The sequence below is a fragment of the Singulisphaera sp. GP187 genome, assembly GCF_900129635.1.
Classification (GTDB): Bacteria; Planctomycetota; Planctomycetia; order Isosphaerales; family Isosphaeraceae; genus Singulisphaera.
Genome location: NZ_FSRB01000001.1, coordinates 57,672 through 173,014, shown reverse-complemented (window position 1 = coordinate 173,014; position 115,343 = coordinate 57,672). Strand labels below are relative to the sequence as shown.

The window sequence follows — 115,343 nt, the reverse complement described above, 5'->3', positions numbered from 1 at the left end:
GGCCATTCAAACGTATCCCAAGTATTATCAGTATCTGCGCAACCATTTTCAGCCCGAGCAATTGGGGGCGATCCGAAAACAAGTGGCTGCTAACATGAGGACGTTAACAATCGTTTATCCGGAAGCCATTTTTCCTCACGGCTACCTGGTGATTGGGACCCTCAACTCGGCCGGCTCGGCGACTGACCTGGGCGTCTTCATTGGGCTCGACCGGCACGGACGAGGCGAAGGAATGCCCACGGACGAAATGAGCGAGAGCCTTAAGAAGTCCATTGGAGACCCCCGCTTCATCTCAGGGACGATGACCCACGAGCTCATGCATTTCCAGCAGAATTACCGCGATCCGCGGGAAGGGGGCGTTCTGCGTGCCGTGATTGAAGAAGGTGTCTGCGACTTTCTCACCGACCTGGTGACAGGAAAGCCATCGGAGGGGATTCGCCAACGCTATTTGAAGGAGCACGAGGCCGAGATTCTTGAAGACTTTCGAAAGGAGATGAACGGCACCGACCTCTCGAAGTGGATGTACAACGGAAGCGTCGGAGGACGTCCCGCCGACCTCGGCTATACGCTGGGTTCAGAGATTTGCAGGTCGTATTATGAGCTCGCCGCTGACAAGAAAAAAGCCCTCTACGACCTGCTGAATACAGGGGATTTCGTCAGCCTCGTTCGGAACAGCAAGTACAAGACAACGATCGAATCCAAATAAACGGATTTAGTCAAAGTCTCAGTTTCCTCGACTCTGCGAAATCAGAGACCAACTCGAAGTAGGGTCCGACAACCATTGGAACAGAAAGTCGGCCCCCTACTAAACTGGAGTTCCGGGAAGGCAAAACGGGAATACCCTTGAAAATTAAGGACTTACGTCATTTTCGAGTCCCCGTTTCTGGCTACACTTCAATCAACCGTAGCGCTTCTGCCTGCAGCGCATCCGCCTCCGTTACCTGGCGAAAGCTCGCCTGGCTGGGGGCGCCCGTTACCACGCACGTGTTCCGGCACCGCGTCCCCAAATGGGCCAGCAACGTCCGAAAACTCTGGACCGGCAGGCCCTCCGAGGTGGCGTGCGTCCACTTCTTCCGTTTCGCCGACTCCGAGGCACGGGCCGGCGCCACCGGATCACGCCGCGGGCGGTCCACCGCCAACTCTTCGTCCTCGAACAACAGCGGCTCCCACGCCCGGCGCAGGTGCCACTCCACGTAGTAGGCCAGCAAGCACAGGAGGATGTGCGCCCGCACCCGGTCGGCCACGCGGTGGTGGATCGGGCGGACCAGGAGGTCGATCCCCTTGAGGCAGCGGAACGCCTGCTCCACCAACGTCAGTCGCTTGTATGACCGCACCCCGTCGGCGGCCGTCAACCGCTCCGCCGGCTCGCTGGTTCGGATCACATAGATCCCATCCAATTGTTCTTCGTTCTGGATCTCCGTTTCCATGCGACTCCATTCCAGATGACCATCAATTATTGTCATTTTAAAATGTTTTGCCATTTTGTAATGATTGATAATTTTCCCCACCCGCACGCCGATCGCGGCCGCCGTCTCGGGTCGGGCCGTCGGCCGCCTCACGCTCGCGGCCAGCTCCTCCAGTTCGGCCTGCGTGGCCGCCATCAAGGCTTCACGTTTCTGGCGGCGCTGCACGGCCAATTGGGGGTTGTAGCAGGCGACCAGTCGTTCCCCGGGGAATTCCGGCGAGCTGATCTCCGCCAGCCGTTCGGCCTCCAGGTCCGGCCGGATCAGGTGGCCCTCGGCCAACGGGCGGCGGATCGCACCGCTGCGCAGCGCCGAGATCCAGCCCAGGGCCGGGTATTTCTTGAGCACATCAATCTGAGTTTGCGTGAGCATACCACGATCGCCGACCAGCACGACCCGCGACAGGCCGAACCGCTTCGTGAGCGTCTCGATCTGGTCGGGTACGGTCGTGGGGTCGCCGGTGTTGCCGGGGTACACCTGGACGGCGACCGGCCGGCCGTCGACATCGGTCAGAACGCCGTAGACGATGATCGGGCAGCCGTTCTTGCCGTCGCGGTTGTGGCCGAACCGGGCCAGCGGGCAGGTCTTCCCTTCATAGTAACTGCTGGTGACATCGTAGAGCACCGTCGCCCCTTCACTGAGGTGGCGCCGGGCCAGCTTCTTCTCGATCGCCCCCTGTCGGGTCAGCAACCAGTCCATGGCGTCGTACAGCTGATCCTCGTTGGCGTCGCCGACGTCCCACTCCTCGGCCAAGGTGGTGTCGTGCCAGTGCCGGGTGTTGGCCAGCTTGGAGCTGGGGAAGAGGAGCCGTTCGGCGATCATGGCGATCACCAGGTCGCGTTGTCGCGAGGGTTCGGAAGCGATGAGCTCCTCCACTCCCAGCTTGCGGATCATGTTCAGGACCGCTTCGACGTGACCGTGCGGGAGCGAGCGTGTGATCCGGAAGGTTTCGGCGGCGGGGACGAAGGTCTCGCCCTTGAGGGAGCGTCTGATCAGGTCGATGAGGTGATCGGGGAGATGGGAGAGGTTGCCGAGGGTCTCATGAGTGACGGTGGTTCCCTTGCGAATGGACCGTCGGAGCAAATGGGTGACGTAGGTCTTTCCCTTGTAGACCCGCTTGGTCGTGGCCACGTGGACGGCACCATTCCGTGTGGGCATCCTGTCATTTTCAGGAATTCGCCGAATTTGTCAAGCAGTCCCGAAATTTTTAGTGGCTACATTTTTAGGCCAAAATCGAGGGCAACTCCTTGCGGCCCGTGAAGTTACGGTAAAACAAGGCCCGGAACTCCGGACTAAAAGTGCTCCACGCCGAGGGGCACGTGATATCTCTTGATCGGCCTGACACGATTGAACGAATCCCGCCATCGCCGAACGGCACTCGCCTTGATTGGGGTCAGATCGAGATCCGTTCCACGATGTTCCGCGTGACCTTCCGCCTCCGCCGGTCGTAGATCCGCGTGGTTGTTGCGGTGGCGTAGGTCCCACCTCAGTGTGGGAATTGGTTCCCCGTCCGGACATCCATGCCCAAACGGGGAACCAATTCGCGTCTTATTGAGCTAAATGGCTCCTCGCAACAGGGAAAGCAGCGGGGTGACGAAATTTCGTCACTTGCCGTAAGAGACTGAAACGTAGGACTTTCCCAATTGCGAGGAGCTATTTAGATGCGAGCGTAAACAGTCGTGTTGGCCATGTCAACACGTACGGTAAACCCGATAGGATCCTGTGGGATCCCAGGCCGCACAGCGATCAACTTACTGAGCGTTGCAGAAAGAACTAAACCATCAGATTGGTAGACCAGCCCCTTCGACGAACGAGGGTGCGAGTCGCGGCTTCTGACGCAGGCGACCGAGAGCCAAATGGAACTCCAGTTGCAACTGATCCAGGTCCAGGCACGTCAGGTTCCGCAATTCGACCTCCTTGAGGTGGCGCCACAGCCACTCGACGGGATTCAGGTCTGGTGCATACGCCGGCAATCGCTCCACGCGGACGGCCCCCTTCGTCTCGGCCACGAACTCGCTGACCTCGGCCCGCCGGTGGATCGGCGAACCATCCCAGATCACCAGCAGCCGAGCCCCGGCCAGGCGGCCCAGGTGAAGGAGGAACTCTATCGTGTGCAGGCCATTCAACGACTTCGGCCGTACCAGCGTGTAGACCTTGCCCATCGGGGTCAGGCCGCCCATGACCGAGAGATGATCTCGCGTCTGCCACTCGCTGAGCACGGGGGTTCGGGCCCGGGGCGAGTAGGTCTTGACCACCCCCGGGAGCAGGTAGAATCCCGATTCATCCACGAAAACAAGCTCCCGACGCTCGCGGCGGGCCTGTCGCTTCAGGTCGGGCCACGACTCGGCGCGCCACCGCGTGATCGCCTCCTCGTCCCTCTGGATCGCGCGGGTGATCGGGACCTGGGGCGTCCAATCGAGGGACTTCAGGAGCCGCGAGACCTGGCTCTTGCTGTACGAGACATCGAATTCCTCGCGGATCACTCCGGCGACCCGTCCACAGGTCCAGACTTCGCCTCGGAAGCCGTACGCCTCGGGCCCATGCCAGAGGAAATCCGGGATCAGACGGACCTGCTCGGGGGTCAACTTGGGAGTTACACCACATCGATCCATGTGGGAGACGAGAGCTTCGGGGCCGGCGTCTCTGGCGGTCGTCAACCACTGGCTGACGCCCCCTTTGGAGACACCGAGGGCGGCGGCGATGTCACGCTGAATCCATCCTTGTCGGTATAGTTCCAGCGCTCTCATTCGCCGCCATTCCCTCCAGTTTCCTGATGAAGAAGATGAACGGCCCATACCAGCATTCTACAGGCCGACCGGTTTAGTTCTTTCTGCAACGCTCAGTAATGGTAGGTGAATGAGTAAATTCAGGAATCGTGAAGTTATTAATCGCGGCGCCCATGGGCGGTGAAGAATGACAGATATTGATCGGCCACGAAATCGGGATCCCAGCGCCGGGATTCCAGCCTAGCCCGTTCCTGGTGGGCAGTCTCCCAGGACGGGTCGTCCCACAGTCGTTCGATTGTGGCCACCCACGGGGCCACTTCGTGGGCCGTTGGCGGTTCGACCGAGTTGGGGGTGCACCGATCGGGGGGTGTAAAGACAAAGCCGGCATCGCCCAAGGTTTCAGGGAGGGCACCGCGGTCGCTGGCGAGAACAGGAATCCCGTTCGCGAGTCCCTCGGCGGCGACCCGGCCGAAGGTCTCGCGGACCAACGAGGGCACGAGTAGCACTCGGGTCAGGCGGTAGATCGCGCGCGGATTCGGGAGATTCGGCAGTCGATTCAGATTTCTCAGCTCGGACAGGTCGAGGCGTACCGTCGTCAGAGCATCGGCCGCTCCGCGTCCCTCGACGATCAGCAGCGGGATTTCGGGACGACGATGATGAAGTTCAAAGGCGATCCGCGCGACAACGGCAGCTCCCTTGGAGAGCTGGGGATTGATGAACGTCACATACCGGGGATCGCGTACGGGGGCGACCATTCGCTCGGGGATGAGTGGCGATGGGATCACCGTACTTTCGAGGGAAAGCTTTTGCAAGTAATGGCGACGGCAGTATTCCGAGGGGACGAGGACGGCCGTGGCGTGCTCAAATGTACTTCGACTGGGGTAGGCCAGGTTGTGCAAGTGAAAGACCACGGACACATCGCGTTCTCGCGCCAGTTTCATCAACGCGAGGTTGGCGGGATGACCGCCGTAGGTGAGCAACACCTGAGGCCGGAACTCATCGATCAATCTTGCCGTCCGGCCCAGAAAATCCTTTATTTCCACGGGATCATCGAAACGCTCCGCCCGACTCGAAGCGGTCGGCACCAGGGTAACGCCGACCCCGCCCAGGTCGAACTCGAGGGCGTCGGCCGAATCGATCCCAGCCATCAGTGCCGCTTTGCGGATGGGAACACCGAGCGGCTTGAGGATTTCCTCGGCCGACGTCTCGCGTTCGTAGGACAAGAGCCCGGGGGTGATCGCGCGGCATTCCACCCCACGCGCGGCCATGAGTTCGAGGACGTCACGACTGGCCCAGGCGGCGCCGCTGGACGGGTCGACATAGCCGTGAATCGAGGCGAACAGAAGTCGTTTCAAGCTCACGAGGGCCATTCCCCGGCATGGACCAGCGGTTGTCCCAGCCGTCCCAATGCTTGGCGAGCCCGCGCGTCGTCAGGACGTTCGGCCAGCACCGCCGACCAGTGCAAGGCGGCGGCCGCACGATCACCTTGCTCTTCGCAAAGCATGGCGAGATTTTGCTGGGTCACATGACCGAAGATCCCTTGATCGACGCTGGCGAATCGCTCGGGCCGTTGCAACGTCAGGATCCGCCGCCAGCACAGGCCGGCCCGTTCCGGTTCGCCGCGGAGCCGATGGGCAACCCCCTTGCGAAAGAGGAGCTCGGCGTCATCGGGGAGGGTCGCCAGACCGACATCACAAGCAGCCAGGGCCGAGTCCAGGTCACCCGCTTGTTGGTAGGCACGGGCCATCAACGCATGCAGCTTGCAGGTAATCGAGTCACCGGGGGCCGACCCGACCAGACTTCGCTGGAGGTAACCCACGGCCGTGATCGGATCGCCCGACTCCAGGGAAATCTGGCCGAGGTTGAACAGGACGAAGGGGTCGTCGGGGTGCTCGGCCAACTCCAATCTGAGGATCGCATCATCCCTTTGTAACTTGCTCTGACGGAGCTCGGGATCATTATAGCCGACATGGCGGATGACCGCATCGGTCCAATCGACGTGGATCTTGGCCTGGCGCAACGCAGGCAAGATCTGTTCGTGGACACGGTACGTCCAGCGGACATCCTCACGCAACGGGAAGAGCCGGACATGATCCACGACGGTGGCGCCGCCTCCCGAAGGATCGGCGTCGCAGGCGCAACGGATGACAAAGGCGGCATCCTTCGAGCGGAGCCCGTCGAACAAGGTGCGGAGCCGCTCGCGATGGGGCGACTCGATCCGGTCGTCGGCATCGAGCCAGAACGCATAGTCGCCGGTCGCACGGGCGAGGGCGGCGTTCCGGGCCGCGGCGAAGTCGTCGACCCAGGGAAATTCGAAAACTCGAGCCCCGAACGAGCGTGCGATCTCGATGGTCCGGTCGGTCGATCCGGTGTCGACGATCACGATTTCGTCGAAGAGGCCGGCGGCGGAAGTGAGGCAGGCAGGCAGGTTTGCCTCCTCGTTTCGGACGATCATCGTCAGGCTGACACGACATGGTCGCACGAAGCCCGCGAGCCCGGTTGAGGGAGTTGAAGGCGAGGATCGCTGAAATCGGTGAACATACAGATCATTGGCAATAGCAAGCTGGAATCCGGCCTGACGGATCCGCGCCGAAAGGCGATCAGATCTCAGGTCGGCTGAACGCAGGGCAGAACCGGCGGAGATCGCTTCGAGGATGCCCCGCTTGAGGAGCAGGCAAGGGCCGCCCAGCGTCTCCGACGTCAGCCAGCGTCCGAGTCGCGCCGCACGCCAGCGGGCGGCGAACGCATCGACGTTCTCAGCCGCCGGTGCTCCATCGGCCGCTTGGAGCGGAGGTGCGACATTGCTCATCGGCGCGACCATGCCAATGGTGGGATCGGCGTTGGCGAGTGCCGTCAACTGATCGTGCCAGCCGTCGGTCACGATCGTCGTCGGTCCGAGCAAGGCAACAAACTCGCGGCGAGCTTCGCGTAACCCGCATCGCCAGGCGTCTCGAACGCGCTTGAGATCGCGAACGACGACGACCTGCACACGCGCCGGCTCGGCATCGCGAATCCCCGCCAGGTAGGCCGCGAGAGTTCCGGACCTCGTGTTGGTGACCAGCACGAGCTGGGTCGAGGCATCCGTATGCCGGAGCAAGGGCACGAGACATCGTCGCGCGGCTCGCCAGCCCCGAAGGCAAGGAACGATCACGGAGGTGGTGCCCTGCCCTCGTGGCACGGTCAACATCGGGTCGTCTCCAGCGAAAGAACCATGCCCTTTGTCTCCGATCATAGAACCTCCGCCACAACCCGTTCTGTCTCATTTGAAAGCTTTAAGGGATGCCCGAGAGTCAACCAGCGATCGATGGCGCTGGCATTGATGCGAGGGAAGGGGCGATCAGGCCTTGGCAAGTTCAAGAATTGATAGAGCGGATCCCAGAGGTCGGTGGTAGTATCGAGGTCGAGTATGAGCAAGTCGTCAGGTCGTTTTGTGAAGAATTCCTCAACCCGGAACCGGTGGTCGCGATAGCGGACCAGGAAGGTGTCCTCATCGAGTTCGTCGGTGCCGAAGACGTGCATATAGCAGCGACGATCGATGAGTCGATCCGGGTCAAGATTGAACTCCGTCCGAAGGCGATGGAGGTAAGGTCCCAAGTTGCGGACGAAGGACCTGTACCAGTCGTGCGGATCACGCCAGGTCAGAATGAACTTCGAGCCCGGGTAGCGGCGATCGAGATCGGGGTAGTCGACATAGACCGGGGTATCGAAGAAGGCGTCGCCGACATCGAAGAGGGTCTCATCGAAGCATGCATGACCGGTTCTCAATCCGAGTTCGAGCATTGCCGAAGCGATGGAGGTGGTCCCGGTGCGGGGCAGGCCGACCCCAAAGAGCTTGGCCCAGGTCCGGCGCAGCGAGTTCGTGGCCGGGCGAATCCCGGAAGGAGTCGGAGTGAGCCGCTCATTTCGCCAGGGGACGAGGGAAACCGCTTGAGCCGCGGAACTGTCGATCCCCCACTTTTGTTCGAACCTTAGCCGATTGGTCGCGAGCAGTGACTCGGCATCAATTCCGGCGCCGGCGAAGGTACGGCTGCCGTGGTGGTGCACGAACAGGTCGACCGCGACTGCCAGTTTGAAGCCCGCCCGCTGCGCTCGCAACGCGAGATCATCGTCGTCGAAGAGGCCCAGTCCGAAACGCTCGTCGAGACTGCCAATCGCCTCAAGCACGCGGCGCTGGATCAGCAGGCAGAACCCCGAGAGTTTCTCGGCGAACATCCACTGACCACGATGCTCTTGCCGCCACAGCACGGCAAACTGGTCCATTTGATCCAGATCGGCATAAGGCGTATCGAGGATGATCTGTGGTGGAGTGGTATAGTTCGACATTGGCCCGACCATCCCAATGGCCGGATCCACGCAGGTCAAGGCGACCAGTTGATCGAGCCAGCCGTCGGTCACCACCACGTCGTTGTTGAGCAGAACGACGCACTCGCCCCGCGCCGCGGCGATCCCCTGATTACAGCCGGCCGGAAATCCTCGGTTCTCGGCGTTGGTCAGAATCGTCACGGGGAACGGAGCGACATCGCGGATCCCAGCGAGGTAGCAGGCAGTGCCGTCGGTCGAACCGTTGTCGACGACAATCAATTCCCAGGGCGGTCGCGTGTGCCGTGCCAGCGAAGCAATACACTGACTCGTGAATGCGAGTTGGTCGAAGCAGGGAATGATCACCGAAATCGGGAAGGACCGGGATGGGGGGGAACCGATCATAACTCTCCCTGGTCGAATCGAGATGTCGGAACGGCACGTCGAGAAGTCTAACGAGCTCGATTGGGCGGGTCCAGAGGGCAGCAGGTCATTACCCTGATGTTATTCCATTGTCGGAGTTGTAGACTCATTCGCCAGCATGGTGATGTGACAGAATCAATGGCTTTTTGCGGGAAGTCCCCCCCAATGAATCTGCCCGATGGTCGGCGCCTTGTCGTTCACGACGTGATCCTGCCCGAACTGAAGGGAGGACGTCTCGTCCTCTGGTGGCGCGGGGACTGCCGCGATGGCTTCCAGGAGTGGGAACGGATCGGCACGGCGGTCAACGAATCGGTCGAGATCGAACAGGGCCTCTGCTCGATCGCGGCGACCTCCGTCAAGGCACGCCAGAGGTTGCGCGGCGCAATCGGGAGAGTCGTTTGTCGCCTGATCGGGGCTCGGTCGGAGACGGACTGGTCACTGCCCAACGGCGAATTCGCCACACCGGCCGGTGGGCGTCGAACTGACCTGAGGCTCGCTTGGGCCGCAGCCGAATCGACCCCGCTCGTCAAAAACCTCATCACGGCACGCTGGCCGGAGGCTCGAGGAATCCGCTCACTCGGGCCGGACCTTTATCTTGTCTCGGGGATGGAACCGGATCGGTCCCCTCGGGAAGCGACCTTCGCCGAGGAACCGTCCCAAGAGTCCGAACTGGCAATCACCGAGCGGGCCCTCAGTGCCGCGATCCGGTCGGGCGACCACCGCCGGATCATCATGGCATCGTCTGACCTGGGTCTGGTTCTCCTCCATATCGGTGACACTCAACGATCGATGAAGACTCTGTCCGAAGCTCTCCTTGAGGCTGATCGGATCGGTGATTTGGCCCTGCACGCGGATGTTGCGAGCAACCTGGCTCACACGGAATTGTATCTCGGGCGCCCCAAGGCGGCACTCGATCGCCTCGGTCCGATCGTGGAGTATGCTCGGTCGATCGGAGACGTTCCCGCCGAAAAGCTTGCCCTCGACCGGATGGCCCGAGCATTGCTGGAGTTAGGGGATCGCGAGGGAGGACTGAACTGTCTCAGGGACGCCTCGATCCTTGCGGCGCGGGTGGGCGACCGTCGCCATGCGGCGGACCTCCTCTGGTTGGCAGCGATCCACCTGGCCGATGCGGGTCGGCGCGATGAGGCGGTCGCCGCCGCCGGGACCGCCGTCGACAGGCTACGACAGCTCCACCATCCTGCCGCGGAATGGTATGCCCAGCACCTCGAGAATTATCGCTCGGGTTCAGCAAGGATCGCGGCGAACCCGTCCGGACAGGGATGGTCATCCCAGGGGGGCCGCGTTGATGTGAGTGCCGGGGGGCTACATCCCGAACTCTCCGCAAGTCCGGATCGCGTGGCTGCCGCCGGACCGCTCCGGATGGCGATCACCGCGGCCAAATCAATGGCGACTTTCATGGCCTTGGGATTCAAAACCACCTCACCACAGCACTACCGCGATCGACTCGCGATCTGCACGACATGCGTTCATCATACGGGGACCCGCTGCCGTGTCTGCGGCTGCATCACGGCTGCCAAGGCCCGGCTTCAGCACGAACGCTGCCCGTTGACCAAGTGGCAATGAGTCGACATGTAGCAATATGATGTTTTTTTAATTGATTTAGAGTGACGATTGGAATCAAGATGCATTGGATTTCAAAAAATCGCGTGCCAGGGTCTTGCGTTTCGAAAATCATCTGCGTTAAATAAGGCCCGCATCAAAACCGTAGATTCAAATCACGTAGTGATGCCAGCCTATATTAACATAGTGAGGCCCCCCCCATGGCGCACACACCTCGCAGGCCGATCAAACTCAAGGTCGAATCTCTGGAGCCCCGCCAGATGCTTCGCGGGGGGTAATACCTCACGAAGATCTTCTTAAGCTCGCGCTGGTTGCAGGGGGGCCTCGTGCCACTGTTGCTCAACCAAGCCCGACTGCACCCGAGTCCACGACAATCACGCCGACGCAGCGCCTGGCGATGCGCCAAGCCGCTTGGGGCAAACTCGCGCAGCCGCCGGCCACCGTCATCCGTCGCATCGGACCAGGCCGGGCTTTAGACCTGACGACTCCTGCCTTGCCCGGGTTCGCACTGCACATCGGGCGGGGTGATGCGAGAACGCCCTCGGGACGCCCCTATCGGGGCCGCGTGGCCCTGACCGTTCTGCCGACTGGCGAGCCGGGCACGTACCAGGTGAAAGTGGCCGCTTCCCGGGGCCGGCTTGTGTTCCGGAACCCGGCGAAAATCACTCTGCCCAATTCGATGGGGGCCGCTCCCGGGTCGGAGCTATCGCTCCGGACCATGAGTCCGACCTCGGGTCTCGTTGAGGCAGGCACACTTCGTGTCACGGCCGATGGTCGTACGCTCGTGACGGTCGTAGGGGGGATCTCGGGGCCGTGTCTGATCCTCACGCCACAACCCGCTGCGAGCAAGGCGTCCGTTCCCGTGGCGACAAAGCCTGTCGTCCCGTCTCTGGAAACGATCACGACGACGCGTTCGGTCGGCGTGGGATCGACCTTGAAAACCATGATTCTCCCCGGCGGACTGGTCGGTGAGGGTGCCACATATACGATCACGCCTCAGCCGTTGCCGGCAAACATGACGTTCAATCGGGGCACCGGCGAGTTCACCTTCACGCCGAGCCCGGAGCAGGTTGGCACTTACCGTTTCGCGATCACGGCCCGCATCGGTGACCAGTCCGCCACCGAGTGGCTGCAAGTTGATGCGACCTATCTCCACCTCGCGGCCACAACGGTCTCCGGGCGGGTGGTCGATGATCTGGGGCAGCCGTTGGCTGGCATCCCGGTGTCGATTGGGACGCTGGCGACCACGACGAACGAAGCGGGTGTGTTCATTCTGACGGATGTTCCCGAGGGGAAGACCGGCCTTCTGAGCATCGGTGGAGCGGTCGCCAAGAAGCAAGGGCGGCTCGGAGTCCTGTCGCCGGTAACGAAGTTCCTCGGGCATGACATCTACGACGATGCGGATAACGTCGTCCCGGAACCGCTCATCCTTCCCCGGCTCAATTGGTCTGAGCCTGCGACCGCACGGCGGGCCAACTCCGCCGATGCGGTGATCACCTCTCCGTCACTTCCAGGGTACAGCCTCCGGCTTGCCCACCCCGAAGCAGCGCGTTCGGCCTCCTCGATCTCCCTCTCGGTCGCCGAGCTCTCGCCCGAGAAGGCGGCGCTGCACATGCCGGTGAACGCCGGGGGCGGCATGGTGGTATTCAGGACCGCGGGGTTGAACCTGGACGACCTGGTTTCCCTGACGATGCCCAATACGGCAGGTTATGCGGCCGGGGCGGTCTTCAATTTGCTGATGTTCAACCCCCGAGTCGGCGGGCATGACATCGCCGCCCAGATGGCCGTCTCCGAGGATGGCCAGACCCTCACTTCCACGGAGCCATTCTCGCTTGCGGCGACCCGGAACGATCCGGGGGCCGTCATGGACCAGATGAGCCGAGTTTCCTTCGACGACAGCGGAGGGAATGACGACAGCGGAGGGGGTGACGACAGCGGAGGCGGAGGCGGAGGCGGAGGTGGGGCTGGGACTGATTGGAACGAATTCTGTCTTCTCATTGGAACCGGATCTTCTCCCTTCAGCCCAACAGGCCCCTGCTCGACCTGTGGCGAGCCAACCGGCAATAGCACGGGCTCCAACGGTGGCGGTGCTGGTACTGGTCCTATCCGTATGCAACGGGACGCGAAGCTGAATTCTGATGCCGGTCTGATCAACGGTGCGTTTTTCCAGGATCATCAGACCGTCACGTACGCATCGCAGGGTTTGACGCGCGGAATCGACCTTCAGTACAGCTCGCTTCAGGCCGATCCCCGGCCAGTGGCCCAGTTCCAGTTCACCACGCCTATCGGCGGCAATGCCTCGTCGATTTCGCAGGTCGCCGCCCAGGTCAGTATCGGCGGGGTCATTCAGGGCGCGGCAACGACCTACGCCACTCCGGGAGGACTGGTCGATGATCATTCCTATTACGTCCCGCTCCAGATCGACGCTAGCGCACTGAGCTCCGGCCTTTATCCCTACACGATGACGGTGACTCAGCAGTTCGGCACTGGCTGGTCGGCGGTTTCGTTCACCACCGTGGCTCAAGGACAAATCGAAGTCGTCAACGAAACTGCGAGTGCGATCGGAGCCGGCTGGAGTGTCGGCGGGGTCAATCAGATCCACCAGCCCGTGCCAGGCGGCCCTCTCCTGATCAAGGAAGGCCAGCGAGGAATTTCGAGGTTCAATCCGGTTTACAACAGTGGTCAGACCAAAGTTCAAGATCTTGCCCTGGCTTCCGACGTCTCGACGGCTCAAATTCTTGAGAATACGGACGGCGACGGCCGATTCGAATCCTTCTCGCCTGTCACGACGGGCAGCGATGTCATGGGATCCACCGCCGGTGACTTCAACGGCGACGGCCAGCCCGATCAGGCCATCGTCAATGGATCGACCCTCACGATTCTCCTCAACAATGGCGCCGGTGGCTTCACCAGCGGCGTCTCCTATTCCTTCCCGTCAGGATTTATGGCCAAGGGGGTGGCCGTCGGCAACTTCACGGGCCACGTGAACGGTGTGCTCGACCTCGCCGTGGTCCTTGCCCCATCCGGGGGAAGCGGTACCTATTCCGCGCGGATCTACACCGGCGTGGGCGACGGAACGTTCTCCACCGTGGTCGTTTCCTCGGCGGGCAGCGGTAGCTATTCCCACAACCGTCCCGGCTCGGTCTGCGCCGGGGACTTCAATGGCGACGGCAAGACCGACCTGGCCTTCACCACGGACGATGGCTTGGCCAATGTGATGCTCGCCACCACGGGGGGCGCGATGGGGGCAGCGTCGAGTCTGCCCCTCCCTCCGCCGTATCATGTCCTCGGCGTTACCGCCGTTGATTACGACGAAGACGGTGACGCCGACCTGGTCATCTCGACCACGAGTCCGAGCGCTTACCTCGGCTTGCTCTTCGGCAATCTGGTTCTTTTCGCCAACAACGGCGCGGGATCGTTCTCTTACGTCTCCACCTACCGCTCGTCGGGGCATCTTTCCGAGGCGACCATCGGCCTGGTCGCGGGAAAGTTCCGCGGTGCGGGCGAGAGTCTTGAAATTGCGATGCCCATCCATGGCCATAATTTCAGCGGACCGTGGATCCAGGAGTATCTCGACATTGTGCCTCTGTCCACTTCGGGCCAGTGGGGACGTGCCGGGGTCCGCTATGCCCTCAATAATCAGATCAGCCCGGCCGGCGTCGGCAATATCGTGGCGGCCGACTTCAACGGCTCCGGCCGGCCCGGGATCGCGCTGACCGACGGCACCGGCTACGTCCGGATGCTCCTGCCCGACCTCGAAAGCAATCAGTTTCTCCCGGTCCGCAATGTTCTCATCTCCTCGACGTATCCGCAGATCGGTATGCTTACCACGGCCGCGTTCGCCGGCCAGGCGGCAACGCCGGGCTATCGCGGCCATTCCAGTTCTCCGTCAACCGTGGTGCAAAACAATGACGGGAGCTGGACGCGAAGCTACCCCGACGGCACTGTCGTCCAGTTCGACACCGCGGGACGTCAAGTCTCCGTAGCCGACCGCAACCTCAACACCACAACTTACGCCTACGTGGCGGCCGGTCAGCCCGGAGCGGGATCGCTCAAATCGATCACCGACCCCGTCGGCCTGATCACCACTTTGGCTTACGACGCGATCTCAGGCCGGCTGGCCACGATCACCGATCCCGCCAGTCGGGTCACGACGATCACGATCGATTCCAATCACAACCTGACGCAGATCGTCGATCCTGACGGCGCCGTCACTCAGTACAGTTACGCGACTCCGGCCAATCACCGCATGACCGGTGAGGTCAACCCGCGGGGCCAGTCCGCCAGCGTGACCTATAATTCGTTTGGCCAGTTCACCAGCGAATCCCTCTTCGGCGGCGGCGCGACGACCACGGTTACCCCCGCGCTCTCCCGGGGGCTGCTGGCGCCCGGAGGCAGCGGTTCGCTCTCCAATAGTTATAGCGGCAGCGTCACCGACCCCAACGGTCGCACGACGACCCTCGCCTTCAGTTGGATGAGCCATCCGACCACTACGGCCGATGCCGCGGGCGGGGTCACGAAGGTCGCCTACAATAGTCGTGGCTTTGCTTCCACCGTCACCGATCCACTCGGCCGGACGACCACGTACACCTACGATAAGCGGGGCAATGTCACGTCGATCACTCGACCCGGCGACCCAGTCTTGGGCGGGCCAACGGGCTCGGGTGGTTCAGGCGGCTCAGGCGGCTGGGGTGGCTCGGGCGGCTCAGGTGGCTCAGGTGGCTCAGGTGGCTCAGGTGGCTCGGGTGGCTCAGGTGGCTCAGGTGGCTTGAGCTCCTCCCCCACCACGATGACGATCGCCTACGACGACACCTATGGCATCCCCCTCTCGATCGTTGATTTTCGCGGCTTGCGGACGACCTTTACCCTCGACTCTCGTGGTAACGTGTTACGCCGTACCGACCCCGACGGCCTCCATGAGGACTGGACCTACAATGCCGCCGGCCAGGTCCTCACAGCCACCGACCGGATCGGTGCCACGACCACTTACACCTATGATTTCTACGGTCGGCCCACCAAGGCGACCCTCCCCTCCGGAGGGGGAAGCTATCTGCAAGACGTGGCGACCCGGGGATCGGCCACGGGCGGCGCGATCGGCGGCGGCTTGAGTGGGGGAGCCGAGAACGCCTTCGATCGGAGTCCCGAGACCACCTGGTCGTACTCCGCCACCGCCATCTGGGTGCAATACGAATTCACCGGTGGTGCCGCGCATACCGTCAGCCAGTATCGAATCACCAGCGGCAATGCCATCGGACTCAATCCTGGGCAGGCCCCGAAGAACTGGTCGCTGAACGGCTCGAACGATGGTTCGACCTGGACGACCCTCGACACACGCACCAACCAGGCCGACACCACCAACTCGCATACCACGAGTTACACGGTCACGACGCCCGGCTTATACAAGTACTATCGTCTCGAAGTGTCGTCCAATAACGGCGACCTCGCGTCGACCCAATTCGCCGACTTGCAACTGCTCGAATCCGTCAGCCTGCCGGTCAGCGTGGCGGCTACGGAGATCAATCTCGGCTATGATTCGGCGGGCAATCTCACGAGCGTCACTGATCCGTTGAGCCACACCTCCTCCACGACTTACGACGCGATGAACCGGGTCCTGTCCACCCAGGATCCGGTCCAGGCCGCCGCCGGCTCGACATTCAAGACCTCGTACGTCTACGACGCGGCGGGCAACCTGACGTCGGTGACCGACGCCCTGGGCCATGTCACCAGCTTCGCCTATGACGCCCGCAGCCGGCTCGTTTCGGTCACCGCCCCGATCAATCAAGGCAGTTCACGGCGGACCACCTACACCTACGACGGTATGAACCAGACCGCGGTGACCGACCCGCTCGGCCACACCACCAGCTACGGCTACGACGCCCTCAACCGCATCGTCTCGGTGACCGATGCCCTGGGCCATACCTCGACTCTCGTCTACGATGCCGCCGGGCAAGTCAAGAACGAGATCGACGCCAACGGCCACACGACGACTTACGTTTATGATGCCGTCGGCCGGCTGGCAACCGTGCTCCGCCCTTCCACCAGCGGCGGCGGCACTCCTTCCGCGGTCGCCTCGTATCGCTACGACGCCAACGACAACCTGGTGAGCATCACCGATGCGCTCCATCACACCACGTCGTATACCTACGATATCCTGAACCGCCCAATCACGGCGACCGATGCCCTGAACCACACCACGGTCTCCGTTTACGACCCGGTGGGCCGGCTGGTCGCGGCATCCGATCCCCTGGGCCACACCACCACCGTCGCCTATGACCTGCTCGGCCGCCAGGTCAGCATGACCGCCCCTTCCGGCGGCGGGACCACCACCTACGCCTACGACCTCGCCTCGCGGCTGACGAGTCTGACCGATCCCGTGGGCAACGTCACCTCCTGGAACTATGATAACGCCAACCGGGTCACGAAAGAGACCGATCCACGCAGCAAGGTTACCAGTTACGCCTACGACCTGGTCGGCAACCTGACCGAGAAGATCGACCGACTCGGTCGGATCACCGACTATGGCTACGATGCCAACGACCGGCTGACCACTGAGAAGTGGCTCGCCGCCCTTGGTGGGGCGGTGACGAACACGACCACGTACTCGTACGATTACGCCGGACGCACCACCCAGATCCAGGATGCGGCCAGCAAGTACGCGTACACCTACGACAATGCGAATCGGCTCCTGACCGTGAACAATCAGGGGACCACGGGACTGCCCCAGGTCACCCTGACCTACGGCTACGACCCGGTCGGGAACCGGACCAGCCTGGTGGACAGCCTCGGGGGCGTGACGTCGTACGTCTACAACGCCCGTGACGAACTCACCCGGATCACCCAGTCGGGCACCGGCGTGGCGCAGAAGCGGGTCGACTTCGCCTACGACGCCGCCGGCCGTCGCACCACCCTGACCCGGTACAGCGACACCGCCGGCACCACCACGGTGTTGGTGACCAAGTATGCCTACGACGCCGCCAATCGCCTGACGACGCTCACCCACCAGACCTCCGGTGGCACGGTCCGCTCGTCCTACGGCTACAACCTTGACGCCGCCAACCGCTTGATCCAGGAGTCGCGTACCTGGACCACGTCCGGCGGCACGGCCAACGATACCGTCGGCTACAGCTATACCAACGACGACCAGTTGACCGGCGTGACGCACTCCAACGGCGCATTCGCCAATGAGAGCTTCGGCTACGACGCCAACGACAACCGGAACACGTCGGGCTATGCGACGGGTACCGGCAACCAGATGACCACGGATGGGACGTTCAATTACACCTACGACGACGAAGGCAATATAATAAGCAAGACGGAGATTTCCAGCGGCGATGAGACCGTCTACACCTGGGATCCTCGGAACCGCCTGGTGGAAGTCGACTCGGTGGTCGGCGGCGTGACGACCGTCCTGGCCAGCTACACCTACAACGCCCTCGACCGCCGCATCGGCCGGGCCGAAGGCGGCGTGACGACCTGGACACTCTACGACGGGAATTCGCCGATCCTGGATTTCGACGGCTCGGTGACGTTGAAATCGCGGTACCTGAACGGCCCCACCCCTACAGGCATCGACGCCGTGCTGGCCCGCGACACGGCATCGGGCACCGCCTGGTACCTGTCCGACCGCCTGGGGACCGTCCGCGATCTCGTCGACAATTCCAGCGTGGTGATCGACCACGTCGACTACAATGCATACGGGGCCGTCGTCGGCGAGACCGCGCCGGCCATCGGCGATCGGCTCACGGGCTTCGCAGGCCTGGATCGGGATGTGGCGACCGGGTTGAATCTGGCGCAACACCGTGCACAGGATCCGATGACGGGGAGGTGGTTGAGCGAGGATCCAATTGGATTCAACTCTCGTTTGGTCAATCTGTATTCGTATCTCGGAGGCGATCCAGTAAATGACATAGACCCCAGCGGGCTGGAAGCTATCGCGATTGGCGCCGGCTTGATTGGAGGAGGATTCGGAGGAACGGCTGCAGGAGGAGCGGCTGCAGGAGGTTCGTTGGCACCATTGCTTGCACCTGCAGCCGCTTGCGGCATTGTAGCCTATGGCGGATACAAGGCAGGAGAAGCAATCAACGACAGTGGGTACAACCCATTCACACCAATACTTGTTGGTGCTGCCGAGTGGTGGTACAAAAAACCATATCGTGATGGCAGCCTTCCGTCAAGAGGAAAACCAAATTCCTCGGAGTCTTACGATGATGGACGAGGAGGGGGCCAGATTCGCGACTACGGGCCAGACGGCAGAGCAGTACGGGACTGCGATTTTGGTCATAATCACGGCGCCGGTGATCCTCACATACATGATTGGGACTGGTCAACACCACGGCCCACCAGGGGACCTGGTCGTCCACTGTTGCCCGGCGAATGAAGCTCCTACTGTGAGTCAGGAAGGTCTCTGCTGAAAGTCAATTTTTTCAGCGGAATACAAGCAGCGGGGCGGACATTACTTTCCTGACTCTCAGTAAACCAGAGGCCGATGTGCCGATGAGGCCTAATAGAACAGCAAAGCTTGCCAGAGGCGTGTGGGAAAAAGAGGCCCCGGCATCCTCAGTCTATTATTAATCCAGAAGGCAGGGGTCAATCATCTTCAGAGCACAATATAGGCGGATCTTGCAGGAGAGCTAGAATGAAATGTTGGGCCGGCAAAACCACTGGAACGGCAAGAGAATTCATCAATAGTTACGCGTGCGGATTTTCAAACATGAAATATATCTATATTTCATGTCTTGATAGCCTGAACGATTTCAGAGGCAATAGTATTATCGACAGCATTCTCGCCGCATCCGGTGTTCCATATTACCTGTTTGGAAAAGGGGTTGTGGCTTGCCTGCCGATTCCGCGGGATACAGTTGACAAACTGTTTTTTGGCTTCGATGAGGCCTGGTTCTTTGGATCCAAGCCGCCGTCAATCAAGCCCTGCGATATCTATATTGTTGAGCCGTGTCCAATTGATCATCTTGAATCAAGTCTTGTATGCGACTGGATGCAGCAGTCCGGCTGCATTCTAGGACTTGGGGACGGCCTGGAACTGAATTACGTGACCACGGATGCAATGATTGCGCATTTCATGGAAGGGCAGTAGCCCAATGGCAGGGAGCTCCTGAGTGAAGGATAAAATAATGAGAAAGTAGAGCCCAGGAGTGACGCGGTGGCCGACGCTCCGTTTTCACTCCTCGCTCATCGAAACGTACAGGCGGATTTCTCGCATACGGCTCTCGGACAAGAACTCACGCTTTCGCCCACGGAATGCTCCGAGGTCGGTCGCTCAAGCGGACCAGGCCCAGCACGACGTGCAGGTACTATCGGACAGGGACGGTGGCCAGGCACTTCTACTGGGAGGTCTGGGGGATTGCGGGGGTATTGGCGCTGGGCAGGTGACCTCGGCAATCACCCAGTCTTCCTGCCCTGCTCAGTTCAGGCGCCTGGCCATCTAATCGACACCCGCTGCGCGACACCGTCATCGACCTCGTCGCCGTCCGCGCCCGCCTCGAGTCCCGGCTCAAAGCCCGGGCCGAAGGGGACGACTGGCCCGGTGTCGAGGCCACCCTCAAGGAGTTCGATGCCCTCACCCCGCGCAGCTCCCTGGCCGACAAGCTAACAGAAAGGACATGCATTGCGATCTAGATCCAGACGGGGGCAAAAAGGGGGACATAGCAATAGTGTTCGGCACGAAATTTGCGCCATCTCCACCCAGGCCAATCTTGCCCTCAAGGGCCGAAAACGGGGATTTCGCAAGGACTTTCGGCACAGAATTTGCGCCTTCTCCACTCAAGTGCATCTTGCCGTCATTTTGGCAGGGCCTTGGGAATGGCAAAACGCTCAGCAAAACCTCTGAAACCCCGAGATATCCAGGGGTTGAAGTACGTCGAGCGGTTACTGCCGCTGCTCGACCAACTCCACGATGTCGGCTGCCAACGCGACAGGTCCGGTAATCGCAGCCTGCATTACGATCAGTATTGCATGCTCGTCTTACTCTTCCTCTTCAACCCAGTCCTCCGTTCCTTGCGCTCCTTGCAACAGGCGAGCACACTCAACAACGTGCAGCGCAAGCTCGGCTGCGCCCGGGCCTCGTTGGGGTCGCTCTCCGAGGCCGTCGAGGTCTTCGAACCCGAGCGGCTGCGCGGCATCATCGAGTCCCTCGCCGCCGAAGTGAAGCCCGTCCGCGACGTGCGCGGCGGCCACCTCGCCCATGCCCTGACGGCCGTCGATGGCAGCGTGGCCAAGACGCTCAAGACCATCGCCGAGGCCGCCTTCATGAACGACAAGAACGGCGGCTCTCACAGCGGCTGGCGACTCCACACCCACTTCGCCATCGACCGCCACGTCCCCACCCGGATCGAGGTCAGCGCCGCTGCCAACAGTGGCCATAACGACGAGAAGAACCGACTCCGCGCCGCCTTGCAGTCCGACCACTGCTACGTCCTGGACCGTTGGTATGCCCAGTTCACCCTCTGGAACGACATCGTGGCCGCGGGGAGCAGCTATGTTTGCCGCATCCGCGACAACAGCAACCTCAATGCGGTCATCGAAGAGCGCCCGGTCTCGGCGACAGCCGCGGCTGCCGACGTCCTCCGCGACTTCATCGTGGACCTCGGCGCCGCCAAGAAGCCCGACGAGCGGCCGGCCCATCGGGTGCGGGTGATTCTGGTGAAAACGACGCCCCACACCAAGCGTGGGGGCCGCAAAGGGGGCACGGCCGGTCCTCCCAGCGACGGCGTGCTGCGGATCGCCACGAACCTCCTGGATGTTCCCGCCGAGGTGATCGCTGACATCTACCGACACAGGTGGACAATTGAACTCTTCTTTAGATTTTTCAAGCACGTGCTCGGCTGTCGCCACCTGCTGAGTACGCATCCCAAGGGGATCGAGATCCAGGCGTACTGCGCGATCATCGCGTGTCTGCTGATCAGCCTGTGGACGGGCCGCAAGCCGACGCTCCGGTCTTACGAGATGATCTGTCTGTACTTCGCAGGCTGGGCGAGCCTTGAGGAACTCTTGGACCATATTAGTAAATTAAAATCTGAAGAGACGTAGTGCCCGTGGCTCGACTCCCAAGTCCGCGGTGTTCGCTGCTGCGCGGTGGTTTGTAGTTCACCCGAGTCGTCGGCTCGCCCCAGGTCACCGAGAACGTCCCGCACGCCTCTGCGGGGCGGCCGTGTCGGCCAGGCTTCCTCGCTTCAGGAAGACAGGGAGCTCACGCTCCCCGCTCGCCTGGGAGGCGAGCATGCGCTGGCCTGGTGGCTGGTTTCGCTTGTGCGAAAGGCAAGTGGGGAGCGTGAGCTCCCTGTCCCTCCCCCAGCAAAGCCGAAAGCTCGTGCCCACTGGGGCCGCAGGTCCCCCGCCCGCCCCACAGGGTCGTGTGAAACGCTCTGAGGGGGAGTTCCCCGGGTTGCCGGCTTGCCGTTGCTCGGATCGCCCCCCACAGCAAACGGAGTGCCGAACACTATTGGGGACATAGCACTTTATTGACAGCAGACGGCACGGCGATTATCGTGTGTGGCATGCCGCGAACTGCTCGTGCCTCCGTCGCTGGCCTCTGGTATCACGTCCTGAATCGGGGCAACCGCCGCGAGGCCGTCTTCCACAAGCCCGGCGATTACGACGCCTTCGTCCAGGCGATGACTGACGCAGGGAGCCGCGTGCCGGTGGACTTGCTCGGGTATTGTCTGATGCCCAACCATTTTCACCTCCTCGTGAGGCCCCATGGCGTTGGCGACCTCGGCCGTTGGATGCAATGGCTGCTGACGGCGCACGCCCGCCGTTATCATCGCCATTACGGCACCACGGGCCACGTCTGGCAGGGGCGATTCAAAGCCTTCCCCGTCCAGGACGACGGCCATCTCGTCACGGTGCTCCGCTACGTCGAACGCAACGCATTGCGTGCCGAACTGGTCGCGCACGCCGAGGACTGGAAGTGGTCGAGTCTGCCCGGTTGGCAGCGTGGCGATCCGTGGTTGTGGAAGGGCCAGGTGTCGGTCCGGGACGAGGGGTGGCTGGAGCGGGTCAACGAACCCCTCTCCGTCGGCGACCTCGAACGGTTGCGGCACTCGGTATCCCGGGGCCGACCTTATGGTGGGGAATCATGGACCCGGGAGACGGCGATCCGGCTGGGACTGGAGTCGTGCTTGCGTCCGCGGGGGCGTCCCCGGAAGGAGCAGGCATAAATCGCTATGTCCCCCTTTTTCTGTCCGTCGGCGAACGGGAGGCCGTCGTCACGTGCGAAACGGGCGCGGAGTCGATCCAAGCTCGTCAGGGAGTCGGCTTTGGCGTCTCGGGGCGGGAAAATCGAGATGTCGTTAGTAGGGTGGAGCCGATGAAGGATCATGCCCTATATTACGATGACATATGGACTAAAATTCACGGCGTGATCTTAAGCTAGTGCCATTCATCTGAGATACCGACGATGGTTCACAACGATGCTCCCCCGGAATTCTGGTTTGAGTTACTTCGACGACCTAGCACTCGAGCACGCAATTCCGCGATCCGTAGCCTGTCGTCAATGTGGCCCCTCACTGATGAAATTCGTTCCCACATTACGTCTTATTATGTGGAAATTTTGAAATTTGATCCTGATCTGGATGTACGTCGGCATGTGGTTTGGGGACTATTAGAAATTGATGGCGGCTGTGCTTTTGGGATCCCGGCTCTCGTCGATGCTGTTCGCGATTCCGACGAAGTCATTCGGTGGTACGCAACTCTCGCACTTGGTCGGATGGGCAGGAACGCAGTCGGTTCTCTTTCCGTGCTTGTCGAAACCTTGAAGGACGTGAATCCCGCACTCCGAGTCCACGCGGCTGAGACGATTTCCTCGATCGGATTCGATGCAATCGAATCGGTGCTCGCGGCTGGCGACTGGCCCGAATGCACATGGACCTCGGCACAACAGCACGCGTCACCGTTTGTTTGTCAGTTGATTGCAATGGCTTGGGGTTTTAGAGGAGTCGAAGGGGCGGCCGGCCTGATTTCCTTGCTCGAAGATTTACGCTCTGATGTCCGTCGCTCTGCCGCCGCCGCGACACTCATGGGACCACGGGTCCCAAAAGGCTTGATTTTTGCATGCGTGAATCACAAGGACGCAAAGGTTCGGACGTTTGCGGCTGCGTCGCTGCGTCTCCAGGGGCCTCAAGTAAAGGACGTGCTTCAGTTGCTTCTGTGCGATCCCGACTCTGAAGTTCGATACATCGCTGGAAGGTCGTTGGCGAGCCTGGTGTTTCCTGAGCCACCACGTGGTTCCGACAATTGGTGACGAATTAGGCCTCTCCCCGCTGCTTTGACGGGGTGCGGCCGGGGATGTCGAACGCCCCGAGTTGTCATACAGGGATTGGGTGTAACTACTGGCTTCCCCGGTCCATCTGATTGCGCGGGGCGTTAGATTTCAATGCCTTAGATCAAAAAATATTCGTACACAAATATGGTTTCTGGTTGGGAAATCCGGGTCGTTGCCCGATTCCTTGCGTGAGGTCGTCCGGAGGGTTAGGTGTCGTTCGGGGCAGGAAACGGGGACGTAACTCGGATTGACGTTGTCCTTTTCCTTCGGGGATCGACCAGTGGGGCCTGCGGAACTCGAACGAGTTTCGCATGGAGCATCCTTACTTCGTCCGGAGGGCTGGCCGCCAAAAGGCCGTAAACCCGAGTTGGGGACAGAATACGAGCTGCTGCTCTGTTTCCTCGCCCTTGGGCCGGAAATCTCGATGGGCGACGTGGCGCCCCTTGATGCCCGTCGCCTCCGGTCCACTTGCCCCAGGGGCCGCATCCGTCCCGGGGTAAGTGGCCGTGGCTCAAGTTCAATGGCGCTGGGGTGACCAGATTTCGCTGTCCCGCCCGGCCCAATTCACCCAACAACTCGATGTGACGATGAACCTGCTCCTTGCTCAGGCTGCCGACCAGCGGTTTCATCGCCTCAATGGCGGTAAGATGGTATTTAACTCGGGGGCAGGGTCGAATTTTTCGGCGATTTCAGCTCGACGGTCACCTTGCCGATCTTGCCGGTGAACTTGTTGTCGCGCTCCTTGTAATCGTCGGTCACGGGCGTCTCGCCATCGAGGCCTACGTCCGCGCCCTCGTCGGCCGAGAAGATGTTGGCCTGGGTGCGCTCGATTCGTCCTTCGGCGACCTTCTCGCCGTTGACGAAGATCGTGCCCGTTCCGCCTTTGCCCAGGCCGCCGCCGTCGTATGCGAATTCGTAGCGGATCGTCACCTTGCCCTCGGGCAGCGGCCCGGGAGCGCCAACCTTGTACGAACTGAGGCCGAGGTAGTTGTAGGCGTACATCGGCTTGCCATCTTTGACGTAGAGGCTCCAGCCGCCGAAGCGCCCCGCCTGGGATAGGATCACGCCGTTCGCGCCCCCTTTCGGAACCTGCAACTCGGCGGTGATGGCGTGCGACTTGTTCTTGGTGTTGAGGAAGACGTTCTCCGTCATCCCGACCATGCCCTCGTAGACCGTGAGTGAGGTGCGGCCTGCCATCAGGTCGGGACGCCCGGCGAGGGCGGCATTCGCACGCTCGATCCCGCGATCGTCAAGCGGCAATGCGTGGTTCTTGATCGCTTCCTTGAGGAAAAGCTCCTGCAACGCCTTGAGCTTCTGGGGATGTTTCGCGGCCAGATCGTCCGCCGAGCTGAAGTCCTCGTCGACGTGGTAGAGTTCCCACTTGTCTTCGAGGATGGGCCGCCGTGGCGTCATCTCCCAGGCGGCGCGGTGGACGGTGTGGGCCAGCCAGCCGTCGTGGTAAATGCCGCGGTTGCCGAAGATCTCGAAGTACTGCGTCTTGTGTCTGTCCTTCGCCTTGGCGTCCGCGAACGTGTACCGGAGGCTCACGCCCTCGATGGGCGTCTGGGGCGTGGTGTTGACCAACTTGGGCTCGGGTAGCCTGGCGGCTTCGAGGATCGTCGGTGCGACGTCGATGAGGTGGTGCCACTGGGAGCGGATCTCGCCCTTGGCCGCGATCCCTTTGGGCCAGTGGATCACCATGCCGTTGCGGGTGCCACCGTAGCTGCCCGCGACCTGCTTCGTCCAGGTGAACGGCGCGTCGCCGGCCACGGCCCAACCGGCGGCGTAGTGGCCGTAAGAGTTCGGGCCGCCCAACTCGTCGACTCGCTTGAGGATCTCGGCGACCGTCTCGGGAACGCCGTTGAAATAGGTCATCTCATTGAACAGGCCGTTCATCGTGCCTTCGCCGCTCGCACCATTGTCGCCGACGATGTAGAAGACGAGCGTGTTGTCCAACTGGCCCAGGTCTTCGATGGCCTGGATGACGCGGCCGACTTCGGAGTCGGCATATTCACCGTACCCGGCGAAGACCTCCATCTGGCGGGCGAAGAGCTTCTTCTCATCGGCCCCGAGCCTGTCCCAATCCTTGATGGCCTCGGGCTTGGGCGCGAGCTTGGTGCCGGCGGGGACGACGCCGAGCTTGATCTGGCGGGCCAGCGTCTCCGCGCGGAGCGCGTCCCAACCCTGGTCGAACTTGCCCTTGTACTTGGCGATCCACTCCTTCGGCGCGTGGTGCGGCGCGTGCGTGGCCCCCGGCGCGAAGTACGTGAAGAACGGCTTGTCCGGCGTCAACGATTTCTGGGAGTTCATCCACTTGATCGCCTGATTGGCGAGATCCGTCATGAGGTGATAGTCCGGGTCCTTCGGCACCTCGATGCGGGTCATGTCCTCGTAGATCGCCGGGGACCACTGGTTCGCCTCGCCGCCGATGAAGCCGTAGAACTTGTCGAAGCCGGAGCGGGTCGGCCAGCGGTCGGTCGGGCCGGACGGGCTCACTTCCCAGGCGGCGGTTTCGTGCGACTTGCCGAAGGCGGCGGTACTGAAGCCGTTGAGCCGCAACATCTCGGCGAGCGGAGCCACGCTGTTCGGGCGTTGCCCGGTCTGGCCCGGAAACGCGGTGGCCGTCTCGGTGATCGACCCCATGTTGCAGACGTGATGGTTGCGGCCGGTCAGCAGGGCCGCGCGGCTCGGCGAGCAGAGCGCCGTGGTGTGGAACTGGTTGTAGCGGAGTCCGCCCGTTGCCATCCGCTCCAGGGTCGGCATCTGGATCGGCCCGCCGAAGGCGCTGGACTGGCCGAAGCCCATGTCGTCAATCAGCACGATCAGCACGTTCGGGGCCTGGGCCGGCGCCTTGACCTCGAACCGCGACGGAGCCTTGGCGCTGCGGGCATCGAGCGTTGTCATCGGCGGGAGCTTCGGCTCAGGAATCGGCAAGACCGTCCGGTCGAGCTTGTACGACTCCCGGTCGTCAACCGAGGCATTCGGCTCCGGGTCCGCGGCATATCCGCTCATGGCGCCCAGCCCGATCACGGCGATTGCCAGGGTGTGCTTGCTCCAGGTCATCGAAGCTCTCCTGTGACTCATCAGGCCACGCCGGGGAACTGGACTCAGGGACGCGCTTCACCCGGGGGTCCAGCCGCCATGTCCCGGGATTGATCGCGTCATTATGCCATCATGGGCAAGCGTAGCGTAAGCGGGCGTCACTGCAATCCAGCTCCCCCCAGAAGGTAAGCGAGCCGCTTCACCAAATGGCTGACTCTGTCCACTTCCCTCTGCCCCCCCCGTCACCGATCCGACGTACGCTGACTCACTCGGCCACGAGTGGAACGAGAGCGCGGAGCTTGCGGTCGCGGAGGTACAGCCCGAGCCACGCGACGACGCCGACGATGACCGGCACGAAGAACATCCCGTCTTTGGCGTGGATGTGGGTCGCCACCGCGCCCCCCAGGTAACCGAGCATCACGAGGCCGCCGAGGTAGCGGGTCTTCGGTACGAGGTAGAGGACGAACAGCGTCAGTTCAATGCCCCCGAGCGGCAGGGCGGAGGCGGCTGGGTAGGTCTTGGACCACTCCTCGATGAAGCCCTTGGGCTGGGCGATCTTGAAGTAGGCGCTGGGCAGGAACACGGGGGCGAGGATGCCCGAGAGCACCCATCCGGTCACGCGCTGCCATCTCGGGATCGAATTCGTCATCATCATGGCACCAGAACGGTTATTTGCCGGGTTAATACGCAGCTTCTAACGCCCAATCGGGCCAAGTGCAATACAGGTTCCCGGCCACTGGCGGCCAGTTCCGGCACTGATCGGCGGGGTGATGCGTGAGGAGTCCAAGCAAATAAAGGGTCAGAACGCCCCAAAGGGAGACGCCCGGGACGTTGGACGGCAGAATGCTTGCCGACGTTATCTCGGCACTCGATTCGGAGACATAAAACATGACCGCGAAACCACTTCTTTCAACTGACATCATAAGAGAATTTTGAGATTCAGTCTTGGGGCCGAGTGCTTTGGGCGGCCCCGACCCTACGAACAGATCGCGAGCAGCGACCAAGGCCCCAGCCCTCGAAACCGCCCGGTTAGTAGGTCACGGACCCGATGCCACACGCCTTCGATCTCCCGCGGCGGGCATAGCCCGTTGCTTGAACTCCGGCATCCAGGCCAGCGGGTACGTGATCTGGTTGTCGGAGTCGAGAAAGTGGTGGTAGGATTGCATGTCAATACCAACCGGTGGAGGTGCGATCCGATGACTGCTGAGACCGGACCAGTTCCCGAGTGACCATCCTCGCCCGGGGCTTCGATATTGCCGATCACACCGTCATCGAGAAGACCATCGGCCCGTTCCGCAATGTGCCGGTGGAACTCGTCACATTCAGGCCCACCTCGATGCCACTCCGCTGAAGTCTGTGACTCTCGAGGCAATCGTCGTAAATCCCGTCGACTCGGACCGGCCATGATTTGCTCAATCAGCCAACTGGGCCTCGTTCAGGGTATCGGCACTCCCCTGCCCTGACTGGCGGGCTGCGAATCACCCGAGGACGTCAAGCGACATACACATATCACATACCACACCCGAACGGAATCACAAAAAAAAGTCAGGAACCAAACCCAACATCGGCCCCCGACCTCTCTACATCCATTCATTTCGTATTCACTTCGTCGGCTCCGCGGCGGCAGCGCGGACGGCAGCCGCCACAATGGCGTCGGCGATCGTCTTCGCCAGGGGGATTGGGAGGTCGTGTCCCATGCCAGGGATGATCCGAAGCTCAGCGCCAGGGATGTTGGCCGCGGTGTCCTTACCCCCCTCGACCGAGATCAACGGGTCCCCGGCGCCGTGGACGACGACGGTCGGAGCCTTGATGGTCTTCAATTTCGCTCGCCGGTCCTCGTACAACCCGAGCGCCGACAGCGCGTTGTGCCGGGCCATGCCGGACCGATCATCGGAACGCTTCATCGTGCGTACGATCAGGTCCCGGACCCGCTGCTCGTCGGGCGGGTAGGCCGGCCCCGCCAGGATCTGGATGGCCTTGACGGCGTTGGCGAGCATCGCCTTTTGATCCCCCTCGGGGGCCGGCTTCGGCATCTTCGAGAGGGCCTCGAGGTTGGCCGGGAACGGGACTTGCGGGTTGCCTGAGGTCGACATGATCGAGGTGAGCGAACGCGTGTGCTTGGGGTGGTCCGCCGCCACAAGCTGCGCGATCATACCACCCATCGAGACGCCGACGATGTGGGCCTTCGCAATCCCGAGAGCATCCAGCAGCCCGACCGCATCCTTCGCCATGTCGTCAAGCGAGTACGGCAGCATCGAAGGCTTCCCGGCGAGCTTTGCCTCAATGACTGCCCGCGTATCGGGCGCCCCCGCCTCGTTGAACTTGGTGGAAAGGCCGACGTCGCGATTGTCGTAGATGACGATCCGGTAACCGCGCCGGACCAACTCCTCAATGAGCTCGATGGGCCAGGCGGTGAGTTGCGTGCCATTGCCCATGATCAGGAGCATGGCCTCAGCCTCGTGCCCCGCAGGACCGAAGTCCTCGTAGGCGATCGTGATGCCGTTGGCCTTGACCTTGCCCTCGCGTTTCGGGATGGCGGCAGCCTTGGGCGTTCGATCGTCGGCCTGGCCGACCGAGCCGGCAAAGAGGGCGGTCGCGGCGACCAGAGCGACGAGCAAAAGGCGTCGATGCGTCAGAGGATTCATGAGGCCTCCTGAAGTGTCGAATCACGGAGTGCTTTGGTCCAAACGCGAAGCGATCCAGTCGCGACGGAGGAGGCACGATCACGTCAGCTCGGCCGGATCCCCGATCGGGATCAGCCCGGCCAGCCGCACGCGACCGAGCAGTTGTCCCCGCTTTGCGGCGGATACCCAATGACCGGAACTTGACCGGAACGAGCCAAGGGATCAGGATTCGATCTTATCAAAAAAATGGCGGATCAGCAGGCATTCGGCCCCTGCCCCTTGTCCTCACTCCCGATCCGCTTCCAATAGATCATGGTTGCGGTCAGCCCGCCATGCGGCTTGAGCGCATAGTCTGGGATCGTTCCGGCGAGCGTGAACCCCAGCCCCTCATAGAGTCCCGACGCTCCGCCGTCGGCCGCGGTGTCGAGTACCAAGAGCGTGCGTTGCCACTTCACGGCTAAGTCTTCGGCCGTTCGCATCAAGGCCGCCCCCACGCCTCGGCGCCGATGACTCGGGCGGGTCATCAGCTTGGCGATCTCGGCCCGGTGCGGCTGGTTGGGCGGACAGTTGAGCAGCAAGGTTACGGTGCCGGCCAGGATCTCGCCATCCCAGGCCCCCAGAATAATCCGTTCGTCCCGGGCGGCGGCCGCCAGCGCGTCGTCCCAGAACGCTCGCGCCGTTGCCGGCTCCAGCGGGTGCATGAAGCTCACCGATCCCCCGTTTGCGACCACCTCCAGGAGAATCTCGCTCAGCACCGTGCTGATCTGCGGCGAGGCGCTCAACGCTTTGATTTCGATCTCGGACATCGTGGCTAACCCCGAGAAAGAACAACGAGATAGGTACAGGCGGTGGTGGTTTCGTTGGCAAAAGTCACTTCGGACGGTGGACCGAATCCGAGGCAGTCGCCAGCGCCCAGCACATGCCGCTCGCCGCCCTCCTGGATGACGAGTTCGCCCACCTGCACCCAGATAACCTGGCGAATGTGTGCATACGACGAGGCCGGCAACACCACCCGCCGACCGGCCGGTAGCTCGATCTGAGCGACCTCCAGCGGATGGTCGGGTCGACTGAACACCTGTTTGCGCAAATAGCCGGTTTCAGGGTCGCGCCAGACCGGTTGGTCGACAGCCCGCGACAACCGCTCTCCCCCGCCCTCAGCCCTCAGCAAGAGGCCCGCGAGGGTCAGGTCAAAGGCGCCCGCCAGTCGGACCAGAATCACGGCGGTGGGACTCGTTTCTTCACGCTCGATCTTGCTGATCGTGGCCTTGGAAACACCCGAGCGTTCCGCCAGGTCCGCCAGGGACCAGCCTCGTGCATCCCGCTCCAGCCGAATGCGCCGCGCGATCCGAGCACCCGTATCGTCCATCATAATAGCCATGCGTCTTTTATACGAGACTAACGCCTCCGCTGCAAGGCGTTCTCCAACCAAGGCTCCTTTTCGTTCGAGAGGGATCAATCCCACGGTTTGAGGATGGCGCGGCGAATCTCACTTCCGTTCTTTGGCCTCGTAATAGTCGATCGGAAGGCGATCCTCACAGGCCAGGCGGGCGAACTCTGCCAGGGAGGAGGCGACCACGACGTAATGATGGCGGATCCGCGCCTCATCGTCCTCCCAGACCTTGTCATGGACGACTCGGCTTTGAGATCCGAACACGTGTATAATCCACCACAGGGATCACTTCAAGAGAGAAGTTGATCCTATCAAAATCATGGCGGATCAGCCGGCAAGTCGGCGGGGCGTGCCCCTGCGTCCAACGGCTGGGGCCGTTGAATTCGCTCCTCGCCTCAGGGCAAAATCCTCATGCCGACGGCCGTGTTCAGGGCGAACATACTTCGGCGGTGCCTGACCTGGGTGTCGCGATACTGGCGAACGATGTCGTTATAGTCGCGTTGGGCGAGGAGATAGTCGACGAGCGCCGCCTCGCCCTGGTTGTAGCGGCGAAGGATTTCGTCACGGACTTTTCGGGCACCGGGCAAAAGACCTCGTTCGATCTGTTCGACGGCGGCCCGTGAGACGTGGTATTCGCGTTCCGCCTGGCGAACTTCGGTGAGGATTCTCAGCTCCGCCGCGGCGAGCTGGGTTTTTGTCTGCGACACATTCGTCTGAGCCCGCTGAATATTGCCCTGGTTGCGGTTATAGATCGGCATCGGAACGGTCACGCCAAGCGCCCACGAATGGGCACTTTTCGTACCGAACGGAGTGTTATTCTGAAAGGTATAGGGCTGATAGAGCACGTAGATATCTTGGAATCGCTCGGCGTGGGCAAGCTTCACGTCGGCTTCCGCTAGCCGGATACCGAGCCGGAGGGCGACGAAATCGGCCCGGGAGTTCATGGCGATCTGGAAGAGATCCCCGTTGGGAGGGGGAAGTGGCGCCAGGTCATTGATGGTCCCACGGAGCTCGAGATTCTCGGCCTCGATCGGGTTCATCCGCAGCAGAGGGGCAAGCCGACTCTTGGCGGCCCGGAGCGCCTCCTCCGCATCCGACTGTCCGATCCGAGCGGAATCATACTGGATCCGAATCCGCTCGACGTCGCCCCGAGTCTTCTCCCCACCTTTGAAGAGCTTTTGCGTCTTGTCCAGGAGTTGAACCAGCCCTGTTGTACTCGCCTCCGCATAGCGGAGCGTTTCCCGAGCACCGAGGGCCTCCACGTAGGCGGTGTAGAGATGATCGATCTGCTGCCTCACGGCGTCCTGATACTGGGCCTCGATGACCCGCTTCGCCTGAGATGCCACGGCGGTCCTCGCCTGGCGCTTGTGCGACACGTCTAAAGGATACGTAATATTAACATCATACTGCGTCGCGCCGCCGGGCCGGTCCTGAGTGTAGCTCCCATAGGGGATCAACTGGCTATCGGCGTAAAAGATCGGGTTCGCGCGAAGGCTTGCGGTGAGAATGTCGGCCCTTGCCTTCGGGATCTCGTGGTACTGGGCTCGAAGGTCGAGGTTTTCACCCACGAGCCGCTCGATCGCCATGTCGATGGTCAGACCATTCGCGGGACCGTCGTCGGCCGCCTCGGTGGGGACGGAGAGCGGGCCGTACAGGGGAGCTTCGGTGAAGGGGACAACCGCCGGAAGGGTGACGCCGGGGGTCGGGCCCATGCCCATGCCCGGCCCCGGCCGATTGACACTGGTCGGGACGCGGGGGACTGAGGGGCCGGGCCGACCGCCGAGGATGGTCGAGATATCCGCGGGAGCACCACCGCGGGTGCCGCCCGAGCCGGGGACCGGGCCCAGGCTGGTCGACTCGGGGACGCGATCGGAATCGGGCGTGTCGACGGTCGGTCCCTGGGCCGATGCCCAAGCGGGTAAGGCCAAGAGAGCGCAAACCCCAAGGGCCGCAACTCTACGGAGTGGATATGCCATGATGACGACCGCCCTCCTTGGCGTTCGGCTCCTGCCGGCCTCGTGCCGACTCGGGCGAGGCAGAGCAGCCCCACCTCCTTCTGACAAGAAATCGACCGAAAGTGAGTGAGAACTTGGGCAAGATTCCAAGGTCGCCGGAATCTGGGTCAATGGCCCAAGTTTGCGGAATCCGTCGGAGGTTCTCGGTGACCGTAGAAACTGTAAAGCAGTGGCAGGAGGTTCATCAGGATGAGCGTCATGACCATCCCACCGACCACCACGATGGCCAGGGGCTGCTGGGCCTGAGACCCCATCTTGGTCGAGAGCGCGGCGGGGAGGAGTCCGAGGATGGCCGTGAGTGCGGTAATCATCAAGGGTCGGACACGTCGCGAGAGCCCTTGAACGAGGGCCTCGTGGAGCGGAACCCCCTGGGACCGCATCCCGTTGAACGAGGAGACGAGGAGCAAGCCGTTCATCACCGCAACGCCCAGGACGGAGATGAAGCCGACCGCGGCCGAAATGTTGAAGTGCGTTCCCGTGAGCCATAGCGACCAGATTCCGCCGAGCGAGACGGCAGCCACGTTGGCAAAAATGACGACCGCATCGAGGAGCGAGCCGAAGGCGAGGTAGAGGAGCACGAGAATCAAGGCGAGGGCCAAGGCGATAATCAGCACCATCCGCCGCTCTGCCTGTTCCATCTGGCGGAATTCGCCGCTCCACTCGGTGCGATAAGGGGCCTTGATGAGCGGGGCCACCTTCGCCTGGGCCTCGGCCACGGAGCTGGCCAGGTCACGGCCGCGGACGCTGAATTTGACGGCGATGACCCGGCTTCCCTGCTCCCGGAAAATCGTCGTCGCCCCGGGCCTTACGAAGCCTTTCCCCGCCTGGTCCTTGCCCATCGGCGACACGAGCTCGCGGAGCCTGCGGCGGGGGGTCGTGCCCAGGTCGATGAGGGCTCCGCTCGTTCGGCTCCCCGTCGACGCCGGGAGCGGCACGTTCGACCCCATCGAAGAGATGCCGACGCTTGAGCCCGTGAAGGGTGTTCCCGGCAGGGTGGCGACCGGTCCCTCGGTGACGTTATGGCCCGTCACATCGATCGGGATGTCGAGGATGGCCTCTTCGCTAGAACGAAGCGGCTCGGGCCAGCGCAAGGTGATATCGTAGGCCTTTTCCCCCTCGATCATCCGCGTGAACGGCTTCCCGCCGATCGCCGTCTGGATGACCTCCTCGACGTCGGACACGCGAATATTCCAGGTGGAGCACTTCGCCCGGTCGATGGCGAACTCCAGGTTCGATTGGCCCATGATGCGATACATACCGACGTCGCGAATCCCGCGGACCCCGTCCAGGGCCGTCTCAACGCGCCGCGCGACGCGTTCCAATTCATCGAGGTCCGGGCCGACGATTTTGACGGAGTTCTCGCCCTGGACGCCGGAAAGCACTTCGAGCACGTTGTCCCGGATCTGCTGCGAGAAGTTCCAGTTGACGCCGACGAGCGTCCGGGAAAGCTCCTCGTTCATCGCTTCAATGACTTCGGACTTGGTCCGTTTCCGCCGACCGTCCTCGGTCTCGACCTCGGGCCACTGGTCCTGATGGCGGAGCGGAACAAAATACTCCGCGCTGTAGAAGCTCGTCGGATCGGTGCCGCCATCGGGCCGTCCCAACTGGGCGGCGACGAGCTGGACCTCCGGAAACTCCCGCATGATGCGTCGGGCAATCTCCGACTTGTGCGTCACCTCGTCGAGCGAGACGTGCACCGGGAAGATGCCGCGAACCCAGATGTGCCCTTCATCCAGCTCCGGCATGAACTCACGGCCGAGCTGCGGGACGACAACGCCGATGGTGAACGCGGTGAGCGCCGCGAAGACGGCAAGGGCGAGCCACCGGTGTCTCAGAATCCGCTCCAACTGCCAGACGTAAAAGTCGCGAATCGACCGGACGAGAACGTTTTCTCGTTTCTGCTTGAGGTTCCGGAACAGGAACAGACAGAGGACTGGCGAGACGGTGAGGGCGAGGAACAAGGCCCCGGCCAAGGCAAAGGCATAGGTGTCGGCCATCGGCCCGAAGATTTGCCCCTCGGGTCCGGTCATCGTGAAGAGCGGGAGCATGGCGCAGACCATGATGACGGTCGAGAAGAAGAGCCCACGCTCAACCTCCCATGAGGCTCTGATAATCCGCTCACCAAGCGAACGATCCCGGTTCTCGCCCGAGCTCAAGTGTCTGTAAGTGTTTTCAACAATAATGACCGTGGAATCGACGATGATGCCGAAGTCGACCGCCCCGATGGAGAGGAGGTTCGCCGATTTTCCGCGGAGAAAGAGGACGGAGAAGGCGAACAAGAGGGCGAGCGGAAGATTGATGGCGATAATCAAGGCGCTTCGGACGTGGCCGAGAAACATCAGGAGGACGACCGTCACCAGGGCCATGCCGAGGAACAGATTTTCCTTGACCGTCTCGGTGGTCACGTTGATCAGTTCATTCCGGTCATAGTAGGCGACGACCTTCACACCCGGCAGAAGCCTGCCGGGGTTCTCGTTCAGCTCCTTGATTTTCGCCGCGACGGCTTGGAGCGTGGGGAGCGTGTCCGCTCCCTTCCGGAGCATGACGAGGCCCTGAACGGCGTCGTCCTCGTCCACCCAGGCCCGGCTCCCGTCGGTGCTTTCCACTTCTTCGCCCTGGTCATTTCGGGTTGGGCGGCTGAGGATCACCCGGCCGAGCCTGGTTTCGCGTCCGACCACGACGCCATGCTCGCCGACTTCTTCCCAGGTTGGGACCGGGCCACCGTCGATGACGTCTTCAACCCGGACCGGGACGTTGTTGGTGGACGCGATCACGATCTGCCTGACTTCAAGAATCCGCCGCCGCTCTTCCGCCCGAAGGCGGTCGCGGGCCATCAGCGGGTCAGTCATCGCCAGGGCGGCCAGGGCGGGGTCCTGGCCTTGGCCGATCAGTCCAAGCCCGCGGACCACCTGCACGGTATCGCCCTGAACGAGGTAGTCACCGCCGACGTTGGCGTTGCTCGCGGCGATGGACTCTTGCAGTTGCTTGAGCGTGATGCCGTATCGCTTCATCCGTTCGGGGTCGGGATGGACCTCGTAACGTTTGACATCGCCGCCGAAGCTGACAACGTCAACCACCCCCGGGAGACGGCGAAACTCACGGACGAGCGTCCAGTTCTGAAGCGTCTTCAAGTCGTGGAGCGAGTAGATCGGAGCGCCGAAAGCATCTTTGGGATTGGAGAGCGTGTAGCGAAAGATCTCTCCGATGGGTGAGCGGGGCGAAATGGAAGGGAGGACTCCGGCGGGGAGATCCGCCATCTGCATCCGGTTGAGGACTTCTTGGCGGGCGGCGAGATAATCGGTGCCATAAGCAAACTGGCAATTGAGAAACGCGAGCCCGAAGAGCGACTTACTCCGCATCGACTGCAGGCCCGTCATGCCGGAGAGCGAGACTTCGAGCGGGATGGTGACGAGCCGCTCGACCTCTTCGGCCGACGCGCCGGGGTACTGGGCGACCACCTCCAGGATTGCGGGAGCGGGGTCGGGATAGGCTTCGACATTGATGTGAGCAAAAGCATAAGACCCGAAAGCCGCGAGGGCCACCGCGATGAGAAGCGCCACGAGCGGGTTATTGACGGCCCATGCGATGAGCTTTCGGACCATGTTTCGACTATCCTTCGAGAGGGGCTGAACGTCTGGGCCGGCGTGGGCTTCACTTACTTGTCGGTCGTCGCGTCGTCCTGCAGGCCCGCGAGCGCGGCCCTCAACTCAACGGCCCCCGAGGTGACGACCTGGTCCCCCGGTTGCAGCAAGGCCGCTGCGTCTCGCGCTTCCGCCGAGTCCTTTTCTGAGCCAAGCGCAAGCGTGCGACGAATGGTGGCGGTGGCTCCCGACCGGCGCGCAACCGTGACCCGTCGCATGGCATAGACCGTCTGGCCCGGATCAGGCTGGATGAAGACGATGCTCTCCTGTCCGTCCTCGACGAGGGCCGCGATCGGGATTTCAATCTCGCCGTCCTCCGGGGGCAGCTCGACCTGAGCCGTGATGAACTGACCGGCCCTCATGCGGCCGTCCGGGTTTTCGACGGGACCGACGACGAGCGCGGTATGCTGATTGGGGTCGATGAGATCGCCAATCTTCTCGGCCGTGCCGACGATGGGTGGGCTCGACGGCTCAGCCTTCAGACGAATGGTCCACTGAAACGGCTTGGGCAGCCCCAGGAGCGTTGGCAAATCCTCCTCGTAGACATAGGCCCAAACTCGTAACGTGCTCAGGTCGGCAACTTTAAAGAGGTCCGCATCCGTTGCGACGATATCACCCACAGCAAGGTTGATTTCGAGGAGATTGCCCGTGAGCGGCGCTCGAAGCTCGACCCGCGCCCACGATTTCTCGCGGTCAAGGTCCCCCTTGGCGTCCTTCTTGTGCATCCCCTCGGACTCGGTGCGGATGGCCGCGATTTCCGCGTCGGAGAGACGCCAGGATCGGAGCGTTCGCTCGACTCGGGCCACCGCGATCTGGGACGACTCGACCGCCCGGCGCGCCTCGCGAAGGTTCCGCTCGGGCGTCGCCTCGTCCTTGAAGAGGGTCTCTTGCCGCGTCAGGGTCTCTTTCTCCATCCGGACACGAGACAAGGCCTCGATATATTCGCTCTTCTTTTCGCCCAGGTCGCTACTCCAGAGCACGGCGAGAATTTGCCCCTTCTCGACATGGTCGCCGAACCGAATCGGTCGAACGACCGCCTGGCCGCCGTCAGTCCCGGAAGTCGGGTCCGTAATGGTCCCGAGCTCGACGACTTCCCCCGAAAAGCGGGTATGGACATGCGCCAGCCGACTGGTATCGAGGGCGAGCGAGCCGGAGAGGACGAGACTCCGCGACCGCTGCGACCCTTGGGCCGTCTTGGTCGTGATGCCAAGAGTCGTGGCCACATCGACCGGGAGCCGAAGCGCGTCTTTCTGATCGGGAACCAGTTCGGCCCGACTGCGTTCGACCGGCTTGTGATACGAAGCGGGGCGAGCCTTTCTCTGGGCGGCCGCGACGGTGGATTGAACAATCGCGGCGACTTGCGACGGGCGAACAAAGCGGACGGCCGCAACGGCCGCCACCCCCAGGAGAGCGGCCACGGTCAGGAAGACGGCACGACGGCTCATAAACATCCCTTAGGGCCGGAGAGAGTTCGTGAAGTGGATTCGCGGGGATCCCTCGAACGATGTCGAGGGCGAGCCATCGCGTGAAGTAAGGTTCAACAACCCAGAATATCGAGGCCTGAATCACGCGGGTAATCCATGATTGTACCTCGCGGCAGGCGTGATGAGAAGCGGCCGCAATTCGAACGAATTCAGAGTCGGGCCAGCGACAGCCGCTCAAACTGCTTTTCGTCCATACCGACACGTTACCGCGTGCTCAAGCCCTGAGATCCGCCGCGTTCGGGCTCGTGCCGGCCTCTCTTGGTCGCCTTAGCCTTGGGAGGGAGCGTGCCCGCGATCCCTGGAGAAGCACCAGGTCTCGGCGCTGCCGAGCGGGACAGGGAGCGAAGACGAAGAGCGGGCGGGACGCTCCCAAGGAATTCAATTCCCCTGGGACCGCGGGCGACCCGCCCGCAATTCCATTTTAATCTCAATCAAGAGCGGGTGGGTCGCCCGCGGTCCCAGGGGATTGCTAGCCTCTCAAGGACGTTCACGTCCAATAGCTCAGGAAAAATGCTTCCTCAGCAACGCCAGACTCTTCGGGACGCCGGTCTCGGCGTCCTCGCTCCCCTCGAATTCCAGCGAGATCCAGCCTCGATATCCCTCTTCCTGAAGGATCGCGGCGATCTTGGCATAGTCGAGGTCGAGCGAGTACCACCGGCCACCCCCGAAGTATGTCTTCGCCTGCACCAGCGCGATCGGTACCTTGCTGGCCGCCATCTGCCCCATCTGCTCGTAGGACCGCTCCAGGAAGTTGCCGGTGTCGAGTGTCATCGCCAGCCAGGGAGACTTGATCGCCTCGACGATCCGCAGCACGCCCTCGGCGGTACGGCCCAAGCCCCAGTGGTTCTCCAGCCCGAGCACCACGCCACACTCCTCGGCGCGGGGCAGCAGCTTCTCGATCGCCCCGATCACCCAGCCGAACGCCTCGTCCTCGCTATGCCCTTCGAGAGACGGCTCGACGCCCTTCCGGGTCATGAGGTCATCGAACGACTTGACGGTACCCCAGCGGCCGGTGTTGATCCGCATCGTGGGGATGCCCAGCCGATAGGCCAGGTCGATCTGGTAGAGCGTCTTCTGGACGTTGGTGCGCCGCAGCTCCGCGTCGGGGCTGACGAAACCCTGGTGCGTGGAGAGGCCCACCAGGGCGAGACCGAGCGAATGAGCCTGGCGTTTGATCGCCTGAAGGGCGGCGTTGGACTCGTCCTGCATCTGCACGTGGAGGATCTCGACACCGTCGAACCCCATCGCGGCTGCCTTGTCGACACAGGCGGGGATGCCAAGCCGCTCGCCCCGAAACTGCCAGAATGAATACGTCGACACGCCGATCGGGTGGCGGCGGGGAGGGACAACCAGGGGCGTCGTTGCCTCGCCGACCGGCGGACCGGCCTGGACTTCCCCGGCCTGCCCGAGCGCCACGGCCGCCCCGGCCAGCCCGGTGTGCTTCAGGAACTCTCTCCGACTCGGAACCATGATCGACCTCCCCTTTTGCAGCACCGAAAGCAATTTTTTTCGAGAATCAGGCCCCCAAGAATCGCAGGCCACCGCGGAACGCCCTGGGGCGACACGACCACTTACGACCCAGAGAATCAGCGGAGGCTCAAGGAAGCGTTCTGAACATAACGTAGACGTCAAAGCGGCCTAACGCCAGAAATCAGCAACCCGAGACCACGAAGCGTGGACAAAACTGGTATGGCCTCTTCCAGACGGTCTGTCCGAAAGGGAGACAACCAGGTGGGCCAGATGCAACCTTGGGGCCTCATGGCGCACTCCTGAATCGAGGCGTGCAAACGGCGGTGTATCCTGATCTCGCCCCACACAACGGCCGGCATCGAGCCACTCACCGACCGACGCCTCCGGGGTTTGTTCGTAAGGTCCGCTCCTGCGGACCATCTTCGTCGCGGCATCGTTCGAGGTGCCGTTCGCTAATGATGCCCCATGGCGGATGGTCCGCAAGCGCGGCCCCTACTCACACGGACTTGCTCCGCGCAAAATTCACGTGGGACTAACGAGAGACTCGACGATAACAACGGAACGCGGACGCACCTCAGCGCCAGCAGCAATGCACTGCTCCAACGATCGCCAGTTCGTCGACGGCACATCATTTGCATATCTAAACTCATAGGGATCAAGAATCGAACGGAGCGAGGTTTGTGACCGCAAGCCGTTCCAGAGTGCGACGAGACGTTTGGCCGTAACGGCGCCCACTCGGTGCGACAGCACCGCGAGCAGGGCCAGCGACTCCCAGGCGGATCGGGGAGGAGGCACACCCAATGTTAGAGCGACTGACCGGCCTCGGTCTCGGCGTCGGTTTGATGTATTTCTTCGACCCGCGTGCCGGTCGCCGTCGGCGTGCCTTGCTGCGCGACCAGTGCATTCACGGCATGCACGAGGCCGAGACCACCATCCAGATCGTTTGGCACGACCTGCGCACCCGGGCTTTGCGGCTCACGGCCGAATCGAAGGCGATGTTCTCCGACGACTACGCCCCTGACGACGTGATCGAGGCGCGGGTGCGATCGGCTCTCGGGCATGTCGTCTCACACCCAAGATCCGTCCGGGTCGTCGTGCGGGACGGACAAGTCGTCCTCTCCGGCCCCATCCTCGCCCGAGAGGTTGAGAGCCTCATGGAAACGGTCGACGCGGTGCGTGGCGTGCTCGCTGTTGAGAATCAAATGGAGATCCACCAGCAGGCCGAGGGCCTCCCCGCCTTGCAAGGAGGGACACCGCGGCCCGAGATTCATCATGGGATGACTGAAGAGAGCGGGTCGCCCACGACCAAGGCCCTGATCGCCCTGGCCGGTGGGTTGCTGATCGCGAGGGCGATCAAGCGCAACCGCCTGACCAGCCTCGCCCTCGGAACGTTGTGTGTCGGCCTGGCGGTCCGCGGTCTGGCCAAAGCCTCCGCGGAAGCCCAATGCCTCCACGACGACAAGCGAAACAGTTTGCCCCGGGGATCGTCCGGAGTCGCCAGCCCCCCCGGAATCATGATCACCACCCGAGTCGGTCCTTGACCTTGAACCAAGTCCGTCGGCGCAGGCCAGATCACACCAGGAGACCAACACGGCCAGCGACAAAACATGACGAATCAACCTCCTTGAGGATGCTCTCTTCCTGGGATCCTCAAAACTAAGGAGTCTTCACCATGCACAAGGTTAAAGAAAGAGGAAACGGATCGGCGAGAAAGGGGAGCGAGACCGAGTTGCGCACAACCGATCGCTCCGAAGGACCGCCATCGCCCCTTGCGCCCCATACAATGGCGACGGCATCCCCGTGGTTGGGCGACCCGTTCGCCGTCATGCACCGGTTTGCCGAGGAGATGGGCCGGGTCTTCGAGGGCTTCGGCATCGGCCATGGGCCCAGTTCGATGATGCCTTGGTCGCCCGATCGTCGGCTCGCGACTCGCGCCGAGGGATTTGACCTGTCCGGCTGGTCTCCCCAGGTCGAGGTCTTCGATCGAGGTGACCGAATGGTGGTCCGGGCCGACCTCCCCGGCTTGACCAAGGACGACGTCCAGGTCGAAGTCACGAACGAGGCGGTGTCGATCCGGGGCGAGCGGCGACAAGAGCATGAGGATCGCCGCGAGGGCTACTATCACACCGAGCGCTCCTACGGCAGTTTCTACCGCAATATCCCGCTCCCCGAAGGCGTCGAGGTCGACCAGGCCGACGCGAGCTTCCGAGACGGCGTGCTCGAAGTCACACTCCCAGCGCCCCGGCGCGGGACGAACCGCGGGCGACGTCTCGAAGTCAAAGGATGATCCTCGACCGCGGAGCCGCCGAGGATCGCGGAGCAGGGTCGCCTCGCTCCGACCTCGCCCACCGAGGCAAGGCCTGAGCGTGCGACCTATCGTTGATAAGTCCCGACGAGTTCCGCCCGAGCAAGGATGTGGCCCTGCATCGCTCGAAGCAGGCTCCCCTTATCCAACCCTGCTGACGTTTGCAGAGGCGCGTCGAGCGCGTAGAGTTGGAAGTGGTAGTGGTGGGTGCCATGACCGCGGGGTGGAGCAGGACCGCGATAGCCGTCCCCGCCCCACGAATTCTTGCCTTGGCGTGCGCCTGAGGGCGTGTTCAGCTTGGGCGACCCCGGCAAACCCTCCGCAAGGGCCTGGACGTCCGCGGGGACCTTGCAGAGGACCCAGTGGACCCATGGTTCAGGCGTGGGCGCATCCGGGTCGTCCACGATCAGCGCCAGTTCACGCGTCCCCTCCGGCAGGTCCGACCAGGCCAGGGGCGGCGAGACATCCTCTCCATCGTCGCTATACCGACGGGGGATCGCCCGGCCGTCATCGAACGCCTCGCTCCGGATTGTCATGCTCATCACTGGATCTCCTGGTTGGGCTCCACGGTCCAGAAACGAGTCGCCCGGCTTGCGCCTGAGTCCGGCCTTTTGCGCCGAATTCCGCAGGTCAAGGTGCGGCGGCGAATCGGTGGAGGCTCATCCCAAGCCGGATCAAGATGGTCCACGGTTCAGCCGACGTACGAGGGCATCCGCGTTGAACTCGGCTCCATCCGCTCCTCCCGATCGACGGATCGGCTCGCGTTCAACACCTCCATCGCCAGGGGGACGGTCGTCAGGGCACCGACGGCCAAAAGCGTCCAGCCGACGGCCTTGCGCTGGCCGTCGGACAGGCGGTCCGCCAGCAGTAGGCCGAACCCGGCGCCAAGCATTCCGCGCGTGCCGGCGATCAGGGCGAGCTCCGGCAGGGTGATTCGGGTCTCTCTCATGGCCAGTGACTCCTTCAAGGGGACCGGGCCCGCAAGCCCCGGCATTCGCTCGAACGGACAGGAGGACAAAAGGCCGCAATTCTTGGACCCAATCGCCTCGTTCTGTCCCAGCCGATCGAAGTTCAACCCGCGGCGGACCCCGTCGGCGCCGGAACTCGGCCGGCGGCCTGGGCTTGCCACCAAGCGGCGGCGTGGTCCTGGCCCCACTCGCCCGCGCAGCGGCACTCGCCCAGGGCGCGCTCCAGGCTCTCGGCATCGGGGAACCGGTCGGCGGGTCTTTTGGCGAGGCACCGCAACACAACGCGTTCGAGGTCGTCGGGGATACCGGCACGGACCTGCGACGGCGGCACCACCGGGTCGCGTGCGTGCGCGATCATCGCCCCGATCCCCCCTCCTTCGTCGAACGGCGGCCGACCGGCCAGAAGGTAGTAGGCGACGACCCCCAGCGAATAGATGTCGCTCCGCTCGTCCAGCTCCCGGCTCCCCGACGCTTGCTCCGGCGACATGAACAACGGCGTACCGAGGATTTGACCCACTTCGCTCAGGTGGGGCGCGTTCCCGGTCGCCGCGGACCGGACCAGGCCGAAGTCGAGCAGCTTGGCCACGTCATGGATTCCCCCGCGGCCGCGCCGGGCGGCGAAGATGTTCGACGGCTTGATGTCGCGGTGTATCAGGCCCAGCGTGTGGGCCTCGCGCAAGGCCTGCGCGACCTGGCGCAACAGCGAAACGGCCCGCCCCGGCGGCAACGGGCCATGGTGCTCGACCAGCTCCGCCAGACTCAGGCCCGGCAGGTATTCCATGACATAGTAGTAGGTCCCGTCCTCGGTCCGGCCATAGTCGTAGATTTCCACGATGTTGGGGTGCGAGAGCGTGGCGGTGAGCCGGACCTCGCGTTCGAATCGCTCCAGGGCCTTCGGGCTCGATTCGGAGCCCGGCCGGATCAGCTTCAAGGCGCAAGGACGCTTCAGGAACTGGTGCTCGGCCAGATAGACTTCCCCCATCCCACCGGCACCAAGGCGCCGCCCGAGGCGATATTGGCCGAGTTGCCGGGCCTCCTTGACCTGCCGTTGCAACCGGGAAATCATGTTGGCCCCGGAGGCGGATCCGGCAGCCAGGATCAGTAGGAACATCGCATCAAAGCCAATGAGCGCAAGCGGGGTGGTGCCATGCTCCAGCCCCATTTGCTCGAGCCAGCCCATCGACTCGGGATGACGGAGATAGAGCGTGAATAACGTCGCGAACGGCAACAAGGCGAGCGGTCCGACGATCAAGGCCGCGCGGGACCAGCTCACCGGGACATAGATTCCATAAGAAAGAATCAGGACGGCAGTGATGAGCACCCGATTCTTCATCACGAGCTGCGTCCGCATTACGAGCCCGCGCTGCGAGAAGTCGAGCATGGTCTGGTATTGAGCGAAGGCGAATCCGACCGCGACCAGCGCAATGATCCCCAGCTCCAACGCCTTGAGCAGCGATGGAGAAAGCGGCTTGGATCCCGAAAGACGGATCGCGATCCCCCCGAGGACTGTGATGACGACGACGTAGGGGATCGCCTGGGTCGGGTCCGGGTCCTTCACGACAACGTATTTCCAAAAAATCATCATCCCGGCAATCATGAGATAGATGATCGTCATTTCACGGAGCCGCTGCCGCGCCAGCGTCTGGGCCCCGGTCGACGGCTGCGGTCCCGTCCTGGCCCAGATCACGGTCTTCGGCGTGAATCCGCCGGCCTCGCCGACCGACGGCATCGCCCTGTCGTGCTCGACCGGCCCCGGCCCGGCCGGGGGACGGCGTTCGCCGCGGGGAGGCCCGTGCTTCGTTCGAGGAGGAGGCGGGACCGGCGTCTCGGGCGGCGCCAGGAACCCATCCTGCTCCGCCCGCGCGTCCTCGTCCAGGAGGCGTCCGACCTCGACCCGCAGGTCATCATCGTCGCCGCAGGCCTCGCGGAGCCAGGTCGCTCGCTCGGCGGGGCCGAGCCGGACCGCGATATCGAACAGATCGTCGATCTGACGCCAGCGTTCCGGTGTCACTGATCCCCCTCTCGGAGCTGGCCGCCGAGCCAGGCTCGTGCCAGTCGCCAGTCTCGCTCCACCGTGACCACCGAGACATCGAGCGCCGCGGCAACCTCGGGCACCGTCAGGCCGCCGAAGTACCGTAACGTCATGACCTGCCCCTGGCGCTCGTTCCACTCGGCCAGCCGGTCGAGAGCCTCGTGAACCGCGACGACATCCAACCCCTGCTCCTCGAAATAGTCCAAGATCAAGTCGAGCGGGATCCGCTGCCGGCCCCCGCCGCGGCGGTCGGCCGCTCTCCGCCGCGCGTGGTCGATGAGGACCTCGCGCATCGCCCGGGCCGCCGCGGCAAACAGAAAGCCCCGATCCGCGGCCTTATCGAAAACCGCGTCGCCCAGCAGCCGAATGACCGCCTCGTGGACCACCGCGGTGGGCGAAAGCGTATGGTCGGACCGCTCCCGACGCATCAGACGCGAGGCAACCTGACGCAACTCATCGTAAATCAAGGCGATGAGCTCACCTCGGGCCTGCTCGTCCCCAGCCCGGGCCAGTCCCAAGATCAGGGTCAAATCTTGCCGCGGCTGCTCCTCCATCTCTCCTCCGTCAGCGGCCCCCCCATACACGGAGTCGGGCGTCCCTTCTTCACAACCTGATGAGCCACACGCAAATCCTGATTTTTTCCCAGTCGTGAATCATACGACAAAACGGCCAGGTGGTGATGCGTCAGGTCGGAAGACCCGGCGACGCACGCGCTCCCCGGAGGAGTTCGGCCATCCGATTCTCGGCCTCGTGGCGGTGCTTCTCACCTCAGGTCGGAGAAATTCCTTGGACATTCAATGAAGGGTTGACCCGACTTTCTCCGCGAGACTGTTGGAGCACCGCTGGACTTCTCCGGGCATGCAATTCCTGGGAAAATCGCTGCCTCGGAGAGTCGGCACACGAATACGATACGATCGGGAGGCCCGCGATGTTCAAGACGAAGAATGACCTGTCCGAGGCTGTCCGCACCAAGGCGATCAAGCTGCTCAACGAACGCCTGGCCGACTGTATCGACCTGCAGACGCAAACCAAGCACGCCCACTGGAATGTCAAGGGACCAAACTTCATCGCGCTCCACGAACTGTTCGACCAGGTCAACGCGGCCGTCGAAGACTATGTGGATGATATCGCCGAACGGGCAGTGCAGCTCGGAGGCGTGGCCGAGGGGACCGCACGGAGCGTGGCGAAGCGAACGACTTTGCCGGAATACCCGGCGGCCGCGGCGGACGGCCGCAGCCACGTCGAGGCCCTCTCTTCGGCCCTGGCCGCCTTCGGCGCCAAGGCACGGAAGGCCATCGACGAGTCCGGTGATCTCGGCGATCTCGACACGGCCGACCTGTTCACCGAGGTCTCACGCGGCATCGACAAGTGGCTCTGGTTCGTCGAGGCCCACTTGCAAGCCGACCGCTGAGTCACCAAATCGGAATGGCGCGGCGTCGCATCGCCTCAGACTCAAGGTACGCGACGCCGTCACCACCAGAGTCGACGAACCTGAACGGCCGATCCACGTCCCTTCTCCCCGATGGTTCTCAAGAGGTCACTCATGAAACCGCTCCCATGGGGTGATTACCCACGCATCTGGATAATTGGACTGGTCGCAGTCGGTCTCCTCGCGCGATCCGCTCCCGCGCAGGACGAGCAGAGTGACGCCGACCTTCTCAAGGAGGCCCGGAGCCACTTCGAGCCACTCCCCAAGGACATGGCGACCGCGGAGTTCCCCGTCAGCCCGGAGCGCGTCCGACTCGGGCGCAAACTGTTCTTCGACCCACGGATTTCCAGCGATGGCGCCGTGAGCTGCTCGCGATGCCATCTCGCCGCGCTCTATGCCACCGACGGACTGCCGAAATCGCTGGGCGTGCACGACCAGACACTTCCCCGCAACGCGCCAACGGTGCTCAACGCCGGCCTTTCCTTCAAGCAGCACTGGGACGGCCGGTTCGCGAACGTCGAGGAGCAGGCGAAGCTGTCCTTGCTCGGGCCAGGCTTCGGCAATCCGGATTACGCGACCGCGATGGCTCGTATACGGGCGATTCCCGGCTACGTCGCCTTGTTTCAGGAATCCTTCCCCGGTGAGCCTGATCCGATCTCGGAGGACCACTGGAGCAAAGCCATCGGCGCCTACGAACGGACGCTCGTCTCGCCGTCCCGGTTCGACGACTATCTCCGAGGCAAGCCCAACGCCCTCTCGACGGCCGAACGGAACGGGTTACGGACGTTCATCGAGACCGGCTGCATCGACTGCCACAAGGGGCCAGGACTCGGCGGACTCGGGTTCCGGAAGTTCGGCGTCGCTTCCGAGTACTGGAAGGCGACCGGCAGTCCCGACATTGACAAAGGCCGCTTTGGCGTGACCAACGATCCTGCCGACTTGTACAAGTTCAAGGTTCCCGTCCTGCGCAATGTCGCGATGACACCCCCCTACTTCCACGACGGCGTGATCAACGACTTGCCGAAGGCCGTTCGCATCATGGCGAAGGTCCAGCTCGACATCGAGCTCTCCGATCCCGAAGTCGAAAGCCTCGTGACCTTTCTCGGAAGCCTGACCGGCACGATCCCCGAATCATTCGAACGTGCCCCGGTACTCCCGGCCGGCGGTTTCCGCCCGAATTCCTCAGCGTCCTCACACGCACGGACAAAATGATTATCTTTGATTCATTGGCTGATCCGACCCGAGCCGGGTAATCGATCAGCCGACTAGGTCGTGTGGACAACAGGTGGGCATTTTCGGTTAACTGGGGTCCTGCTTCGACACCATGGAGGACCCGACATGCGACAGCGCCACGCCATCTCGGACGACGATTGGGCCCGGATCCAGGACTTCCTGCCTGGACAGCCAGGCCAGCATGGCAAGGTCGCCAAGGATAACCGCCTCTTCGTCGACGCCGTCCTCTGGATCGCCAGGACCGGGGCCCCATGGCGGGACCTGCCCGAGCGATTCGGCCACTGAAACTCGACCTGGCGACGCTTTGACCGCTGGTCTCGCAAGGGGATCTGGCAACAGATATTTGAGGCGCTGCAGGACCCCGACCTGGAATGGCTCATCCTGGACTCAACCATCATCCGGGCGCACCCCTGCGCCGCCGGCGCCCCCAAAAAGAGGACGGCACCGGCGGCCAGGCCGAGCAAGCTCTCGGCCGCAGTCGGGGCGGGTTTGGGACAAAGATCCATGGCGCCGTCAGCGGCCTCGGACTGCCCGCCAAGCTGATCCTGACGCCGGGCCAGGCGGCCGACATGTCGCATGCGAAGGCGTTGATCGAGGGATTGCCGATCGAGGTGGCACACGTAAACTCAAACGGCATATTTAACACGGGTCGCACCAAGGTGGCACTCAGCTCCGCGACGCGGTGCGGATCGACCGGCCGTGACCGGACCGATGCCAGTGTCTGACACCGGGCCGCGAGCGGCCTCCGGGCCGAATGGCACAAGGCCAAGAGCGGGCGTACAACGGCTTTCGTCGCAAAAACAGTGTACAGGAGCCTGAAAAGCTCCCGTACGGAATCCTTATCCTCGTATCATTCGTTCCGGCCTCATTTCTCAGCCCCAAGCAATGCCTATCTTGCCCAGACAGCGGGCATATTGACGAATGGCCCCAATAGTGTTCGGCACTCCGTTTGCTGTGGGGGGGGGCGATCCGAGCAACGGCAAGCCGGCAACCCGGGGAACTCCCCCTCAGAGCGTTTCACACGACCCTGTGGGGCGGGCGGGGGACCTGCGGCCCCAGTGGGCACGAGCTTTCGGCTTTGCTGGGGGAGGGACAGGGAGCTCACGCTCCCCACTTGCCTTTCGCACAAGCGAAACCAGCCACCAGGCCAGCGCATGCTCGCCTCCCAGGCGAGCGGGGAGCGTGAGCTCCCTGTCTTCCTGAAGCGAGGAAGCCTGGCCGACACGGCCGCCCCGCAGAGGCGTGCGGGACGTTCTCGGTGACCTGGGGCGAGCCGACGACTCGGGTGAACTACAAACCACCGCGCAGCAGCGAACACCGCGGACTTGGGAGTCGAGCCGCGGGCACTACGTCTCTTCAGATTTTAATTTACTAATATGGTCCAAGAGTTCCTCAAGGCTCGCCCAGCCTGCGAAGTACAGACAGATCATCTCGTAAGACCGGAGCGTCGGCTTGCGGCCCGTCCACAGGCTGATCAGCAGACACGCGATGATCGCGCAGTACGCCTGGATCTCGATCCCCTTGGGATGCGTACTCAGCAGGTGGCGACAGCCGAGCACGTGCTTGAAAAATCTAAAGAAGAGTTCAATTGTCCACCTGTGTCGGTAGATGTCAGCGATCACCTCGGCGGGAACATCCAGGAGGTTCGTGGCGATCCGCAGCACGCCGTCGCTGGGAGGACCGGCCGTGCCCCCTTTGCGGCCCCCACGCTTGGTGTGGGGCGTCGTTTTCACCAGAATCACCCGCACCCGATGGGCCGGCCGCTCGTCGGGCTTCTTGGCGGCGCCGAGGTCCACGATGAAGTCGCGGAGGACGTCGGCAGCCGCGGCTGTCGCCGAGACCGGGCGCTCTTCGATGACCGCATTGAGGTTGCTGTTGTCGCGGATGCGGCAAACATAGCTGCTCCCCGCGGCCACGATGTCGTTCCAGAGGGTGAACTGGGCATACCAACGGTCCAGGACGTAGCAGTGGTCGGACTGCAAGGCGGCGCGGAGTCGGTTCTTCTCGTCGTTATGGCCACTGTTGGCAGCGGCGCTGACCTCGATCCGGGTGGGGACGTGGCGGTCGATGGCGAAGTGGGTGTGGAGTCGCCAGCCGCTGTGAGAGCCGCCGTTCTTGTCGTTCATGAAGGCGGCCTCGGCGATGGTCTTGAGCGTCTTGACCACGCTGCCATCGACGGCCGTCAGGGCATGGGCGAGGTGGCCGCCGCGCACGTCGCGGACGGGCTTCACTTCGGCGGCGAGGGACTCGATGATGCCGCGCAGCCGCTCGGGTTCGAAGACCTCGACGGCCTCGGAGAGCGACCCCAACGAGGCCCGGGCGCAGCCGAGCTTGCGCTGCACGTTGTTGAGTGTGCTCGCCTGTTGCAAGGAGCGCAAGGAACGGAGGACTGGGTTGAAGAGGAAGAGTAAGACGAGCATGCAATACTGATCGTAATGCAGGCTGCGATTACCGGACCTGTCGCGTTGGCAGCCGACATCGTGGAGTTGGTCGAGCAGCGGCAGTAACCGCTCGACGTACTTCAACCCCTGGATATCTCGGGGTTTCAGAGGTTTTGCTGAGCGTTTTGCCATTCCCAAGGCCCTGCCAAAATGACGGCAAGATGCACTTGAGTGGAGAAGGCGCAAATTCTGTGCCGAAAGTCCTTGCGAAATCCCCGTTTTCGGCCCTTGAGGGCAAGATTGGCCTGGGTGGAGATGGCGCAAATTTCGTGCCGAACACTATTGGAATGGCCCCTTTGTTTCCCCCCGAGCGTTGGACGGAAGTGCTGTTGGACGCGAGCTTGACGGCGGCTGCGTTGGATCGCCTGACGCACCGCTGCCACATCGTGGAGACGGGCAGTGAGAGTTATCGGCTCAAGGAGGCAAAGCGTGGTCGCGTCGCTCCGGATGGCTTGAATCGTGACAGGAAGGTGTCGAGCACGAGTCCCGTGAACGAAAGTCGAGTAGCTGAGCTGTCGGCCCTGTGGACGACCCGAGCTCAGACAGGTAACATCTGTTTACTGGGCGATACGCTTTTCAACCGACGTTCACAGGCCATGCCTCGGTGAGCGTAAGGGCCGGGGCGGACGCCACCCCGGCCTTCTATTGCTGCCGAGATGAGTCACCGACGGACATTCGGCGAATACTCTGCGGAGGATGGCCGAAAACCCGCAGGAAAGCTCGCCGCATACGCTCCGGATCGGCGAAGCCGACATCGCGGGCGATGGCCTCGATCGGCTCCGCACCTCGCTCCACTCTCGGGCGGGCCGCCTCTGCCCGGAGGCGTTCCACCGCCTTAGCCGGGGTCTCCCCGGTCTGGGCTAGGAAGACCCGCCCGAACTGGCGGGGACTCAGGCAAGCGACCTCCGCCAGATCCTCGATCGAGAGCGCCTCGGTCAGATGTTCGCGGATATAGGTCAGGGCATCCCGGATGCGGTCCGACTCGGGCTCCATGTCGAGCATGGCCGAGAACTGGGACTGCCCGCCGGGCCGGCGGTGATAGACCACCAGGATCTGTGCTGTCGCGCGAGACACTTCCGCACCGAGGTCTTCCTCGATCATCGCCAGGGCCAGGTCGATCCCGGCGCTGATGCCCGCGGCGGTCCAGATGCCCCCGTCCTTCGTGAAGATGCGGTCCCCCTCCACCCTAACGCGAGGGTAGAGCCGCTGGAGCAGGGTTGCGTACTTCCAGTGCGTCGTGGCGTGCCTGCCGTCGAGCAGCCCCGCCCCGGCCAGGATGAACGCCCCCGTGCAGACGCTCGCCACGCGCCGGGTTCCACCGACGCTCTCGCGGACCGTCCGGTGCAGCAGGGAATTCATGTCCGAGGGGCTCGTGAGCGGCGCGCCACCGACCACGACGAACGTGTCATAGGCCCCCGGCCGGATCGTCCGAGTCGCGATCTCCAGGCCGCATGAGCTGATGATGGGGCCGCCGCTCTGGGAGACGACATGAGGCCGGTAGGGCTCGTCGGCGGCGATCCCTCCGGCCACCTCAAACGCAGCCAGAGGCCCGCCCAGGTCCAGGATCTGGAAGCCGGGGAAGACCATGAACGCGATGTCACGGGTGGACTCCTTGCGGCCTGCGCTTTCATCCGCGCGACCGGATTTCGACGCGGAACTTCGCTTGGTACGGGGCTGGGCCATCAGCGTTTTTCCTCGCAGGCATTTCGAATGCGTCGCGTCCCAATCTAAGGGAAGTATGCCTTTCTCGCCATCCCCGAACCAGATCAACACCATGACCTGAAACGAGGGAAAGTTGTCCTTTACGCCATCGGCGCCTTCTGGGATGTTGGGAACGCGAACGGGGCCTTGAGCGGCCCGCGTCCGACACAAACCTTTGCATCTCCCGGGAGACTTGCCGATGACCAGCATCCTGATCCCCCTCTTCGAGGGCGCGGAGCTCATGGACTTTGCCGCCCCGCACGAATTCTTCACGAATGCCCCCGACCTCCGGCTGATCGTGGCCTCCAGGGGAGGAAAGCCGATCGAGGTCCACGGCCTGACCTTCAGCAACCTCGCCGACCTGGACGTGATCGAGCGCTGCGACGTCATCTGCATCCCAGGCGGCCCCGGGGTCATCGGGGCGATCGAGGACGACGGCTTCATGGCGGCGATCCGCCGCCTGGCGGGGTCGGCAAGCTACCTGACCTCGGTCTGCACCGGGTCGCTGATCCTCGGGGCGGCGGGCCTGCTGGAGGGGCGTCGCGCCGCCTGCCACTGGTCGTGCCGGGACGTACTGGCCGAATTCGGTGCGATCCCCGACGCCGGGCGCGTCGTGCGCGATGGCAACGTGATCACCGGCGGCGGGATCACGGCGGGGGCCGACTTCGCGCTGACCCTGATTGCCGAGTTGCTGGGCGAGGACGTCGCGAAGATGGTCCAGCTCACCGTGGAGTACGCACCGGCCCCGCCGTTCACCTCAGGCACGCCGGAGGAGGCGCCTCCGCACATCCTCGCCGCGGTGAAAGCCCGCCTGGCGGACCTACTCGCGGATCAGCACGAGCGCATCCGCAGGTTCGCATCGCGGACCCGGCAGGAGGCGTCGCTCGGGGCTCGATGACGGGCAGGCCGAATCGATTTCCTTCCTAATCCAAGGAGTTTGACATGAGATTGCAAGGCAAGACGGCGCTGATCACCGGCGGCACGAGCGGCATCGGCCTGGCGACTGCGAAGCTCTTCGCCCGCGAGGGAGCGCGGGTCGCCGTCACCGGGCGCGACAAGGCACGCCTCGAGCAGGTGCGGCAGGAGTTAGGCGACGACGCACTGGTCATCGCCGCGGACGCCCGCTCGATCTCGGACATGAAGGCGGCCGCCACACAAATCGGTGAGGCGTTCGGCGGGCTCGACATTTTCTTTGCCAACGCCGGCGTCGCCAAAGCCTCGCCGCTCGCTGAGACCGACGAGGAGCTCTACGACGCGATGATGGACATCAACGTCAAAGGCGTCTTCTTTTCGATGCAGGCGGTCTCGCCGATCCTGCGTGAGGGGGGCTCGGTCATCCTCAACACGTCCTTCCTCAACACGGTCGGACTCCCCGGGCTCTCTGTTCTGGCCGCGTCGAAGGCGGCGGTGCGATCCCTGGCCCGCTCATGGTCGCGGGAACTTCTGGACCGCAAGATCCGCGTCAACGCGGTGAGCCCGGGGGCTATCGATACGCCCATCCAGGACAAGTTCGGCGGCACGCCGGAGGAGGTACGCGAGAGGAAGGCCAAGTTCGCTACGCAGGTGCCCGTCGGCCGCCTCGGGACGGCGGAGGAGATTGCCGAGGCGACGCTGTTCCTGGCGAGCGACGAATCCCGTTACATCGTCGGCGTCGAGCTCGTCGTCGACGGGGGCATCTCCCAGCTTTAAGCCCTACGAGGTCGTGGCTTGCGAGGCAATGGATAAGCGTGAGTGAACGCAAGAAACACCGAAAGCCGGGTAGGGGTTGCCGACCCGGATTCGGTTGTTGGTGCCTCGCCTGCCGCTCGCGGCGGGTGGTTCTGAAGTGCCTGGCGACTCTTGCCCGTTCCTCCCGATGCCGATGAATCGAATCGAGAGAAGCAGCGTGCCCGCTTGACGGTCGCTGAATCGGGTTAAAATGCACGCCAAGCCCGAATTTCGCGGAATCCGCTCCGAATGGTATTGGGGCAGGCCTCGTCGACAGCAACCTCCTCTCGGCATGAGGGGTCCCTCTACCTCTCGAAACGAATGAATGGGATCTTGCAATGAAATTCCTGATTGGCGTGATTCTCTTCTCCATCGTCTCAGACGCGTCGTTCGCCCGGGCCCAAGACGTGCCTCGGCCCCCCGAGTCGGTCAAGGCCGAGGCGACGACGGGTGCCACATCCGAGGGTATCGACGCCTACGTCCAGCGTGTGATGCAGAAGCGCCATATCCCGGGCGTTTCCGTGGCCGTCGTGCAAGATGGACATGTGGTCCTGGCGAAAGGGTATGGCTTAGCGAATGTGGAACTCGGCGTCCCGGCCACAGAGAACACGGTCTACCAACTCGCCTCGGTCACCAAGACGTTCACCGCGACCGCGATCATGATGCTGGTGAGTGAGGGCAAACTCGCGCTCGACGACGAGATCACGGAGCGACTGACGGATCTGCCGGCGGCCTGGGAAAAGGTGACCGTCCGCCATCTGCTGAGCCACACGTCCGGAATCAAGAGCTATACCTCCGTCCAAGATTTCCACAAGACGGCGCGGAAAGACTACGCTCAGCGCGAGATCCTCGACCTGGTGGCGAAGGAGCCGCTGGAATTCGCGCCGGGCGAGAAGTGGAACTACAGCAATACGGGCTACTTCTTGCTGGGGATGCTCATCGAGAAGGTCACCGGCAAGTCCTACGGCGAGTTCCTGGCGGAGCGCATCTTCAAGCCGCTCGAGATGACGCAGACTCGCGTGAACGAACTCCAAGCGATCATCCCGAACCGTGCGCAGGGCTACCACTGGGATGCCAAGGAACTGAGGAATGGGGATTACGTCAGCCCGACCCAGCCGTTTGCGGCAGGCATGCTCGTTTCAAGCATCAGCGATTTGCTGAAGTGGGACACCGCCCTCAGCAATCATGTCCTGCTCGAGGCGACGAGCCTGGAACCGATGTGGACGCCGACACGACTGAGCAAGGGCGGGGAGCCGGGATACGGTTTTGGCTGGGAGATCGCGAAGGTCAACGGGCATCGACGAATCTCACATGGCGGCGGCATTCCGGGCTTCTCCACGCAACTCTCACGCTTCGTGGACGACAAGTTGACCGTCATCGTCCTGACCAACGCGGACGGGGGCCATTCGGGGGCCCTCGCGCAGGGAATCGCCGGTCGGTTGGTGCCGGCGCTGGCGGCGAAAGCGGAGGAGCCGATCGCGGATCAAGACGAGCCGACCACCAATCGCCTCAAGGGCGTGCTTGAAGGGGCATTGAAGGGGGAACTCGATCCCGAACTCTTCACGGACCAGTCGAAAAAGACGCTTGTTCCACGGATCAAGGAAGATCGAGCGAGGCTTGCTTCGTTCGGCGACCTGAAGAAGTTTCAGCTTCTGGAACGGAAAGAGAGCGATGAAGGCGTACGGTTGCGGTACCGAGCGGTCTTCGAGAACGAGACGCTCAAGATCTCCTTCGCCCTGGAGAAGGCCGGCAAAATCCAGGGCATTGGGCTTCAACCTGAGGATTGACCATTACCCCGGGGCGGTCGGTGGCCAGGCACCTAAAGAGGGTAAGGCGGGGAACCTGGAAAATCCATCGAGGTCGGCGACCAGGCGCCCATCTCCACTGAATTTCCCAGGCCTCGCCACTGAAGTGCCTGGCGACTCTTGCCCTCTCTTGCCCTCTGGTTTCTCCGGGAACGCAACCTTACAACGGACAATTCTGTTTGGACTTACTGTCATCCTGCTCTGCTGACTCCGAGATTGCTGCAACCCAACTCCCGTGGAACCCGAAAGGCACACGTCGTGGCAGTTGCACGACGGCCACCGGATCGCCACCGAACTCGGTCGCATCGAGGACGACTAGGTCGCTCCGATCAAGTTCGCGGTCGTAGCGAAGCGAAAGCACCCACCCGTCGTTCTCAGCGGCATCTGAAGACTTCGGCACGAAAACGGGCTCGCCGGGTATGTAGCGAACCCCGAAGTCCTTCGCGATCGATGTTCCTGTCTCGACATCGTAGCATCGCAGAAGGGAGCTTTGCGGTGGGCTCGCAGGTCCGAAATCGCGAAACTCCACGGCATAGGTGTAGCGATATGGGAGACCGCTGTACCGCTCATCGACGCGTGGGAACTCGACAGGATGGCGGTCGAGCGTCCTCTCCGTAACGACGCCTCGCGTGAGGTCGATCTCCCAGCGATGAAACATTGGTGGATCGGCCGCCATGTCTGCCAGGAAGCGGTCGGTGCGAATCCCGTCCACCACGATGCACCCGTCTCGCTCAAAGGCGTTGGCCGTATGTCCCAATTGGCACGCCGGCACGTCAAACCAGCGCTCCTCGCCGCCTTGACGCGGCACGACGACGATGCGTGTGCCGCGCCCTTCCTGCCAGCGAAACGGCACCTCGCCGCCGCCCCACTCCTTGAACATGAGAGCTGGCGTGTCGAAAAAGACGATGTAATGTTCTGTCATCGCGAAGTCGTGCAGATAGCAAGGGGCGATCATGTCGATGACGCGGCATTCGACGACCTGGCCGGCGAGATCGATGCGGTAGAAGGTCAGATGCGGGCTCGCAAACTGGTAGCCGAAGGCAATGAGCTCGCCCGTGCCGGGATCGATCTTTCCGTGCGCGGTGAAGGCCGTCCTGACACCTCCGAAATCGACCGGGCCGACGGTCTCGAGGTGCCGGTCAAGCTCGATCGGGAGGGCGGATTCGACGAAAGAAAGGATTCGCCCAGCGTGGGCGAAAACGTGGGTATTGGACGAGCCGCCGCCGCGGATCCCGCCGTCTCGTTTGCTTTTGACATACCGGTTGCGATACCAGCGTGCTTCGCCGGCATCGAGCCTGACGCCGTGTACCATGCCGTCTCCGGCGAAAAAGTGAGGCGCTGACCCGATCCTGGGATTGGGCCCGTTCCGCAGGTAGAGGCCCGAGAGTTGGGGGGGAAGTGTGCCGACGACCGGGAGATCGTCCGCCGCGATCTCATCGGGGACCGGAGAAAAATAGTCATCGCTGACGAGCGTCTTGCGATGTGATACCATCACGACATCCTTTCTAAAAATGTGCATTGTTTTATTCAGTTGTTGGCGAGTGGATTCTGCACATCATTGCTGAACGCAAGCCAGGTAGCATGGTCACGCACGGCACTCGGCCATGTAGCGATGAGTTCGTTGAGCTTCGTCCGGTCATTCACAAATAGCGTGGGTCGCTTCTTCAAATCCGGACCGGTCGCCCGCCATTGCTGACATGAAGTGACATGTACACTCTTACGTCTCGCAGGTTCTGTCTTTGTCGGCGTGAGTACGACGGGCTTCCTCGACCAGTTTGCGCAGGGCCACGGACGCGCCGCCTAGTTGTGTTGCCAGCCATTCTCAGTGCTGAGGTAGCAATTTCACTTCGCAGGGAACGCCCCCCAGCTTTGGGCGGCCTCAGCCTCGGGGATCGTCAACAGGAGCTTCTGTGCTGACAGGTTTGGAGGTAGCCAGCCGTGCCACCACTTCTTCGTTCGATCCTCTCGTCTTGATGTCAATTGAGCGACCGGTGGCGTCATCGAAGATCAGAACGGGTAGACTACTCCGCCTTCGATGGCTAGCTTGACCACCAAGGCAACCGCTTGTAGCGGGCCGGACGCGATGCGCCGATGGCCATCGAAGCTTGTGTAGGAGTTGGATTGCACGTCATTCACGTCAGTAGTGGGTTATGATTGTTGTACCGAGCGAATATTACCCGGACACAAATCGCAAGCCAATAAATCCGGGTAAAAACCAGCAGAACGACGTCGGTCGGCATCCAGGCACCTAACGAAGGTAAAATGGGGAACCTGGCTGATGCCCGGTCGATAGCCAGGCACTTAAAGAGGATAAGGCGGGGAATCTGGATAATCCATCAAGGTCGGCGACCAGCGCCCATGCTCACTGAACCGCCCAGACCTCGCCACTGAGGGCCGGGTCGCCCCGGAGGATTGCCCTCCGTACGGGATGACACGGGATGACACGGGATGACACGGGATGACACGGGATGACACGGGATGACACGGGATGACACGGGATGACACGGGATGACACGGGATGACACGGGATGACACGGGATGACAAGGGATGACAAGGGATGACACGGGATGACACGGGATGACACGGGATGACACGGGATGACACGGGATGACACGGGATGACAAGGGATGACAAGGGATGACACGGGATGACACGGGATGACACGGGATGACACGGGATGACACGGGATGACACGGGATGACACGGGATGACACGGGATGACACGGGATGACACGGGATGACAAGGGGATGAGGGGATGAGGGGATGAGGGGATGAGGGGATGAGGGGATGAGGGGATGAGGGGATGAGGGGATGAGGGGATGAGGGGATGGATGACAAGGACATGCGTTGCACTCTGGATCATTGGATCAGAAGATAGTAGATTCATCAGATTCACCCAGGACACCCAACAATGACGATCGCTCGCGCTCATCTCGTCGACCCCGACGTCACACGATGGTATCACTGCGTCACGCGATGCGTCCGACGCGCCTTCCTGCTCAGCGAGGGCGGCTCTGACCGCAAGCAGTGGATCGAAAACCGGCTTCAGGAGTTGACGGACCTCTTCTCCATCGCCGTCGGTGGGTTCGCCGTGCTCGACAACCACCTCCACGTCCTGGTCCGACTCGACCCGCAACGCGCCGGAGCCTGGTCCGACGAGGAGGTCGTCCGTCGCTGGGGGGCGGCTCTTTCCCCCACGCGATCAATTGCGACAGCCACTTGAGGTCTCCCAGGCCTGGGTCGAGGGGCGGCTCAAGGACGAAGGCTGGGTGGCCACTGCACGCCAGCGATTGCAGAGCTTGAGTTGGTTCATGAAGTGCCTCAAGGAACCGCTGGCGCGGCTGGTCAATCGCGAAGAAGGGGCGCGCGGGGCGTTCTTCGAGGGGCGGTATAAAAGCGTGGCGATCCTCGACGAAGAGGCGCTGTTGGCGACTTGCGCGTACATCGACCTGAACCCGGTTGCGGCGGGCCTCGTGGCGGCACCGGAGGCGGGTGAGCACACCTCGATCAAGCAGCGGGTCGAACACGTTGAGGAACAGGGGCGTGTCGAGACGCTCAAGGCCGCCGAATCGGGGAGCGTGACCGCGCAGGCGGTTTCCTCCGGTCAGGAGTCGCTCTGGCTCTGTCCGATCGAGGATCGCCGCGGCTTGGACTCGACGCGCGAGGGGATGGTCGAGGGCTTCACGCTGGGGAACTATCTGTTACTCATCGACTACACGGGTCGGCTGTTCCGGGCAGGCAAGGCGTCGATCTCGGGCGAGCTTGCCGGGGTGTTCGCTCGGCTGGGGAGCGATGGCGAGTCGTGGTCGGCGCGGCTGTTGAAGTTGAGTCGTGGCCGGTTGCTGGGGCGGTACTTCGCCTCGAGCCGGCAGCGGTTGCGTGAGGTGGCCGACCGCCTGGGACTGCACCACCTGGCGAACCTGGGGGGTTGTCCGGCCCGCACGTAAGACCGTGGCAGTTTGCCGGACGAGCCCACATCCATCATGCCTGGTCTCCGGCTCCGATTGGGGTTAATCGGTTCAATCATGGTCCCTCCGTGGTATCGACTGCTGCGCGAGCGCAAGCTGGCCCCGCTTGTCCACAGTGGTTCCCTACGACCTGCGGCCGGCCGCCGGAGTGCGATCCGGCAAAAGGCGGGATCGAGTCGCCGGGACAGTCCAGTCCGCGCGTGAAAATGGGCCGAAAACTCGAGACGAAACGCTCGTTCCGACGATCTAACATCACTCAGGCCGGTAGCACAATGCATGTCCTTGCTATCGGTAGTCGACTACCCATTTTCACTGACGCTCTCAGACGTCCCAACTGGAGTGCATGGCTACCTGGCTCCTTCACCTGGCTCCTTCACCTGGCTCCTTCCGGACCTGCGGTTAGCAGGTGGATCGCCTAGGTGACGGCGTAGGAAACAGGCGAGGAGCGATAGGTTGACGCGGAAGTGGCCTCTTGGCCGGGACGCCCAGCTCTTTGCTCTCATCGGACTGATGCCGTATCATCCGGCAAAAAGGAGTCGCCGATGTTCCGGATATCGCTGCTGCTCTGGATGATCGCCTTCGCCGCCCTGAACCTGACCCTGCTCAGGTCTCTCGAGACTATCATCGGCTTCAGCCCGAGCTTCATCGGGTTGTTCGGGCTAATGCCGCTCTTCGATTTCTTCGCCCTGAGCCTCTATCTCGCACTGACAAGGAAATTCCGCTTCGCTCTGGTTCGGCGGCACGTGCGAAAGCGCTTTGTGGATTCGGCTGCGGTAGTGAGCGGAGCGATCCTGGCTTTGGGAGCGTTGTTGTGCCTATTTTTCCCCGATGCCGTCCTAAAGTTGCTCGAACTGCTGTTTTCACCGCTTCTTCAATCGAGCGAGCTATCGAAATCGCCGCCCGAGATTCGTGGCATTCGCATCGGAGGGCTGCTCGGAGCGATCATGTCCGGGCCGATGATCTGCGTTACGCTCATTTTCAGTTTGATCCACAGCCGGTTCAGGCTCGAAATCACGCGGCGAGGGGAAGAATAAGCAGCCCGACAGCGGCGAAGCGCGTAATGGTCGGGGATATCCCGTGCGAACCCGGAGGGGAACCGACCCGTAGGGGATCGCCATTCCCTGCGTCCAGCCTCACCCCTCCGGCAACAACTCATCCAGTCCAGCCGCCCCGAGCAGCCCGATGATCGCCCGACCCTCCTCCGTGGCCACCACGCCGTTCCCACGGCAGAACAGGAAACCTCCGCCCTGGGCGCGCCGGGACGCACTGGCAATCGGCCATGGCCGCCGCAACGGACGCAACTGGAATGCTCAAAGGCGGGCAAGGCAGGAAACCTGGATTGTCTATCAAGCTCGACAGTCGACCACCCATCTTCACTGAAGTTCCCAGACGTCTCAACTGGAGTGCCTGGCTACCTGGCTCCATGCGGCGGACGGCCGCAGCCACGTCGAGGCCCTCTCTTCGGCGCTGGCCGCCTTCGGCGCCAAGGCACGAAAAGCCATCGACCAGTCCGGTGATCTCGGCGATCTCGACACGGCCGACCTGTTCACCGAGGTCTCACGCGGCATCGACAAGTGGCTCTGGTTCGTCGAGGCCCACATGCAAACCGACCGCTAAACATGTAGCCGCGACATTCTTTTCTATTGTGCGTGAGCCCTGGGTGCCACGTACGTCATTACACCAAATCTCAATCCAAGAGCCCGCCTAACGGCTGGTCCGTCGCGTCCTCCCACTCGGCATCAAAAACCTCTTTCAGCCGAATGAAAACATCAGACTGGCCCGCCACACGAATCTAGATACTCGCATTATAAATACATTTTCAGCTGCGCCGCGACGGCCACGTTTGTCGCTTCACGACGTTACAGCTTCGGGGCCACCCCGGCCCCGTAGTGGATCGCCAACCAGACCGTCGGCTGCGTTGGGTCGGTCCAATCCACGCGATGCCGCTGGCGCGCGGGGATGTTAACGAACGCACCTGGCACCAAGTCGATCGGCGGCTCGCCTTCGAATGTCAAGCGTGCCGCCCCGCTCAGGAGCAGCACCGATTCGTGCGTCTCCTGATCGTACCAAAAGCCCTCGGGAGAGACGTGGCCCCGGGAGACGATCCGCTCGATCCGCAGGCCGGGCGCGTTGAGGAGCGTTTGGAAGAGCTCTTCCGAGAGGTCGGCGGGGATCTCAGAAAACAGGTTAATCCAATCAGCCATCGGTAAACCCTCGGAACCTGATCTCGTGGCGTGCTTGATTCTCGCGATGGAAGTATCCAAGTGTCGAGAGGGCAGCAGGTTCGATTCCCGCCTCACCCGACCCCGAGGAAGAGGCTCAGGCCAAGCAATCCGAGAACGATCAACGCCACGGTCGAGAACCGTTTCTCGCCCGCCAGCCCCCATCCCAGTGCCAGGACGGCAACCCGAAGCCCTGGGGTGAGCATCAGGATCAGCAACCCCAACTCCAACAACGCGGTTCCCTCACCCGTGGACCCCCTTTGGAGCATGACGGCCAGGGCGGGTGGGCGCCCCTCGGGGCGGGCTTGGCCTCGCATGAGGACCAGGACCAGGCCGGCGACGAGCAGCAGTCCGCTCAGGGCCAGGCCCGCCAGGAGGCTTCGGTGGACCCAGTGCTCCAGCCGGCCCGTCCCCTCGTCCCGGGCCATCATCGCCTCCCCGCCATGGCTCGGGAGAGCATCTGAGCGGCGACGGCCGCCAGCAGCACCGCGAACAGCCGGCGCACCAAGGCGCCCCGGACCCGGCGGTTCAGGGCCGAGCCCGCCGCCGACCCGCCCAGTACGCCAAGCACCACGGCGGCCGTCAAGGCCGGTCGGACCTCGCCCCGCCCGTAGTAGAGAAACGCACTGGCGGCGGCGGTCACCCCGATCATGAAGTTGGAGGTCGCCGCCGCCGCCCGGATCGGTACGCCACAGAGCAAATGGAGCGCAGGCACCTTGAACACGCCGCCGCCGATCCCAAGCAGGCCCGAGAGGTTCCCGGCCAGGAAGGAAATCCCCAAGGCCGCCCCGAGGCGTCGGACCCGATACGCCACGAATCGCCCCTCCGTCTCATCGTAATACCAAGCGTCCAGGACTCCGAGCACGCGTTCAGGTGGCCCGATCAACGAGGGGTTCGCTCGTTCGCCCTCCGAGGCGACAGCCTCGTCGAGTTCCCCGCGTCCCCGCCACATCAACACGGCCGTTGGCAGCAGGACCAGGGCGAAGAGGCCCTCGAGGACTCGGGGCGCGAGCCAGGCGGCAGTCAGGCCCCCGGCAATCGCCCCCAGGGCGGTGCCCACCTCCAGCGTCATGCCCAGCCTCATGTTGGCCGTGCCTCGCTCGACGTTCGTGCTGGCCACCGCGCTGGAGGTGGCGATGACCGACACGATGCTGGTGGCCACGGCGTAGTGCATCGGTACGCCCAGGCCCAGCACCAGCACCGGAATCAGCAGAACGCCGCCACCGGTGCCGAGGACCGCCCCGAGCACCCCAGTGAACCCACCGGCCAGAACGATCCCGAGCACGCTCAGCAGAGTCAGGTCCATCGCTCAATTTCACCAGAACCGGCCACCGCGATACAATCCAATTGCACTCACTTCCCCGCCGACTAAGATGGAATCAAACAGAATAAAGGGAGAGAACCCGACACCACGACTTCGCAAGGGGGCAGCCGTGCCGCTTGGCGTGTTCGAGGAACCAGAATCACGACGCGTCAAGCCGTTCAAGAGCCAACTCCTCAAATGGGTCGGCAACAAGCAAAGATTTGCACACAATATCGTCTCTTACTTTCCGTCGCAATTCGGCACCTACTATGAACCGTTCATCGGCAGCGGGAGCGTGCTCGCCACGCTCGCCCCGGCCCAGGCCGTCGGCTCCGACGTGTTCCCGCCCCTGACCGAGATCTGGCAGACCCTTCACCGGGCCCCAGAGACGTTGATCCGATGGTACGCGGAGCGACGCGCGAGCATGATGGGCGGCGAGAAGGTCGCCCAGTACGAACGGATCAAGGCGTCGTTCAATGCAGCCCCCAACGCGGCCGACTTACTTTTCCTCTGCCGGTCCTGCTATGGTGGTGTCGTCCGGTTCCGCAAAAGAGACGGGTACATGTCGACGCGATGTGGTGTGCATACCCCGATTCCCGCCACCAAGTTCGCACTGCGCGTCCGCGAGTGGTCGCGCCGGACCGCCGGAACGACGTTCCTGCTTGCGGACTTCGAGGAAGCGATGAGCCAGGCCAAGGCGGGCGACTTCGTCTACTGCGACCCGCCCTACACCGACACCCAGGCCATCCTCTACGGCGCCCAGTCCTTTCGCCTTTCACGGCTGTTCCGGGTCATCGGCGAATGCAAGGCACGCGGCGTGAAGGTGGCGCTGAGCATCGACGGAACCAAGCGGACGGGCGAGAAGATTTGCGCGATTCCCATCCCCAACGACCTGTTCGAGCACGAGGCGCTGGTCAACTGCGGCCGGTCGATGCTCCGGCGGTTCCAGATGGGCGGGCAGTCGCTCGAGGGCGAGGTCGTGGCCGACCGCCTTTTGCTTACTTATTAAAAATCAAATTATCGCCATACAACCTACGGGAGTCGTAAAACACTTCATCAGGCTGAGCACGGCAGGAGGGACGCATGGCCAAGAAGACGGGTCCGAAGAAAGAGACCAAATCCGATTTCCTTCGCAACGCCCTCGGGAAGAATCCGAACCTCGACCACCACCAAATCAATTTGAGGTGGGTCAAGTCAGGCCACGCCGGGACGATCAGTAGCGCCTTGTACTATCACGTGCGCGCCGAGCTGGGGATCAAGACGGAGTGGACCTGGGTCCAGAGTTCGGAACCCGAGTCCACCGGTCTTGAGCCACCCGGCACAGTGGAAGTCGGCCGGGCCAAGTCCGCAACGTCTCGCTCCGCGAAAGCGCCTACCGAGGTCTACCAGGTGCGGGTCTCGCTGGTCGATTCGCAACCGACGATCTGGCGGCGAATCCAGGTCGCGGACTGCACGCTCGACACCCTCCACGAGCTCATCCAGACGGCGATGGGCTGGACCAACTCCCACCTGCACCACTTCGAGATCAACGACAAACTCTATGGCGACCCGATGCTCCTACGCGAAACTTTCGAGGACCTCAACTATGCCAACTCCACCACCACGATGCTGAGCGAAATCGTGCCTCAGAATGGCCGGCCGTTCCGGTTCACCTACGAGTACGACTTCGGGGACAGTTGGGAACACGCGGTCCTGTTCGAGGGACGCCTGCCCGCGGAACCAGGCCAGCGGTATCCCGTCTGCCTCGAAGGGGCACGCGCCTGCCCGCCCGAGGACGTGGGAGGCCTCTGGGGCTACGCCGAGTTCCTCGAAGCGATCGCCGACCCGGATCACGCAGAGCACAAGGAGATGTTGATCTGGGTTGGGGGCCACTTTGACCCCGAAGCGTTCGACCCGGCCCTCGCGACCAAGCGAATGAAGAAGGGCCTGCCGAACTGGCGTGAGCTCCGGTAGCGGGCGGCCGGCACGCCGTTCAGAACGCGGGGTCTTCGTCCTCTCGATCCGGTTCAGACCGCGTCGCCTTTCGCGCCTTCCGCACCCGTCCGTCACCATCCACCGGGACCGTTGAGTCCGCCACGGTCCCATCCTGCTGAAAGTATTGCCCCAAGGTGGCCTGCACCTTGTCCAGCCGGTCCTTGCAGATCGTGTACGCCTTCATCGCCTTCTCGACCTTCGGGACGAGCTGATCGATGTCCGGCTCATTCTGCCCGGAGAGCCAGTCGGCGGTCTCCTTCAAAACCTTGTAGTTCTTGTTGAAACTGGTGCTGTCCAGGTCGCTGCTCATCTAACGCGTCCCCCATCAAAATCTCGGTTGGCGACCGACACGTGCCCGTCGTGGAACTGCACGGTGAATTCCGCAATCCCAATCGCCCCCTGCCGGCTCGTGATCGGCCGGTTCGCCTCGTCCCGGACGATCGAGAAACCGCGGCGGAGCGTGGCCTGGGGACCGAGCCCGACGACGATCCGGGCATAGGTCTCCACACCGTGCTTCGCAGCCTCGGCCGTCGTGACGGCACGCACCGCCATGGCGCCGAGCGACTCTTCAAGATCACCCTGCGCCGTCTTGAACCAGCGGCCCGCGGCCCTGGCGAGTTGATTTTGGCGGTGCTCGAGCTCGGAGCCCGCCGCCTCGATCTTCGCCGTGGCCTGAAGCGCGATCGCGCTGGCCACCTTCTCGATCGTCGCGGTCTGGGTTCCGAGTTGAAGCTGAGAGCGGTGCGCGACCGACTCCATCGACTGCTTGAGGGTGAATTCCGCTTCGCTGACCGTTTGCTCCGCCTGATCCACCAGGCGGATCAACCCAGCCTCAAGGGACTGGCTCGCCTCGCGCAACTGGAAGTGGGTCGCGGTGCGAACCACGGCGAGGAACTTCCGTTGATCGTCCTCAGCCTGCTGGGTCATCGACCGAACGCCGGCTTCGAGCCGATCGGCCTGGGTGGCGAGCGCCGTACGCTCGCGGGTGAGGATCCGGGCAACTTGCAGTTTGACCTGGGCGAGCGCATTGATCGCCGCCAAGGCGTTGTCCCGGATCGTGGTGGTGAGGAAGAGGGCGACCTTCGACGGCGTATCGAACCGGCGATGAGCGACCTCATCGAGGATCGTCGAATCGCGCTCGTGCCCGATCCCGGTCAGAACAGGGATGGGCGAACGACAGACCAGCCGGGCCAGTTCGAGGTCGTTGAGCCAGGCCAGGTCCGTGACCGACCCGCCTCCCCGGATGATGACCAAGACGTCGAACGGGCGCTGGCGGTGGGCGGCGAGCGCCTCATTCAAAGCCGAACGGATCGAGGACGGCGCGTTCACTCCCTGAAAGGTCGCCCCGAAGAAGAGGAATTCGCAGAGCCCGGCGTGGTGGAGCCGGTCGGTCTCGCGCCGGAAGTCGCCCAGGCCGGCGGAGCTCTCGGGACTGATGACGGCGACCCGGACGAACTCGACCGGCGCAGGAAGACCCTGGTTCTGGTCGTACAGCGCTTCCCTGACCAGCCATTCCCGAATCCGGGCGAGCTTGGCGGCGAGATCGCCGACCGTGTAGGCTGGATCCACGTCCTCAATGATCAGGTCGAGACCGAAAAGCGGGTCGAACCGGATCCTGACCAGGCAAAGAATCTTGATATCAGGCTTCAATCCCTCGCCGGTCGCCTCGATGAACTTCTGCGTGATCGCCGCGGCCCGACTCTTCCAGATGACCGACTTCGACTGGGCGAGAATGTCGCCCTGCTCGTTGCGCTGGGTCAACTTCGGATAGAGATTGCCGTTCTTGCCCGACAGCTCACTAATCTCGGCCCGGACCCAGACCGCGGTCGGTAGGCCCTCCTCGATCACCCCTCTCACCTGGGACAATAAATCCGAGAGGGAGATGCCCTTCTCGGATTCCTCGTCGGGGTTGGCGATCGCGACGGAGAAAGTCGGGGCTCTGGCGTCTTTGGGGACCCAACGTTTGAGGTGATCGAGGTCGGCTCCCGGCGGGGCGTACCAGAGCTTTTTCTGGGAATCCCAGCGTGCCCCAAGGGCCTTGGCGTCCTCCTTCTCGACGAAGGGGACCCGCAAATCGACACGGGGGTTGAACGTCATTCGGATCGCTTCAGGAGACCAAGCTTCGCCACCCTGCGAAACAACGCCGCCATCGAAGCACAGTCCCGCGATCGGGTCAACGCGAACCGTTGCAAAACAGGGCCGGAGCGAAGATTTCGATCCCCCGCGTATTGCCTAAGTCCCCTGAACGCCAAACTCCGTTCCGTCCCGAAGGCGATTGTCAACATGTTGACGACCTTGCCCGTTTTCAGAAAGACGGGGCCACTCACCTTGGACGCAGGGTCCCGTCCCTCTCATGTCTTGACAAGGTCGAACATGAGTTTCATTCCCGGTTCTTGACGATCGCCCCGTCCAGGCTGGAAAACAGAACTGTCGACACGATTGTGCCCGCAACGGTCGCGCGGCGCGACCGGGATCTCGCTCGATCGAGACCGTGCTTTTCTCGCCAGGAGCGACACTTTCTCATGAATCAAAACACAAATATTCCGCCCATTGATCCGGGCGTACGAATCGGCCACATCCACCTGAAGGTCGCCGATCTGGATCGGGCGTTGGGATTTTACCGCGGCGTTCTTGGGTTTGAACTGACCCAGCGATTCGGGGGCCAGGCGGCGTTCCTCTCGGCGGGGGGTTATCATCACCATATTGGCTTGAACACATGGGAGAGCGATGGTGGGTCCCCCCCCTCGCCCGGCACCACCGGCCTGTATCACCTCGCGATCCTCTACCCGACAAGGGCCGCGCTGGCGAAAGCGTTAAGGCGTGTGCTGGCGGCGGGCATCCCGCTCGACGGGGCCAGCGACCATGGGGTGAGCGAAGCACTCTACCTCCGGGACCCGGACCAGAACGGCGTCGAACTGTACTGGGATCGGCCCCAGGAACAGTGGCCCCGGACTCCAGACGGAAACCTGAACATGTTCACCCGACGACTCGACTTGGAGGCTCTGTGGCAAGAAGGGATCGCTCCCTGACTACGGGTGCTCAGAACCAAAAGCAATCGAGGCGAAATCGACCGAGGATCGGACGTCGCTTGGCACCCGCGGTTTTCGACTGGCTGAGACCGAGACTTCAAGACGAAGCCAGAATGCGCGCGGAACGACCGCAAACTCAAGAGAGGGAACGCCATGGATCCGGACGCCGCGCGAACGCATCACCATGACATGGCAACAGGATTCGCTTCAGATCCGGATTTCGTGAACCAAACGGTCCTAAGCCTTGCTAAAAATCCGAGTCCGACCGTCGTCCTGAACGGGTCGGAACAGCGATTCCGGCGCGTCCCTAAACCTGTTTTCTCAAAATGGTTAGGCGCGGTCGCCCCTCGGCCGGAAACGGTTCAGAGAGGGGGGCTGGTGGTTCGGTTCGCGTGGTGCGTTGAGATTTCTTAAGGAATTCACTTGCAATTGACTCCGACCTTCGACGAAAGTAAGACGAACTTCCGAGAGTCGATCTAAAACATCTGATCGTGGCCAAGGCGAAACTCAGAGAATTGGCCTGCGGTGGTTCGTCGAGCCGTCGACTCCGACGTCGCGACGTTTCATGTGCCGATTGAGCCAATAAATCCTAGAACAATGGAGTGACATGAAAGTCGTACGTTTTACGATCATGACACTCTTGTGGTTTCCGGCACTCGTGCTCGGGCAGGCCAAAGAGGACGATCCCGAGAAGGTCACGAACGACCGGCCGGATCGTCCCCTGCAAATGCCGCCCGCTTCCAGCGAGGTGAAGGAAGCGTTCGATGATTACGACCGGTTCCGCAGGCGGGGAGCCTGGGAACGCGCGTTGAAGTCGCTCTACTCGATTCCCGACGCCCAGGCGCTCCGGTTCGTCGACGGCCAGAAGGGGTTTATCATTCCGGTCGCCCGCAAGCGCCGCGATGTGCTCGGCGAACTCTCGCCCGAGGGCCAGGTCGCCTATCGCCTCTTCTACGACGATGAGGCGAAAAAGTTGTTCGACGAGGCCGAGGGGCCGACCGAACTGAAGACGCTGGAACGGATCTACTCAGCCTATTTCCCCACGACCATCGGCGACAACGCGGCCGATCGCCTGGGTGACCTCTACTTCGAGATGGGACGGTTTGACCGGGCGGCCGACTGCTGGCTGGCCGTGCTCCGGGAACGCCCCGACACCGACCTCTCCCCGGCCCTGATCGCGGTCAAGGCAGCTCTCGCTCTCGCTCGCGCGGGGCGGCAGGCGGAGATCGTCGCGCTCCGTCGCGACCTGGCCGATCGCTATGCCGGGGAGAAAGTGACGCTCGGCGGGCAAACCGCTCCGGCCGCCGAGCATCTGACCCGCTACCTGGGTGAGGGGACTTCGAAGCACCAGGCGGCCAAGGATCTCGCCCCGGCGGGGTCGGCCGGACGGTCGGAGGCAGGGCCCAACCTCTCGAAAACCATCCCCGCCGTCTGGCAAATGCGGTTCAGCGAGTCGGTGGTCGCCGGGATGACCCCCGCGGAACAGACCCAATGGCACGCGAATCCGCTGAGCGGCGCGATTCCGGCCGTGGCGGTCGACGGGTCACGGCTCTACGCGAATTTCCTGGGATACATCTTCGCGCTCGACCTCAACACCGGCAAGCTGATCTGGCGCTCGGCATCGTTCCACAACCTCGATATCCCGGCAACGCAAAATCAAGCCCGGATGATCAACCCCGCCCGGTTTACGATGGTGGCCTCGAAAAGCCATCTCTGGACCTTGACCCGGGACCTCAATGATCCGAACCAGATGGCCCCGTTCCGCCTGGTCTGCCGACGGACCGATGATGGGGACGTCGTCTGGCAGACGACGTCTCTGCCCGACTACGCCCAGGTCGACCTCGTCGGAGCGCCGATCCTGGTCGGCGGCACGCTGTTCGTCGCGGCCAAGACCCCGATGAATCAGCAGCAGGGCCAGCCCCAACAGTATGTCCTGGCGATCCGGGCCCACGACGGCAAACTGCTCTGGAAGACAGAAATCGGGGTCTCGCGACAAGGGCAGCAGTATTTTTATTATGGGATGAGCGATACGTCGCCCCAGCCACGGCTGTTCCACCAGGCCGGAGCGGTCTACGTCGACACGCACGTCGGCGTCCTCGCGCGGCTGGACGCCGAATCGGGGGACCTCGATTGGGGCTACGGCTACAAGACGGACCCGCCCGACTCCATGAACCGGTTCTTTTACCGGATGACGGACACCGAGCCGACGACCGCCAGCAGCACGCCGGTTCGGTCCGGCGAGGCCTTGTTCGCCAAAGGGACGAAGTCGGAGCATATCTACGCGATTGACTCGGATCAGATGAAGCTGCTGTGGGACCGGCCGATCGCCAAGTCGGCGCGGATCGTCGGCGTCGACGACCAGGCCCTATACCTCGGCGGCCCCGAGCTCAGCGCCTTGGATCTCCGCACTCGGAAGCTGGTCTGGGCGACCCGCGTGCCAGGCGGCAGTGCGGAAAACCAGGTCCTCGTCCGACCGGGCGGCCTCTGGCAGCTCACCCCGCGCGGAATCTTTGAGATCAACCCCAAGACGGGCGAAGTCCGACGGATCTTCCGGGGCGACGACACCGGCTCGGACGGGGGCGATCTGTACCTGAACGGACCTTTACTTCTGGCGGTCACCAACCGCACCATTTCGGCCTACCCGATCGTGACGCCCGCGGCCGTGGCCGTCGGTGGTGTCGACGCGGGCCCGGCGACCCCCAAGACGAGGATATCGGATGACTAGGTCGAGCATCGCGGTCATCGTCGTGGCGCTGGCGCTCACCGGGGCGTCGCGTCCGGCCTGGGCCCAGTATTTCGGACAAGGCTCGGAGGGGAACTTTCAGGGGTTCGCCGTCACCGGCAAAGGATCGGTCTCGGCCAAGCCGAACCGGCTGGAGATCGACATCGAGGTCACCGCCTCTTCGGAACTGACCGCCGACGCGATCGTCAAATACCGAGACGCCAAACGACGGCTTCAGGAGGCGTTCGTCGCCCTCAAGCTCGACAACGTCACGGTGGAGGAGCGGGGCCTGCACGTCGACCAGAAGGGGGCCCAGTTTAACCCCTACTTCTTCGACTCCCAGCCCAGTCGCAAGGCTAAGACGGAAGTCCAGCTCACCCGGAAGCTGATTATCAAATGTTCAAACATCCGCAAACTGGATGAAGAAGCGCTGTTGCAGCTCGTCGCCAAGCTGCTCGATGTCGCCCAGGACGCGGGGGGGAAGGTCGGGTCCACTCAGGACCCCTACGCCGCCTATTACTACGGCCGCTTCAATCAATCGAACGGGCTCGTCCGGTTCATCCTCGACGACTTCGACAAATTGGAGGAAGAGGCGTACGGCAAGGCGATCGCCGACGCCGAGACGCAGGCGCAACGGTTGGCGAAGCTGAGCCGCGCCAAGCTGGGACCGGTGGCCGGGGTTCGCGTCAGCACGTCGCCGGGCGATAAACCGTCCTCGCCCTACAACTACGGGCCGCCCCAAGACGACGAGACGCCGGCACAAAAGCGTCTGGAATCCGCGCGGTTCGAGGCGATCCCGGTGCGGGTCGTGCTGATGGTCCGCTTCGACTCGACGCCGATTCCGGTGGAAACCGGGAGGGCCTCGACCCAATGAGTCCGCGAACCACAGACGGAGATCGGCGGTTGTTGCTCCGCCGCGCCTTCTTGCAGGGCTGCGGCACGGCCCCCCTGGCCGGGGCGGGGCTGCTCGGACTCGGCCCCCTCGCTACCCGCTACCTCGGGGCGCAAGAGAAAGAGGTGCTCCCCAAGCACGTGACGTCCGAGGCGTTGCGGGCCGTGACCAAGGGCCTGGACTACCTCGCCGCGCAGCAGGCCGACGACGGGTCTTGGATCACCGGCGGCGGCCAGGCGTACCCGGTCGCCATGACCGGCCTGGCCGGAACCGCCTTCCTGGCCCACGGCAACTCGCCGACCCGGGGCAAATACTCGCGGAACGTCCAAGGGGCCGTCGAATTCCTCGTCCGCTGCGCCACGCCGACCGGCCTGATTACCGGGCCGTCGCAGGACAGCGGACAGCCGATGCATGGGCACGGCTTCGCCTTGATGTTTCTGGCGTCGGTCTACGGCATGATCACCAAGGAGTCGCTCCGCCGCCAGGTCGGCGAGACGGTCCGCAAGGCGGTGACACTCACCAGCCAGGGCCAGAGCAGCGCAGGGGGCTGGACTTACATTCCCGGCGGCGGGGACGAAGGTTCGGTCACGGTGACCCAGGTGCAAGCGCTGCGGGCCGCGCAGAACTCGGGGTTCCTCGTCCCCAAGGCCGTGATCGACGAGGCCGCGAACTACCTCGAAAAGTGCCGAACGCCCGAAGGGGGGATCCAGTACTCGCTTTCCGCCGGGGGCGGACCGCGGCTCGCGATCTCGGCGGCCGCCGTGGCCACCCTCTACAACGCCGGCCAGTTCGAGAGCCCGATCGCGACCGACTGCTTGAAATACGTCTGGGGCCAGTTCCGGGCCAGCGAAGGCTGGAACAAAGGGGGGGGCCACGCGTTCTACTCCCACCTCTACGCCGCCCAAGGATTCTACATGGCGGGCGATGAGTACTGGGACAAGTACTTCCCCGCCACCCGCGACCAGTTGATCGCCATGCAGGGGGGCGACGGCTCGTGGAACGGCGACGGGATCGGACAGGTCTACGGGACCGCGATCGCCGTCGTCATCCTGCAACTTCCGTACAAATACTTACCTGTCTTTCAGCGCTGAGAAGGAAGGGGACGCGATCTTGAGTACCGCGACCGAGGATCTCGACCTCGCCGAACTGGACGAACTGCGCACCGCCCACCAACAGATCCGCCAGCAAATCGCTCGGCAGATCGTGGGCCAGGACGACGTCGTCGATCAACTGCTGATCGCCGTCTTCGCCCGCGGACATTGCATCCTCGAAGGGGTCCCCGGCCTCGCCAAGACCTTGATGGTCAACTCCCTGGCGCGGTCGCTCTCGCTCGAGTTCAACCGGATCCAGTTCACGCCCGACCTGATGCCCAGCGACATCACCGGCACCGAGGTCCTCTACGAAGACCGGACCACGGGCGCCCGGGAATTGCGGTTCGTCCACGGACCGATCTTCGCCAACCTGATCCTGGCCGACGAGATCAACCGGACACCCCCGAAAACCCAGGCCGCGCTGCTCGAGGCGATGCAGGAACGGCAAGTGACCGTCGGCGGCCACCGCCACCCGCTCCCCGACCCCTTCTTCGTCCTGGCGACCCAGAACCCGATCGAACAAGAAGGGACGTACCCGCTCCCCGAGGCCCAGCTCGACCGGTTCCTGTTCAAGATCTTCATCAACTACCCCACGCCCGACGAAGAGCGGCGGATCTACCGGATCACCACCGGCGTGGAACAGCCGGAGATCACCCCACTCATCTCCGGCGAACGGATCGCGACCCTGCAACGCCTGGTCCGGCGGGTGCCGGTCTCGGATCAGTGCATCGACTATTCGATGGACCTGGTCCGGGCGACCCGCGGCCCCGAGCACGGCGGCCCCAAATATGTCGGTGATTGGGTCTCCTGGGGCGCGGGGCCTCGCGCCGGGCAGTCCCTGATCCTCGCCTCGAAGGCACGCGCCGCCCTGGCGGGTCGGCCGAGCGTCTCGATCGACGACATTCAGACCGTGGCCCGGCCGGTGCTCCGGCACCGGATCGTGATCAACTACAACGCGCAGGCCGCCGGCGAGTCGAGTGACTCGATCATCAAGAGGCTCCTGGAAGACATCCCGGTCCGGAAGGGAGCCGCCGATGCCGCCGTCGCGGACGTATTCCGATCCTGACGCCATCGCCCAGATCGCCGACCTGACCCTGCGATCGCGTCGGCTCGCCGAGGGGGGGATCAGCGGCCAACACCGCAGTCCCTTCCACGGGTTTAACATTGAGTTCGCGTCGTACCGGGAATATACGCCCGGTGACGACCTGCGCCGGCTCGACTGGCGGGTGTTCGCCCGGTCCGATCGTCACTACATCAAACAATATGAAGAAGAGAGCAACGCCCGGGTTACGTTCGTCGTCGACGCCAGCGCGTCGATGAACTATCGAGGGTCGAAAGCCGCCCTCTCGAAGTACGACTATGGCGCGACCCTGGTCGTCACGCTCGCCATGCTCCTGGCGCGGCAGCAAGACCCGGTCGGCCTCGTCCTGTTCGATGAGGAGGCGGGGACCGTGCTCACGCCGAGCGCGACCCAGTCGCAAGTCACCGTGATGTCGGGGCTCTTGGAAAAGTGCGTGCCGGGCCGGAAGACCGAGCTCGGCGGCATGCTCCGCTCGCTCGCGGGCCGGATCCGCCGCCGCGGCCTGCTCGTCATCGTCTCCGACCTGTTCACGGACCTGGACGCCGTGTACGACAGCCTCAATCGCCTGCGGTTCCAAGGGCACGAGGTGCTTGTGTTGCAAGTGCTCGACCGCGACGAAACCGACTTGCCGTTCGACGGGCCCACCCTCTTCCGCGATATCGAAGGGGACGAAGAGCTGTACGCCGAGCCCGGGGCGTTTCGCCTGGCCTACCGCCGCGCGATGGATGAGTTTCTCAACGGTGTCAGCCAAGAATGTGGCGCTCGCGGGTACGACCATGTCCGGTTCTTCACCGACACACCCCTGAGCGAGTCACTCAGCTCCTTCCTGCACGCGCGGCAGGAAGCGGGCGGGACAGGTGGGCGGTCCTAAACCATGTTCACTTTTTTGAGTCCACTGCTGATCTGGGGCACGCTGCTCGGCGCTATCCCCATCATCATCCACCTGCTGAACCGCCGCCGGTTCCGCCGGGTGGAATGGGCGCCGATGCGCTACCTGAAACTCACCATCCAGCGCAACCGGCGGCGGATCCAGATCGAGCAACTACTCCTGCTCCTGCTCCGGATCGCCCTGCCCGTGCTCTTGTTCTTCTTCCTCGCTCGCCCGCTGGTCAACCCGACTGGCCTCGAGCGCTGGCTCGGCGGCGGCGGGCGGACCAGCCACGTGATCCTGGTCGATGACTCGCTGAGCATGGGCTACGCCTCCGACGGCCCCCCTGCGTTCCACCGCGCCCGTGAAGTGGCCGGCGCGCTGCTCGCCGCCACCCGGCCGGGGGACCGCTGTACGCTCGTCGCGACCTCCGCCCCCCGCGTCCCCGTCTTCCTCGAAGTCGAAGGGACGCGCCGCGCGGAGCTCTCGGGCGACGCCCTCGCGCTCCCCCAGACCGAGACCCACGCCGCCTGGCCGGCCGTGCTGGCCGGGGTCGATGGGGTCCTGCAATCGTGTACCTATCCCACCCGGCAACTCACGATCGTCACCGACCTTCGTAAAGCAGGCTGGGACGCGGGTGTTTCCGCGATCGCCCGCCGCTGGAACGAACAGGGGCTTCACGTCCGCGTGGTGGACGTCGGGGCCGACGAAGTGGCCAACGTCGCGTTGGAGTCTCTGGTGCCGCTCGACCGGACCATTTTGGCCGGCGCGGAGAGCCGCTGGGAGGCCCTGATTCGCAACGCCTCCCCACGGGTGATCACCGGGGCCAAGGCGATCCTCCGGGTCGACGATCGGCCGATCGAGCTGACCTTGCCGGAGATCGCGCCCCGACAGGCCGCGAAGGTGCCGCTGACGGTTCGCTTTCCGGGGAGCGGGCCGCACGACCTCTCGCTCCAGCTCCCCGAGGACGAACTGCCGGGGGACAACCAGCAGTGGGCCGCGATCCCGGTCAAGGACTCGCTCCTGATCCGCCTGGTGGACGGTGACCCGTCGTCGGAACCGTTCGGGTCCGAGGTGGATTACCTCGCCGCCCCCTTGTCGATCGGGGTCGGCGACGCCGAGGCCTGGCGCGTCGAGACGGTCCAGGAGGAGGATTTTCTCTCGCCCCGGCTCGAACCGGCCGACGTGCTCGTCCTCGCGAACGTCACGGCCCCCACGACCGAACAGGCCAACCAGTTGGCCCGGCTCGTCCGTGCTGGAATGGGGCTTATGGTTTTCACCGGCGCCAAGCTCGATCACGGGCTCTACAACGACCTGCTCTATCGCAATCCGAACGGCGAGAAGCTGCTCCCGTTCCCCTTGAAGGGGCAACTTGACGGCGAGATCCGTGGCCTGTTCATCGAGGCGGTTCGACCGTCGCCGATCGAGAAGCTGCTGGAGCTCCGTCCCTCCGCGCTCGAACGCGTGACGGCCCGGCAGATCATGACGGTGGGGGAAGAGAGCGACGAGGGGAAGGTCCGGGTGCTCGCCCGCTGGAACGACGTGGTCCGTTCGCCCGCGGTGATCGAGCGGATCGTCGGCGACGGCCGGGTCCTGCTCTGGACGAGCACGGCCGACCGGGTCGGGAACGACTGGCCGATCGAGCCGAGCTTCGTCCTGGCGATCCGCGAAGCCGTCCGCGGGACCGCGCGGCCGACCTCGCTGGCGAACACCGTTATGGCCGGCGACCGGCCCCGCCGGGTCGTTCGCTCGAGCCAGCAAGTCGCGAACGTCAAAGTCACCCCGCCCGGCGCGGGCGAACCGCAATCGCTGGCGGCCGTCCCGCTCGCCAGTAAAGGGGCGGACGACCTCGGCCCGGCCGTGGCGATCGACCTGCCCGACACCAGGCGCGCCGGGCTCTACCGGGTGACCTGGGATGAGGGTTCGCTCGGGACCCAGCAAGACCTGTTCGCGGCCAACCCGGACCGCCGTGAGAGTGCGCTCGCTCGGATCAAGACCCAAGATCTCAAGGCGATGTTGCAGCCCTTGAAGTTGGAGGTCGCCTCGGCCCGGGGCGACGGTATCGACGCGTTTTCGGCGACTGGTCAAGAGATCTGGCATCAGCTCGCCTGGGGACTCCTCGGGCTCCTGATCCTCGAGCCGATCCTGGCGACCTGGGTCGGTCGCTCGCGTTGACGCGAACGCGGACACCGACGGCCGCGACATCGACATCCCGATCTTCTTTCAGTCAGGCGGAGGGTTATGAGCAGCATCTGGAAGTGGCTCCTGGGAATCGACCGATCGCCCGGCGAGGTTGCGCCCGGAGGCAGCACCCGGCTGGAGCTCTCGGCCCTGCCCGACGGGAGCGCAGCCCTCGCGACCCTGCTGACGGCGGTGGCGCTCTCGGTCCTCCTCTGGCAGCTCTACCGCCGCGAACGGCGCGACCTCTCGCAGTCGAGGCGAACCCTGCTGGTCGGTCTCCGCCTGCTCGTCCTGGTGGCGGTCGCGGTCATGCTCATCGAGCCGGTCCTGGTCACGATCCGCCGCGAGACCGTGCCCTCGCACTTGCCGGTGATCATCGACGACTCGGAGAGCATGCGGTTCGCCGACCCGTACACTGACGAAACGAAGGCGGCCGAGGTCGCCGCCGCGCTCCGACTCCGGTCCGAAGGGGGGAAGTCGCCCGTCGACCGGCTCCGGGAGACACCGAGGCTCGACCTGGTCAAGACGTCACTTCGCCCCAACCTCGAGAAGCTCGGGCGGGGTCGGGAGCTCTTCGTTTATGACCTCGAGTCGGGAGCCCGGACCGGGGCCGCCAGCCCGTCGCGGGGCCGAAAGCTCGATGACCTCAAGCCGAACCGGGGCGTCTCGCCGCTGGGCGATGCGCTTCGGGACGTCCTGGCGTCACACCGCGGCCGGCCGGTGGCCGGGATCGTGCTGGTGACCGACGGTCGATCGAACGCCGGGGAAGATCCGCTCAAGGCCGTGGAAGCGGCGATCCGCCAGGGGATCCCGGTCTTCCCGATCGCCGCCGGCGCCGAGGAGGGGCCGCGGAACATCCGGCTCGCCGAGGTTGAGGCCAGCCCGGTCGTCTTCGCCCGCGACCCGATGACGGTGGGCGTCGTGATCGAGGCCCGCGGGCTCAAGGACGCCGAGGGGACGGTGACGCTCGAGCAACGGATCAACGGCAATGACTGGGAACCGGTCGGTGACCAGCGGGTGGCCCTGGGTGAAGACGGCGTGCTCAAGCGAACGACGTTCCGGATCATCCCCAAGGTGGTCGGCCAGTACGAGTTTCGCGCCCGGGTCGGGGAGGCCGGCCCGGAGCTCACCCTGGAGGACAACGTCGCGACCGCCCCGGTGCGGGTCGTTCGCCAGCAGATCCGGCTCTTGATGATCGCTGGGTCGCCGTCGCCGGAGTTTCAGTTTCTCCGCAACGCGCTTCAGCGCGACCAGCATGTTGAGTCCGGCATCTGGCTCCAACACGCCGACCCGGGCTACAAGCAAGGCGGCGACCGGCCCATTCAGCGCCTGCCCAGCGACGCGGAGGAACTGGGCCGCTACGACGCCCTCCTCCTGGTCGACCCGGACATGCGGACCCTCGGCACCCAGTGGCCCGAGATGATCATCAACTTCGTCGGCAAGGACGGCGGCGGCCTGATCTTCGTCCCGGGGGAACTCTATTCCCAGCAGCTCTTTGAGACCGACGACGCCGAGTCGGAAGGGGGGAAATGGACCCGCCTCTTGCCCGTCGTCCGCGAGCCCGGCCTGTTCCGGACCGAGGCGCAGGTCCGCTTGAGTACGCAAACCACCTACCTGCTCGAACTGACACCCGAGGGGCGGGGCGACCCGATCTTCGAGTTCAACCCCGACCCGATCCGGAATCGAGCGATCCTGACGAGTCTGCCGGGCATGTACTGGAGCTTCCCCGTCACCCGGGCCCGCCCCGGGGCAACGGTCCTCGCCCGCCACGGCGACCCGCGGATGCAGAACCAGTACGGCCGGCACGTCCTGCTCGCCTCGCAGCTTTATGGCCCGGGGCGCACGGTCTTCATCGGGTTCGATAGCACGTACCGCTGGCGCTATCTCTCGGAGGACTACTTCGATGGCTTCTGGGCGCGGCTGGTCGACCGGGTCGGCCGGAACAAGGCGCTCGGGGGTCGGTTCCCGTTCCAGGTGCACCTGGGCAAGTCGGCCTATCGGGTCGGCGATCAAGTGTCGGTCGGGGTCCGGTTTACCGAGGCCGCCGCGGTGGCCGAGGCGTCCGGCCTGGCCGCCGAGCTCGAGATTGGCGACCAACCCGCCGAGCCGATCCACTTCGAACGTGCGGTCGACGACGCCGAGCTGCTCACCGCAACCTTCCCGGCCGAGAAGGCGGGGTCTTACTCGTTGAAGATCACCCCGGCGACCGGCGCCGAGGAGGGATCGACGGTCCGGGTCTCGACCACAACCTTCCGGGTCGAGCCACCGAGGCGTGAGATCGACGAGCCGTCGCTGAACCGGCCGCTCCTGGCCGACCTCGCCCGGCTCACCAAAGGGAAAGTCTTCGACCTGCCGAGCGTCAGCAAGCTCGACGACGCGATCGCGATGCGTGAGGTCACGCGCACCTTGGAGGATCGCGAAGAGTTGTGGGACGCCCCCCTGCTCTATGCGACGATCGTGCTCGGCCTGACCTCCGAGTGGGTGCTCCGCAAAGTGTTCCGGATGGTCTGAGTCCAGGATCGGACCCAACGGGGACGGAATCCGACGGCCCCCGTCCCCCTCATACTTATTTCTATCGAGACATTGAACCGTGACGACCGCGACCGACAACACGAGCCTGGGTTCGCTCCGCGAGGAGCAAGCGCTTCTGCGGTCGCGGCTGGCACGGCTGCGCCGGCGGTTGCAACTCCAGATGGCCCTGGAGTTCGCACTCGACGCGGCGGCCGCCCTGGTGGCGACGGCGGCGCTGCTCGTCTTCCTCGATTGGTGGTTCCGGCTCGGCCTGCCCGCCCGCCTCCTGCTGCTGGCGGCCGTCCTGATCGGAGTGATCCCGTTCGCGTGCGTCCGCGCCCTCCGGGGCTGGCGGGCCTCCCGGCTCGACGACCTCTCTTTGGCGGTGACGCTCGACCGGTTCCGACCAGGGACGGGGGGGCGGGTGGCCGACGTGCTTCAACTCCCCGACCAGTTGGGGGAGTCGGAGGAATCGGTCTCCCCGGCGATGATCCGGCTGGCGGTCCGCCAGGCCAGCGAAGCGCTGGCCGCTTCGGACTGGGCCTCGCTCTGGAACCGAGGGCGGACCACCAAGCGAAGCCTGGCGCTGCTCGTGCTCCTGCTCGTCCCGACCTTGTTCGCCGTGCTCGCGCCCCAGGCGGCCCGGCTCAGCATGGCACGCTGGCTGCGAGGGTCCACCGAGCGCTGGCCCCAGCGGACCTATCTGACCGTGTCGGGCCTGGATCAACGCAACCGGCTGCTCGCCCCCCGCGACGAACCGTTCGCGTTGGAGGTCCGGGCCGACCTGAATGCGATCGAGTCCAAAAAGGGAGCCTGGATCGTCCCGGGGCGCGGTGAGCCACTGGTCTTGCGGAGTCGACCGCAAACGCCGGAAGTCCCCAAGGCGGTGCGAGTCCGGGAACGGACGCCCAAGGGGGCGGTGCGCGACGCCATCATGGTCGCGACCGGCCCCGCGGTTTTCCGTTACGAGCTCCCGCCGTCGTCGACGTCGACCACGTTTGAACTGACCGGGGGCGACGACTGGCTCGGGCCGGTGAAGGTGGACCGCGTCGACCGGCCCTCGCTGACGGCGACCAAGCTTCGAGTCAAGGAGCCAGGGTCCCCCGGCAACGAGTTCCGGGCGATTGAAGAGAGCGCCCAGCACCCGGTTTTCCTCCCCGACACCGAGGTCGAGCTGACCCTCGTCGGTAGCGAGCCGATCGCCGACGCCCGCCTGACCGTCCACCCGGGCCAGCCGCCGAAGCTCACCCGAGTCGACGAACGCACGTTCGCGGCCCATTGGACGCTTCGCGAGGCGATCACACTCGAGGTTCAGCTCACCTCCCGCGCGACCGGCCTGACCTCGAAGCCCGCCTTCTTCTCGATCGGCCTGCTGAAGGACCGGGAGCCGCGCGTGGCGCTTCGGGCCGTCGGCGTCGGCGCTCACGTCACGCCCGTCGCGACCATCCCGCTCTCCCTCTCCGCGACCGACGACCTCGGGCTTTCGCTCGTTCGCTTGCAGCTCGAGCGGACGACCAGCGCCGGGGACAAAGCCGAGCCGAAAACGACGAAGAAGACCGTCCCACTGCCGTTGGCCACCGAGGGCGGCCGCGCGGTGCTCGACCACCAGGCCCGGCACGACGTCGAGCTCCAGGCCGACCCGCCCCCCCTCGGCACGATCCTCCGGTTCGTGGCCGAGGCCGAGGACAAGTGCGCCCGGGGGGCCCAGGTCGGCCGATCCGCCGCGATCCAGATGCAGGTCGTACCTGCCGATGAGCTCTTCTACGAGATCTTGATCCGCCAGCGCGCGGAGCGGGCCAAGTTCGTCACGCTCTACGAGGCGGCGGAAAAACGGGCCGCGGCGCTGAGCCGATCACCGACGGCCGACGACTACGCGACCGCGATGCGCGGCCTGAACGCAGGGTCGCGGCAACTCGACCTGATCGCCGGGCGGATCGCCGACACGCTCCAAGAGATGAAGCTGAACCAGGTCGGGTCCCCAAAGTCGCACCGCCTGCTCCAGGAAGGGGTGATCGACCCGATCCGCGCCCTCAACGCCGGCCCGGTGAACGAGCTGCGGGGAGTGCTTCAGTCGCTCACCGGCACCGCCCCCAAGGCAGGGGCCAACGCCGAGTCGGCCCACCGCCTGCACGGCGAGGTCGTGGCCGGGATGAAGATCATTCTCGACCAGATGTCTCAATGGGAAAGTTTCGTCGACGTCGTGAATCAGGTGGCCGAAGTCATTAAAATGCAGCAAAATGTTCTCCAGGCCGCCGAGAAAGCCCGGGAGTCGCGCACGCAGGAGGTTTTCGATGAAAAGCCCTAGCACGCATCACCGCCTAACCACGGCCGGCCGCCTGGCTCTCTTACTTTTCCTCGCCACGGCGATAACCGTCAGGCCCCACCCGGCCCTCGCCCAGGCCAAGACCGACGCGGCCAAGGCAGCCAGCGTCTTCGACGACGAGAAGGCCGACGACAAGAAGGCCGACGACAAGAAGGCCGACGACAAGAAGGCCGACGACAAGAAGGCCGACGACAAGAAGGCCGACGACAAGAAGGCCGACGACAAGAAGGCCGACGACAAGAAGGCCGACGACAAGAAGGCCGACGACAAGAAGGCCGACGACAAGAAGGCCGACGACAAGAAGGCCGACGACAAGAAAAAGGCCGACGACGAAAAGAAGGCCGACGACAAGAAGAAGGCGGACGACGAAAAGAAGGCCAAGGAGAAGGAGCAGGCCAAGAAGACGACCGCCTCCGAACGCGACGCGATCGGCTTCACCCAGGAGAACGTCGCCGCCCAGATGACCGAGTTGGAAGAGCGGATGTTCCGGCTCTCCGAGGCCCTCCGGGGACTCGAGCCCGAGAACGCCTCCCGGCTCCGCCTGGCCCTGAAGTTCTCGCGTGAGGAGCAGATCCTCGACCAGATGCGCGAGACCCACAAGTTCATGAAGGACGCTCAGCTCAGCAAGGCCGAGACCGAGGTTCGCGAACTCGTCGCCAAGCTCGAGCACCTCCGCAACTTGCTGTTGGCCGAAGACCTCGACTTCCAGCTCAAGGTGGCGCGGCTCCGCCAGATGCGCGAGACGCTCAGCCAGCTCGATCGGATCGTCAAGGAAGAGCGGCGCGAGCTCGGCTGGTCCCGCTTCGCCATCGAGCAACGCAAAGGGCTGGACCGGCTGGCTGCACGCCGGCCCGACCTGGAGACGCTGGCCCGCGACCAGAAGGCCGTGATCGCCGACACCAAGAACGCGCCTCCGAATGGCGACGCCGTGAAAGAGGCGCGTGCGGCGCTCAAAGATCGCGAAGTCAAAATCCGGAACACGGCGAATGCCCTCGCCACCGACCCCTTGTTCGCGGACCTTCAGCCCCCTCACCTGCGGCGGGCCGACACCCACCTGGGCGACGCGGTGAGCTCCCTGGAAGGGACGGATACTGATGCGACCATCGAGGCCGAGGAGAAGGCGCTCGCCATGATCGGTCAGGAGCTCACCCGGTTCGACGAGCAGGTCACGCAATCGAAGCGGACGATCGCCGAGGGCGAGTTCAAGCGCCGCCAGGGAGATCAATCCAAGAACCGGACCGCGACCGACACGCTGGCGGAGGTCTCGGCCAGGCTGGGAGACGCCGGGGTCGCCCTCCGCAAGGACCTGATCCACGCGAGCGGGTCGATGCGGACCGCCGAGGAGGGTCTGGGCAAGACCGCGGCCGAGCCGGCGGCCGACAACCAGTCGGCCGCACTCGAGGCGCTGACGAAATCGCGTGAGGAACTCGCGCAGGCCGTCGAGAAACTCCTCGTCGAGCTCCGCAAGGAACTCCAGGCGCGGCTCGTCGCCGAACTGACCGAGATGCACGAGATGCAGGCCGCGATCCGCGAGTCGACCCAGGCGCAGGCTCCGCGGGTCTTGCAGAAATCGCGCACCGCGCTGATCGCGGTTTCCGGCCTCTCGAAGAAAGAGGCCGAACTGGGCGAGCGCATGGAACACCTGCTCGCCCTGGTCGAGGAGACCGAGTTCGGTATCGCCCTGCCCACCGCGCTCCGCGTCCTCTCTCGCGAGATGCGGAGCATCGAAGGCTGGCTGAAGGCGGGTGACGTCGCCGCTCGCACGATCGCCCTGGAGATCCGGGTCGAGGAAGACTTGCTCGGGCTGCTCCAGGCGATCCGCCGCCTCCCGCCCGGCACTCCGCCGCCGCCCGGCTCGCCGCTTCCGTCGGACTTGCGGGAACGCGAGCGCGAGCTCAACCGGCTCGTCGCCGAGCTCAAGATGATCCGGCTGCTTCAGTCCCGGCTCAACGACGACACGGTGGGGGTCGATAAGTCCCGGCCCGACGCCTCGAGCTTACCGCCCGAGCTCCGCCGCGAGGTCGAGGCCCTCGAAGCCTCCCAGGACGAGATCCGCGAATCTCTCGCGAAAATCGCCGAGCGATTGGAATCGCCCGAAAACAACCCCTGACGACCCGGCGAATCGGCTGGATTTGCCGGGCCCTCTCGGCGGGGAACGTCGAGAGGGGGACAACGTGTGGAAGTGGTTCGACCTGACTTCTCTTACTGGCCCAAGACCCACGAGGTGATGATGAGACAGAACATTCGCATCCTGGGCGCCACGGCGCTGATGTCGTGTCTGCTCCCGCCCGCCTTCGCGGCAGACCCGCCCGCCGCGGCGATCGCCACCAAGATGGCCAACGTCACCGACGAGCTGAATCGGACGGAGACCGGCAAGCCGGTCCAGACCGAGCAGAAGGCGATCGTTCAAGACCTCGACGAACTCATCGCCTCCCTGGAAAAGCAATGCGAGGCCTGCAAGAACGGCATGAAGCGGAATAACCCCAACAAAGGCATGGCCGACTCGATGATCGGCAGCGGCACGGGCGGGATCGGCACCCTCCTGAACCCAGCCGACACCGGTAAGGATTGGGGCAAGCTCTCGGGCCGCGAACGCGACCGGATCCTCCAATCGATGTCCGAAGGGTTCCCGCCCGAGTACCGCACCGTGCTCGAACGCTACTATCGTCGGCTCGCCGACGAGAAGGGCAGCACGGCTTCCCAGGCGAAAGCGTCGAGCAACACCACGAAAGCGGACGAGAAACCCTGACGAACCGGCCGGGGCTGATCTTCTGACAGGTTGAAATCTGTCAGAAGATTCATGACATGATTTCTTCAGCCCCGGAAGGGCGACCGTCGATCGACCGAAGCCCGACTCTGACGGTCGCGCCCCCGAGCCTGCAAGCCACAAACCGATCGCTCGTTTCCCGAGACTGTCGCAAGGATACCGGGATCTCGTTCCCACGCGGAGCGTGGGAACGAGTTTCTCCCGCGAATTTATGCCTCCGGGGCAGACAGACGGCCCGGTTTCCTTGCGACAAACTCCGTCTCCCAGGGGGTTTCACCTCTGGCCATGACAGGAACAGTCGCCCCTTTCGGGGCCACAGAGATTCATCCTAGACATATGGCCGCCCGTCGAAGGCGGCCCGACCCAAGCCCGCCCGTCGCTCGGCCCCGTTCCATGAGGTGGCCCGGCTCGCGGCGTTCATCGATCGAGGGCATGCGATGCACCGCGTGGTTCTGCTTTGGGTCAGTCTCCTCACCGGCGACGTCCACGATTATTCTCGGCCGCTCGACGCCAAAAAACTCGACCAGACGACGCTCGACGCCGAGTCGTACGGCGAGAAGAAGCAGATCAAGCGCGAGGACGACGGCCTGCACGTCACCCTCGCCCCCGGCGAAGCCGAGACCGGCTGGAAGACGCCGCAAGCCCTGAAGTTTGGCGGTGACTTCACGATCACGGCCAACTTCGTCATTCGCAAGCTCCCCAAGCCCGCTCAAGAAGACGGCGTGGCGGTCGGCCTGGCAATCGCCACCCAGAACGTCGACCAGCCCGACGCCACGCTCGTCCGCCTGATCGAGACCACGGGCACATCCGTTTACCGCTCGATCCAAAAGGCCAACAGCGCCCAAGGCCAACAGGCCATGCAGATGCAAATGCAGATGATGGCCATGCAGGGGATGGGGATGCCCCAACCTGGAGGCAAGCCCGTCAAGCCGCCTCGCCCGACCTTCCCGGCCAAGGGGGAGACGTTCCAGTTGGAGCTCAGGCGCGAGGGCTCGACCGTCCGCTACCACGTGCTCGACAGCGAGTCCGGATCGCCCCGCTACCTCGGGCAGCTCGAACTTGGTGCGACCGACATTGCGGGCGTGAAGCTATTCGCCGTCAACCGCAATGGCGCGGAGGGGTTGGACGTCATCCTCCGCGACGTCACGATCCGCGCCGAGCGAGTCAACGGTCTCGGGACCACGGTCCGCACCGTCTTCGGCGAGATCATCCACGGTGAACCGACCGCGCTCGAGGACGGCAAGCTCGTCGTCGGCGGCCCGCCCCCCAAGGCTCCTCCCACGACTCCAACAACACCCGACTCCAAGGCGGCCAAACCCGGCGCGGCCTCCCCCGCCAAGGAAAACAGCGCGACACCGAAACCGGCTGACGCTGCTTCCCCGGCGCCCACCGAAACGGCAAAGCCGGAACCGGCCAAAACCGAGAAAGAAACAGGGGCGAAGGAGACAGCAGTAACCAAGACCAAGGAGGACGCCGACTCCAAAGACAAGGGCTCCGAGAAGGCGAAGGACGCCAACACCAAGGAGGACAGTAAGGACAAACCCAAAGACGCGGATCTCAAGGAAGATCCCAACGCGAAGCCCAAAGACGCTGACACCAAGAAAGACAGCACAGAGAAATCCAAGGACGCTGACACCAAGAAAGACGGTAAGGACAAACCCAAAGACGCTGACACCAAGAAAGACGGCGCAGAGAAATCCAAAGACGCTGAATCCAAGGAGGACGGTAAGGAGAAACCGAAGGACGCCAGGGAGAAGCCCAAAGACGCCAGCGCCAAGGCCGACGGCAAAGAGAAACCGAAGGACGCCAAGCCCACACCGCCGCCGAAAGTCGAACCGAAGGCACGGGTGCCCCTCGACGAGGTCGAAGGGATCGCGTTCGAGAAGGCCCTGACCCTGTCCGGCCGCGTGCTCGGTCAGCCGAACCTCGACTTCACCATGCCCGGTGTGGAAAAGGCTAAGGACGGAGCGGCCAAGCCGGTCGCCAAGACGGACGACGTGCTCGCCCCGCCACCGGGGACAGTGGCCGCCGCGAAAATCCCCAAGCTCGAACCCAAGCCGAATGGGATTTGCGACTTGCACCTGACGCTCGCCAACCTGCGAACTGCGGCGATCAAGCAAGTCACGATCAATGCCCAGACCGATAAAGGCCCCACCGCTTGGCGGCTGGACACCTCCGACTCAAACGACTGGCCGCTCGTCGTTCGTCGCGCCGGGACTGAAACGTGGGCCGACCTGTTCCTGGAACCACCGGCCGGCGACCTCAACGGGAAAGACCTAACGGTCAACATCACCTACAGCGACGGCCAGAGCGCCAACGCCACCATCAAGTCGGACAAACGATCCGACCCCAAGCTCGCCGTGGACCCAAAGGCACCGGCCCCATCGCTCGATGCCCGCGTCTATCTGACGGGCGACGAACAGCTCTTTGGCAAGTTCGAGGGGCTCGGTGAAGATTCCTTACGTCTGCTGACTCCCTGGGGAGACCGCCTGACCGTGCCGCTGGCTCGCGTCACCGGGATCTACATGGGGCTTCCTGAACATAAGGAGTCGTCCGAATCGTTCGCCAAACGACTGCGGACGCGAGGGACCGAGGATCTCCTGCTGGCACGGTCCAAGGACGATGAGGTCGTGGCGATCCCAGGGATCGCCGAGGGGACCGCCGAGGACAAGCTGCTCTTCCACTTCCAGGACAAGACGCGCTCGCTCTCGCTCAAGCAGGTGGAGGGTCTGATCCTCGCCGCGAGGCCGGAGCCCGACCGATCCGACGGGTTGCATTCGACCTTCTCGATGGCCGGCGGCATCGTCATCTCGGGCCTCTGGAAGACCTTGGAGGCCAAGACCTGGAAGATCGAGACCGCCTGGGGCGAGAGCCTCGACCTCCCCGCCGCCGAGGTTCGCAGCGTCCGGTTCCGAGGAGGCCAGATGACCTACCTCTCGGACCTCGAACCGAGTCGGGTCGAAGAGACGCCATTCTTCGGCAGGCGCTCGCCCTGGCGCAAGGATGTCAACCTCGCCGGCACGCCGCTCAAGATGGACGGAATCACCTATGAGCACGGCCTGGCGGTTCACTCCCGGTCCGCCCTGACCTACGACCTGACCGGCGGGTACACCACCTTCGAGGCCATCGTCGGGTTCGACGAGTCCGCCAAGAAGCTGGGACGGGTCGACTGCCGCGTCTTCGCCGACGACAAGGAGATCTACGCCAACCCCGACCTCCGTGCCGACGCTCCGCCGGTCAAGCTCTCGCTGTCGGTCGCGAATGCCAAGCAACTCAAGCTCGTCGTCGATTTCGGCCCCGACCAGGACACGGGCGACCGGGTGATCTGGGCGAACGCCCGCCTCTTCAGGAAGCCTCCGCCGAGTTCCGGAACGCCCGCCAAGGCGGCATCACCGCAACCCACGAAACCGGGTTCCCCCGAACCAAAAACCACGAACACGACCGCGAAACCCGGGAGCACCCAATGAGTCGCCCCATCCGTCCGTCTCTCGGCCGATCGTTCTGGCTCGCCCCCCTGTTGCTCGGCTTTGGCGGCCCCTGCTTGCTGGCCGCCCGGGCTGAGGACGACAAGCCCCAGCCGGCCGTTGAGGTCTACGACTGGTCGATCTGGGTCACCAGCCCGTCCCAGCTCTCGCTCAACGCCTCACGCATCTACAAGAATGCAATGCCCGGCGTCGTCGGGACGCTCCGGCCCAAGCTCGAAGGCAAGGAACTGACCGGAAAGTTCCCGATCGCCCCCATCTCCGTCGTGCAGTTTTTCGGCGAACCGACCCGCGACCTCGACATTGACCTCCGCCTTAAAAAAGGGACGATCCTCGCCCACTGGCCGCCCGCGAGCGAACGCGCCGGGCGGATCCAATGGTTCAAGTCCGACCTGACCAAGGCCCCCGCGGCCGGCGTTCCGATCGGGTTTCTCCCGGAGGCCCACTGGCTCCCGCAGCTCCGCAAACTCGAGTCCGCCTTGTATCATCAACGCGAGTCACGGGCCGAGCGGTTCCTCGCCTACGACACCGAGCTGGCGGTGCCGGTCCCGCTCAAGCTGCGCGGCGGTCCCGACGAGTACACCGTGCAGAACCTGACTCAGTACCGGCTGCTGGATGTCGCCGTGATCGCCCCCACGGACAACGGCTACCGCGTCGGCTGGCTCGACGAACTTCCCTCGGCAACCCCGGAAGGGAAGGATGAGACGTCGGTCAAGAAGACCAAGGAGAAGGAGGCGCTGGAGCAGAAAAAGAAGACGGGCACCGAGAAAGCGGAAGCCGTCTTCGAAAAGGCCGAGACCGACGCGAAGAAGGACAAAGACCCAGACAAAAAAGACGAGCCCAAGCCGCTCCCAGCCGAAGCGGACGCGGATGTCCGGGCTCGTGTCGACCAGATCCTCAACCGGCCGATCACCGTGAACGTCGAGCAAGCTCCGCGCAAGGAGGTCCTCGACCTGGTCACGGGTCAGGCCCGTGTCCGGTATGAGCTCGACGAGAAGACCTTGATCAAGGAGTCGGTCGACCTCGGCAAGACGATGAGCCTGAAGGGGGCCAACATCGCGGCGCGCGACGCCCTGGCGGAGGTGCTGGGAACGGTGGGCCTGAGCTACCGCGTCACCGAGGACGGCTCGCTCTTCATCACCACGGCCGCCCGGCTCGCGGAAGACTCCGGCAAGAAGGGAGCCGTGATCGAAGGCCCTCCGGTCAAGCTCACGCTCTCGCAGCCACTGAAGGCCACAGACCCGTCCTACCGCGAGCTCACCCGCGACTCGTACACCCGGCGGCTCGCAGCGCAGGGCTTGCGTGAAGAGGTGATCGAATCAATCCTCAGCCAGTATGGCGAGGCCCTGTTCGCGCCTGACGGCCTGATCGTCCTGGCCCACTTCTCGCGTGACGCGATCGACGAGGCCGTGCTCCTGGACGTCTTCCCCGCCCCCAAGAAGTTCGTCCGCACCGCCGCCTTGGTCGTGCACGGCATCGACCCCCGCCTCCAGGACAAGGCTCGAGAATTGGTGCAAAAGCTGGGAGACAACCTGCCCAAGACCCGCGAAACGGCGGAGACGCAACTCTTCGAGCTCGGCCCGGTCGCCGTGCCCGTGCTGGAAGACGCCCTCAGAGATAAAGACATCGAAATCGTCTTCCGTGCTGAGCGCCTGCTGCTCAAGCTCAACCGGCAAGTGCCGTAGCGAATCGACGGCCAAAGCCGGGTGTGACCGCTGATTGATGTTAACGACCGCCTCGTTTTCTGGCCCTAGGAGTCACCCCATCGGCCCAAACAGCCTCATCCTAGTACTACAGCGCCAAGTTGTACCGTCTTGATCCGCCAGCCATTGCGAAAGTATGCTCGCCTTCATGGTTTATGGAGGGACGAGTATGGATATCCCACAGATCCGCAAGCTCAAACCCGCGCTGAACAAGTTCCTCAAGCGGTTCGATGACTGCTTCCCGCGCAAGGACACGCGGTCCCATTTGCCGGTGTACGTCTCCGGGCAACTCTCGGACATCCCCGAAAAGAGTGTCGAGCCGATCGCCATCAATGCCGGCGTCCCCGTCAGGACCCTGCAGGAGTTCCTCAGCCAGCACTGCTGGGACCAGGACCGGGCGCGCGACCGGCTCCAGCACATCGTCCGCGACGAGCACGCCGGCCCCAACGCGATCGGCGTCTTCGACGAGACCAGCGACGTCAAGAAGGGGAACAAGACCCCCGGCGTGCAGCGGCAGTGGTGCGGCTCCGTCGGCAAGAAGGAGAACTGCATCGTCACGGTCCACCTCGCCTACGCCCGCGACGGTTTTCACTGCCTGCTCGACGGCGAACTGTATCTGCCGGAGTCCTGGTCCTCTGACCGCGACCGCTGCCGGGAGACTGGCATCCCCGACGCTATGGTTTACCGGCCCAAGTGGACGATCGCCCTGGAACTCTACGACCGCGCCATCACCAACGGTCTGCACTTCGACTGGGTGACCTTCGACGAGGGCTACGGCAGTAAGCCCGAGTTCCTGCGGGGGTTGAGGGGCCGCAGCCAGAAGTACGTCGGCGAGGTGCCGCGGAGCTTCATGGGCTGGATCAAGGCACCGCGTGTCGTCACCAGGAAGTATCGCAAGCACGGGCGGGGCCGCGGCCGCAAGACGCCTCGCCTGGCGAGCGGCAGCGCGCCGGCCCGGCGGGTCGAGGCGATGCTCGATCAGGACGGGTTTCGCAACCAGCCCTGGGTCCGGTGGCGGGTCAAGGACGGGCACAAGGGGCCGATGGTCTGGGAAGTCAAGCACTTGCGGTTTTCCCCCGTGGGCGCGGACGGGTTGCCGGGCGAGCCGCTGCACCTGGTCGCCGCCCGCGACGTCTTGAACCCGGCGGAGTTGAAGTTCTTCGTCGGCGACGCCCCCGAGGAGACGTCGGTGCAGGTGCTGTTGCTCGTCGCATTTTCGCGGTGGCGAGTCGAGCGCTGCTTCGAAGACCAGAAGTCCGAGATCGGGCTGGATCAGTACGAGGGCCGACGCTACCAGGGGCTCAAACGCCACCTGATCCTGAGTTGCCTGAGCTACCTGTTCCTGTCGCGGATGCGACAGGAGTTCGGGGGGGAAAAACCTGGGCCTGACGGAGTGCCAGGTACACACCGCAGTAGCGGCGTTGATCCCATTCTGGTGGTTGGGGCTGAGTGCTCCGCGGAAGCTACTGGAGCGAACCTCCGAAGAGATCGAGCGGGCGCAACGTCGAAACGCCGTGGCACAGCGGTGCCACACCAAGCGGACAAGGCGAAGGCTGCATGAGTTGGGCATCAAACTCACAGAGTTGCCCCGATGCAAATGGGATACGACTTAGCGCTGTAGTACTAGGTGCCTCGGAGTGTAAAGCCTGAATAGCCTGCTCGGAATAGCCGTTTCTGATAGGATGGTGATCGATTTGCGACGCGATGAAGCTGTCAGGGGTGGGCTAGAGGCCAGACTTAACATTTGAGGAAGTGTGGGCCATGACTGGGAAAGGCGTTACCCTCGGCAAGTTGATGAAAATCACAGCACTCGTTGCCCTGGATCTGGCCATACTGCGAGCTGTCTCTTCGGGAGCCGGATTGCTCCTTTCCCCTGTAGTCTGGTTTCCTCTAGCCGCGCTCAACTACGTGGTCGTCTGGAAGATCATCCTCGGCCGCCCCTTCCAAGCTTTCCACTACACGTTCTTCGTCGTCTACATCACCTCGTATATTGCGTTGGGAATCTCTTCTGATGGACTCTCTCTCCACATCGTAGGGACGTTGGTCCGGTGGTATCGGGGGATGACGGGGGATCAGAGGGGTAGCATCCTCTTCAACGAACTTGTCTTCATCGCCGAGATGTGGGCCACTTGCTTCCTCAGCATCTTGCCCGCGTGGGCGACCGGCCTGCTCGCCGCGCAGTTCGAAAGGCGCCGGTCCTGGGGCATCGCGGCCTTCATCAGGGGAGCTTTGATCGGCTACGGAGTCGCGATGTTGGCTGGCGTCTTCTACATCCCGCCCACACACACCGCCGCTTGGTATGTCCGATTCGTCGGCCTGTACGTGGCCTGTCCAATCCTCGGCAGCCTATTGGGACTGTCCTGGGGCCGATCGATAACTCCGGAGAGGAGAAATACCGATCCCACCGTCGATTTAGATGCTGCCGGAGCTATTGATCGTCTTGCTGACTCGTCCGTAGCTGATACGTCTGGTCTATGAAAGACGATTGACAGGTGCGTAAAGATTCGAGAGTAGCCGATCGAATTCTTCCGACACGGCTCCGGCGATTCTTAACATCAATCATCAGTCACACCCCCAAAGCCGAATCAAGATATCCAATCAACAAGCGAACAAACCAGAGCCTCTCTAGACAAGAGGATCATTTGCCGGGCGCCACTGGTTCCGTACTCGGCTCCCATCGGGAGACGCCTTGGCCCGTGGCGACCGGGTTTCCTCTGTCCACGTCTCAAGTCATCGCATTGAGCCAAACCATTAGCCTCATCATTCTGTGTTGCCGACTGGCTTATGTGCGTGCTCTTTCTTCCAATCTTCAACGTACATCTTGAGCAGTTCGGCAAAGTTAAATTTGCTATAATAATTCTTATAATACCTTTGATTTTCGCTATTAAGATCTTCCACGATCTCGATCGCGCGATCGAGATCGGCGTAGAGGGTGTCGATGGAGTTGATGATCGAATGTAGCGAGTCATCGACCCTCTTGCCTGCCAACCGGTTGGCGTAGGTCCCAGGGCGATTGCGCCACGATGGGTAATCTGGGAAGATGACGACATGTTTCACTCAGCAACATCGCTGCGAAGCACGACCCGTCTCTGAACATAGTAAACGATTGTGCCACATCAATTTCAGCAAAGCCATCAACGAATATCATTTAAATCGGGTTGCCAGCAACAATGATCTCGAGAAGCCGACCTCTGCCATACCGATCGGCAATCCGACCGACATGAAACCAACCTCCCGATTCGAGAAAAGGGCTTCGGATGGTGGGGACCGCAACCCGCAGCGCCAGCCATGCGGGTTCCGGGAAGTCATTACCAGACCGGTTGGGTTCGTTAGGGGCCAACGACCGCCGCGGAGGTTTTCGCCTTCCCCGCCGCGTCCCCGCCACCCGCCTCTTCGGCATCGATCATGCCGTCCTTGTCACGGTCGAGGCGGTCAAACTGCGTGCGAGGGCCGAGGAATTCGCGGTGGGAGACGTCGCCGTCATGGTTGCGGTCCATCTGGCGGAACCAGTCGGGGCCCGCGGTCGGTTTGGTGGGTACGGCCATCGACCCGGGGCCGGTGTTGTTGACCACTGCACCCACGACGGCACCGGTCATCAAGCCGGTGAGCTCACCGCGGGTGATGTTGACCTGGAAGTGGTACGGAATCTCGTCGGCCGTGACCCGCCCGTCGCCGTCACCGTCCCAGGTGGTGATCCGATCGACGGTTCGCATCACCTCGCGGGCGCTCAGGCGACGGTCTCGATCCAGGTCGAGAATCCCAAAAATCGCTCGCCCTTGGTCCGAGGCCGTGAACACGAGCCGGCCCTTCGCCGCCTCGCTCTGCCGATCGGCGAAATCGATGAGCTCCTTCTCGTAGAGTTTGCCGTCGCCGTCACGGTCGATGACCTTGGTCAGACCGGCCAGCGGGGAGACGGGTTGGCCCTGCACTTGCACCTGCGCCTGGGCATTCTCCGCGGGCAGTTCCTTGCCCTCGAGGTAGCCATCTTTGTTCGCATCGGCGGCCTTGAACTGCCTCTGATATATGCGCCTGACGTTCTCGGCCACCGTGTCTCCCGGATCGACGTGGACGTCCAGGCGGATCCGACCGACCGCGATCTCAACGTCGCCGTCGGCCAGTTGCCGGACCTCCGTGCCTTTGGGCAGCACCCCATCGCCGCGAAGTCGAGTCGTCGCCCGGCCCGCGTCGTCCGACGGGAGCGTCATCTCGAGATCGAGGTCAACCGGCGCCTGGGCCAGGAACTTCCGCAGTTCCTCGGTGGTGAGGGTCTCGTCGTGGTTCGCGTCGGCGTCGGCAAATGCGTCAGGATCGATGGCGAACTCCTCAGGCGAGAGCTTGCTATCCGGCCGACCCGGGACGTCGCCCCGCCCTTTATCGTATTTCTTCAACAGGAGCCGAGCCAACCGAAGCGACGACTCGCCCGCAACCAGCTCGACCACCGGCGGTAGGGCCGTGTAGCGGGCCTGGCGATCGGCCGCGTTACCCGCCACGGCCATGGCGGTCGGGCTATTGAACGGCTCCAACTCCGTGGCGCTGATCATTTCGTTATCGTCGAGGTCGAGCCGGCGAAGCGAGCCGGCGATGGCGGTCAGCTCCGATCGGGTGAGCTCGCCGTCCTTGTCGCGGTCGAGATGGTCGAAGAGTGCGTCCGTCCGGTTGATCGCGAGCCGGCCGACCTGAACGCGAAACGGGCCGAGAACCGGTCGGAGGGCCTCGGCCAACTCGTCGGTCGAAACAACGCCGTCCTTCGGCGAAACGTCGAGCTCGCCGCGGGGCAAGGTCGTGGCTCCCCCGGTCGCCAGCCGCACGAGTGCGGCCAGCGCGTCCTGATCCGCTTCCTTCGTCGTGAGCTTGCCGTCGCCATCAAGGTCGAGGCAGGCCTGGATCAGCCGGATCGACTCGACCCAGGCGGCGTCGAACGGTCGGTCGCCCGTCATGACCCGAAGCCGCAGGAAAACCGGCCGCTCCTCGCCAAGAAAGACGATGTTCCGCGCACTCCCCCCATCCGCCCCGGCGGCGTCATCCGCGGAACCGGGTGCAGGAGCGGCGGCGACCAGCGCGAAAGTCATTGCCATCAAGGCGGTTGCAGACGTCATCCGAGGATTTCCTTGATCGGGTTGGCCTTGGGGTCGACGAGCCGGATCGGCCGGCCGGTGTCAACGACGTTTTGCTTCATCGGGTCGATTCCCAAGCTCCGCACGATGGTCGCGAGCAGGTCGGGCACCTGGATGGGCTTGTCCTTGGCCTGTTCCCCGTCGGCCCCAGTGTCACCGATCACCTGGCCGCCTCGGATCCCGCCACCGGCCAGAACGGTCGACCAGGCGTTGGGGAAGTGGTCGCGGCCGGCGTTCTCGTTGATCTTGGGGGTCCGACCGAACTCGCCCATCCAGACGATCAGGGTCGAGTCGAGCAGACCGCGCGAGCGGAGGTCGGTCATCAAGGTGGCCCAGCCTGCGTCGAGGACTCCGCTGAGCTTCTCCACCGCCTCGAAGTTCTGCTGGTGCGTGTCCCAGCCGAAGGCCATCGAGCCGTCGACGGACGAGAGCGTCACCTCGACGAACGGAACCCCGCGCTCGACCAGGCGACGGGCCAGGAGACACCCCTGGCCGAACGGGTTCCGGCCGTACGCGTCTTGGAGCGCGGCGGGTTCCTCGTCCAGCTCGAACGCCTTGGCGGCCGACGACCGCATCATCTTGACCGCCCGCTGATAGGCGTCCTGATGGCTGAGCGCGGCGAGGCCGGGGCGGGAGGCGAGGAAGTCGCCGCCTAACGTGTGCATCAACTGGAGCCGGTCGTCGGCCCGGGTCCGACCGATCTCGTGCGGGGTGTCGAGATCCTCGACCCGCAACGAAGGCTGCGCGGTGGCGTTATTACCACCGCCGACGGGCCGTTCGCCCACGATCAGCGGAGCGCAACGCGGGCCGAGGAACCCTGCCCCGAAGGCCGCCGGGTTGAACGCGCGGAACGGTGAGATGCTCACGAACCCCGGCAGTTCAGCCGACTTGCTTTCGAACTCGTTGGCAACGAGCGAGCCGAGCGTCGGGTGCCGGACCGGCCCTTGGGGCAGGTAGCCGGTCCGAAGATAGTAGGTGGCGCGGCCGTGATCCCCTTCCTTGGAGCTCATTGACCGGATCAGGGCGAGGTCTTTCGCCTGACGGGCGAGCTGCGGCAAATGCGGGCCGAGGAGCATCCCCGGCACCGTCGTCTCGATCGGCTTGAAGGGACCACTGTTGGCGTGGCCCGGCTTGGGATCGAACGTATCGGTCTGGCTCGGGCCTCCCGTCATCCAGAGCAGGATGCACGACTTGCGACGGTTCGGATCGTCGGCCGTGTTGGCCGCCAACGTCTCGATCCAGCCGGAAGACGAGGCGCCCAGGGCGCCCAAGGCGGCCAGCCGGAGCACCTGCCTACGGGTCAGTGGCGAGACCTGGTGAGTCGGGCGAGACATGGCGGCATCCCCTTTTATCTTGACGCCCCTCGATCGCACAAGCAAAGGACGCGGGTCAACGGAGGACGGGATCATTCCGGACAAGGACGACGTGGAACCAACCGGGTCGAGATGAAACGAACCGAGCCGGGTCAATGATTCAGATGAAACTCAGGCCCGTTGAGGATCGCCCAGAAGACGTCGGCGAGCGCCTTGCCACGATCCTCGGGGCTCTCGGTCCGTTCGACGTATTGGACCAGCAGCGCGAGTTCCTCGGGCTTCGGCCGGCGCGTCAGGGTCGCGAGATAGAGGGTCTCGATCCGGCCCGGAGTGTCCAGGAACGGGGCCTTGGTCACGGCCCCGAGCACCGCGCCGGTCGCCGGGTTGGTGGCACCCGCGATGTGACTGCCATTCATCATCGTCAGGGCTTGGAGGATCGTGGTCTGCGCCTCGGTCGACCGATCTTCGCGATTGGCGAACAGGTCGAGGAACCGCGCCCGAGTCTCTCCCGCGTCAGCGCCGGTGGCCTGGCTGAGGCTGTCGAAAAGCTGGCCGGGCGAGAGGCCGCGAACCGGCATATAAGCGAACATGGGCGCGGACGACTCGCCTGGAACCGCAACGCTGGAGAGGCTGTAGGCGTGCGTCGCGGTGACGACGCGAATCAAGTACTTCAGGTTATAATCATGGAGTCGAAACTGCACGGCCAAATCATTGAGCAGCGTGCCGAACTCCGGGTCGGACTCGAGGTCGAGATCATCGACCGGCTCGATCAGGCCGACGCCGAAGAAGCGGGCCCAGACCCGGTTGACGAGGGCCTTGGCGAAGTACGGGTTCTCGGGCGCGGTGATCCATTCGGCGAGCACCTCGCGTGTCTCGGCCCGGGGCCGCCAGGCCGGCTTCGAGCCATCGAGGTGGGCCGCCTTGACGACCTTCTTCGTCCCCGGGATCGTCAACTCGCGGAGCGCGGCGGCCTCGCGGGGTGCCCGGACCGCGGCCGTGACTTCGGGATTCTGCGACGGGACTCCGGCGAAGAAGGCGGCGAAGCCCCAGAAATCGTCCCGCTTCCAGGAGGCGAACGGATGGTTATGGCACTGGGCGCATTCGAGCCGGACGCCGAGGAAGACGCGGGCCGCGCCCGCGGCGAGGTTTTCGGGCTTGCCCTCCTTGGCCACGTAGTAGGCCGCCGGAGAGGGGTCGAGCCGGCTGGCCATGGCCTCGGTATTGCGGTCGTTGAGCTTGGTGGTGAGGATCTCGCGGACGATCCGATCGTAGCCGGCCTCCTCGACCACCTTCCTCCGCAGCCAGGCCTCGAAGCTGCCCGCAACCACTCGCGCCTGGTCCTCGGTATCGGCCTCGGGAAGCAAGAGCTGTCGCCAGAGCTCGGTGGCCCGCGTGGTGTAAGCCGGGCTATCGAGCAGCCGTTCGACCAGCGCCTGTCGCTTATCCTGGCTCGGGTCGTCGAGGAAGTCGCGCGCCTCGGCGGCCGTCGGGATCTTGCCGATCAAATCGAGGCTGACCCGGCGCAGAAACTCGCCGTCGTCCGCAACCGCAGCCGGCCGGATCTTGGCCTCGGCCCACCGAGCAGCCAGCACCGCGTCGATCCGAGCAGTGAGCGACGAAGCGTCACTTGCGGATGAGATCGGATTCTTAACCTTGATGGGGAGGTCAGCCGCGCCGGCGGTTTGCCCCAGAGCGACCCCAAAGGCCACGGCGACCCAAGCTCTTCGGAAAAGCATGGCGATCCTCTCCTCGATCGAATGTGCCCACCGCTCTATTACAACTATCGATGGCACCTGAATGCTGTCAACGATATTCTTCAGACAAATGTGAGATGACCTGTTGAATCCAGTAGATCGGATTTTCTTTCAGGAGAGCGAAAAAAGTGCAAGTGGGGGAACCCCCACCGCCAATCTCGCCCCGGCGGGAGCGAATCACGTGCAGGACCACGAAAACCATGGGGGAAATCCCGCGGATGGGAATCTTCGGACCAAGCAAGGATCAGGTGTGGCGACAACTCAGCGAGGAGATCGGCGGCGAGTTCGTCGAAGGCCGGTTCTGGTCGGGGAACCGGGTGCAGGCCCATGTCGCCCCCTGGACGATCACGCTCGACACCTTCACGGTCTCCACCGGCCACAGCCACATCACTTACACCCGGATGCGGGCGCCCTACGTCAACCCGGAAGGATTGCGGTTCACGCTTTACCGCAAAGGACTGTTCAGCGAGTTGGGCAAGCTACTGGGCATGCAGGATATTGAGGTGGGCGACCCCGAATTCGACGAGGCGTTTATCGTCAAGGGAACCGACGAGTTCAAAGTCCGTGAACTCTTCGCCGACCCCCAAATCCAGCGGCTTGCCCTGGCTCAGCCGACGATCCGGCTCTCGGTCAAGGATGACGAGGGCTGGTTTGGCCCCCATTTTCCCAAGGGAGTCGACGAGTTGCACTTCCAGGTCGTGGGAGTCATCAAGGACCTGAAGCAACTGAAGGGTCTCTTCGACCTGCTCGCGGTCATTCTCGACCGGCTCTGCCAGATTGGCTCGGGACGAAAGGAAGAACCAGGCGTGACGTTATAAATCCACCGAGGACCGGCTGACTCCTGGTCTCTGGCTCTCATTTTGCGGTCATCGCAAACGCAAGAGTCCCTCGGAGGCCAGGCCCAGACCGGGCTGTGACGCCCGGTCTGATCCGAGGGTTTCGACTTCATCGGGACCACTGCGATCGCCCCAAAGGCCGTCGCACTGGTGATTTAGGAGCGAGATGAACCGCCCCTACCGCGCCGGCGGGTGATCAATAACGACCACCGCCACCACCGCCGTAACCACCACCGCCACCGCTACGGCCGCCACCGCCGCCGCCGTAACCACCGCCACCGCCGCCGCCCGAACGAGGCTCACGGGGCTTGGCTTCATTGACCGTCAGGTTGCGGCCGTCGTGATCACGGTCGTTCAGCCCCTGAATCGCCGCCTGGGCCTGGGCATCCGTGTCCATCTCCACGAACCCAAACCCTTTCGAGCGGTTCGTGTCCCGGTCGATGATGATCTGGGCGCTCTGCACCGTGCCGAACGGTGTGAACAGCGCCTCCAGGTCGGACTCGTTCACGTTGTAGGTCAGGTTGCCCACATACAGTTTCTTACCCAAGGGTCAGACTCCGAATCAAAAGCATAAACGACCCGCAAAACGCTTTCAGGGTCGAGAAGAAAGGGGCTTCCATTGAAACCCGTTGAGGCGGGAAAAGCGAAGAAGGCAGGCAAGGACCGGATCGAGATGAACCAGGCGATGTCACTCCGTCGTCAGACCAACCGACCAAAGGATAACAAATACCCAAATTCATTGATAGAACCTACCGGTCGGTTCTTTTGCAATCGCTCTTGAATCGTCCCCCATCTTGGGTCAACCCGAAGGGGTTTGGCCGGTTGGGGCTGAATGGGGGGGAGGAGAGAGGTCCCGCGGGGGTCCAAGATTCGCAGGCTCCGGCGCGAGCGTTTGCAAACCGGAACGAAACCGGGGGAACAACCCGGCAGAGGGATGTTCGAGGCCTGCCTGAGGTCTGCTATAATCAAACCGGCCGATCGGGGGCGTCTCGCTGGCGGTTTCGAAGTCGAACGTCCGCGGCCTTGCCGACAACGGGACAGCCAGGTCATGTTGAGCCCTGCTCGCACTCCCGTTCTGCGCTATGGTGGGGCGGCACTCGCCGTCCTACTGGCGACGCTCATCCGCTTGGGTTCCGACCCCCTCTTCGGCGGACAGTATCCGCTGTCGACCTTCTTTGCCGCCCTCGTGTTCAGCTCCTGGTATGGCGGGTTCGGCCCCTCGCTCCTGGCCTTGGCCCTCTCCAGCCTCGCGATCCCGTACTTCATCCTGCCCCCGTACGGCTCCTTCGCGCTCGAGAGCAACGAGGCCGAGGTGAGGTTCGGGGCCTTCCTGATCGCCGGTCTGGTGATCACCGTGATGGGGGGCACGATTCGGGCCTCCCGGCGACGCCTCGAACGCGCCGCCGAGGTGGATCACGAGCGACAGCGCCAGCTCGAGCGTGAGGTCATCGAACGTAGGGGGGCCGAGACCGCCTTGAGGGTCGAGAAGGAGCGGCTCCGGGTCACGCTCGCAAGCATCGGCGACGCCGTGATCGTCACCGACGCCGAAGGACGAGCCACCTTCCTCAACCAGGTCGCCGAGGCACTCACCGGCTGGTCGGCGTGCGAAGCCTCCGGTCAGCCGCTCGAGGCGGTCTTCCGGGTCGTGAACCAGGAGACCGGCACGCCCGTCGAGAGCCCTGCCCTCCGGGCCCTGAGGGAAGAGACCACCGTCGCTCTCGCCGCCCACACCATCCTCGTCGCCAGGGACGGCAATACGCGACCGATCGACGACAGCGCGGCCCCGATCCGGGATGAGTCGGGCCAGATCGTCGGCGTCGTCCTCGTGTTTCGGGACGTGACCGAGCGCCGGCGTGCGGAAGAAGCACGCAGCCACCTGGCCGCGATCGTCGAGTCGTCGGACGACGCCATCATCGGCACAACCCTCGACGGCACGATCACCAGTTGGAACTTGGGCGCGGAGCGGATCTACGGCTACTCCGCCGACGCGCTCCTCGGAAAGTCCGCCGCCCTCCTGATCCCAGCGGATCGGCTCGGGGAATTTCTCGCCGCCTTGAATCGAATCCAAGAGGGCGGGAATCCCGACGATTTCGAGTCGAAACGACGGCGGAACGATGGCACCCTCATCGACGTCTCGGTCAAGATCTCGCCGATCAGGAATGGGCTCGAAACCGTCGTCGGCGCTTCCACAGTCGAGCGCGACATCACGCGCAAGAAACGGATCGAGCTCGACCTCCAGGAGAGCGAAGAGCGGTTCTCACGATTCATGCAGCACGTGCCCGGCCTGGCCTGGATCAAGGACCTGGAGGGGCGCTATCTCTACGCCAACGAGGCAGCCCTGAAGGCGTTCCAGACGCCCCGGTCCACACTCTACGGCAAGGTCGATGAAGACGTCTTCCCTCCCGAAACGGCGGCCCTCTATCGAAAAAACGACCGCAAGGCCCTGGCCGCCGAGCGGGGCATCCAGGTAGTCGAGACGCTCATGCAAGACGACGGAATCGTCCATCACTCCCTCGTCAGCAAGTTCCCCGTCTGGGGGCAAAATGGCAAGGTCACGCTGATCGGCGGGATCGCGATCGACATCACCGAACGAATGCGGATGGAGGAGTCGTTACGGGAATCCGACCTCCGTAAGGACGAGTTTCTCGCCACCTTGGCCCATGAGCTCCGCAACCCCCTGGCCCCGATCCGCAACGCCCTCCACCTGATGAAGCCACCGAACCGGGACGACATCGACGCGGAACGCGAACGCGCGATGGCCGAGCGCCAGGTGACCCACCTCGCCCGGCTCGTCGATGACTTGATGGACATTTCGCGAATCAACCGAGGAAAAATCGAACTTCGCAAGGAAGTCGTGGAACTGGCCACGATTCTGGGCCGCGCGGCCGAAGCCGTGAAGTCCTCGCTCGAGGAGCGGGGGCACACCCTGTGCGTCTCCCTTGCGGACGGAGACGGATCGATCCACCTGGAGGCCGACCCAACACGGCTCGAGCAAGTCTTCGGGAATCTCCTCAACAACGCAATCAAGTACACCCAGCCGGGCGGCCGGATCACGCTCGTCGTTGAACACGACTCAAAGCAGAAACAGGTCGTCGTGCGAGTGCGCGACACGGGCATCGGCATCGAGCCCGACATGCTCCCACGGATCTTCGGCATGTTCGTTCAGGCCGGACACCACACGGGCCACTCGCACGGTGGCCTGGGCATCGGCCTGAGCCTGGTCAAAACCTTGGTCGAATTGCACGGGGGAACCATCCAGGCGACGAGCCAAGGGCCCGGCACCGGCAGCGAGTTCGTCATCCATCTGCCCATCCTGCCCGGCGTCCCTGCCTCGTCGGGACCCCGCAACGGCCTGGCAAATCCGCCCCGTCCCAACCCCGACGCCGGCACCGAGGCGCGGCCGAAACGGCAACGCATCTTGGTGGTGGACGATAACCTCGACGCCGCCAATAGCCTGGCGAGGCTGCTGAGGCGGTTGCACAACCAAGAGGTGAACGTCGCCCACGACGGGCCGTCGGCGCTCGAAGCCGCGGAGCTGTTCCGCCCGGAACTGGTCCTGCTCGATATCGGTATGCCCGGCATGGACGGCTACGAAGTGGCAAGAGCCCTTCGAGAACGGCCCGCGTCCGCCACGATCCGGATCATCGCCCTGACCGGGTGGGGGCAGGAAAGTGACCGCCAGAGGTCGAAGGAAGCGGGCTTCGATCACCACCTGGTCAAGCCGGTCGACCCCGACTTGCTGAGCGACATCTTGCGCAATTCCGAAGTGACCTCGACCGCAAGACCGTAATCCTCTTCGGGCGAGCCCTCAAAAGCGATCAGACCAACGCATGCTCAGCCGACTCCGGAAGATTCGGGGCGTGTGGCAATCCCAACGCGGGCCTGAGTCGGGATACGCGGGCTCGATTGCGCTGCGTGCTGCCACGTACCACGCGGGATTGTTAGGATAAACGGCCGTGGGGCCGCGAGAGACCATGCGATCGCGGCAAGCATGACGACGATGCCTCGGAGCAAAGCCATGAGACGTAGGATCCCGCGAACCCTGTCCTTCATTGCCACGATGGCCGTGATCGGGATGGGGGCGATCGGCCACGCTGAGGAGACAAGTCCGCCCAATGGCTTCCGCGCCATTTTCAATGGAACGGATCTCACCGGGTGGCATGGCCTGAACCCCCATATCGGTGCGACGCTCAAAGGCGAAAAGAAGGAGGCGAAACTCGCGGAGCAACGCGCCGAATTCCCGAAGTACTGGACTGTCGAGAACGGCGAACTGGTCAACGACGGCAATGGACCCTACGCCACGACCGACGAGGAGTTCGGTGACATCGAGTTGCGGATCGAATACAAGACCGTGCCCAAGGCGGACAGCGGCATTTATCTGCGCGGCGCGCCCCAGGTCCAGATTTGGGACGTCAATCAAGTCTTCAATCCCAAAGCCCCCACCCGCAAACCACATCTGGGTTCCGGCGGTCTCTTCAATAACACGCCGGGAACAACCGGACGCCATCCGCTGGTGTTGGCCGACCGTCCCTTGGGCGAATGGAACCAGTTTCGCATTCGCCAGGTCAGTGACCTCACCTGGGTCTGGCTGAACGACAAGCTCGTCGTCGACGGCGCCGTCATGGAGAACTACTACGACCGCAGCCGGCCGCTGTCTGCCAAAGGACCAATCCTGTTGCAGACCCACGGCGGCGAAATCCGCTGGCGCAACATTTTCGTCCGCGACATCACCGCCCCCGAGGCCAAGCAGATCCTCAGCGCGGCGGAGGCAGAGACGAAAGCGAGGCTCACGCGGGCGCTGACCCTGCATGCGTCATTCGACAAGGGGTTGGAGGCGGACTTCGCGCGCGGCGATAAAACGTGTTACGTCGTGCAGGGAAAGGATCTCGTGACAGCCGCCCCCCCAGACGAGGTACGGCTGGCACCCGACGCTGGTCGCTTTGGCGGTGCACTGCATTTCACGAAGAAAACCAACTTCCGCCCGGTTTTCAAGGATGCAGGAGCGCTCGGCTACAACGACAAGAACTGGAATACTTCCGTTTCCGTCTGGCTGCGTCTGACCCCTGACGAAGACCTGGATCCTGGATACTGCGACCCCGTCCAGATCGTCGGCGACGACGCCAAGAAGGGCTTCGTCTTCCTCGAATGGTCGAAGGACGAAACGCCCCGGTTCTTCCGCTACGCCATTCGCCCACTATTTCACATCTGGAACCCGGACAACGTCCAGTGGGCCGATATCCCGTTCGACAAGCGGCCGATGGTGCAAGTGGCCCGTGCGCCATTTTCGCGCGAGACGTGGACCCACGTGGTTTTCTCACTGGAAAATGTCAACGATAAGAGCAAACCGCAGATGGGTCGGCTGCATCTGAACGGCAAGCTGCAAGGCACGATCGAGAACTGGGATCTCACCTTCGACTGGGATCCCGCCCGCGTGCTTCTGGTGCTCGGAGCCGCCTATGTCGGCCAAATGGATGACCTCGCCGTCTTTAACACACCACTTACTGACAGCGAAGTGAAGCATCTCTATGAATTGAGACAAGGCGTGCGAGAACTGAGATAGGTCGTGGCACATACGTCCTCTCCACCCCCACTCCGTTGACGTTCAAGGCGCACATGCCCCTCCCGCAGCCGACGACAGACTTTTTGAGACTGTAGCAAGGATTCCGGGGCAGACAGACGGCCCGGTTTCCTTGCGACAGACTCGACTTGATTCATGAACAATACGTGCGCTGGTCCGAAACACTATGGTCGATCAGACCGAAGCACGCGGCCGAGTTCTCGAGATCAGTGGCCCGCTGCTCGGCCGGCTTGTTCCCTCGCCGAGCACCGACCAGTTCGGCGGCCTGGGTCCGCCGAGGCGCGAAATCAACCACCTGTTGACGGCGTTGGAGGTACGTTGCGATCCACCTGCGGAATCTGAAGTATGAGCCCGCGCCGGCTCGGATCGACTAAGTAATAGAACTCTGATGCGGAAAAGAGACCATTGCCGCGGAGAAGCTCATTGTCGATGTGGACGTCGAGGAAGTGGGCCTCCCTACCACCGGTGAACTCCGCCGGCAAAGGTCGCTTACGAAATGCCTGATACCCGTCGTTAGCGATCATCGCCTGAACCGCCTCATCTGCGGGACCTTCCAATTGCTCCATATGAATGCGATTCGCAATCTGTATGAATAGGTTTTTGGCAACAGCATCACCTTCATCCGTACCGGCCAGTGAGGCAATCATCAACGCGGGGGCGCATGCCTTCGGATTTCCATGAAGCGCTCCACTATTGATCACAACAAAGCATTGAACGATGCGTCCGGAGTCGACCAATTGGCGATATCCTTCCGCCAGTTCTACTGTCGCGAACGCCTGATTCCGGGAATCGAGTATCCCTCGAATACCGCGATACAACCCCACAATGGTCATACAACGGATCAATTGCCCGACGTACCACTGCCGAGCGGAAATATGTTTCTTGTCGTAATGCTGCACAAAGGCGGCACTCTCCACGAACTTGCGGGCTCGGGCGCGAAGCTCCTCACGGTCAGTCGGCAGCATACGTTCCTCCAAGGCCTATCGGTTAAGTTCCGCGGCGGGCGCGGTGGTCAACTCCTGTGACATTTCGTGAGGCGCCGATCTTACTGTGCCTCGATGGAAGAGCGGAAGCATCACGTCGGAGATGTGGAATCAGTAGTTCGGAAGTTCGGGGTTAGAGGAAGAGCCGGGGGATGACAGACTCAACCTGGTTTCCGAAAATGATTTGCGCAAAACCTTTCACTCACGGAGGGTCCCATGCGCAAGTCCAACATCACGCCGTGCTTTCGACGCCGCGATGCGGCAGCAGCGAACTCGTGCGCGTACTTGACACATCTCCAAGGAAAGTGCATATGACCGTGGCGAGGCACCTCAGCAGGGTGAGCTAGGACGTCTGGGAAGGTTGTCGCCTGGCTGTCGTTCCTGAATGAGTTGTCCAGATTCTCTGCTTTGCGCGGTCTAGGGCCGGGTCGCCCCGGAGGATTGCCCTCCGGGGCTCCCACAGATCCGGTTCGGAGGGAGGGGGGCCCAACGCAATGGGCTCTCCCTACCCCTATCAGGTTGGAGGAGGAAGGGATCGGCCCCGACAAGGAAACCTCGAACGGATGAGCCGGATGCACTCCAGTCAGGGAGTCTCCCACATTGCATCGGGCCCGTGATCGCCCTATAAAATAAGTGCCGGTGACGTTCGACTCGGGTCCGGATTTCGAGAATTAACCGCTTCATTCATCGGAACACCCTTCATGCCAAGCTTCGCATCACAGGGGGCAGGCCCCCTGGTCGAATTCCTTCGGCCCCTCCTCCGCCTGTTCGGTTTCGATCCGCGGAAGGCCGAGCAGAACGCCTGGCTCCGGAAGATCGCCGTGGCCCCTGAGAATCGGTCGCTCCGCCTGGCCTACGCGGACTGGCTGGTCGCCCAAGGCGATCCGCTCGGCGAGTTCATCCGCGTCGACGACGAGCTCGAGGACATGGCCCCCGATGACGAAAGGCGGAAGATGCTCGACGACCGGTGGGCGTGCCTCGCCGAGACACACGCAAAGCATTGGCTGGCGCCCCTGAAGCGCCTGGGCCTCGAGCCGCAGATCGCCGGCCGATTCTATCCCCACATCTGGATGCGTCATGGGATCGTCGAGGAGGTCTCAATCGACCTACCGGGCATCCTTCCCGAGCAAGCCGACCGCCTGTTCGACGCCGCTCCGGCCCTGCGGAAGATCGCCCTCCAGAGCACCCGGGTCGTCTCCTCCCCGACCGGGACCGACTTCATCGAATTCTACCCGGACTTCCCCTCCATCGCGGGCTTGCCGCACCTGGAACAGATCCGATCCCTCGAACTCACCTCGCAACACGCGTTGACGGCCGAGGGGGTCCAGGCGCTCGCGTCATCGCCCTATCTCCGGAATCTGACCGAGCTCGACCTGGGCTACAACTCCGAACTCGGGCCGGAAGCCGCGCGGGCGCTGGCCGCGTCAAAGACCTTGACCGGCGTAAAAGAGCTCGGCCTTCAAAGTTGCTCGCTGGGCAAAGACGGAGCCACGATCCTGGCCGATTCGGCCAACTTCGCTCATCTCACCCGGTTGAAAGTCGGGGGGAACGAGATCGGCAGCGGAGGAATGCAGGCACTCGCGGCCTCCCCCTACTTGAAGGGCCTCCACCAGTTGGACGCCTCCAACAACAGCGTCGGCCCCGAGGGGGCCCGCGCCCTGGCGGATTCATCCAACTTCGCCGCGTTGACGGCCCTCGAGTTCGGCGAAAACGCAATCGGCGTGGAAGGGATGCGCGCCCTGGCGGCCTCGGCCAACCTGGCCCATTTGACCTCGCTGAGCCTCCCGCGCAATGACCTCGGTTCGGATGGAGCCCGGCTCCTGGCGGAAAGTCCCCAATTGGCCCAGTTAACCGTGCTCGACCTCAACAGCAACGGGATCGAGGCCGAGGGGGCCGAGGCCCTGGCGGCCTCCGACCACTTGCGCCGGGTCGACGAATTGAATCTCGCTTACAACCCGATCGGAGACGCCGGGGCCCGGGCCTTGGCGGCCTCGCCGATCCTCGCCAGCCTGACCCGGTTGGACTTGCGCCAGTGTGGCATCGGAGCGGACGGGATCGCGGCCCTGGCGGCCTCACCGGGCCTCTCCAAAGTCACCATTTTGAACCTCGGAGACAACCCGTTCGGCTCCGAGGGGGCCCAGGCCCTGGCCGATTCGCCCCACCTCGCCCGGCTCGACCTCCTCTTCGTGGATGATGTGTCGTTCGGAAAAGAGGGGGAAGAAATCTTGCGGTCGAGGTTCGGCAGCGTTGCCTCCTTCTAATTCTCCTGACCGTCCGAAAAGGCATGTCCGCATGACGCATGCCCCTCCAGGGTTGCGAAGACCCCGCCCGCTCTTGAATCGATGGGAATTCCCTGGGACCGCGGGCGCCCCGGGGAGGGGGAGAGAGAGAAGAGGGATCGGCTCCGACCTGGAACAGCTCGATTACCATGCCTACATACAACTGCCCGGCGTGTGGCGTCGTGGAGACTCGGCCAGAAGAAGGCCTCGGTTGCACGGCCTGCGGGCAGCCCCTGCCGACCTCGCCGACTGACCCCGGAATCCCGACCAGCGCTCGACCCGAATCAGGACTCACGATCGGGGCAGCGGCCGGCCACCGCTTGCCTCTATCGCCCACGCTCGTCGCACTGAGCAAGAGTCACCGAGCCGCAGGGATGGCGCCCCCGCAACGGATCGTCTTCGCCCTCCTCGTGCAAACCTTGCAGGGTTACCGCAGCGACCGCTTCATGGTCGTCTTCGGGTTCGTCATGATGCCCTTCTTCGCCGTCGCCGGCTTTCTCGGCGGACTCTTCGCAATGACGGCCGCCCACGTCCTCCTGGCCGCGCTCAGCCGTTGGGCGGACATCGACCTCGAATACGCCCTCTATGCCATCCCCCTGTTCATCCTCCTGTTTGCGCACTGGCACAAGTCACTGGAGCGCGAGCGGGAGATCGTCTTCCACTTCGATGACGGGCGGGTCGATGGCTTGGAACTGGGTCGGCTCCACGAGATCTTCGAGACGTCCGAGCCGAGCACCCTGGGCCTCTTCCTCGGCATCTGCTTCGGCGCCCAGGTCGGCCTACTCCAATTCACCCCCGATCACGCCGGCCTGCCAATCCTCGGCGGTTTCGCGGAGTCAGCCCTGCTTACGCTCAACAACGCCTGCCACGGGATCTTCCTGGACACATTCGAGTTGTACAACCTCGATTGGGGAAAGAAACCGGAGCATAACTACTGGTCGGCGACGATCTTCTACGTGTTCCGCCTGGCCTTCGACGCCTTCGCCCTGCTCTACGTCTATGGCGCCTATCGCCGCTATCGGCTCCGGCTCCTCTTCCAGGGATTCCCAAATGATCCGCGTCGCGTCGACGAGTTCCTGGACTGGATCGAGGCGAGGTGCGGCGACAAGCACCGTTGGCCCAGGCATTACTTCGATGAATTCCTGTTCCTGACGCTGGCCAAGGAATACCTGCGAGGCAACCTCACCCTGGTGCGACAGGTCAGCCTGCAATTCCCCAACCTCACCATCTCCGATGACGTCCGAGCCGCATTCGTCGGCCCGACGGGGGATGTGGTCTTCCGAGGAATGGTGGCGTCGAAGAGCCGAGCCGCCACCCTAACCAAAGACGATCCGGACCCGCTCGATTGAGCCTCGCCGATCGCCGTCATCAGCATCGATCACGGAACACTCGAAAATTACGGCAATTCCAAACAAACGAAAACATTACGTTACATCGCAATGCAATTCGCCTGGCAGCCTGACCCGCTTTTTCCATGTGATCCGTGATTTCCGCCGTAATATTCCCCCGGCTTCTACTTCGCGAATCGCTTGAAGAACGAGTCATCCTTCCAGCGCGGGCGGGCGTCTCGATTCGCGACCCGCTCCAACAACTTCGCGACCAGGACGTCGAACTCCGCGGCCGCCTGCTTGTCAACCGGCTGATCGAGGTCGTCCGAGGGCGCGTGGTAGCGTTTCGTCAGCCATTCCTTCGCGATCTTCTCTTCCGGCGACCCCTTCTCAAAGCCCAACTTCAGCGCCAAGGACGGGACACCGACCCGAATAAAGCTGTACTGATCGCTCCTGATGAACAGATTTCGCTTCGGCTCGGGGTCGGGCTGGGACGCGATTCCCAACCCGTTCGCGACGGTCACGACGTCTTCGCCCAGGTCCGATTCGTGCATGCCGTAGACCGTCAGCAACTTGAACGGAAAGAGCGGCAGGAACATGTCGACATTGATGTCGGCGACGATCTTTCGGGCGTCGACCGTGGGCCGCGTCGCGAAGTAGCGCGAGCCGAGCAGGCCCTTCTCCTCGCCCGTGACCGCCACGAACAGGACCGAGCGCCGTAAGGCCGTTCCCGACTCCTTGAGCGTGGTCGCGATCTCGAGCATGGTGGCGATGCCCGCCGCGTTGTCCATCGCGCCGTTGTAGATCGAGTCGCCGTCAATGGGCTTGCCGACACCGAGGTGATCGAGGTGGGCACTGAAGACGACGTACTCGTCCTTGAGTGTGGGATCGGTGCCCGGCAGTACGGCCGCGACGTTCTGCGACTCGACGGCGGCCCGCTTGACGGCGGCCTTCACTTGCAGACGCGCCGGGATCGGGAAATGGGGCAACGGCTTGCCCGCGTCCGCCGCCTCGAGGATTTCCGTGAACGTGTGCCCCGAACCGGCCAGCCACTTGTCCGCAAGGGCCGGGTTGACGGCGATCGTGATCTTTTGGCCGTGGCTCTCATCGAGCGCGGGATCGGCCAGCCGCATCGCCGGCATCAGCCGCGCCAGGGTCGAGCGTTCCCAAGGGATGTCCATATTCTTGGGATTCGCGATGGCGACCAAGCCGATCGCGCCCAGGTGGCTCAGCACGCGTGCTCGTTCGTGGGCTGACTGCATATGAGCGGCCAGGGGCCCTGGAATCGACGGCGGAGGACCGGACAGGTACACGACCACCTTGCCGCGGACATCGAGTCCTTTGAAGTCGTCATAATCCGCCTCGGGAATCGACAGCCCATAGCCGGCGAAGACGAGCTCCGCATCGAGCGCCGGGACCGGCTCGACGCGCACGCCGATGTTGGCGTCCTCTCCGAGGGTCAAGGTCTCCGTGCCGCTGTTCCGGACCAAACTGAGGCTGGACTGGCTCTCGTCGAGCGCGGTGGAGTGGAGTGAGACCGGCTGGAAGTAGCCGTCGGTACCGGCCGGCTTGAGCCCTGCCTTCGCGAACGCCTCGGCCACGTAGGCGGCCGCTTTGCGATGCCCTTCCGTGCCGGTGTTCCGGCCCTCGAGCGCGTCGTCGGCCAGGAACCGGACATGCGACCACCAGCGGGTCCCGTCGGGCTTGTCCGCGGCTTGCGACGAGGCCGCGATCGCCCCAAGTGCGGCCAGTGCCAAAGTGGATTTCCAAAGTTTCATCAGTGGATCCGTAGATAGTTTTCCGTTGCGCCACAGTGGTGCGGGGCAATCGACTCGCCCGTTTCTTCCTGCCGAGGATTACACCTCATCACCAAGTTCAAGGCAACCCGCGGTTCCCCCGAACCGCGGCCAACTCGACGTCCGTTCAATTGACTGGCGGTCGCGGACGAATACACTCGGAAGGGTCTGGTCTCCCCGGCGACCACGTCGCCTGAGCGGTCGCCGAAGACGCGAACCGACCGGCCCGTCTCCCAGCAATTCCCCGGTTCCCGAGCAAAAGGAGTGACGATGGCAGCCGAGTGGTATTTCCGAGTCATGGGCACCGATTTCGGCCCCGTCTCGACCCAAGAACTGGTTCAGCAGGCCGCGGACGGCAAGATTGGTCCCGACACGGAGATCCGCAAGGGGAACGGGGCGTGGGTTCCAGCCTCGAGAATTGCAGGGTTGTTCGATCGTGGCGTCGTCCGAAGCAAGGTCGCTCCGGCCCCGCCCACGACCGTTGAGCCCCCTCCTGCTCCTCTCGAAGAGGTCAACGTCTTCGTCCCCGCGCAGAAGCCACCGCTGGCCACGGCCCCCTCTTGGAACAAGTTCGAGGTGATCGACTCGGCCGAGGATGACCAGTTCCGGGTCGAGATCCTCGCCTACTCGAGCCTCGGAGGGGCGAAGGACCACCAGACGGCCGCCACCGTCTACTTCGCCAACCAGGCGGGCATCCGCCTGAAGCAGGTCCGGATCACGATGCGGGACGGGGAAGCGATCGCGGAGTCGGGAGCCCTGCACTTCATGCTCGGTCAGATCCAGATGGAGAGCAAGATCGGCGGGGTCTCGGGACTCGGCAAGGCGATGATGAACCGGTTCATCACCAAGGAAGCGGCCGTCATGCCCCGCTACCGAGGCACGGGGCAGATTTACCTTGAACCCTCGTTCAGCCACTTCCTGATCTATCGACTCAACGGCGAGGAAGTGATCGCCGACAAGGGGATGTTCTACTGCGGCCAGGGGACCCTTGACGTGGGCTCGGCGATCCAGAAGAACGTGTCGTCGGCCTTGTTCGGCGGCGAAGGATTCTTTCAGACCCGGATCCGAGGCGCGGGGATCTGCGTCCTGGAGTCGCCGGTCCCCGTAGACGAGGTGATGCGGATCGACCTCAAGGACGAGACGTTGCAGGTGGACGGCAACTTTGCCTTGATGCGGACCGGGCGGATCGAGTTCTCGATCGAGAAGTCGACGCGAAGCTTGCTGGGCACGCTGACCAGCGGCGAAGGACTGCTCCAGACCTTCCGAGGCACCGGCTCGGTCTGGCTGGCCCCCACCCAGAGCATTTATGAGCGGCTGCAAACGGGTGGGATCGCGTCGATGTCCGCGGCCTCGAGAACGTCGAACACCGCGACCTGAACGGAGTACGGGCTCGCAACGGCATCGCCGGCCTGGTAGAACGAATTCATGGCCCCTGTTTGAAAAGCTGTAGAACAGAGGATGCATGAATCCCAACTCGCCATGCCCGACCGTGATCGAACCGGTTCGCGTTGTCGGCTCGCCCGGCTTGACCGGCTGGCTCCGCGACCAGCGGCTCAGCCTTGCGTTCACCACGTATCAATCAGGCAAGCTCTTTCTCGTCGGCCGTAAGCCCGAGAACGGGCTGGCGATCTTCGAGCGCACGTTCAATCGCGCCATGGGCCTTTGGAGTGACGGCCAGACGATCTGGCTGTCCTCGGCCTATCAGCTCTGGCGGTTCGAGAACAGCCTGGCTCCCGGGCAAGTCGACGAGGGATTCGATCGGCTCTACGTGCCCCGCGCCGGCTACACGACCGGCGACCTCGACATCCATGACGTCGCGCGGAACGTCGAGGGGCAGGTGGTCTTCGTGAACACACGGTTCAGTTGTTTGGCCACGCTCTCAGAGCAGCATAGCTTCACATCGCTCTGGAAACCCTGGTTCATCGATCGGCTGGTGCCCGAGGACCGTTGCCACCTGAACGGCCTGGCATTGGTCGACGGCCAACCGCGCTATGTGACCGCGTCGGCTTGCACGAACAACCCCGAGGGTTGGCGCCACCGACAAGACGACGGCGGAGTGGTCATCGACGTCGTGCGCGAACGCATTCTGGTGGAAGGGCTATCGATGCCCCACTCGCCCCGTTGGTATCGCGACAAGCTCTGGCTCCTCGACTCCGGGAACGGAACGCTCGGCTGGGTGGATCCGGTCCGAGGCGAGTTCACTCCGATCGCCGTCTGCCCGGGATACGCCCGAGGCCTCGCGTTCGTGGATCATTACGCCGTGATCGGCCTCTCACGCCCCAGGCGAGGCGGAGTCTTCGGAGGGCTCAACCTCGACGCGCGTCTGAGTCGCGAGGGAATGACACCGCGGTGCGGCCTGATCGTGGTGGATCTCGATTCCGGTGAAATCGTCCACGGCCTGGACATCCAAGGCCCGATCGACGAACTCTACGACGTGGTCGTCCTTCCCGAGGTGGTCCGGCCAACGGCGTTGGCCTTCAACAATGAAGAGATACGCTACACCGAGACCACCGAAGGACTCTCCGGCGCGCTCTGGAGGGCGACGTCTTGCCGGTGAGTCACGCCAGCGGTCGCTCGATCAAATGTGCCGGAGGTGGCTCGAGTATCGAGTGCAAAAATTCAATATACGTGAAGTCCTCTCGGTTGGCAGGTTTATTGCAGCCTCTTCGGGGCTGCGATACTTGTGGATTACTTTTCTGACTCACAATAGCCCGACGTAATCACGCAGAGCCGCAACCGTTTCAGTGAGTCTCTGACGTTCCAACGTTTCCAGATACTCTTCGGCCGTTCTCGGAGGTCTGGTAAGACGGGCACGTAATGTTTTGATCGCAATACAGACAGCCGCTGCATTCAGATCGAACAAATCCGCAATAAAATCATCAGGATGCCGTGCCTCGACCCCATAAGGATTGAGGCATTCAGGCGGAAAGTCCTTGAGATTGAAGGTCACGATGACGCCGGCACCGCATTGAATGGCTGCAGCCAGCACGTGTCGGTCATTCGGATCCGGCAAAGCGAGGCTCGGAATCAAGCCTTCGAAGCCGGCCACCAGACCATCACGGACATGGCGATTCATCAAATCGCGAGTAGACTCCAACTGCGTCCTTGTCAGGTCCGGCCGTTGCATGAGGACGTTGCGAATCCATTCCTCGTGGATCATGTCCGACCAGCGTGCACGAACCAAGTCGGTCAAGGCGAGCTGCATCAGCAAATCGCGAAGTGGAGCGGGATACAGCACACAGGCGTCATAAACAGCCGTGAAGGTCGTCATCGAATCAATAGCCCATGTCGAGTTCCTGCGCCTGCGACACCAGCTCGTCCAACACCTTGGCTCTCGCAACATCGGTGAGCTGCTTGTACGCCATCAAATCATCAAATCGCACTCGGCGATGCCGTCCTACCGTCCGGTAAGGAATCTCGCCGCCCTCCAGCAGTTTAATCAAAAAAGGTCGAGAGACATGGAGCAAATCGGCTCCCTCTTGGGTTGTCAGTTCGGCATGCACCGGTGTGAGTGTAATTGCATTCCCTTGAGCCATCTCTTCGAGAATCATGCGAAGCAGAGTGAGTGCCGACAACGGGATTGTCAACGACTCGCTTGCCCCCTGGCCCTTGACCTGCACAACGACTTCCGCCCCACCATAACCTGAACCCTCCGCCCCAGACTTATCCAACCCCGCAACCATCGACCCCAGTCGCCGACTGGACTCAAGCGCCATCCGGCTCTCCGACTCCGTCGGCCGACGAAGAGCCGGTCGAGTCGCACGTAAAGCCGACATATTTCAGCCTCCTCAATAACCTGGTCTCTCCCGTGGGTGCCTGACACACAGGCATGGCATTCATCCTACCCTTATTCGCAGCAACTGCAATAATCGCAACAAACGAACCCGACGGATTGCCGATTCCCGTCACCGCTAACTGCAATCGGAGCTGAGAGTTGCAAACCACGATGACTGCCGTCCGTCCGCTCGACCTTGGGGCCGTAGCTTACGCCGAGATCGTCTCAGGGCTCTCGACCACCGGCGTCGGCGACTTGCGGGCCTGGCGCGCTCCCATGGCCAGGAGGTAGACCACCCAGAGGCCGGCGGGGACCAAGGTCATCACGAGGAGCAGGGTTGAGGATTGGCCGGCCGCCTCGCCCACCCAGGCCATCAGGAAGCCGACCGGCACCGAGCCAACAACCAAGGCCAGGACGAACCGGCCGAAGTGCATGTGAGCCGTGCCGGCGAGCAGGGTCATGACCTCCGGTACCACCGGCAAGGCGCGTGACGCGATGATCCCGGCCGTCCCCCACGAGTCGAAGAAGTCGCGGAACTCCGCCAACTCCTTCTCGCTCGCCAGCAGTTCGATCCCGCGCCGGCCCACCAGGCGCGCGACCCCGTACGCCGTGATCCCGGCGAGCACCGAGCCAATCGCCCCGATCAACCCACCGAGCAGCGTGCCGTACAACACCCCGAGCGTCGCCATGATCGGCGAGGTCGGAATCGGCAGCACCAGGTCACCGACGATCAAGGCGATCGCGATCAGCCACGCATACGGCTTGGCCGAGATCAACCACTGCCGATAGGCCTCCGACGCGAAATATGTGTCCATCTGGTCATGCCAGAGGAAGTAAGGCGTCAAGATCAGGGCCACCAGGCCAGCGATGAGCAGGATCAACTTGTGCTGAAAACGCATGAGACTCATCGCTCCCAAAGGACGCCCGGGACCAAGACCATCCGTTCGTTATCGGTCCGAGACCCCCGCTCCCATTAACAATCAACGACCCGATCCAGGGCGAGGAAGCCTCTCGCAACTCGTTCCCACGGTCCTCCGTGGGAACGAGGGGGATTCCTCGCTCGATGGCGGGTCGTTGTTAACAATGCCTGAAGCGGACCAAGCCAGTCTGACACTCGTAGGGTGGGCACGGCCCACCAGGTTTCGCTTCGAGAAGTCAGGAGCCCCCAGTCATTCCAAAGCCGCTCGGCAAAAGACCTGGTGGGCCATGCCCACCCTACAAACCCACCATCAATTCCTCATGCAATACACACATTAAAGATAAGGGGAGAGCAGCCGCGCGGCACCGTCGCGAAGCTTGATCGGTAGGCTGCGGGCGTTGAGGGCATCGGAGGTGATCGGCACCGCGTTGCGGAGCCGGTCCTGAAACAGGTCGTGGAGGCGGGTGGCGAACTCCGCGCCGTAGCATTCGAGG

At 63.4% G+C, this 115,343-nt stretch carries 80 protein-coding genes and 4 pseudogenes (2 of these 84 cut by a window edge); 45 read left to right on the top strand and 39 right to left on the bottom strand.

Annotated elements, in window-relative coordinates:
* On the top strand, nucleotides 1-706 hold the 3' portion of the coding sequence (locus BUS42_RS00600) for a DUF2268 domain-containing putative Zn-dependent protease (protein ID WP_159452146.1). Its footprint begins 530 nt before the window's first position; 706 of the gene's 1,236 nt are visible here — the last part of the coding sequence; the start codon falls outside the window, past its left edge; its stop codon occupies nucleotides 704-706.
* Between the two features lie 181 nt (nucleotides 707-887).
* Here the strand turns inward: BUS42_RS00600 and BUS42_RS00595 are convergent, their stop codons facing one another.
* The 5 genes from BUS42_RS00595 to BUS42_RS00570 form a co-directional block, all read right to left on the bottom strand.
* Entirely contained in the window at nucleotides 888-2,621 is a 1,734-nt protein-coding gene (locus tag BUS42_RS00595) for an IS1634 family transposase (protein WP_074304462.1), read from the bottom strand.
* Nucleotides 2,622-3,244: 623 nt separating this feature from the next.
* Nucleotides 3,245-4,258, bottom strand: coding sequence for an IS630 family transposase (locus BUS42_RS00590; RefSeq protein WP_074304460.1), 1,014 nt, complete (start codon nucleotides 4,256-4,258; stop codon nucleotides 3,245-3,247).
* An 89-nt stretch (nucleotides 4,259-4,347) separates the two neighbouring features.
* On the bottom strand, nucleotides 4,348-5,559 hold the full coding sequence (locus BUS42_RS00585; RefSeq protein ID WP_254053222.1) for a glycosyltransferase: 1,212 nt from the start codon (nucleotides 5,557-5,559) through the stop codon (nucleotides 4,348-4,350).
* The gene (locus BUS42_RS41655; protein WP_159452144.1) at nucleotides 5,547-7,376 is read right to left on the bottom strand and encodes a glycosyltransferase; all 1,830 of its coding nucleotides are present in this window, start codon (nucleotides 7,374-7,376) and stop codon (nucleotides 5,547-5,549) included. The genes BUS42_RS00585 and BUS42_RS41655 overlap by 13 nt, the downstream gene beginning before the upstream one ends.
* Before the next feature lie 41 nt (nucleotides 7,377-7,417).
* Nucleotides 7,418-8,893, bottom strand: coding sequence for a sulfotransferase (locus BUS42_RS00570; RefSeq protein WP_074304458.1), 1,476 nt, complete (start codon nucleotides 8,891-8,893; stop codon nucleotides 7,418-7,420).
* 183 nt (nucleotides 8,894-9,076) lie between these two features.
* On the opposite strand from BUS42_RS00570, the gene BUS42_RS00565 reads away from it, so the two are divergent.
* From BUS42_RS00565 to BUS42_RS00540, 6 genes are all read left to right on the top strand, one after another.
* The gene (locus BUS42_RS00565) at nucleotides 9,077-10,495 is read left to right on the top strand and encodes a hypothetical protein (protein ID WP_074304457.1); all 1,419 of its coding nucleotides are present in this window, start codon (nucleotides 9,077-9,079) and stop codon (nucleotides 10,493-10,495) included.
* Between the two features lie 394 nt (nucleotides 10,496-10,889).
* A complete protein-coding gene (locus tag BUS42_RS00560; protein ID WP_143206184.1) occupies nucleotides 10,890-18,869 on the top strand; it encodes an FG-GAP-like repeat-containing protein in 7,980 nt (2,659 codons plus the stop codon).
* Between the two features lie 333 nt (nucleotides 18,870-19,202).
* Entirely contained in the window at nucleotides 19,203-19,583 is a 381-nt protein-coding gene (locus BUS42_RS00555) for a hypothetical protein (RefSeq protein ID WP_074304455.1), read from the top strand.
* Nucleotides 19,584-20,308: 725 nt separating this feature from the next.
* The gene (locus BUS42_RS00550; protein WP_074304453.1) at nucleotides 20,309-21,535 is read left to right on the top strand and encodes an IS4 family transposase; all 1,227 of its coding nucleotides are present in this window, start codon (nucleotides 20,309-20,311) and stop codon (nucleotides 21,533-21,535) included.
* A gap of 467 nt (nucleotides 21,536-22,002) precedes the next feature.
* Entirely contained in the window at nucleotides 22,003-22,665 is a 663-nt protein-coding gene (locus tag BUS42_RS00545) for a transposase (protein ID WP_074304452.1), read from the top strand.
* A 239-nt stretch (nucleotides 22,666-22,904) separates the two neighbouring features.
* On the top strand, nucleotides 22,905-23,747 hold the full coding sequence (locus BUS42_RS00540) for a HEAT repeat domain-containing protein (protein WP_083670009.1): 843 nt from the start codon (nucleotides 22,905-22,907) through the stop codon (nucleotides 23,745-23,747).
* 675 nt (nucleotides 23,748-24,422) lie between these two features.
* On the opposite strand, the gene BUS42_RS00535 is transcribed toward BUS42_RS00540, so the two are convergent.
* Both BUS42_RS00535 and BUS42_RS00530 read right to left on the bottom strand, forming a co-directional pair.
* Nucleotides 24,423-26,831, bottom strand: coding sequence for an arylsulfatase (locus BUS42_RS00535; RefSeq protein WP_074304450.1), 2,409 nt, complete (start codon nucleotides 26,829-26,831; stop codon nucleotides 24,423-24,425).
* 244 nt (nucleotides 26,832-27,075) lie between these two features.
* Nucleotides 27,076-27,465, bottom strand: a complete 390-nt coding sequence (locus BUS42_RS00530) for a DoxX family protein (RefSeq protein WP_254053221.1) — start codon at nucleotides 27,463-27,465, stop codon at nucleotides 27,076-27,078.
* A 570-nt stretch (nucleotides 27,466-28,035) separates the two neighbouring features.
* Here BUS42_RS00530 and BUS42_RS45940 point away from each other — a divergent pair.
* A complete protein-coding gene (locus BUS42_RS45940) occupies nucleotides 28,036-28,161 on the top strand; it encodes a hypothetical protein (protein ID WP_256386115.1) in 126 nt (41 codons plus the stop codon).
* Between the two features lie 250 nt (nucleotides 28,162-28,411).
* Here BUS42_RS45940 and BUS42_RS00525 read toward each other — a convergent pair whose 3' ends face one another.
* From BUS42_RS00525 to BUS42_RS00495, 8 genes are all read right to left on the bottom strand, one after another.
* Entirely contained in the window at nucleotides 28,412-29,455 is a 1,044-nt protein-coding gene (locus tag BUS42_RS00525; protein WP_074304448.1) for an alpha/beta fold hydrolase, read from the bottom strand.
* Between the two features lie 233 nt (nucleotides 29,456-29,688).
* Nucleotides 29,689-30,240 carry a GNAT family N-acetyltransferase gene (locus BUS42_RS00520; protein WP_074304447.1) on the bottom strand — a complete coding sequence of 184 codons (552 nt, stop codon included), beginning with the start codon at nucleotides 30,238-30,240 and terminating at the stop codon, nucleotides 29,689-29,691.
* Between the two features lie 5 nt (nucleotides 30,241-30,245).
* Nucleotides 30,246-30,812, bottom strand: coding sequence for a helix-turn-helix domain-containing protein (locus BUS42_RS00515; protein WP_074304446.1), 567 nt, complete (start codon nucleotides 30,810-30,812; stop codon nucleotides 30,246-30,248).
* A 108-nt stretch (nucleotides 30,813-30,920) separates the two neighbouring features.
* Complete coding sequence (locus BUS42_RS43425; protein WP_159452143.1) at nucleotides 30,921-31,088, bottom strand: hypothetical protein; 168 nt, start codon at nucleotides 31,086-31,088, stop codon at nucleotides 30,921-30,923.
* 131 nt (nucleotides 31,089-31,219) lie between these two features.
* The gene (locus BUS42_RS00510; protein ID WP_083670008.1) at nucleotides 31,220-32,800 is read right to left on the bottom strand and encodes a TolC family protein; all 1,581 of its coding nucleotides are present in this window, start codon (nucleotides 32,798-32,800) and stop codon (nucleotides 31,220-31,222) included.
* 146 nt (nucleotides 32,801-32,946) lie between these two features.
* Nucleotides 32,947-36,441 carry an efflux RND transporter permease subunit gene (locus tag BUS42_RS00505; RefSeq protein ID WP_074304445.1) on the bottom strand — a complete coding sequence of 1,165 codons (3,495 nt, stop codon included), beginning with the start codon at nucleotides 36,439-36,441 and terminating at the stop codon, nucleotides 32,947-32,949.
* A gap of 53 nt (nucleotides 36,442-36,494) precedes the next feature.
* Nucleotides 36,495-37,925, bottom strand: a complete 1,431-nt coding sequence (locus tag BUS42_RS00500) for an efflux RND transporter periplasmic adaptor subunit (protein WP_074304444.1) — start codon at nucleotides 37,923-37,925, stop codon at nucleotides 36,495-36,497.
* 540 nt (nucleotides 37,926-38,465) lie between these two features.
* On the bottom strand, nucleotides 38,466-39,434 hold the full coding sequence (locus BUS42_RS00495) for a TIM barrel protein (RefSeq protein ID WP_074304443.1): 969 nt from the start codon (nucleotides 39,432-39,434) through the stop codon (nucleotides 38,466-38,468).
* 800 nt (nucleotides 39,435-40,234) lie between these two features.
* On the opposite strand from BUS42_RS00495, the gene BUS42_RS00490 reads away from it, so the two are divergent.
* Together BUS42_RS00490 and BUS42_RS00485 are read left to right on the top strand one after the other, a co-directional pair.
* Nucleotides 40,235-40,975, top strand: coding sequence for a BON domain-containing protein (locus tag BUS42_RS00490; RefSeq protein ID WP_074304442.1), 741 nt, complete (start codon nucleotides 40,235-40,237; stop codon nucleotides 40,973-40,975).
* A gap of 131 nt (nucleotides 40,976-41,106) precedes the next feature.
* Complete coding sequence (locus tag BUS42_RS00485) at nucleotides 41,107-41,721, top strand: Hsp20/alpha crystallin family protein (protein WP_074304441.1); 615 nt, start codon at nucleotides 41,107-41,109, stop codon at nucleotides 41,719-41,721.
* Nucleotides 41,722-41,807: 86 nt separating this feature from the next.
* On the opposite strand, the gene BUS42_RS00480 is transcribed toward BUS42_RS00485, so the two are convergent.
* From BUS42_RS00480 to BUS42_RS00465, 4 genes are all read right to left on the bottom strand, one after another.
* Entirely contained in the window at nucleotides 41,808-42,281 is a 474-nt protein-coding gene (locus tag BUS42_RS00480) for a YbhB/YbcL family Raf kinase inhibitor-like protein (protein ID WP_074304440.1), read from the bottom strand.
* A 149-nt stretch (nucleotides 42,282-42,430) separates the two neighbouring features.
* Nucleotides 42,431-42,688: a hypothetical protein gene (locus BUS42_RS00475; RefSeq protein ID WP_254053219.1), complete on the bottom strand. Its 258-nt coding sequence runs from the start codon at nucleotides 42,686-42,688 to the stop codon at nucleotides 42,431-42,433.
* A 122-nt stretch (nucleotides 42,689-42,810) separates the two neighbouring features.
* Nucleotides 42,811-44,718, bottom strand: a complete 1,908-nt coding sequence (locus tag BUS42_RS00470; protein ID WP_074304439.1) for a serine/threonine-protein kinase — start codon at nucleotides 44,716-44,718, stop codon at nucleotides 42,811-42,813.
* The gene (locus BUS42_RS00465) at nucleotides 44,715-45,293 is read right to left on the bottom strand and encodes an ECF-type sigma factor (protein WP_074304438.1); all 579 of its coding nucleotides are present in this window, start codon (nucleotides 45,291-45,293) and stop codon (nucleotides 44,715-44,717) included. The genes BUS42_RS00470 and BUS42_RS00465 overlap by 4 nt, the downstream gene beginning before the upstream one ends.
* A gap of 374 nt (nucleotides 45,294-45,667) precedes the next feature.
* On the opposite strand from BUS42_RS00465, the gene dps reads away from it, so the two are divergent.
* The 4 genes and pseudogenes from dps to BUS42_RS44595 form a co-directional block, all read left to right on the top strand.
* Entirely contained in the window at nucleotides 45,668-46,150 is a 483-nt protein-coding gene (gene dps / locus BUS42_RS00460) for a DNA starvation/stationary phase protection protein Dps (RefSeq protein WP_074304437.1), read from the top strand.
* 132 nt (nucleotides 46,151-46,282) lie between these two features.
* Nucleotides 46,283-47,380, top strand: a complete 1,098-nt coding sequence (locus tag BUS42_RS00455) for a cytochrome-c peroxidase (RefSeq protein ID WP_074310538.1) — start codon at nucleotides 46,283-46,285, stop codon at nucleotides 47,378-47,380.
* A gap of 126 nt (nucleotides 47,381-47,506) precedes the next feature.
* Nucleotides 47,507-47,623: pseudogene (locus tag BUS42_RS46235) on the top strand (IS5/IS1182 family transposase); the annotation flags it as partial.
* Nucleotides 47,624-48,015: pseudogene (locus BUS42_RS44595) on the top strand (IS5 family transposase); the annotation flags it as partial.
* A 732-nt stretch (nucleotides 48,016-48,747) separates the two neighbouring features.
* On the opposite strand, the gene BUS42_RS00445 reads toward BUS42_RS44595, so the two are convergent.
* Complete coding sequence (locus BUS42_RS00445; protein WP_074304436.1) at nucleotides 48,748-49,974, bottom strand: IS4 family transposase; 1,227 nt, start codon at nucleotides 49,972-49,974, stop codon at nucleotides 48,748-48,750.
* 182 nt (nucleotides 49,975-50,156) lie between these two features.
* Between BUS42_RS00445 and BUS42_RS44590 the strand changes: the two are divergent.
* Nucleotides 50,157-50,273, top strand: a pseudogene (locus tag BUS42_RS44590) (ATP-binding protein); the annotation flags it as partial.
* 211 nt (nucleotides 50,274-50,484) lie between these two features.
* On the opposite strand, the gene BUS42_RS00435 reads toward BUS42_RS44590, so the two are convergent.
* Nucleotides 50,485-51,525 carry a GlxA family transcriptional regulator gene (locus BUS42_RS00435; RefSeq protein WP_083670490.1) on the bottom strand — a complete coding sequence of 347 codons (1,041 nt, stop codon included), beginning with the start codon at nucleotides 51,523-51,525 and terminating at the stop codon, nucleotides 50,485-50,487.
* Nucleotides 51,526-51,742: 217 nt separating this feature from the next.
* On the opposite strand from BUS42_RS00435, the gene BUS42_RS00430 reads away from it, so the two are divergent.
* The 3 genes from BUS42_RS00430 to BUS42_RS00420 all read left to right on the top strand — a co-directional run bounded on the left by BUS42_RS00430 (nucleotide 51,743) and on the right by BUS42_RS00420 (nucleotide 55,037).
* Entirely contained in the window at nucleotides 51,743-52,441 is a 699-nt protein-coding gene (locus BUS42_RS00430; RefSeq protein WP_074304434.1) for a DJ-1/PfpI family protein, read from the top strand.
* 44 nt (nucleotides 52,442-52,485) lie between these two features.
* The gene (locus tag BUS42_RS00425) at nucleotides 52,486-53,232 is read left to right on the top strand and encodes a glucose 1-dehydrogenase (protein WP_074304433.1); all 747 of its coding nucleotides are present in this window, start codon (nucleotides 52,486-52,488) and stop codon (nucleotides 53,230-53,232) included.
* A 356-nt stretch (nucleotides 53,233-53,588) separates the two neighbouring features.
* Nucleotides 53,589-55,037, top strand: coding sequence for a serine hydrolase domain-containing protein (locus BUS42_RS00420; RefSeq protein ID WP_083670004.1), 1,449 nt, complete (start codon nucleotides 53,589-53,591; stop codon nucleotides 55,035-55,037).
* A gap of 178 nt (nucleotides 55,038-55,215) precedes the next feature.
* On the opposite strand, the gene BUS42_RS00415 is transcribed toward BUS42_RS00420, so the two are convergent.
* Together BUS42_RS00415 and BUS42_RS46230 are read right to left on the bottom strand one after the other, a co-directional pair.
* Nucleotides 55,216-56,547 carry a carotenoid oxygenase family protein gene (locus BUS42_RS00415; protein WP_074304432.1) on the bottom strand — a complete coding sequence of 444 codons (1,332 nt, stop codon included), beginning with the start codon at nucleotides 56,545-56,547 and terminating at the stop codon, nucleotides 55,216-55,218.
* Between the two features lie 35 nt (nucleotides 56,548-56,582).
* Nucleotides 56,583-57,191 (bottom strand): annotated as a pseudogene (locus BUS42_RS46230) (DUF2239 family protein).
* A 777-nt stretch (nucleotides 57,192-57,968) separates the two neighbouring features.
* Between BUS42_RS46230 and BUS42_RS00405 the strand changes: the two are divergent.
* The 3 genes from BUS42_RS00405 (at nucleotide 57,969) to BUS42_RS00395 (ending at nucleotide 60,059) form a co-directional block, all read left to right on the top strand.
* Nucleotides 57,969-58,280, top strand: a complete 312-nt coding sequence (locus tag BUS42_RS00405; RefSeq protein ID WP_074304431.1) for a hypothetical protein — start codon at nucleotides 57,969-57,971, stop codon at nucleotides 58,278-58,280.
* Nucleotides 58,264-59,004, top strand: coding sequence for a hypothetical protein (locus BUS42_RS44585; protein ID WP_074304430.1), 741 nt, complete (start codon nucleotides 58,264-58,266; stop codon nucleotides 59,002-59,004). The genes BUS42_RS00405 and BUS42_RS44585 overlap by 17 nt, the downstream gene beginning before the upstream one ends.
* 563 nt (nucleotides 59,005-59,567) lie before the next feature.
* Entirely contained in the window at nucleotides 59,568-60,059 is a 492-nt protein-coding gene (locus BUS42_RS00395; RefSeq protein ID WP_074304429.1) for a hypothetical protein, read from the top strand.
* 825 nt (nucleotides 60,060-60,884) lie between these two features.
* Here BUS42_RS00395 and BUS42_RS00385 read toward each other — a convergent pair.
* The 3 genes from BUS42_RS00385 to BUS42_RS00375 all read right to left on the bottom strand — a co-directional run bounded on the left by BUS42_RS00385 (nucleotide 60,885) and on the right by BUS42_RS00375 (nucleotide 62,553).
* Nucleotides 60,885-61,229: a cupin domain-containing protein gene (locus tag BUS42_RS00385; protein WP_074304428.1), complete on the bottom strand. Its 345-nt coding sequence runs from the start codon at nucleotides 61,227-61,229 to the stop codon at nucleotides 60,885-60,887.
* A gap of 92 nt (nucleotides 61,230-61,321) precedes the next feature.
* Nucleotides 61,322-61,678 carry a DUF1634 domain-containing protein gene (locus BUS42_RS00380; RefSeq protein ID WP_083670003.1) on the bottom strand — a complete coding sequence of 119 codons (357 nt, stop codon included), beginning with the start codon at nucleotides 61,676-61,678 and terminating at the stop codon, nucleotides 61,322-61,324.
* Complete coding sequence (locus BUS42_RS00375; protein ID WP_074304426.1) at nucleotides 61,675-62,553, bottom strand: sulfite exporter TauE/SafE family protein; 879 nt, start codon at nucleotides 62,551-62,553, stop codon at nucleotides 61,675-61,677. Before BUS42_RS00375 ends, BUS42_RS00380 begins: the two co-directional genes overlap by 4 nt.
* A gap of 127 nt (nucleotides 62,554-62,680) precedes the next feature.
* Between BUS42_RS00375 and BUS42_RS00370 the strand changes: the two genes are divergently transcribed.
* Together BUS42_RS00370 and BUS42_RS00365 are read left to right on the top strand one after the other, a co-directional pair.
* Entirely contained in the window at nucleotides 62,681-63,559 is an 879-nt protein-coding gene (locus tag BUS42_RS00370; RefSeq protein WP_074304425.1) for a DNA adenine methylase, read from the top strand.
* A gap of 74 nt (nucleotides 63,560-63,633) precedes the next feature.
* Nucleotides 63,634-64,503 carry a plasmid pRiA4b ORF-3 family protein gene (locus tag BUS42_RS00365; protein ID WP_074304424.1) on the top strand — a complete coding sequence of 290 codons (870 nt, stop codon included), beginning with the start codon at nucleotides 63,634-63,636 and terminating at the stop codon, nucleotides 64,501-64,503.
* Between the two features lie 19 nt (nucleotides 64,504-64,522).
* Here BUS42_RS00365 and xseB read toward each other — a convergent pair whose 3' ends face one another.
* Both xseB and xseA read right to left on the bottom strand, forming a co-directional pair.
* Nucleotides 64,523-64,834: an exodeoxyribonuclease VII small subunit gene (xseB, locus tag BUS42_RS00360; RefSeq protein ID WP_074304423.1), complete on the bottom strand. Its 312-nt coding sequence runs from the start codon at nucleotides 64,832-64,834 to the stop codon at nucleotides 64,523-64,525.
* Nucleotides 64,831-66,621 (bottom strand): exodeoxyribonuclease VII large subunit, encoded by a 1,791-nt coding sequence (gene xseA, locus BUS42_RS00355; protein ID WP_074304422.1) that lies wholly within the window; start codon nucleotides 66,619-66,621, stop codon nucleotides 64,831-64,833. Before xseA ends, xseB begins: the two co-directional genes overlap by 4 nt.
* A 425-nt stretch (nucleotides 66,622-67,046) precedes the next feature.
* Here xseA and BUS42_RS00350 point away from each other — a divergent pair, with 425 nt between their 5' ends.
* The 15 genes from BUS42_RS00350 to BUS42_RS00275 all read left to right on the top strand — a co-directional run bounded on the left by BUS42_RS00350 (nucleotide 67,047) and on the right by BUS42_RS00275 (nucleotide 91,652).
* On the top strand, nucleotides 67,047-67,553 hold the full coding sequence (locus tag BUS42_RS00350; protein ID WP_074304421.1) for a VOC family protein: 507 nt from the start codon (nucleotides 67,047-67,049) through the stop codon (nucleotides 67,551-67,553).
* 607 nt (nucleotides 67,554-68,160) lie between these two features.
* Nucleotides 68,161-70,278: an outer membrane protein assembly factor BamB family protein gene (locus tag BUS42_RS00340; protein WP_074304419.1), complete on the top strand. Its 2,118-nt coding sequence runs from the start codon at nucleotides 68,161-68,163 to the stop codon at nucleotides 70,276-70,278.
* Nucleotides 70,271-71,149, top strand: a complete 879-nt coding sequence (locus BUS42_RS00335; protein WP_074304418.1) for an SIMPL domain-containing protein — start codon at nucleotides 70,271-70,273, stop codon at nucleotides 71,147-71,149. The genes BUS42_RS00340 and BUS42_RS00335 overlap by 8 nt, the downstream gene beginning before the upstream one ends.
* Complete coding sequence (locus BUS42_RS00330) at nucleotides 71,146-72,258, top strand: prenyltransferase/squalene oxidase repeat-containing protein (protein WP_074304417.1); 1,113 nt, start codon at nucleotides 71,146-71,148, stop codon at nucleotides 72,256-72,258. The genes BUS42_RS00335 and BUS42_RS00330 overlap by 4 nt, the downstream gene beginning before the upstream one ends.
* Before the next feature lie 19 nt (nucleotides 72,259-72,277).
* The gene (locus tag BUS42_RS00325; protein WP_074304416.1) at nucleotides 72,278-73,324 is read left to right on the top strand and encodes an AAA family ATPase; all 1,047 of its coding nucleotides are present in this window, start codon (nucleotides 72,278-72,280) and stop codon (nucleotides 73,322-73,324) included.
* Nucleotides 73,293-74,210, top strand: a complete 918-nt coding sequence (locus tag BUS42_RS00320; RefSeq protein WP_074304415.1) for a DUF58 domain-containing protein — start codon at nucleotides 73,293-73,295, stop codon at nucleotides 74,208-74,210. The genes BUS42_RS00325 and BUS42_RS00320 overlap by 32 nt, the downstream gene beginning before the upstream one ends.
* A gap of 3 nt (nucleotides 74,211-74,213) precedes the next feature.
* Entirely contained in the window at nucleotides 74,214-76,382 is a 2,169-nt protein-coding gene (locus BUS42_RS00315) for a BatA domain-containing protein (RefSeq protein ID WP_074304414.1), read from the top strand.
* 66 nt (nucleotides 76,383-76,448) lie between these two features.
* Nucleotides 76,449-78,899: a vWA domain-containing protein gene (locus BUS42_RS00310; protein ID WP_074304413.1), complete on the top strand. Its 2,451-nt coding sequence runs from the start codon at nucleotides 76,449-76,451 to the stop codon at nucleotides 78,897-78,899.
* A 79-nt stretch (nucleotides 78,900-78,978) separates the two neighbouring features.
* Nucleotides 78,979-81,204: a hypothetical protein gene (locus BUS42_RS00305; protein WP_074304412.1), complete on the top strand. Its 2,226-nt coding sequence runs from the start codon at nucleotides 78,979-78,981 to the stop codon at nucleotides 81,202-81,204.
* Nucleotides 81,191-83,332: a coiled-coil domain-containing protein gene (locus tag BUS42_RS41640; protein WP_083670001.1), complete on the top strand. Its 2,142-nt coding sequence runs from the start codon at nucleotides 81,191-81,193 to the stop codon at nucleotides 83,330-83,332. The genes BUS42_RS00305 and BUS42_RS41640 overlap by 14 nt, the downstream gene beginning before the upstream one ends.
* 66 nt (nucleotides 83,333-83,398) lie before the next feature.
* Nucleotides 83,399-83,971, top strand: a complete 573-nt coding sequence (locus BUS42_RS00295) for a restriction endonuclease subunit S domain-containing protein (RefSeq protein WP_254053218.1) — start codon at nucleotides 83,399-83,401, stop codon at nucleotides 83,969-83,971.
* Between the two features lie 455 nt (nucleotides 83,972-84,426).
* Nucleotides 84,427-87,456: an NPCBM/NEW2 domain-containing protein gene (locus BUS42_RS00290; protein ID WP_074304411.1), complete on the top strand. Its 3,030-nt coding sequence runs from the start codon at nucleotides 84,427-84,429 to the stop codon at nucleotides 87,454-87,456.
* Nucleotides 87,453-89,156 carry a hypothetical protein gene (locus BUS42_RS00285; RefSeq protein ID WP_074304410.1) on the top strand — a complete coding sequence of 568 codons (1,704 nt, stop codon included), beginning with the start codon at nucleotides 87,453-87,455 and terminating at the stop codon, nucleotides 89,154-89,156. The genes BUS42_RS00290 and BUS42_RS00285 overlap by 4 nt, the downstream gene beginning before the upstream one ends.
* A gap of 187 nt (nucleotides 89,157-89,343) precedes the next feature.
* Nucleotides 89,344-90,735, top strand: a complete 1,392-nt coding sequence (locus tag BUS42_RS00280; RefSeq protein ID WP_074304409.1) for an IS701 family transposase — start codon at nucleotides 89,344-89,346, stop codon at nucleotides 90,733-90,735.
* Nucleotides 90,736-90,935: 200 nt separating this feature from the next.
* Nucleotides 90,936-91,652, top strand: a complete 717-nt coding sequence (locus tag BUS42_RS00275; protein ID WP_074304408.1) for a hypothetical protein — start codon at nucleotides 90,936-90,938, stop codon at nucleotides 91,650-91,652.
* A gap of 282 nt (nucleotides 91,653-91,934) precedes the next feature.
* Here BUS42_RS00275 and BUS42_RS00270 read toward each other — a convergent pair whose 3' ends face one another.
* From BUS42_RS00270 to BUS42_RS00255, 4 genes are all read right to left on the bottom strand, one after another.
* Nucleotides 91,935-92,231 carry a hypothetical protein gene (locus tag BUS42_RS00270; protein WP_074304407.1) on the bottom strand — a complete coding sequence of 99 codons (297 nt, stop codon included), beginning with the start codon at nucleotides 92,229-92,231 and terminating at the stop codon, nucleotides 91,935-91,937.
* Between the two features lie 272 nt (nucleotides 92,232-92,503).
* Nucleotides 92,504-94,270 carry an EF-hand domain-containing protein gene (locus tag BUS42_RS00265; protein ID WP_074304406.1) on the bottom strand — a complete coding sequence of 589 codons (1,767 nt, stop codon included), beginning with the start codon at nucleotides 94,268-94,270 and terminating at the stop codon, nucleotides 92,504-92,506.
* Nucleotides 94,267-95,622, bottom strand: coding sequence for a DUF1501 domain-containing protein (locus BUS42_RS00260; RefSeq protein ID WP_074304405.1), 1,356 nt, complete (start codon nucleotides 95,620-95,622; stop codon nucleotides 94,267-94,269). Before BUS42_RS00260 ends, BUS42_RS00265 begins: the two co-directional genes overlap by 4 nt.
* A gap of 131 nt (nucleotides 95,623-95,753) precedes the next feature.
* On the bottom strand, nucleotides 95,754-97,337 hold the full coding sequence (locus tag BUS42_RS00255; protein ID WP_074304404.1) for a DUF1549 and DUF1553 domain-containing protein: 1,584 nt from the start codon (nucleotides 97,335-97,337) through the stop codon (nucleotides 95,754-95,756).
* A gap of 236 nt (nucleotides 97,338-97,573) precedes the next feature.
* Here BUS42_RS00255 and BUS42_RS00250 point away from each other — a divergent pair, with 236 nt between their 5' ends.
* The gene (locus BUS42_RS00250) at nucleotides 97,574-98,173 is read left to right on the top strand and encodes a DUF3137 domain-containing protein (protein ID WP_074304403.1); all 600 of its coding nucleotides are present in this window, start codon (nucleotides 97,574-97,576) and stop codon (nucleotides 98,171-98,173) included.
* Nucleotides 98,174-98,387: 214 nt separating this feature from the next.
* Here the strand turns inward: BUS42_RS00250 and BUS42_RS00245 are convergent, their stop codons facing one another.
* Entirely contained in the window at nucleotides 98,388-98,738 is a 351-nt protein-coding gene (locus BUS42_RS00245) for an RNA recognition motif domain-containing protein (protein ID WP_074304402.1), read from the bottom strand.
* A gap of 501 nt (nucleotides 98,739-99,239) precedes the next feature.
* On the opposite strand from BUS42_RS00245, the gene BUS42_RS00240 reads away from it, so the two are divergent.
* Both BUS42_RS00240 and BUS42_RS41635 read left to right on the top strand, forming a co-directional pair.
* Nucleotides 99,240-101,981 (top strand): PAS domain S-box protein, encoded by a 2,742-nt coding sequence (locus BUS42_RS00240; protein ID WP_074304401.1) that lies wholly within the window; start codon nucleotides 99,240-99,242, stop codon nucleotides 101,979-101,981.
* Nucleotides 101,982-102,209: 228 nt separating this feature from the next.
* A complete protein-coding gene (locus BUS42_RS41635; protein WP_143206182.1) occupies nucleotides 102,210-103,751 on the top strand; it encodes a 3-keto-alpha-glucoside-1,2-lyase-like domain-containing protein in 1,542 nt (513 codons plus the stop codon).
* 305 nt (nucleotides 103,752-104,056) lie between these two features.
* Here the strand turns inward: BUS42_RS41635 and BUS42_RS00225 are convergent, their stop codons facing one another.
* Nucleotides 104,057-104,734: a hypothetical protein gene (locus tag BUS42_RS00225; protein WP_074304400.1), complete on the bottom strand. Its 678-nt coding sequence runs from the start codon at nucleotides 104,732-104,734 to the stop codon at nucleotides 104,057-104,059.
* A gap of 719 nt (nucleotides 104,735-105,453) precedes the next feature.
* On the opposite strand from BUS42_RS00225, the gene BUS42_RS00220 reads away from it, so the two are divergent.
* Together BUS42_RS00220 and BUS42_RS00215 are read left to right on the top strand one after the other, a co-directional pair.
* Nucleotides 105,454-107,013, top strand: coding sequence for a TIGR02996 domain-containing protein (locus tag BUS42_RS00220; RefSeq protein ID WP_074304399.1), 1,560 nt, complete (start codon nucleotides 105,454-105,456; stop codon nucleotides 107,011-107,013).
* Nucleotides 107,014-107,405: 392 nt separating this feature from the next.
* Entirely contained in the window at nucleotides 107,406-108,380 is a 975-nt protein-coding gene (locus BUS42_RS00215; protein WP_074304398.1) for a hypothetical protein, read from the top strand.
* 164 nt (nucleotides 108,381-108,544) lie between these two features.
* Here the strand turns inward: BUS42_RS00215 and BUS42_RS00210 are convergent, their stop codons facing one another.
* Entirely contained in the window at nucleotides 108,545-110,137 is a 1,593-nt protein-coding gene (locus BUS42_RS00210; protein WP_074304397.1) for a M28 family metallopeptidase, read from the bottom strand.
* Nucleotides 110,138-110,425: 288 nt separating this feature from the next.
* Here BUS42_RS00210 and BUS42_RS00205 point away from each other — a divergent pair, with 288 nt between their 5' ends.
* Nucleotides 110,426-111,532: an AIM24 family protein gene (locus tag BUS42_RS00205; RefSeq protein WP_074304396.1), complete on the top strand. Its 1,107-nt coding sequence runs from the start codon at nucleotides 110,426-110,428 to the stop codon at nucleotides 111,530-111,532.
* An 85-nt stretch (nucleotides 111,533-111,617) separates the two neighbouring features.
* Entirely contained in the window at nucleotides 111,618-112,712 is a 1,095-nt protein-coding gene (locus tag BUS42_RS00200; protein ID WP_074304395.1) for a TIGR03032 family protein, read from the top strand.
* Between the two features lie 144 nt (nucleotides 112,713-112,856).
* Here the strand turns inward: BUS42_RS00200 and BUS42_RS44580 are convergent, their stop codons facing one another.
* The 4 genes from BUS42_RS44580 to BUS42_RS00180 form a co-directional block, all read right to left on the bottom strand.
* Nucleotides 112,857-113,426, bottom strand: a complete 570-nt coding sequence (locus tag BUS42_RS44580; RefSeq protein ID WP_074304394.1) for a PIN domain-containing protein — start codon at nucleotides 113,424-113,426, stop codon at nucleotides 112,857-112,859.
* Nucleotides 113,427-113,430: 4 nt separating this feature from the next.
* A complete protein-coding gene (locus tag BUS42_RS00190; RefSeq protein WP_074304393.1) occupies nucleotides 113,431-113,931 on the bottom strand; it encodes a helix-turn-helix domain-containing protein in 501 nt (166 codons plus the stop codon).
* 208 nt (nucleotides 113,932-114,139) lie between these two features.
* Entirely contained in the window at nucleotides 114,140-114,829 is a 690-nt protein-coding gene (locus BUS42_RS00185) for a TVP38/TMEM64 family protein (RefSeq protein WP_074304392.1), read from the bottom strand.
* Nucleotides 114,830-115,183: 354 nt separating this feature from the next.
* Nucleotides 115,184-115,343 carry the 3' end of a phospholipase D-like domain-containing protein gene (locus BUS42_RS00180; protein ID WP_074310530.1) on the bottom strand. The gene runs 1,289 nt beyond the window's last position, so only the last 160 of its 1,449 coding nucleotides appear in the window; its start codon lies beyond the right edge, outside the window; it ends in the stop codon at nucleotides 115,184-115,186.

Excerpts from the sequence above, each read along its gene's own strand:
- BUS42_RS00595 (WP_074304462.1), bottom strand. The coding sequence starts at position 2,621 with ATGCCCACACGGAATGGTGCCGTCCACGTGGCCACGACCAAGCGGGTC.
- BUS42_RS00590 (WP_074304460.1), bottom strand. The coding sequence starts at position 4,258 with ATGGGCCGTTCATCTTCTTCATCAGGAAACTGGAGGGAATGGCGGCGA.
- BUS42_RS00585 (WP_254053222.1), bottom strand. The coding sequence starts at position 5,559 with ATGGCCCTCGTGAGCTTGAAACGACTTCTGTTCGCCTCGATTCACGGC.
- BUS42_RS41655 (WP_159452144.1), bottom strand. The coding sequence starts at position 7,376 with ATGTTGACCGTGCCACGAGGGCAGGGCACCACCTCCGTGATCGTTCCT.
- BUS42_RS00570 (WP_074304458.1), bottom strand. The coding sequence starts at position 8,893 with ATGATCGGTTCCCCCCCATCCCGGTCCTTCCCGATTTCGGTGATCATT.
- BUS42_RS00565 (WP_074304457.1), top strand. The coding sequence starts at position 9,077 with ATGAATCTGCCCGATGGTCGGCGCCTTGTCGTTCACGACGTGATCCTG.
- BUS42_RS00560 (WP_143206184.1), top strand. The coding sequence starts at position 10,890 with ATGCGCCAAGCCGCTTGGGGCAAACTCGCGCAGCCGCCGGCCACCGTC.
- BUS42_RS00555 (WP_074304455.1), top strand. The coding sequence starts at position 19,203 with ATGAAATATATCTATATTTCATGTCTTGATAGCCTGAACGATTTCAGA.
- BUS42_RS00550 (WP_074304453.1), top strand. The coding sequence starts at position 20,309 with ATGGCAAAACGCTCAGCAAAACCTCTGAAACCCCGAGATATCCAGGGG.
- BUS42_RS00545 (WP_074304452.1), top strand. The coding sequence starts at position 22,003 with ATGCCGCGAACTGCTCGTGCCTCCGTCGCTGGCCTCTGGTATCACGTC.
- BUS42_RS00540 (WP_083670009.1), top strand. The coding sequence starts at position 22,905 with ATGGTTCACAACGATGCTCCCCCGGAATTCTGGTTTGAGTTACTTCGA.
- BUS42_RS00535 (WP_074304450.1), bottom strand. The coding sequence starts at position 26,831 with ATGACCTGGAGCAAGCACACCCTGGCAATCGCCGTGATCGGGCTGGGC.
- BUS42_RS00530 (WP_254053221.1), bottom strand. The coding sequence starts at position 27,465 with ATGATGATGACGAATTCGATCCCGAGATGGCAGCGCGTGACCGGATGG.
- BUS42_RS00525 (WP_074304448.1), bottom strand. The coding sequence starts at position 29,455 with ATGAATCCTCTGACGCATCGACGCCTTTTGCTCGTCGCTCTGGTCGCC.
- BUS42_RS00520 (WP_074304447.1), bottom strand. The coding sequence starts at position 30,240 with ATGTCCGAGATCGAAATCAAAGCGTTGAGCGCCTCGCCGCAGATCAGC.
- BUS42_RS00515 (WP_074304446.1), bottom strand. The coding sequence starts at position 30,812 with ATGGCTATTATGATGGACGATACGGGTGCTCGGATCGCGCGGCGCATT.
- BUS42_RS00510 (WP_083670008.1), bottom strand. The coding sequence starts at position 32,800 with ATGGCATATCCACTCCGTAGAGTTGCGGCCCTTGGGGTTTGCGCTCTC.
- BUS42_RS00505 (WP_074304445.1), bottom strand. The coding sequence starts at position 36,441 with ATGGTCCGAAAGCTCATCGCATGGGCCGTCAATAACCCGCTCGTGGCG.
- BUS42_RS00500 (WP_074304444.1), bottom strand. The coding sequence starts at position 37,925 with ATGAGCCGTCGTGCCGTCTTCCTGACCGTGGCCGCTCTCCTGGGGGTG.
- BUS42_RS00495 (WP_074304443.1), bottom strand. The coding sequence starts at position 39,434 with ATGGTTCCGAGTCGGAGAGAGTTCCTGAAGCACACCGGGCTGGCCGGG.
- BUS42_RS00490 (WP_074304442.1), top strand. The coding sequence starts at position 40,235 with ATGTTAGAGCGACTGACCGGCCTCGGTCTCGGCGTCGGTTTGATGTAT.
- BUS42_RS00485 (WP_074304441.1), top strand. The coding sequence starts at position 41,107 with ATGCACAAGGTTAAAGAAAGAGGAAACGGATCGGCGAGAAAGGGGAGC.
- BUS42_RS00480 (WP_074304440.1), bottom strand. The coding sequence starts at position 42,281 with ATGAGCATGACAATCCGGAGCGAGGCGTTCGATGACGGCCGGGCGATC.
- BUS42_RS00475 (WP_254053219.1), bottom strand. The coding sequence starts at position 42,688 with ATGAGAGAGACCCGAATCACCCTGCCGGAGCTCGCCCTGATCGCCGGC.
- BUS42_RS00465 (WP_074304438.1), bottom strand. The coding sequence starts at position 45,293 with ATGGAGGAGCAGCCGCGGCAAGATTTGACCCTGATCTTGGGACTGGCC.
- dps (WP_074304437.1), top strand. The coding sequence starts at position 45,668 with ATGTTCAAGACGAAGAATGACCTGTCCGAGGCTGTCCGCACCAAGGCG.
- BUS42_RS00455 (WP_074310538.1), top strand. The coding sequence starts at position 46,283 with ATGAAACCGCTCCCATGGGGTGATTACCCACGCATCTGGATAATTGGA.
- BUS42_RS00445 (WP_074304436.1), bottom strand. The coding sequence starts at position 49,974 with ATGGCAAAACGCTCAGCAAAACCTCTGAAACCCCGAGATATCCAGGGG.
- BUS42_RS00435 (WP_083670490.1), bottom strand. The coding sequence starts at position 51,525 with ATGGCCCAGCCCCGTACCAAGCGAAGTTCCGCGTCGAAATCCGGTCGC.
- BUS42_RS00430 (WP_074304434.1), top strand. The coding sequence starts at position 51,743 with ATGACCAGCATCCTGATCCCCCTCTTCGAGGGCGCGGAGCTCATGGAC.
- BUS42_RS00425 (WP_074304433.1), top strand. The coding sequence starts at position 52,486 with ATGAGATTGCAAGGCAAGACGGCGCTGATCACCGGCGGCACGAGCGGC.
- BUS42_RS00420 (WP_083670004.1), top strand. The coding sequence starts at position 53,589 with ATGAAATTCCTGATTGGCGTGATTCTCTTCTCCATCGTCTCAGACGCG.
- BUS42_RS00415 (WP_074304432.1), bottom strand. The coding sequence starts at position 56,547 with ATGGTATCACATCGCAAGACGCTCGTCAGCGATGACTATTTTTCTCCG.
- BUS42_RS00405 (WP_074304431.1), top strand. The coding sequence starts at position 57,969 with ATGACGATCGCTCGCGCTCATCTCGTCGACCCCGACGTCACACGATGG.
- BUS42_RS00395 (WP_074304429.1), top strand. The coding sequence starts at position 59,568 with ATGTTCCGGATATCGCTGCTGCTCTGGATGATCGCCTTCGCCGCCCTG.
- BUS42_RS00385 (WP_074304428.1), bottom strand. The coding sequence starts at position 61,229 with ATGGCTGATTGGATTAACCTGTTTTCTGAGATCCCCGCCGACCTCTCG.
- BUS42_RS00380 (WP_083670003.1), bottom strand. The coding sequence starts at position 61,678 with ATGATGGCCCGGGACGAGGGGACGGGCCGGCTGGAGCACTGGGTCCAC.
- BUS42_RS00375 (WP_074304426.1), bottom strand. The coding sequence starts at position 62,553 with ATGGACCTGACTCTGCTGAGCGTGCTCGGGATCGTTCTGGCCGGTGGG.
- BUS42_RS00365 (WP_074304424.1), top strand. The coding sequence starts at position 63,634 with ATGGCCAAGAAGACGGGTCCGAAGAAAGAGACCAAATCCGATTTCCTT.
- xseB (WP_074304423.1), bottom strand. The coding sequence starts at position 64,834 with ATGAGCAGCGACCTGGACAGCACCAGTTTCAACAAGAACTACAAGGTT.
- xseA (WP_074304422.1), bottom strand. The coding sequence starts at position 66,621 with ATGACGTTCAACCCCCGTGTCGATTTGCGGGTCCCCTTCGTCGAGAAG.
- BUS42_RS00350 (WP_074304421.1), top strand. The coding sequence starts at position 67,047 with ATGAATCAAAACACAAATATTCCGCCCATTGATCCGGGCGTACGAATC.
- BUS42_RS00340 (WP_074304419.1), top strand. The coding sequence starts at position 68,161 with ATGAAAGTCGTACGTTTTACGATCATGACACTCTTGTGGTTTCCGGCA.
- BUS42_RS00335 (WP_074304418.1), top strand. The coding sequence starts at position 70,271 with ATGACTAGGTCGAGCATCGCGGTCATCGTCGTGGCGCTGGCGCTCACC.
- BUS42_RS00330 (WP_074304417.1), top strand. The coding sequence starts at position 71,146 with ATGAGTCCGCGAACCACAGACGGAGATCGGCGGTTGTTGCTCCGCCGC.
- BUS42_RS00320 (WP_074304415.1), top strand. The coding sequence starts at position 73,293 with ATGCCGCCGTCGCGGACGTATTCCGATCCTGACGCCATCGCCCAGATC.
- BUS42_RS00315 (WP_074304414.1), top strand. The coding sequence starts at position 74,214 with ATGTTCACTTTTTTGAGTCCACTGCTGATCTGGGGCACGCTGCTCGGC.
- BUS42_RS00310 (WP_074304413.1), top strand. The coding sequence starts at position 76,449 with ATGAGCAGCATCTGGAAGTGGCTCCTGGGAATCGACCGATCGCCCGGC.
- BUS42_RS41640 (WP_083670001.1), top strand. The coding sequence starts at position 81,191 with ATGAAAAGCCCTAGCACGCATCACCGCCTAACCACGGCCGGCCGCCTG.
- BUS42_RS00290 (WP_074304411.1), top strand. The coding sequence starts at position 84,427 with ATGCACCGCGTGGTTCTGCTTTGGGTCAGTCTCCTCACCGGCGACGTC.
- BUS42_RS00285 (WP_074304410.1), top strand. The coding sequence starts at position 87,453 with ATGAGTCGCCCCATCCGTCCGTCTCTCGGCCGATCGTTCTGGCTCGCC.
- BUS42_RS00280 (WP_074304409.1), top strand. The coding sequence starts at position 89,344 with ATGGATATCCCACAGATCCGCAAGCTCAAACCCGCGCTGAACAAGTTC.
- BUS42_RS00275 (WP_074304408.1), top strand. The coding sequence starts at position 90,936 with ATGACTGGGAAAGGCGTTACCCTCGGCAAGTTGATGAAAATCACAGCA.
- BUS42_RS00265 (WP_074304406.1), bottom strand. The coding sequence starts at position 94,270 with ATGACGTCTGCAACCGCCTTGATGGCAATGACTTTCGCGCTGGTCGCC.
- BUS42_RS00260 (WP_074304405.1), bottom strand. The coding sequence starts at position 95,622 with ATGTCTCGCCCGACTCACCAGGTCTCGCCACTGACCCGTAGGCAGGTG.
- BUS42_RS00255 (WP_074304404.1), bottom strand. The coding sequence starts at position 97,337 with ATGCTTTTCCGAAGAGCTTGGGTCGCCGTGGCCTTTGGGGTCGCTCTG.
- BUS42_RS00250 (WP_074304403.1), top strand. The coding sequence starts at position 97,574 with ATGGGAATCTTCGGACCAAGCAAGGATCAGGTGTGGCGACAACTCAGC.
- BUS42_RS00240 (WP_074304401.1), top strand. The coding sequence starts at position 99,240 with ATGTTGAGCCCTGCTCGCACTCCCGTTCTGCGCTATGGTGGGGCGGCA.
- BUS42_RS41635 (WP_143206182.1), top strand. The coding sequence starts at position 102,210 with ATGAGACGTAGGATCCCGCGAACCCTGTCCTTCATTGCCACGATGGCC.
- BUS42_RS00225 (WP_074304400.1), bottom strand. The coding sequence starts at position 104,734 with ATGCTGCCGACTGACCGTGAGGAGCTTCGCGCCCGAGCCCGCAAGTTC.
- BUS42_RS00220 (WP_074304399.1), top strand. The coding sequence starts at position 105,454 with ATGCCAAGCTTCGCATCACAGGGGGCAGGCCCCCTGGTCGAATTCCTT.
- BUS42_RS00215 (WP_074304398.1), top strand. The coding sequence starts at position 107,406 with ATGGCGCCCCCGCAACGGATCGTCTTCGCCCTCCTCGTGCAAACCTTG.
- BUS42_RS00210 (WP_074304397.1), bottom strand. The coding sequence starts at position 110,137 with ATGAAACTTTGGAAATCCACTTTGGCACTGGCCGCACTTGGGGCGATC.
- BUS42_RS00205 (WP_074304396.1), top strand. The coding sequence starts at position 110,426 with ATGGCAGCCGAGTGGTATTTCCGAGTCATGGGCACCGATTTCGGCCCC.
- BUS42_RS00200 (WP_074304395.1), top strand. The coding sequence starts at position 111,618 with ATGAATCCCAACTCGCCATGCCCGACCGTGATCGAACCGGTTCGCGTT.
- BUS42_RS44580 (WP_074304394.1), bottom strand. The coding sequence starts at position 113,426 with ATGACGACCTTCACGGCTGTTTATGACGCCTGTGTGCTGTATCCCGCT.
- BUS42_RS00190 (WP_074304393.1), bottom strand. The coding sequence starts at position 113,931 with ATGTCGGCTTTACGTGCGACTCGACCGGCTCTTCGTCGGCCGACGGAG.
- BUS42_RS00185 (WP_074304392.1), bottom strand. The coding sequence starts at position 114,829 with ATGCGTTTTCAGCACAAGTTGATCCTGCTCATCGCTGGCCTGGTGGCC.